The organism is Lysinibacillus sp. AR18-8 (assembly GCF_001705465.1).
GTDB lineage: Bacteria > Bacillota > Bacilli > Bacillales_A > Planococcaceae > Lysinibacillus > Lysinibacillus capsici.
The window spans coordinates 57672-173014 of the sequence record NZ_MDGU01000023.1 but is presented as its reverse complement, the minus strand read 5'-3'; the positions used below and the strand labels follow the sequence as shown (position 1 = coordinate 173014).

General features: G+C 37.0%; 129 protein-coding genes, 2 riboswitches and 2 other annotated features (2 of these 133 cut by a window edge). Of the genes, 41 read left to right on the top strand and 88 right to left on the bottom strand.

Annotation, left to right across the window (positions count from 1 at the left end):
* The 11 genes from BFM98_RS17140 to BFM98_RS17090 all read right to left on the bottom strand — a co-directional run.
* On the bottom strand, positions 1–585 hold the start of the coding sequence (locus BFM98_RS17140; protein WP_054549627.1) for an arsenic transporter. Its footprint begins 711 nt before the window's first position; only the first 585 of its 1296 coding nucleotides appear in the window; it begins with the start codon at positions 583–585; the stop codon falls past the left edge of the window.
* Between the two features lie 64 nt (positions 586–649).
* Entirely contained in the window at positions 650–1369 is a 720-nt protein-coding gene (locus tag BFM98_RS17135) for a YebC/PmpR family DNA-binding transcriptional regulator (protein WP_004231899.1), read from the bottom strand.
* A 201-nt stretch (positions 1370–1570) separates the two neighbouring features.
* A complete protein-coding gene (locus BFM98_RS17130; RefSeq protein WP_066037998.1) occupies positions 1571–2032 on the bottom strand; it encodes a low molecular weight protein-tyrosine-phosphatase in 462 nt (153 codons plus the stop codon).
* Positions 2033–2092: 60 nt separating this feature from the next.
* Complete coding sequence (locus BFM98_RS17125) at positions 2093–2695, bottom strand: lysophospholipid acyltransferase family protein (RefSeq protein WP_048394163.1); 603 nt, start codon at positions 2693–2695, stop codon at positions 2093–2095.
* Positions 2696–2774: 79 nt separating this feature from the next.
* Complete coding sequence (locus tag BFM98_RS17120) at positions 2775–3608, bottom strand: putative RNA methyltransferase (protein WP_066037997.1); 834 nt, start codon at positions 3606–3608, stop codon at positions 2775–2777.
* A gap of 2 nt (positions 3609–3610) precedes the next feature.
* A complete protein-coding gene (locus BFM98_RS17115; protein WP_048394160.1) occupies positions 3611–4978 on the bottom strand; it encodes an MATE family efflux transporter in 1368 nt (455 codons plus the stop codon).
* Between the two features lie 134 nt (positions 4979–5112).
* Positions 5113–5880, bottom strand: coding sequence for a tyrosine-protein phosphatase (locus BFM98_RS17110; protein ID WP_066037996.1), 768 nt, complete (start codon positions 5878–5880; stop codon positions 5113–5115).
* A gap of 145 nt (positions 5881–6025) precedes the next feature.
* Positions 6026–6976: an ABC transporter substrate-binding protein gene (locus tag BFM98_RS17105; RefSeq protein ID WP_066037995.1), complete on the bottom strand. Its 951-nt coding sequence runs from the start codon at positions 6974–6976 to the stop codon at positions 6026–6028.
* The gene (locus tag BFM98_RS17100) at positions 6960–7517 is read right to left on the bottom strand and encodes a hypothetical protein (RefSeq protein WP_004231886.1); all 558 of its coding nucleotides are present in this window, start codon (positions 7515–7517) and stop codon (positions 6960–6962) included. Before BFM98_RS17100 ends, BFM98_RS17105 begins: the two co-directional genes overlap by 17 nt.
* Positions 7518–7675: 158 nt before the next feature.
* A riboswitch (cobalamin riboswitch) is annotated at positions 7676–7873 on the bottom strand.
* 124 nt (positions 7874–7997) lie between these two features.
* Positions 7998–8543, bottom strand: coding sequence for a glutathione peroxidase (locus BFM98_RS17095; protein WP_004231883.1), 546 nt, complete (start codon positions 8541–8543; stop codon positions 7998–8000).
* An 80-nt stretch (positions 8544–8623) separates the two neighbouring features.
* Positions 8624–9178: a hypothetical protein gene (locus BFM98_RS17090; RefSeq protein ID WP_004231881.1), complete on the bottom strand. Its 555-nt coding sequence runs from the start codon at positions 9176–9178 to the stop codon at positions 8624–8626.
* A gap of 90 nt (positions 9179–9268) precedes the next feature.
* On the opposite strand from BFM98_RS17090, the gene ytvI reads away from it, so the two are divergent.
* Positions 9269–10327, top strand: a complete 1059-nt coding sequence (gene ytvI, locus BFM98_RS17085; RefSeq protein ID WP_048394150.1) for a sporulation integral membrane protein YtvI — start codon at positions 9269–9271, stop codon at positions 10325–10327.
* Between the two features lie 162 nt (positions 10328–10489).
* Here the strand turns inward: ytvI and BFM98_RS17080 are convergent, their stop codons facing one another.
* A complete protein-coding gene (locus tag BFM98_RS17080) occupies positions 10490–11623 on the bottom strand; it encodes a C40 family peptidase (RefSeq protein WP_304481699.1) in 1134 nt (377 codons plus the stop codon).
* Positions 11624–11965: 342 nt separating this feature from the next.
* On the bottom strand, positions 11966–13954 hold the full coding sequence (locus BFM98_RS17075; protein ID WP_066037994.1) for an ABC1 kinase family protein: 1989 nt from the start codon (positions 13952–13954) through the stop codon (positions 11966–11968).
* A 249-nt stretch (positions 13955–14203) separates the two neighbouring features.
* Here BFM98_RS17075 and BFM98_RS17070 point away from each other — a divergent pair, with 249 nt between their 5' ends.
* Positions 14204–15898 carry an FAD-dependent oxidoreductase gene (locus BFM98_RS17070; RefSeq protein WP_066037993.1) on the top strand — a complete coding sequence of 565 codons (1695 nt, stop codon included), beginning with the start codon at positions 14204–14206 and terminating at the stop codon, positions 15896–15898.
* A 38-nt stretch (positions 15899–15936) separates the two neighbouring features.
* Here BFM98_RS17070 and BFM98_RS17065 read toward each other — a convergent pair whose 3' ends face one another.
* The 11 genes from BFM98_RS17065 to hmpA form a co-directional block, all read right to left on the bottom strand.
* Positions 15937–16887, bottom strand: a complete 951-nt coding sequence (locus tag BFM98_RS17065; RefSeq protein WP_004231872.1) for a c-type cytochrome — start codon at positions 16885–16887, stop codon at positions 15937–15939.
* Between the two features lie 234 nt (positions 16888–17121).
* A complete protein-coding gene (locus tag BFM98_RS17060) occupies positions 17122–17826 on the bottom strand; it encodes a DsbA family oxidoreductase (protein ID WP_066037992.1) in 705 nt (234 codons plus the stop codon).
* 12 nt (positions 17827–17838) lie between these two features.
* Complete coding sequence (locus BFM98_RS17055) at positions 17839–18615, bottom strand: sulfite exporter TauE/SafE family protein (RefSeq protein WP_066037991.1); 777 nt, start codon at positions 18613–18615, stop codon at positions 17839–17841.
* A gap of 80 nt (positions 18616–18695) precedes the next feature.
* Positions 18696–18926, bottom strand: coding sequence for a sulfurtransferase TusA family protein (locus BFM98_RS17050; RefSeq protein ID WP_112118009.1), 231 nt, complete (start codon positions 18924–18926; stop codon positions 18696–18698).
* Positions 18927–19067: 141 nt separating this feature from the next.
* A complete protein-coding gene (locus BFM98_RS17045) occupies positions 19068–20195 on the bottom strand; it encodes an MBL fold metallo-hydrolase (protein WP_048394139.1) in 1128 nt (375 codons plus the stop codon).
* Positions 20196–20274: 79 nt separating this feature from the next.
* A complete protein-coding gene (locus BFM98_RS17040) occupies positions 20275–20670 on the bottom strand; it encodes a DsrE/DsrF/DrsH-like family protein (protein WP_066037990.1) in 396 nt (131 codons plus the stop codon).
* 17 nt (positions 20671–20687) lie between these two features.
* A complete protein-coding gene (locus BFM98_RS17035) occupies positions 20688–21236 on the bottom strand; it encodes a sulfurtransferase TusA family protein (protein WP_048394135.1) in 549 nt (182 codons plus the stop codon).
* A gap of 66 nt (positions 21237–21302) precedes the next feature.
* Complete coding sequence (locus BFM98_RS17030) at positions 21303–21599, bottom strand: rhodanese-like domain-containing protein (protein ID WP_048394133.1); 297 nt, start codon at positions 21597–21599, stop codon at positions 21303–21305.
* 12 nt (positions 21600–21611) lie between these two features.
* A complete protein-coding gene (locus BFM98_RS17025; RefSeq protein WP_066037989.1) occupies positions 21612–21953 on the bottom strand; it encodes a rhodanese-like domain-containing protein in 342 nt (113 codons plus the stop codon).
* A gap of 41 nt (positions 21954–21994) precedes the next feature.
* Positions 21995–22255, bottom strand: coding sequence for a metal-sensitive transcriptional regulator (locus BFM98_RS17020; RefSeq protein WP_048394130.1), 261 nt, complete (start codon positions 22253–22255; stop codon positions 21995–21997).
* 220 nt (positions 22256–22475) lie between these two features.
* Entirely contained in the window at positions 22476–23642 is a 1167-nt protein-coding gene (gene hmpA, locus BFM98_RS17015; protein ID WP_054549641.1) for an NO-inducible flavohemoprotein, read from the bottom strand.
* Between the two features lie 190 nt (positions 23643–23832).
* Between hmpA and BFM98_RS17010 the strand changes: the two genes are divergently transcribed.
* The gene (locus BFM98_RS17010) at positions 23833–24270 is read left to right on the top strand and encodes an Rrf2 family transcriptional regulator (RefSeq protein ID WP_048394127.1); all 438 of its coding nucleotides are present in this window, start codon (positions 23833–23835) and stop codon (positions 24268–24270) included.
* Positions 24271–24319: 49 nt separating this feature from the next.
* Here the strand turns inward: BFM98_RS17010 and BFM98_RS17005 are convergent, their stop codons facing one another.
* The 4 genes from BFM98_RS17005 to BFM98_RS16990 form a co-directional block, all read right to left on the bottom strand.
* The gene (locus BFM98_RS17005) at positions 24320–25300 is read right to left on the bottom strand and encodes a GNAT family N-acetyltransferase (RefSeq protein WP_048394125.1); all 981 of its coding nucleotides are present in this window, start codon (positions 25298–25300) and stop codon (positions 24320–24322) included.
* Between the two features lie 177 nt (positions 25301–25477).
* Positions 25478–26596, bottom strand: coding sequence for a DUF4179 domain-containing protein (locus BFM98_RS17000; protein WP_066037988.1), 1119 nt, complete (start codon positions 26594–26596; stop codon positions 25478–25480).
* Positions 26571–27158 (bottom strand): RNA polymerase sigma factor, encoded by a 588-nt coding sequence (locus tag BFM98_RS16995; protein WP_066037987.1) that lies wholly within the window; start codon positions 27156–27158, stop codon positions 26571–26573. Before BFM98_RS16995 ends, BFM98_RS17000 begins: the two co-directional genes overlap by 26 nt.
* 226 nt (positions 27159–27384) lie before the next feature.
* Positions 27385–27879 carry a DUF1648 domain-containing protein gene (locus BFM98_RS16990; RefSeq protein ID WP_066037986.1) on the bottom strand — a complete coding sequence of 165 codons (495 nt, stop codon included), beginning with the start codon at positions 27877–27879 and terminating at the stop codon, positions 27385–27387.
* A gap of 311 nt (positions 27880–28190) precedes the next feature.
* On the opposite strand from BFM98_RS16990, the gene BFM98_RS16985 reads away from it, so the two are divergent.
* Together BFM98_RS16985 and BFM98_RS16980 are read left to right on the top strand one after the other, a co-directional pair.
* Positions 28191–29885 carry a methyl-accepting chemotaxis protein gene (locus BFM98_RS16985; protein WP_066037985.1) on the top strand — a complete coding sequence of 565 codons (1695 nt, stop codon included), beginning with the start codon at positions 28191–28193 and terminating at the stop codon, positions 29883–29885.
* Positions 29886–30147: 262 nt separating this feature from the next.
* Positions 30148–30386, top strand: a binding site (T-box leader).
* A gap of 91 nt (positions 30387–30477) precedes the next feature.
* On the top strand, positions 30478–32049 hold the full coding sequence (locus BFM98_RS16980; RefSeq protein WP_036079516.1) for a 2-isopropylmalate synthase: 1572 nt from the start codon (positions 30478–30480) through the stop codon (positions 32047–32049).
* Between the two features lie 50 nt (positions 32050–32099).
* Here the strand turns inward: BFM98_RS16980 and metG are convergent, their stop codons facing one another.
* The 4 genes from metG to rsgA form a co-directional block, all read right to left on the bottom strand.
* Complete coding sequence (metG, locus tag BFM98_RS16975; RefSeq protein ID WP_066037984.1) at positions 32100–33734, bottom strand: methionine--tRNA ligase; 1635 nt, start codon at positions 33732–33734, stop codon at positions 32100–32102.
* 56 nt (positions 33735–33790) lie between these two features.
* Positions 33791–34051: a binding site (T-box leader), on the bottom strand.
* A gap of 88 nt (positions 34052–34139) precedes the next feature.
* Positions 34140–34787 (bottom strand): HAD hydrolase-like protein, encoded by a 648-nt coding sequence (locus BFM98_RS16970; RefSeq protein WP_036079520.1) that lies wholly within the window; start codon positions 34785–34787, stop codon positions 34140–34142.
* A gap of 15 nt (positions 34788–34802) precedes the next feature.
* Entirely contained in the window at positions 34803–35228 is a 426-nt protein-coding gene (gene fosM, locus BFM98_RS16965) for a FosM family fosfomycin resistance protein (RefSeq protein ID WP_066037983.1), read from the bottom strand.
* A 17-nt stretch (positions 35229–35245) separates the two neighbouring features.
* The gene (gene rsgA, locus BFM98_RS16960) at positions 35246–36316 is read right to left on the bottom strand and encodes a ribosome small subunit-dependent GTPase A (protein WP_066037982.1); all 1071 of its coding nucleotides are present in this window, start codon (positions 36314–36316) and stop codon (positions 35246–35248) included.
* 393 nt (positions 36317–36709) lie between these two features.
* Here rsgA and BFM98_RS16955 point away from each other — a divergent pair, with 393 nt between their 5' ends.
* Complete coding sequence (locus BFM98_RS16955) at positions 36710–37792, top strand: type III polyketide synthase (protein WP_066037981.1); 1083 nt, start codon at positions 36710–36712, stop codon at positions 37790–37792.
* Between the two features lies 1 nt (position 37793).
* Positions 37794–38336, top strand: a complete 543-nt coding sequence (locus tag BFM98_RS16950; RefSeq protein ID WP_036079526.1) for an isoprenylcysteine carboxyl methyltransferase family protein — start codon at positions 37794–37796, stop codon at positions 38334–38336.
* A 20-nt stretch (positions 38337–38356) separates the two neighbouring features.
* Here BFM98_RS16950 and BFM98_RS16945 read toward each other — a convergent pair whose 3' ends face one another.
* The gene (locus tag BFM98_RS16945) at positions 38357–39550 is read right to left on the bottom strand and encodes a GTP-binding protein (RefSeq protein WP_066037980.1); all 1194 of its coding nucleotides are present in this window, start codon (positions 39548–39550) and stop codon (positions 38357–38359) included.
* Between the two features lie 169 nt (positions 39551–39719).
* Here BFM98_RS16945 and rpmG point away from each other — a divergent pair, with 169 nt between their 5' ends.
* Entirely contained in the window at positions 39720–39869 is a 150-nt protein-coding gene (rpmG, locus tag BFM98_RS16940) for a 50S ribosomal protein L33 (protein ID WP_004231780.1), read from the top strand.
* Positions 39870–40079: 210 nt separating this feature from the next.
* On the opposite strand, the gene BFM98_RS16935 is transcribed toward rpmG, so the two are convergent.
* The 4 genes from BFM98_RS16935 to BFM98_RS16920 all read right to left on the bottom strand — a co-directional run bounded on the left by BFM98_RS16935 (position 40080) and on the right by BFM98_RS16920 (position 42407).
* Entirely contained in the window at positions 40080–40814 is a 735-nt protein-coding gene (locus tag BFM98_RS16935) for a hypothetical protein (RefSeq protein ID WP_066037979.1), read from the bottom strand.
* An 11-nt stretch (positions 40815–40825) separates the two neighbouring features.
* Positions 40826–41107: a hypothetical protein gene (locus tag BFM98_RS16930; protein ID WP_048394106.1), complete on the bottom strand. Its 282-nt coding sequence runs from the start codon at positions 41105–41107 to the stop codon at positions 40826–40828.
* Positions 41100–41672, bottom strand: coding sequence for a hypothetical protein (locus tag BFM98_RS16925; protein ID WP_048394104.1), 573 nt, complete (start codon positions 41670–41672; stop codon positions 41100–41102). Before BFM98_RS16925 ends, BFM98_RS16930 begins: the two co-directional genes overlap by 8 nt.
* A gap of 84 nt (positions 41673–41756) precedes the next feature.
* Entirely contained in the window at positions 41757–42407 is a 651-nt protein-coding gene (locus BFM98_RS16920; protein WP_004231775.1) for a BMQ_0737 family morphogenetic spore coat protein, read from the bottom strand.
* A 235-nt stretch (positions 42408–42642) separates the two neighbouring features.
* Between BFM98_RS16920 and BFM98_RS16915 the strand changes: the two genes are divergently transcribed.
* Together BFM98_RS16915 and BFM98_RS16910 are read left to right on the top strand one after the other, a co-directional pair.
* Positions 42643–43830: a hypothetical protein gene (locus BFM98_RS16915; protein WP_066037978.1), complete on the top strand. Its 1188-nt coding sequence runs from the start codon at positions 42643–42645 to the stop codon at positions 43828–43830.
* A 163-nt stretch (positions 43831–43993) separates the two neighbouring features.
* A complete protein-coding gene (locus BFM98_RS16910) occupies positions 43994–44611 on the top strand; it encodes an exosporium glycoprotein BclB-related protein (RefSeq protein ID WP_054549653.1) in 618 nt (205 codons plus the stop codon).
* 79 nt (positions 44612–44690) lie between these two features.
* Here BFM98_RS16910 and BFM98_RS16905 read toward each other — a convergent pair whose 3' ends face one another.
* The 13 genes from BFM98_RS16905 to BFM98_RS16845 all read right to left on the bottom strand — a co-directional run bounded on the left by BFM98_RS16905 (position 44691) and on the right by BFM98_RS16845 (position 55785).
* Positions 44691–45203, bottom strand: a complete 513-nt coding sequence (locus tag BFM98_RS16905; RefSeq protein ID WP_048394098.1) for a YfiT family bacillithiol transferase — start codon at positions 45201–45203, stop codon at positions 44691–44693.
* Between the two features lie 271 nt (positions 45204–45474).
* Positions 45475–45960: an META domain-containing protein gene (locus tag BFM98_RS16900; protein ID WP_066037977.1), complete on the bottom strand. Its 486-nt coding sequence runs from the start codon at positions 45958–45960 to the stop codon at positions 45475–45477.
* Between the two features lie 72 nt (positions 45961–46032).
* Positions 46033–46677 (bottom strand): hypothetical protein, encoded by a 645-nt coding sequence (locus BFM98_RS16895; RefSeq protein WP_066037976.1) that lies wholly within the window; start codon positions 46675–46677, stop codon positions 46033–46035.
* The gene (locus BFM98_RS16890) at positions 46674–47162 is read right to left on the bottom strand and encodes a GNAT family N-acetyltransferase (protein ID WP_066037975.1); all 489 of its coding nucleotides are present in this window, start codon (positions 47160–47162) and stop codon (positions 46674–46676) included. Before BFM98_RS16890 ends, BFM98_RS16895 begins: the two co-directional genes overlap by 4 nt.
* 82 nt (positions 47163–47244) lie before the next feature.
* Positions 47245–48816 (bottom strand): BCCT family transporter, encoded by a 1572-nt coding sequence (locus BFM98_RS16885; RefSeq protein ID WP_066037974.1) that lies wholly within the window; start codon positions 48814–48816, stop codon positions 47245–47247.
* Between the two features lie 119 nt (positions 48817–48935).
* Positions 48936–49706 carry an alpha/beta hydrolase gene (locus BFM98_RS16880; RefSeq protein WP_066037973.1) on the bottom strand — a complete coding sequence of 257 codons (771 nt, stop codon included), beginning with the start codon at positions 49704–49706 and terminating at the stop codon, positions 48936–48938.
* On the bottom strand, positions 49706–50485 hold the full coding sequence (locus BFM98_RS16875; RefSeq protein ID WP_066038038.1) for an ABC transporter ATP-binding protein: 780 nt from the start codon (positions 50483–50485) through the stop codon (positions 49706–49708). The genes BFM98_RS16880 and BFM98_RS16875 overlap by 1 nt, the downstream gene beginning before the upstream one ends.
* A 29-nt stretch (positions 50486–50514) precedes the next feature.
* Positions 50515–51510, bottom strand: coding sequence for a FecCD family ABC transporter permease (locus tag BFM98_RS16870; protein WP_016993066.1), 996 nt, complete (start codon positions 51508–51510; stop codon positions 50515–50517).
* 28 nt (positions 51511–51538) lie between these two features.
* Positions 51539–52546 (bottom strand): FecCD family ABC transporter permease, encoded by a 1008-nt coding sequence (locus BFM98_RS16865; RefSeq protein WP_009370610.1) that lies wholly within the window; start codon positions 52544–52546, stop codon positions 51539–51541.
* A 154-nt stretch (positions 52547–52700) separates the two neighbouring features.
* Positions 52701–53684: an ABC transporter substrate-binding protein gene (locus BFM98_RS16860; protein ID WP_066037972.1), complete on the bottom strand. Its 984-nt coding sequence runs from the start codon at positions 53682–53684 to the stop codon at positions 52701–52703.
* Positions 53685–53888: 204 nt separating this feature from the next.
* Positions 53889–54719: a helix-turn-helix domain-containing protein gene (locus BFM98_RS16855; RefSeq protein ID WP_066037971.1), complete on the bottom strand. Its 831-nt coding sequence runs from the start codon at positions 54717–54719 to the stop codon at positions 53889–53891.
* Between the two features lie 10 nt (positions 54720–54729).
* Entirely contained in the window at positions 54730–55194 is a 465-nt protein-coding gene (locus tag BFM98_RS16850; RefSeq protein ID WP_066037970.1) for a DinB family protein, read from the bottom strand.
* 21 nt (positions 55195–55215) lie between these two features.
* Positions 55216–55785 carry a nucleotidyltransferase family protein gene (locus tag BFM98_RS16845; RefSeq protein WP_054549657.1) on the bottom strand — a complete coding sequence of 190 codons (570 nt, stop codon included), beginning with the start codon at positions 55783–55785 and terminating at the stop codon, positions 55216–55218.
* A 112-nt stretch (positions 55786–55897) separates the two neighbouring features.
* Between BFM98_RS16845 and BFM98_RS16840 the strand changes: the two genes are divergently transcribed.
* Positions 55898–56692, top strand: coding sequence for a sulfite exporter TauE/SafE family protein (locus tag BFM98_RS16840; protein WP_066037969.1), 795 nt, complete (start codon positions 55898–55900; stop codon positions 56690–56692).
* On the opposite strand, the gene BFM98_RS16835 is transcribed toward BFM98_RS16840, so the two are convergent.
* The 3 genes from BFM98_RS16835 to BFM98_RS16825 are packed head-to-tail and all read right to left on the bottom strand — an operon-like array spanning position 56689 to position 58957.
* Positions 56689–57054: a YybH family protein gene (locus BFM98_RS16835; protein WP_066037968.1), complete on the bottom strand. Its 366-nt coding sequence runs from the start codon at positions 57052–57054 to the stop codon at positions 56689–56691. The genes BFM98_RS16840 and BFM98_RS16835 overlap by 4 nt on opposite strands.
* A 54-nt stretch (positions 57055–57108) precedes the next feature.
* Positions 57109–58002: a DMT family transporter gene (locus BFM98_RS16830; RefSeq protein ID WP_066037967.1), complete on the bottom strand. Its 894-nt coding sequence runs from the start codon at positions 58000–58002 to the stop codon at positions 57109–57111.
* A 4-nt stretch (positions 58003–58006) separates the two neighbouring features.
* The gene (locus BFM98_RS16825; protein ID WP_066037966.1) at positions 58007–58957 is read right to left on the bottom strand and encodes a proline dehydrogenase family protein; all 951 of its coding nucleotides are present in this window, start codon (positions 58955–58957) and stop codon (positions 58007–58009) included.
* 113 nt (positions 58958–59070) lie between these two features.
* Here BFM98_RS16825 and pdxR point away from each other — a divergent pair, with 113 nt between their 5' ends.
* Together pdxR and BFM98_RS16815 are read left to right on the top strand one after the other, a co-directional pair.
* Positions 59071–60462, top strand: a complete 1392-nt coding sequence (gene pdxR / locus BFM98_RS16820) for a MocR-like pyridoxine biosynthesis transcription factor PdxR (RefSeq protein WP_054549662.1) — start codon at positions 59071–59073, stop codon at positions 60460–60462.
* 4 nt (positions 60463–60466) lie between these two features.
* Positions 60467–60958, top strand: coding sequence for an SRPBCC family protein (locus BFM98_RS16815; protein ID WP_254660051.1), 492 nt, complete (start codon positions 60467–60469; stop codon positions 60956–60958).
* Positions 60959–61002: 44 nt separating this feature from the next.
* Here BFM98_RS16815 and BFM98_RS16810 read toward each other — a convergent pair whose 3' ends face one another.
* From BFM98_RS16810 to BFM98_RS23500, 3 genes are all read right to left on the bottom strand, one after another.
* Positions 61003–61767: a hypothetical protein gene (locus BFM98_RS16810; RefSeq protein ID WP_254660050.1), complete on the bottom strand. Its 765-nt coding sequence runs from the start codon at positions 61765–61767 to the stop codon at positions 61003–61005.
* A 70-nt stretch (positions 61768–61837) separates the two neighbouring features.
* Positions 61838–63469, bottom strand: coding sequence for a ribosomal protection-like ABC-F family protein (gene abc-f, locus BFM98_RS16805; protein WP_066037964.1), 1632 nt, complete (start codon positions 63467–63469; stop codon positions 61838–61840).
* A gap of 329 nt (positions 63470–63798) precedes the next feature.
* Complete coding sequence (locus BFM98_RS23500; RefSeq protein ID WP_082148158.1) at positions 63799–64164, bottom strand: hypothetical protein; 366 nt, start codon at positions 64162–64164, stop codon at positions 63799–63801.
* Positions 64165–64296: 132 nt separating this feature from the next.
* Here BFM98_RS23500 and BFM98_RS16795 point away from each other — a divergent pair, with 132 nt between their 5' ends.
* The 3 genes from BFM98_RS16795 to BFM98_RS16785 all read left to right on the top strand — a co-directional run bounded on the left by BFM98_RS16795 (position 64297) and on the right by BFM98_RS16785 (position 66555).
* Entirely contained in the window at positions 64297–65187 is an 891-nt protein-coding gene (locus tag BFM98_RS16795) for an endo alpha-1,4 polygalactosaminidase (RefSeq protein WP_048394066.1), read from the top strand.
* 80 nt (positions 65188–65267) lie between these two features.
* Positions 65268–65741 (top strand): DUF2243 domain-containing protein, encoded by a 474-nt coding sequence (locus BFM98_RS16790; RefSeq protein WP_066038036.1) that lies wholly within the window; start codon positions 65268–65270, stop codon positions 65739–65741.
* A gap of 13 nt (positions 65742–65754) precedes the next feature.
* Positions 65755–66555: a cytochrome c oxidase assembly protein gene (locus BFM98_RS16785; protein ID WP_066037963.1), complete on the top strand. Its 801-nt coding sequence runs from the start codon at positions 65755–65757 to the stop codon at positions 66553–66555.
* A gap of 14 nt (positions 66556–66569) precedes the next feature.
* Here the strand turns inward: BFM98_RS16785 and BFM98_RS16780 are convergent, their stop codons facing one another.
* Complete coding sequence (locus BFM98_RS16780; protein ID WP_066037962.1) at positions 66570–67079, bottom strand: DNA-deoxyinosine glycosylase; 510 nt, start codon at positions 67077–67079, stop codon at positions 66570–66572.
* An 18-nt stretch (positions 67080–67097) separates the two neighbouring features.
* Positions 67098–67892: a DUF2268 domain-containing putative Zn-dependent protease gene (locus BFM98_RS16775; protein ID WP_066037961.1), complete on the bottom strand. Its 795-nt coding sequence runs from the start codon at positions 67890–67892 to the stop codon at positions 67098–67100.
* Positions 67893–67997: 105 nt separating this feature from the next.
* Between BFM98_RS16775 and BFM98_RS16770 the strand changes: the two genes are divergently transcribed.
* On the top strand, positions 67998–68258 hold the full coding sequence (locus tag BFM98_RS16770) for a hypothetical protein (protein WP_004231722.1): 261 nt from the start codon (positions 67998–68000) through the stop codon (positions 68256–68258).
* Between the two features lie 65 nt (positions 68259–68323).
* On the opposite strand, the gene BFM98_RS16765 is transcribed toward BFM98_RS16770, so the two are convergent.
* Entirely contained in the window at positions 68324–69058 is a 735-nt protein-coding gene (locus BFM98_RS16765) for a polysaccharide deacetylase family protein (protein WP_066037960.1), read from the bottom strand.
* A gap of 271 nt (positions 69059–69329) precedes the next feature.
* Here BFM98_RS16765 and BFM98_RS24455 point away from each other — a divergent pair, with 271 nt between their 5' ends.
* The 4 genes from BFM98_RS24455 to BFM98_RS16750 all read left to right on the top strand — a co-directional run bounded on the left by BFM98_RS24455 (position 69330) and on the right by BFM98_RS16750 (position 71358).
* Positions 69330–69452 (top strand): hypothetical protein, encoded by a 123-nt coding sequence (locus tag BFM98_RS24455; protein WP_004231718.1) that lies wholly within the window; start codon positions 69330–69332, stop codon positions 69450–69452.
* Positions 69453–69633: 181 nt separating this feature from the next.
* The gene (locus BFM98_RS16760; protein ID WP_004231716.1) at positions 69634–69936 is read left to right on the top strand and encodes a YunC family protein; all 303 of its coding nucleotides are present in this window, start codon (positions 69634–69636) and stop codon (positions 69934–69936) included.
* 121 nt (positions 69937–70057) lie between these two features.
* Positions 70058–70666, top strand: a complete 609-nt coding sequence (locus tag BFM98_RS16755; RefSeq protein WP_066037959.1) for a DUF2238 domain-containing protein — start codon at positions 70058–70060, stop codon at positions 70664–70666.
* A gap of 47 nt (positions 70667–70713) precedes the next feature.
* Positions 70714–71358, top strand: coding sequence for an SIMPL domain-containing protein (locus BFM98_RS16750; RefSeq protein WP_048394056.1), 645 nt, complete (start codon positions 70714–70716; stop codon positions 71356–71358).
* Positions 71359–71400: 42 nt separating this feature from the next.
* Here BFM98_RS16750 and BFM98_RS16745 read toward each other — a convergent pair whose 3' ends face one another.
* The 3 genes from BFM98_RS16745 to BFM98_RS16735 form a co-directional block, all read right to left on the bottom strand.
* Positions 71401–72048 (bottom strand): uridine kinase family protein, encoded by a 648-nt coding sequence (locus tag BFM98_RS16745; protein WP_066037958.1) that lies wholly within the window; start codon positions 72046–72048, stop codon positions 71401–71403.
* A 63-nt stretch (positions 72049–72111) separates the two neighbouring features.
* Positions 72112–72669 carry a histidine phosphatase family protein gene (locus tag BFM98_RS16740; protein ID WP_066037957.1) on the bottom strand — a complete coding sequence of 186 codons (558 nt, stop codon included), beginning with the start codon at positions 72667–72669 and terminating at the stop codon, positions 72112–72114.
* Between the two features lie 85 nt (positions 72670–72754).
* Positions 72755–73672, bottom strand: coding sequence for a DMT family transporter (locus BFM98_RS16735; RefSeq protein WP_066037956.1), 918 nt, complete (start codon positions 73670–73672; stop codon positions 72755–72757).
* A gap of 118 nt (positions 73673–73790) precedes the next feature.
* Between BFM98_RS16735 and BFM98_RS16730 the strand changes: the two genes are divergently transcribed.
* Entirely contained in the window at positions 73791–75128 is a 1338-nt protein-coding gene (locus BFM98_RS16730) for an aminotransferase-like domain-containing protein (protein ID WP_066037955.1), read from the top strand.
* Positions 75129–75202: 74 nt separating this feature from the next.
* Positions 75203–75445: a hypothetical protein gene (locus tag BFM98_RS16725; protein WP_004231701.1), complete on the top strand. Its 243-nt coding sequence runs from the start codon at positions 75203–75205 to the stop codon at positions 75443–75445.
* A gap of 48 nt (positions 75446–75493) precedes the next feature.
* Here the strand turns inward: BFM98_RS16725 and BFM98_RS16720 are convergent, their stop codons facing one another.
* The 8 genes from BFM98_RS16720 to BFM98_RS16685 form a co-directional block, all read right to left on the bottom strand.
* The gene (locus BFM98_RS16720; RefSeq protein ID WP_004231699.1) at positions 75494–75652 is read right to left on the bottom strand and encodes a DUF1540 domain-containing protein; all 159 of its coding nucleotides are present in this window, start codon (positions 75650–75652) and stop codon (positions 75494–75496) included.
* 96 nt (positions 75653–75748) lie between these two features.
* On the bottom strand, positions 75749–76633 hold the full coding sequence (locus BFM98_RS16715; protein ID WP_048394047.1) for a helix-turn-helix transcriptional regulator: 885 nt from the start codon (positions 76631–76633) through the stop codon (positions 75749–75751).
* A gap of 69 nt (positions 76634–76702) precedes the next feature.
* Positions 76703–77959: an erythromycin esterase family protein gene (locus tag BFM98_RS16710; protein ID WP_066037954.1), complete on the bottom strand. Its 1257-nt coding sequence runs from the start codon at positions 77957–77959 to the stop codon at positions 76703–76705.
* A gap of 18 nt (positions 77960–77977) precedes the next feature.
* Entirely contained in the window at positions 77978–78715 is a 738-nt protein-coding gene (locus tag BFM98_RS16705; protein WP_066037953.1) for an ABC transporter permease, read from the bottom strand.
* Positions 78715–79425: an ABC transporter permease gene (locus BFM98_RS16700; RefSeq protein ID WP_054549677.1), complete on the bottom strand. Its 711-nt coding sequence runs from the start codon at positions 79423–79425 to the stop codon at positions 78715–78717. Before BFM98_RS16700 ends, BFM98_RS16705 begins: the two co-directional genes overlap by 1 nt.
* The gene (locus tag BFM98_RS16695; protein WP_066037952.1) at positions 79422–80333 is read right to left on the bottom strand and encodes an ABC transporter ATP-binding protein; all 912 of its coding nucleotides are present in this window, start codon (positions 80331–80333) and stop codon (positions 79422–79424) included. Before BFM98_RS16695 ends, BFM98_RS16700 begins: the two co-directional genes overlap by 4 nt.
* A gap of 111 nt (positions 80334–80444) precedes the next feature.
* Positions 80445–81818: a HAMP domain-containing sensor histidine kinase gene (locus BFM98_RS16690; RefSeq protein ID WP_066037951.1), complete on the bottom strand. Its 1374-nt coding sequence runs from the start codon at positions 81816–81818 to the stop codon at positions 80445–80447.
* Positions 81815–82483, bottom strand: a complete 669-nt coding sequence (locus BFM98_RS16685) for a response regulator transcription factor (RefSeq protein ID WP_066037950.1) — start codon at positions 82481–82483, stop codon at positions 81815–81817. Before BFM98_RS16685 ends, BFM98_RS16690 begins: the two co-directional genes overlap by 4 nt.
* Before the next feature lie 424 nt (positions 82484–82907).
* Here BFM98_RS16685 and BFM98_RS16680 point away from each other — a divergent pair, with 424 nt between their 5' ends.
* On the top strand, positions 82908–83786 hold the full coding sequence (locus tag BFM98_RS16680) for a LysR family transcriptional regulator (RefSeq protein WP_066037949.1): 879 nt from the start codon (positions 82908–82910) through the stop codon (positions 83784–83786).
* Positions 83787–83842: 56 nt separating this feature from the next.
* Here the strand turns inward: BFM98_RS16680 and BFM98_RS16675 are convergent, their stop codons facing one another.
* Positions 83843–84283, bottom strand: a complete 441-nt coding sequence (locus BFM98_RS16675; protein ID WP_048394038.1) for a VOC family protein — start codon at positions 84281–84283, stop codon at positions 83843–83845.
* 331 nt (positions 84284–84614) lie between these two features.
* On the opposite strand from BFM98_RS16675, the gene BFM98_RS16670 reads away from it, so the two are divergent.
* A complete protein-coding gene (locus tag BFM98_RS16670; protein WP_066037948.1) occupies positions 84615–85460 on the top strand; it encodes an aldo/keto reductase in 846 nt (281 codons plus the stop codon).
* A gap of 55 nt (positions 85461–85515) precedes the next feature.
* On the opposite strand, the gene BFM98_RS16665 is transcribed toward BFM98_RS16670, so the two are convergent.
* The gene (locus BFM98_RS16665; RefSeq protein ID WP_016992625.1) at positions 85516–85899 is read right to left on the bottom strand and encodes a winged helix-turn-helix transcriptional regulator; all 384 of its coding nucleotides are present in this window, start codon (positions 85897–85899) and stop codon (positions 85516–85518) included.
* Positions 85900–86009: 110 nt separating this feature from the next.
* Here BFM98_RS16665 and BFM98_RS16660 point away from each other — a divergent pair, with 110 nt between their 5' ends.
* From BFM98_RS16660 to BFM98_RS16640, 5 genes are all read left to right on the top strand, one after another.
* Positions 86010–87194, top strand: coding sequence for an MFS transporter (locus tag BFM98_RS16660; protein ID WP_054549682.1), 1185 nt, complete (start codon positions 86010–86012; stop codon positions 87192–87194).
* Positions 87195–87352: 158 nt separating this feature from the next.
* Entirely contained in the window at positions 87353–88303 is a 951-nt protein-coding gene (locus BFM98_RS16655) for an ABC transporter substrate-binding protein (RefSeq protein ID WP_066037947.1), read from the top strand.
* Between the two features lie 74 nt (positions 88304–88377).
* The gene (locus BFM98_RS16650) at positions 88378–89949 is read left to right on the top strand and encodes an AraC family transcriptional regulator (protein ID WP_066037946.1); all 1572 of its coding nucleotides are present in this window, start codon (positions 88378–88380) and stop codon (positions 89947–89949) included.
* 120 nt (positions 89950–90069) lie between these two features.
* On the top strand, positions 90070–90468 hold the full coding sequence (locus BFM98_RS16645; RefSeq protein WP_016993417.1) for a YuzC family spore coat inner layer protein: 399 nt from the start codon (positions 90070–90072) through the stop codon (positions 90466–90468).
* Positions 90469–90549: 81 nt separating this feature from the next.
* Positions 90550–90655, top strand: a riboswitch (SAM riboswitch).
* Positions 90656–90744: 89 nt separating this feature from the next.
* Positions 90745–91482, top strand: coding sequence for a cyclase family protein (locus tag BFM98_RS16640; protein WP_048394025.1), 738 nt, complete (start codon positions 90745–90747; stop codon positions 91480–91482).
* A gap of 22 nt (positions 91483–91504) precedes the next feature.
* Here BFM98_RS16640 and BFM98_RS16635 read toward each other — a convergent pair whose 3' ends face one another.
* Both BFM98_RS16635 and BFM98_RS16630 read right to left on the bottom strand, forming a co-directional pair.
* Positions 91505–92101: a DedA family protein gene (locus tag BFM98_RS16635; protein WP_066037945.1), complete on the bottom strand. Its 597-nt coding sequence runs from the start codon at positions 92099–92101 to the stop codon at positions 91505–91507.
* 61 nt (positions 92102–92162) lie between these two features.
* A complete protein-coding gene (locus tag BFM98_RS16630; protein ID WP_066037944.1) occupies positions 92163–92936 on the bottom strand; it encodes a Cof-type HAD-IIB family hydrolase in 774 nt (257 codons plus the stop codon).
* Between the two features lie 322 nt (positions 92937–93258).
* On the opposite strand from BFM98_RS16630, the gene BFM98_RS16625 reads away from it, so the two are divergent.
* From BFM98_RS16625 to BFM98_RS16615, 3 genes are all read left to right on the top strand, one after another.
* Positions 93259–93942, top strand: coding sequence for a DUF2225 domain-containing protein (locus BFM98_RS16625; protein WP_016993422.1), 684 nt, complete (start codon positions 93259–93261; stop codon positions 93940–93942).
* Between the two features lie 22 nt (positions 93943–93964).
* Positions 93965–94318: a hypothetical protein gene (locus BFM98_RS16620; RefSeq protein WP_016993423.1), complete on the top strand. Its 354-nt coding sequence runs from the start codon at positions 93965–93967 to the stop codon at positions 94316–94318.
* A gap of 139 nt (positions 94319–94457) precedes the next feature.
* Complete coding sequence (locus BFM98_RS16615; protein ID WP_066037943.1) at positions 94458–95870, top strand: erythromycin esterase family protein; 1413 nt, start codon at positions 94458–94460, stop codon at positions 95868–95870.
* Between the two features lie 49 nt (positions 95871–95919).
* On the opposite strand, the gene BFM98_RS16610 is transcribed toward BFM98_RS16615, so the two are convergent.
* From BFM98_RS16610 to BFM98_RS16600, 3 genes are all read right to left on the bottom strand, one after another.
* The gene (locus BFM98_RS16610; protein WP_066037942.1) at positions 95920–97095 is read right to left on the bottom strand and encodes a DUF4272 domain-containing protein; all 1176 of its coding nucleotides are present in this window, start codon (positions 97093–97095) and stop codon (positions 95920–95922) included.
* A 174-nt stretch (positions 97096–97269) separates the two neighbouring features.
* Positions 97270–98397, bottom strand: a complete 1128-nt coding sequence (locus tag BFM98_RS16605; RefSeq protein ID WP_254660049.1) for an SMI1/KNR4 family protein — start codon at positions 98395–98397, stop codon at positions 97270–97272.
* A gap of 183 nt (positions 98398–98580) precedes the next feature.
* Positions 98581–99411: a MerR family transcriptional regulator gene (locus BFM98_RS16600; protein ID WP_009370580.1), complete on the bottom strand. Its 831-nt coding sequence runs from the start codon at positions 99409–99411 to the stop codon at positions 98581–98583.
* An 86-nt stretch (positions 99412–99497) separates the two neighbouring features.
* Between BFM98_RS16600 and BFM98_RS16595 the strand changes: the two genes are divergently transcribed.
* Together BFM98_RS16595 and BFM98_RS16590 are read left to right on the top strand one after the other, a co-directional pair.
* Positions 99498–99965 (top strand): GNAT family N-acetyltransferase, encoded by a 468-nt coding sequence (locus BFM98_RS16595; protein WP_048394017.1) that lies wholly within the window; start codon positions 99498–99500, stop codon positions 99963–99965.
* Entirely contained in the window at positions 99952–101295 is a 1344-nt protein-coding gene (locus tag BFM98_RS16590; protein WP_048394015.1) for an MATE family efflux transporter, read from the top strand. The genes BFM98_RS16595 and BFM98_RS16590 overlap by 14 nt, the downstream gene beginning before the upstream one ends.
* Positions 101296–101337: 42 nt before the next feature.
* Here BFM98_RS16590 and BFM98_RS16585 read toward each other — a convergent pair whose 3' ends face one another.
* The 3 genes from BFM98_RS16585 to BFM98_RS16575 all read right to left on the bottom strand — a co-directional run bounded on the left by BFM98_RS16585 (position 101338) and on the right by BFM98_RS16575 (position 104246).
* Positions 101338–102369: a S66 family peptidase gene (locus BFM98_RS16585; protein WP_066037941.1), complete on the bottom strand. Its 1032-nt coding sequence runs from the start codon at positions 102367–102369 to the stop codon at positions 101338–101340.
* Positions 102370–102594: 225 nt separating this feature from the next.
* Positions 102595–103128 (bottom strand): GNAT family N-acetyltransferase, encoded by a 534-nt coding sequence (locus BFM98_RS16580; protein ID WP_048394011.1) that lies wholly within the window; start codon positions 103126–103128, stop codon positions 102595–102597.
* Between the two features lie 65 nt (positions 103129–103193).
* Positions 103194–104246 (bottom strand): AI-2E family transporter, encoded by a 1053-nt coding sequence (locus BFM98_RS16575; protein ID WP_048394009.1) that lies wholly within the window; start codon positions 104244–104246, stop codon positions 103194–103196.
* Between the two features lie 422 nt (positions 104247–104668).
* Here BFM98_RS16575 and BFM98_RS16570 point away from each other — a divergent pair, with 422 nt between their 5' ends.
* Positions 104669–105058, top strand: coding sequence for a RidA family protein (locus BFM98_RS16570; RefSeq protein ID WP_054549691.1), 390 nt, complete (start codon positions 104669–104671; stop codon positions 105056–105058).
* 89 nt (positions 105059–105147) lie between these two features.
* Here BFM98_RS16570 and BFM98_RS16565 read toward each other — a convergent pair whose 3' ends face one another.
* Positions 105148–105729, bottom strand: a complete 582-nt coding sequence (locus BFM98_RS16565; protein ID WP_048394004.1) for a TetR/AcrR family transcriptional regulator — start codon at positions 105727–105729, stop codon at positions 105148–105150.
* A gap of 248 nt (positions 105730–105977) precedes the next feature.
* Here BFM98_RS16565 and BFM98_RS16560 point away from each other — a divergent pair, with 248 nt between their 5' ends.
* The 3 genes from BFM98_RS16560 to BFM98_RS16550 are packed head-to-tail and all read left to right on the top strand — an operon-like array spanning position 105978 to position 109250.
* Positions 105978–107183, top strand: coding sequence for an MFS transporter (locus tag BFM98_RS16560; RefSeq protein WP_066037940.1), 1206 nt, complete (start codon positions 105978–105980; stop codon positions 107181–107183).
* Positions 107184–107206: 23 nt separating this feature from the next.
* Positions 107207–108280: an LLM class flavin-dependent oxidoreductase gene (locus BFM98_RS16555; protein ID WP_066037939.1), complete on the top strand. Its 1074-nt coding sequence runs from the start codon at positions 107207–107209 to the stop codon at positions 108278–108280.
* A 28-nt stretch (positions 108281–108308) separates the two neighbouring features.
* Complete coding sequence (locus BFM98_RS16550) at positions 108309–109250, top strand: alpha/beta hydrolase (RefSeq protein ID WP_066037938.1); 942 nt, start codon at positions 108309–108311, stop codon at positions 109248–109250.
* A gap of 103 nt (positions 109251–109353) precedes the next feature.
* Here BFM98_RS16550 and BFM98_RS16545 read toward each other — a convergent pair whose 3' ends face one another.
* The 4 genes from BFM98_RS16545 to BFM98_RS16530 form a co-directional block, all read right to left on the bottom strand.
* Positions 109354–110292 (bottom strand): ring-cleaving dioxygenase, encoded by a 939-nt coding sequence (locus BFM98_RS16545; RefSeq protein WP_054549741.1) that lies wholly within the window; start codon positions 110290–110292, stop codon positions 109354–109356.
* A 75-nt stretch (positions 110293–110367) separates the two neighbouring features.
* Complete coding sequence (locus BFM98_RS16540) at positions 110368–110961, bottom strand: NADPH-dependent FMN reductase (RefSeq protein WP_004231581.1); 594 nt, start codon at positions 110959–110961, stop codon at positions 110368–110370.
* Positions 110962–111098: 137 nt separating this feature from the next.
* Positions 111099–111443 carry a YunG family protein gene (locus BFM98_RS16535; RefSeq protein WP_054549695.1) on the bottom strand — a complete coding sequence of 115 codons (345 nt, stop codon included), beginning with the start codon at positions 111441–111443 and terminating at the stop codon, positions 111099–111101.
* Between the two features lie 215 nt (positions 111444–111658).
* Positions 111659–112078 (bottom strand): Lrp/AsnC family transcriptional regulator, encoded by a 420-nt coding sequence (locus BFM98_RS16530; RefSeq protein ID WP_054549696.1) that lies wholly within the window; start codon positions 112076–112078, stop codon positions 111659–111661.
* A 110-nt stretch (positions 112079–112188) separates the two neighbouring features.
* Between BFM98_RS16530 and BFM98_RS16525 the strand changes: the two genes are divergently transcribed.
* The gene (locus tag BFM98_RS16525) at positions 112189–112593 is read left to right on the top strand and encodes a carboxymuconolactone decarboxylase family protein (RefSeq protein WP_048393996.1); all 405 of its coding nucleotides are present in this window, start codon (positions 112189–112191) and stop codon (positions 112591–112593) included.
* A 41-nt stretch (positions 112594–112634) separates the two neighbouring features.
* On the opposite strand, the gene BFM98_RS16520 is transcribed toward BFM98_RS16525, so the two are convergent.
* Together BFM98_RS16520 and BFM98_RS16515 are read right to left on the bottom strand one after the other, a co-directional pair.
* Entirely contained in the window at positions 112635–113054 is a 420-nt protein-coding gene (locus BFM98_RS16520) for an Rrf2 family transcriptional regulator (RefSeq protein WP_054549697.1), read from the bottom strand.
* 103 nt (positions 113055–113157) lie between these two features.
* Entirely contained in the window at positions 113158–113685 is a 528-nt protein-coding gene (locus BFM98_RS16515; RefSeq protein ID WP_054549698.1) for a cupin domain-containing protein, read from the bottom strand.
* Between the two features lie 207 nt (positions 113686–113892).
* On the opposite strand from BFM98_RS16515, the gene BFM98_RS16510 reads away from it, so the two are divergent.
* A complete protein-coding gene (locus BFM98_RS16510; protein WP_241489993.1) occupies positions 113893–114264 on the top strand; it encodes an SMI1/KNR4 family protein in 372 nt (123 codons plus the stop codon).
* 26 nt (positions 114265–114290) lie between these two features.
* Here BFM98_RS16510 and BFM98_RS16505 read toward each other — a convergent pair whose 3' ends face one another.
* Positions 114291–115343: the 3' portion of a serine hydrolase gene (locus BFM98_RS16505; RefSeq protein WP_054549699.1), read on the bottom strand. It continues 69 nt past the right edge of the window; the window shows 1053 of its 1122 coding nt (coding positions 70–1122); its start codon lies beyond the right edge, outside the window — the gene reads right to left on this strand; the stop codon is at positions 114291–114293.

Here is a 115343-nt window from a genome sequence, read left to right as displayed (position 1 = left end):
TACTACTATACTTGCCACTAACGAAAAGAAATTCGGTACAAGCATATGAACTGCATAATCTATAAAGCCTATATCGAAAAAGTCAGCGGATACGATATTCGTTAAATTGCTAATAACGAACGGTAACGAGGTTGTATCTGCTATAAATCCACTTGCAATAATAAATGGAAAGATCATTTTTTCACTCAAGTTCAGTTTTCTCACCATCGCTAAAACGATCGGCGTTAGAATTAAAGCACCCCCATCGTTCGCAAACAAAGCCGATACAACAGCTCCAAGGCAACTAATATAAACAAATAAGCGAATTCCACTTCCCTTTGCAAGTCGTGCCATATGTAGAGCAGCCCATTCGAAAAAGCCAATTTCATCTAAGATGAGTGAAATTAAAATAATACCAATAAATGATAGCGTTGCATTCCAAACAATCCCCGTTACCTCTAACACATCATGCCAGGTTACTACACCTATTAATAGCGCAATAGCTGCTCCTATACAGGCTGACCAGCCAATTGATAGTTTTCGTGGTTGCACTATGACAAAAAATAATGTGACTAAAAATAAAATAATGGCTAAAGCAGTCTGCATCGTTTTCCTCCCTAATTAAAAACCAGTAGCTTAAATGCTACTGGTTTACTCATTTTGTTAATATTTATTCGCCTAAATCTGCATTGTGGAAAACATTTTGTACATCTTCTAAATCTTCTAATGCATCAATTAGTTTTTCAAACTTCGCTACATCGTCGCCAGTTAAAGTCACTTCTGTTTGAGGCAACATAGAAAGCTCTGCTACTGTAAATTCTTCTACGCCCGCAGCCTTTAATGCTTCTTGTGTCGCAAAGAATTGGTCTGGCTCTGCATAAATAATTACCGCTTCTTCCTCTTCTAGAATATCGCGAGCATCAATATCAGCTTCCATTAAAATCTCTAGTACTTCATCAGCAGTTTTACCTTCTAAGCCAATAACTGCTGTTGAATCGAACATATAAGCTACAGATCCACTGACACCCATATTGCCGTTATTTTTACCAAATGCTGCACGTACATCTGATGCTGTACGATTTACATTGTTTGTTAAAGCATCCACGATAATCATTGTGCCGGCTGGTCCAAAGCCTTCATAACGTAATTCATCAAAGCTTTCATCACCGCCACCTTTTGCTTTATCAATGGCTTTTTCTATAATATGTTTTGGAACACTGTATGTTTTTGCGCGTTCAAGCACTACTTTAAGTGCACGGTTTGACTCTGGATCTGGTTCGCCTGATTTAGCTGCCACATAAATTTCTCGCCCAAATTTTGCATTAATACGGCTTGTGCTTTGATCTTTAGACGCTTTCTTTTCTTTAATATTGTTCCACTTACGCCCCATTGTTTCCACTCTCTTTCAAAAGATAAATTTATAAAAATAATAGATACACAGTTGTATATCTGTAAATGGTAATTAAATACTTATCGTATCTTTACTCTGCAAATAATAACACAATGATGCTTACAAAGCTAGATATACCAATGTTTAAGGTAGCATTTTTCTAAAAAAATGGCTGTTAAAATTTACGATTTTAGCGCCATCTTACAACAGCTCTTGTTTAATTTTTGCTAGCAATGCCCGACAGCCTTCTTGCACCAATTCATAGGTTTCCTGAAAATCACCTGTATAATAAGGATCCGGGACATCCTTACGATGCGCTGTTAAATCTAAAAAACGAAAAATCTTTGGCGAGTTTGGATTGCCTAGTATTGTGCGGATATTACGAATATTGCTTTCATCCATTCCAATAATATAAGCAAACTTTTCAAAATCAGACTTTTGTAATTGTCGACCTTGCATATCTATTGTAGAAATACCATATTCCCTAAGCTTATCCTGTGTACCTCTATGTGGAGGTTCGCCAATATGCCATGAACTAGTAGCAGCGGAATCCACTTCAATTTTATCTTCTAAATGCTCTTTCTTCACCATGTCGCGCATGACCGCCTCAGCCATGGGTGAGCGACAGATATTACCTAAACATACGAAAAGTACTCGAATCATTTTATTTTCCTCCTACAACAAAGCACTCAAAATCAATTTGATTCTGAGTGCCGTTTGCTTTTATTTTACGGGAATACGTTTCTGTAGTTCTTCTGTTAGAGCAACTAATTCATGCTCAAGGTGTTGAGTAAACTGCTCACGACCTTCTTTACCCTTGCCTGTTACATAAAAAGGCTCACCATAAATTAAATAGCCTTTGCCTCGCTTCATTACATCACCCACATTACGTGCACCAACATAAGCAGCTGGAACAATTTGCGCCTTTGCCAACTGTGCAATGGTAATAGCCCCTTGTTTTAAATCTGTTCCTTCTGCACTACGTGTCCCAGAGGGGAAAATCCCTACAATTTTACCTTCCTTCAATAACTGCGAAGGAATTTTAATCACGCTTGGTCCAGGATTATCACGGTCTACCGGAAAAGCATTTAAATGCTTAACAAGCCAGCCAAGCCCTTTCATTTCAAATAATTGCTTCTTCGCCATAAAGTGAATTTCACGAGGGTACATGGCTACACCAAGGTTTAAAATATCCACATAGCCAGTATGTGTACAAGCTATAATAAACCCACCCTCTTTCGGCAAGTTTTCTTCTCCGTATACACGAGCCTTTGAACCCATTAATTTTAATATTACTTTGACAACATTTGCTGCTAGTTTATACACTGTTACATTCCTACCTTATTCAATAGTTATTCCCATTGTAATCGAAAATACCAGTATACTGCAATTGCAGGTGACCAACTTAAACCTTCCCTACTAATAGATCCACATCAATCGTGATTTCATTTAGTTCAGCGGCTGTTTGTTCTGCTTTATGCCAACCCATTGGTGTCATCTCTAATAGAGCGGGTACTAGCTCTTCTGAAAGCGGTAAAGTATAAGTTACACGTTCTACGTTTACCTCACAAAAACTTTCTTGAAAACGAGCTACAATTTGTTCATTAGAATAAGTTTCCTTGTTTGAATCTGCATATAATTGAGCACGCAATTCCCGCAAATAACCACTTTGCGGTACAACCTTCACAAGACAGCCATTCGGTGTAAGAAGTCGTTTAAACTCCTCATAATTTGCTGGTGATAGTATATTTAAAATGGCATCGAAACTCGCTTGAGCAAATGGACTTTTAGCTAAATCCCCTACACACCAAATTTGTTGAGGATAATGACGTGCTGCAGCCAAAATGCCCTCCTTCGCTATGTCAATTCCAACGCCAATACCATGATCTCTATCATTCATAATGCGAGCTAAATGTGAGCCCTCTCCACAACCAGTATCGAGCACCGTTTTTGCAGAGCTTATAAGCTCACCGATTCGGGCTTCTACAGCATCATAAATCCCACTATCAATAACAGCCTTGCGGGATTCAAAAAGGCTCTTACTATATTTAGAAGCGGCGTTATGTGTCAGCATATTGACATAGCCTTGTTTCGCAATATCAAAGGAATGGTTAGAAGTACAAACCAATCTCCCCTGCTCATAGACATGCATTGATTGCTGACAGATTGGACAAGCAAAAAGGGTGATATGTTGATCCATTAATGCCGCCCCGATAGCACGTTTCGATAATGCGCCCATTTCTATGCCTCCTTCTTATCGTTCGGTGATACAAGAGCATAACGCTCCCATTTACGACTTTTCCATCTAAAGTATACGATAATTGCCCGCACCCATTCATCTGCTGAAATGGCTAGCCAAATTCCGACCAAGCCCCAATCCAATACAAAGACAAATAAATAGCCAAGCGGCAGGCTCATGCAAACCATTGATAGAAAACCAATTTTCACAGGGAATCTAGCATCCCCAGAAGCGCGTAAAGAGTTAATGACAACGATATTCATTGTGCGACCAGTCTCTAGCAAAATACTTAATGCTAACACGGATGCCCCAATTTTAATGACTTCTGGATTATCAGTAAATACCTGCATAAGTGGCTTACGGAATAGCGTAACGACTGCGACCATAATAATCGTAAAAGCAAATGCTGCACGAACACTTTTCCATAGCTGATGATACGCCTCATCTTTTTCTCCTGCACCTACATGACGACCAATAATAATGGCTGTTCCTGTACCAATGGCAATTGCAAATAAATACGTAAACATCGAAATATTCATAGCATATTGTCGTGCTGCTAGTGTTTCTGCTCCTAAGTAAGTCGCATAATATAAAAAGATGATTTGGCAAAATTGATAAAGTACCTGTTCAAACGCAGATGGTAAACCAATGTTTAGTATTTTTCTCACATATTCCTTTGAATACTCAAAATAATATTGTAACTTTACGCGCACTTCCATTACCTGATACAGCAACCAGAAAAATACTAGGACAGCTAATCCGCGACTAATGACAGAGGAAATAGCCGCTCCTTTCACACCAAGCTCTGGTAAACCTAAATTCCCAAAAATAAGACCGTAGTTTAGCACAACATGTAAGACGTTCATGCCAAGCGAAACGTACATAGTTTGTTTTGTCCAACCATGTACACGAATAATTGCAGCGAGTGCATTAATAATAGCCTGTAGGAAAATAAAACTCCCAATGATGGCTAAGTAACTTTGTGCATAGTGGAGTACTTCTCCCTGCAAGTTCATCATTGTCATTAAATGTCTCGCAAAGAAGAAAAATAAAATACTCATTAAAAGCCCAACGACCAAATTCATCGTGACCGCTAACGCCGAGATCTTGGCCGCTTCAAAAAAGCGTTTGGAGCCTAAATACTGAGAAACAACAATAGATGCACCATTGCCCACTACCTCCAGAATCAAGATGGCAATATGGATATATTGATTGGCTGCACCTACTCCTGATACAGCATTATCTGATAAAGCACTGAGCATAAAAGTATCGGCTAGTCCCATCAACATAAATAGAAAAACTTCTAAGAAGATTGGCCATGTTAAATGGAATAGACTTAACTTATTTGTCTCTTTAATTGTGTCTGCCAATACTTTCACTTCTCCTATTTTTTCTTAAAAATCTATTGTATCTTATCACAAATATTCAGACTGTAAAGAGATTTATAGGAAGACAGCGCTTCCACATAAAAAATCCCTTTCACATCGTGTGAAAGGGCTCATTTTTAAATTAAGCAATAAGATTGTAATTGCTCTCGTTTTTCAATTGTTAGGCCAAATTCCTGCTCTAAAAACCCAGTCTTAGAACCATAGCGACGATCCATCGCATCCAATGCTGCTTGTAAATAGTCTTCACGGGCGGACATTAATGCATAAAATTGCTGTAGTTCTTGCTCATTATACTGATGCTGAATAGCCTGAGCCATTCGTTCTACCATTGGACGTAAATGTATATTAGTATCTAAATAATCCTCCATGATAGTCTCCTCAGGTACATCTAAAGCTAGTAAAATAAGTGCTCCTCCAATACCCGTTCGGTCCTTACCAACTGCGCAATGATGTACAAGACCTAGATTATTAGGATTTTGAATCGTTTGCATTAACTCTTTAAATGAAAGATTGTTAAAAGGCATTTGTGCATAAAAATCCCGAAACATCTCAGGGCTTACCACTTTATAGAAATCTCTACCACCAGCATTGGTTGGCATTTCAAAAGCATGATTACCCTTCGCTGGGATTTGTATATATTGAGCATGCGAGAACACTGGGTTAGGATTATGATACGCCTCATTGTTATCGCGATAATCAAAAATGGTTTTAATCCCTAACGTTTCAAATAGCTCTTTATCCGCCAGTGTCATTTTTCCAAGGGCAGCTGAGCGGTAAAATAAACCGTTCTTTACCCTACGCCCATCTTTTGTTTTATATCCACCCATGTCTCGGAAATTATAGACTGCTTCAAATGGAATTATCTTTGTCTCTAATTGCTCCAATCACTACACCTCCTAAGATTATCAAGCATACTTACTTTTATTTTAAAGAACAAACTACATTAATTCCAATTTTCACGCTAGGTAATAATTTAAACCACATAAAAAATGCTAGCTGAATGGCTGACAGCTAGCATGGAAATATTTCTTATTTAAATAACTCTGGGTACACAGCCTTCGCTACTAATTCTACAGCTTCACCAATACGCGGACCAGGTCGATTAGAGATATCTGTATCAATGGACAATACCGCTTTGTTTTGAATAGCTTTCACAGTATTCCAACCATCTCGTCCAAGAATTTCTCCTATTGGATCTTCTGTATAGTTTACTGTTGTTAAAATAACATCTGGATTTTTCGCAATAACATCTTCCTCATTCACTTTTGCCCAGCTATTCAAGTCAGAAAAAACATTATTAACATTAGCTGCATCTAATATTTCTTGCTGGAAAGTGCTAGAGCCTGCTGTATATATGTCTGGCTTAGGGCTAACCTCTAAATAAACATTTTTCGGCGTTTTGACATCCTTCACCTTCGTTTGTACTTCAGCAATTTTCGCTTTAATCTCTTCGTTTAATTTATTTCCTTTATCAGCAACATCCATCACAGCAGCAATTTGTTCGATATCTCCATAAACATCGTCGAAAGTAGTCGCAGATTGAATAACAAACACTTTAATTCCTGCGTCCTCAAGCGGCTTTAGGGCATCCTTATCACCGATTGTATAAGCAATGACAACATCTGGCTTTAACGCTATAATTCTTTCACTGTTAAAGTTCGTAGTATCAGAGACACGTTCAATTTTTTGTGCTTCCTCTGGGTAAGTATCGTACTCAGTTGCTCCTACAATTTTATCGCCAACACCTAAAGCAAACAAAATTTCAGTATTACTTGGTTGTAAAGATACAACTGTTTTTGGTACTTCATTAAACGCTATTTCCACTCCACGGTCATCTGTCACTTTATAGCTTGTTTTCTCTGCTTGTTGTGTATCTTGCGAAGCATCTTTATTTTTTGTATCTTCAGCAGTGCCACAGCCTGCTAATACCAGTGCAAGTAAGAACACTGATAGCCATTGGAAATTAAATACTTTTTTCATTGTTATTCTCCTTTTTCTTTTTCATTGGGTAGGATTTACTAATAAACGGTATTTCCGCTATTCCAGCTTGCTGATTCATAAAAACAGCCATGACAAAACATACATTAGCTAATAAACCAAGGTAATCGAAAAGAATAGCTGGAACCTCTCGTTCTTCTGATACTTTGTGTAAAGTACGATATGATTTTTTTGCCTCACTGCGACAAAGATGTAAGGCTGCAGCAGCCTCTGTTCCTTGAGGTAAAACAAAACTTTGAATCTCTTCCTTCACATGGCGAACGTAAAAATCATAACGTTCACTTAACCAAGATAAATCCTCTTCAGTTACTGCTAATTTCCCACGTACTGAGCCATTCACATGATAAGCCATAGGTAACATAAGCAATAAATCCTCAGCAACAACTTGAACATCCTCTTTTTTTACCGCAGCTAATGCAACTCCTAGATGTGTTGTCAGGCTATCTGTTCGAATTTCAAAATCGACCGTTGAAGCTTTCTCACGCATAAATGGATAACAAGAATAACGGGCATCTTTTTTCACTTGCTTCCCCCCTATTTTCTATAATGAAAAATTCTTATTTGAAAGGCATAAAAAAGTCGCTCCTTTTTGCAAAGGAACGACAAAAATAACATAATGAGCCATCAAACTAGACAAAGCCTATGTATTTGCCGTATATCCTCCTAGCTTCCGAGAAGTTTTTATACGTTCAAATAAAGGTCGGTCTCCTGGCTTGTACAGTTCGTCACATGAAACGAATGTGTTATAAAGGACCTTCCCATCTTCTTTGAGACAGTGGTAAATCTTTATAATGGCTGCACTTACAGTTGCGGAAACAGCTCCGGTTTTTCACCGGATTCCCGATTATGCTAATTAGCACCTTTATTCTGCAAGAATATTTCATTTGTAAAGCAGTTTATCATATATGCTTCAGAAAAAATAGCTGTACACAGTTTTAAAATATAGCATTATTTCTACTTGAAGAGAAAACCCTAACAAATTTTTACATTATTAAGAAATTTACTATAATAGTGTTTCAATTGCTTTTTCAATATCGAGCTGTGAATCTGTTGGTTCAAAGCGTGCGACGGTCTTACCATTAGCATCTACTAGAAATTTTGTAAAGTTCCAGCGAATATTACGACCATCTAAAAAGCTTGGGGCAAGTTGAACAATTGCTTCTGCCAACATTTTCTCCTGCATACTTGCCTTCCCAAACTCTCGGTAATCCACTTCATGCTTTAAATAATTAAAGAGTGGATGGGTAGCCTCTCCATTTACCTGTACAAGCTCAAAAATCGGGAATGTGACCCCATAGTTTACCTTGCATAGATGCTTAGTTTCCTCCCCATCTTCAGGATTTTGATGGCCAAATTGATCACAAGGGAATCCAAGAACTACAAAATTCTCTTTTCCATATTTATCATACATTTTCTGTAAGTCTTCAAATTGATATGTAAATCGGCATTGGTTTGCCGTGTTAACAATTAACATTGTTTTTCCACGATATGTTTCCATCGATAAAATTTCGCCATTAGGCTTCCGAACTAGATAATTATAAATGCTCATGCATAATCCCCTTTTTTCATTCATTATAGTTGACTATTCTATCGTTCATCAAAGAATTTGCACAAAAAAACACCACCTCGCTACTTTGAACGGATGGCTGACTTATACTTCTTTTTATATTTAGCATCTTGTTCTTCATTAATTAAACGATGGGCAATATCTAATAATTTCGAGTCATTTGTTTGATCATATAACTTTTTAAATGACATAATAATATCCTGACGAATAAGAGATGGCTGTTTTTCATCTATACATGTTTGAAATCTTTTAGCTAGATACGATACAACCAAATCTCTTTGTACTGGACCCGCCTGTCCAATTTTCCAAATTGCTTGTAATGCATGCCTTGCCGTAGCAGATTGTTCATCGTAAGTCACAGCCCAAATCTTTAAAAAATCCTCCAAGACCCTTTCTTCAGGATCACTTTTTGCAGCTAAAGCGCATAAAATTTGTGCAGCACGTGCACGAGAATAACCATTATTGTATGTAAGTGCTTTTATTAGCTGTTCCCAAACTGCATATGTCCAATCTACGGGTTCCTGCATAATTTTCATTAATTCCTCGTAAGATTCATATTGAATATCGCGATCATGCTCTGTTAGATTACTAAAAAGTTGCAAAATCTCTTTTTCCATAATTCATCCCTACCTTTATTGTTTCAGAACGTAATAAAATTTGATTTATGGTACACTTAACTTAATTTTTTTCGCAAAGAAGGTGAGTTTATGAATAAATTTAATGCTAGGAAATTGATTTTTCGGTTGATTGTGATAATATCACTACTTCTAGCTGCCTATTTTGTTATCCCAGTGTCCATGCCTTTAATACTTGCTGGGATTAGTGCATTTTTCTTAGAACCGATTGTCATGTTCTTTAAACGGAAATGGAAAATGTCACGGAAAATAGCAGTTGCTTTTATTTACATAGTGAGTGTTATTGTTATATCTATTATTTGTTATCTTTCTATTACACAAATAATGACACAAATAATTTTACTATCTAAGCAAGCTCCCTATTATATTTCCAAGCTATCAGATATGTGGCTTCATATGCAAGAAAATATTTCTAAATACACAGAAGACTTTCCACCTGAAGTAAGTGCTTCGCTTCAAAAAACCACTATGGATTTCATAAAGAAAGTCGAAGAATCCTTTTTAAGCTTCTTTAATTATAGCAAAGTTTCTGCCTTCTTTTCAGAGATACCCAGCCTATTTATCAGTCTTCTCGTTTATATGATTGCGCTATTCCTATTTATGCTTGATTTGCCTAAGTTAAAGCAAATCACTTATAAATATTTAAAGCCCAATACAGCAAAGAAGATAAAAATTATTTTAAATCGCTTAAAAGATGCAACATTTGGCTATATGAAGGCTCACTTATTTGTAAGCTTTATTATTGGAGGCGTCACACTCATTGGACTGCTATTAATCCAACCGAAATATGCAGTAACAATGACGATTATTATCTGGTTAATAGATATTGTACCATTCCTAGGCTCTATCATTATTCTAGCGCCATGGGGACTTTACCACCTGTTGATGGGAAACACCTCTATAGCTGTAAAATTATTCATCTTAGCTGCTATTTTACTTATTATTCGTCGAGTAGTCGAGCCTAAATTAATGGGAGACCATATCGGTTTATCCACTTTACCAACATTAATTTCCATGTTCATAGGTCTACAGTTATTTGGTATTATCGGTTTACTTGTCGGCCCATTCGTTATTATTTTCTTTATTGCCTTGAAAGAGACAGGTGTCATCAAAGTAAATTTTAAAATTTAATATCAATTTAGTATGCAGGAAAGTCTCTTTTCAAGAATAGAAGTAGTCGTCTTGTTTCTTTTGAAAGAATAGCATTCCAAAAACAAAAAAGGTCATCTTTGTATATTTTTCTCTACAAAGATGACCTTTTTCTTATCTCAACCGTCTATATATTAGTGAGGCCTATTGAATACGTCCAAAGCCTACTAAGTATTGATTCCACCAATCAAGTGATTCAATTACGACACCATTGTTTTGAGCGTCGATCATTGTGTTATTACCTAAATAAATACCTACGTGTGCTACACCTGAACCATAGCTGAAGAACACTAAGTCCCCAACGCGTGCTTCACCTGCTGAAATGCGTTGTGTTGCTAAATATTGTTGTGATGCTGTACGAGGTAAAGAAACACCCGCTTGCTTATATGACCATTGTACAAGACCTGAACAGTCAAAACCTGTTGATGGGTTGCTACCACCCCAAACATAAGGACGTCCTAGGAATTGTTTAGCTGTTGAAATGGCATCTCCTGAAGAAACAGTGCCAGCTCCTGACCCAACAATAATTTTTTGTGGTTCGCCTCCACCATTATTTTGAGTTGCTTGTATAACTGGTGTAGCTGCTTGAAGTGCACGTAAACGAGCTGCCTCTTCTTCAGCTGCTTTACGCTCTGCTTCTAAACGTTCTTCTTCTTGTTTCGTTGCAATTTCAGCTTTTAATGCAAGTGATTTCGCTTCGTTCTCAGCTTTCTTCACTTCCATTTCACTTTCTTTTTGCTGAAGCTCTTGGAATTGTTTTTGAAGTTCCTTTTGTTTTTCATCTAATGTAGCTTTTTGTTGCTCTAAGCTTGCTTTATCTGCTTCCTGTTGATCCACTAATTCTTGGTCAGCATCCATTAATGTTTTTACCGCTACGACACGATCCATTAAATCTGCAAAGCTTTTTGCCTCAAGCACTACATTTAAATAAACACCTACAGTGTTGTCTTGCGCTTGGTATGCAGCCATACGCTCACTTAAAATTTTTGAACGTTGCTCGATACGTTTTTGTGTTTCAACAATACTAGCATCCACTTCTTTAATATCTGCTTGTACTTGTTTAAATACCTTTACTTTTGCGTCGATCTCTTGTTGTAGTTTCGTTAGTTCTTCTTGTAATTTTTTAATTTGTGCATCTATTTCAGCCTTTTTCTCAATCATTTGTTGAGAAGTTTCTTCGGCATGTACTTCTGTTGGTTGAATTGTATTAAATAATAAGCCGCCAGCTAGTGCTAATGCTAGCACCATCGACTTACGCCATTTGTTACGCTTAGCCACGTTACCTTCATTTCCCTTCATCTATCAATTTCGCTCTCGATATTCTATGTAATCACTTGAACGATTTCTATTTTAATTAAATGTTCTTATATTTATTTTAGCCTTTTAAAGTTTAGCATTTTCTACATAACTTTTATACTATTTCATGTCTATTTAATACATTAGTAAAACTCGAAACATTTCTGTAACATTCGCACTTAAACTACATTATTCTACATAATACATTTTTCTTCTACACAGAGAAACTATTAGCTAATTCGACATTAGACCTAACAGATCTTTTGTAATGTTTTTGTAATATTTGAGGATGCCAAAGAAAAAGGTAGGGAAAAAATTCCCTACCTATTGCTTCATCGACCTTAATGCTTGTATAGATAATCTCACTAACAAAATAGCACATAAAAATAAACCTAAATATGCCGCTGTGTTCAAATAGACCGCATAAGAATCGTGGATAAATTGTGAAATAGCTAAAAGAGCGACAGATATAATACCAAAAGTTATACCCACCAGCAGCAAAACAAATTGAGAAAACAAATGTGTAATAAAACGTGAATTATGTTCATCCGAAAAGACATCATGATGTAAAATGATTTTTCCGCTCTCAACTCGCTGAATGAGCTGATCGACTCTTCTAGGCATTTTACGCAAAGTCGGTATTAGCATAGATAATTCTTCTTGCAGCCGCTCCTTAGTTGCCATCGGTTCTTTAAAAGGCTTAAGGAAAGAGGCACGCATATATGTAGCAGAAAAATCCTTTGCCTCAGTAAAGATATCAAAACGTGGGTCTATTACCCGTAATGTGCCATCTAACGTCACTAAGGAACGGAGAGCTAATCCCACTGCTGGATAAAATGCAAGTCCAAAATCTCTTACCACTGTAAATAGCGCGTGAATTAATTCTTCAGTAGGTATACGGTCAACATAGGAAATTTTCAGTAAAATTTGGTCGATTGCCTGCTCCATTCTCGCACGTTCTGCATGATCAGCATTTTCCACTAATAATGTTAAACCATCATATAAAACGCTTGAATCATTTAGTTGAATGCCCATTAAGAATAACTTTAAGCCTTCTTGCTGTGTTGCACCTAAACGTCCTACTGCGCCAAAGTCAAGCAAGACTGGTGTTCCATCTGTTTCATCTATATGGATATTTCCTGGATGTGGATCTGCATGAAAAATACCAGAGAATAGCATCTGCTCAAAAAATGAGTAGAGTACGGTTCTTGCAAATTGCCTACGATCAATCGACAAACGATTAAATTCAGATGCCCCATCTGCCACACTTTGTCCACGAATATACTCCATCACAATAACATTTTCATTACTGTAAGGCGTAAATATTTTAGGAATTCGAACCTTGTAATCGCTTTTCGCCAGTGCATTCTTCACCTGTAGCGTATTACGTACTTCAATATCTAAATGAATCTCCTCACGTAGCCCCTCTGCAAATCCCCCAGCCAACTCTCGAAAGCCTAATGATTCTGCCCAGGTTGATTTTGTGGATAGCCAATTAGCAAATTCCTCTAAAATTTCAAGGTCATCGCGCATAATTCCCTTTACTTCTGGACGCAATAGCTTGACTACCACCTCTTCATAATTTTTAAGCCTTGCTTTATGCACTTGGCCAATAGAGGCTGCTGCAATGGGTTCCATTTGAAATTGGCTAAATATTTCGTCCATTGATTGCGGAAGAGATCTCTCTAAAATTTGTTTCACTTGTTCCTCTGATAAAGGCCTTACTCGGTGTTGAAGCCTTTCTAATTCATCAATAAAAATAGGTGAAAAAAGCTCTTTTCGTGTGGAAAGTACCTGGCCAAATTTGATGAAAATCCCACCACATTGTTCTAACGTTGCGCGCAAAGCAATTGCAAGTTCTTTTTCATTTTCTCGTTGCCTCGCATATTTAATCGTTTGTACGACACCGTTTGTAACAGCAATTTTTAATACCTGACGCAGGCGTTTCTGCTGTCGCCAATAGCTACGCAATCGCAATAGTAAAGATTTTTGGCCGTGACGGCGATCTCCATTCGTAATGCCACTAGGGTCAAAAAGCTCAAATACCAAATAAAGCAACATCGAAATTAGTAGCATACTACCGATCCAAATCAGTGTGCTTACCTCAGTTACTGTTTGCATCATCGTTTCTGATAAAAAATCTGTATGGCGTAGATAAGAATACCAGTACACAAAAGAGGTTAATGTCACACTAATAACGACTGACAGCACTCTTCGCACAAAATTAATATTCGAGCCAATTAATCGTCCACTCACAATATAAATCAAACCCGATACTATGAGGATTTGGGTTAAAAATTTCAAAAAGATCAACAGTGTCACCCCCTGTGCCATTTCCATTTCCTACTACCGTTAGTATAGCAAATTTGTGCATCAACTTTCTTGAACGAGGAACACCATAGAAAATTTATTAATTTGGCACCTTGATAAAATACCCTTTAGGGTATTTTATTTATTTGTAGTATTCAAACTACATAATTCTCCTAATTTTAGAGAAAAAACCTTTATTTAAGAGACTCTAAATACCCCATTATGTATTTATTATGAAAAGGAGTGTTTACATTGAGTAAAAAATTTTTAATAGTCGGTGGCGTTGCAGGTGGTGCATCCACAGCAGCTCGTCTTCGTCGTCTAGATGAAAAAGCAGAAATTATTATATTTGAAAAGGGGCCGAATGTTTCATTCTCTAATTGTTCTCTCCCCTTCCATTTAAGCGGGATTGTTGAAAATAGCGACAAATTAATTTTAATGACGCCTCAAGGCTTCCAAACAAAATACAATATAGAGGCTCGTGTTCAGCAAGAAGTTGTACGTATTAACAGAGAGAAAAAAACCATCACCATTAAGGATTTAAAAACGAATAGAGATTATGAGGAAAGTTACGATACGTTAATTTTATCCCCAGGAGCAAGTCCTATCGTCCCTGACTTAGAGGGCATTCATTCTAAGCACGTCTTTACCATTAGAAACGTGGCTGATATTGACCGTTTAAATTGGTATCTACAAACAGATAATGTACAGGATATTGCCGTGGTTGGCGGAGGCTTCATTGGTGTAGAGGTAGCAGAAAATTTGAAGCTAGCAGGCTATAATGTATCTCTAGTTGAATTCGGCCAACAAATTATGGCCCCTTTTGATTATGATATGGCTCAAATCCTACACAAGGAAATGACTGATAAAGGGGTTCAAGTTATTGTCAATGACGGTCTTGCAAAGGTTACACCAAATAATGTGACGTTGAACTCAGGCAAACAATTGAAAGCCCAAGCAGTAGTATTAGCAATTGGCGTTCGACCTGAAATCCGCTTAGCCAAAGAGGCCGGGCTAACAATTGGTGAACTCGGAGGTATTCAAGTTGATGCAAATTACGTGACGTCTGATCCTTCCATATATGCTGTGGGAGATGCGATTGAAGTATTCCATCAGCTTACCCATAAACAGACGCGCCTTGCATTAGCCGGTCCCGCTCAACGACAAGCACGTGCAGCAGCTAATCATATGTATAACATCCCTCATCACAACAAAGGAGTCATTGGATCTTCAAGCGTACAAATTTTCGATCTCGTATGCGCGACAACAGGTTTGAACGAAAAAACAGCCCTAGCAAATGGCTTTCAAGCAAAAAGTGTTTATTTGATAGCTCCAGACAAAGTAGGTCTAATGCCAAATAGTAATCCACTTCACTTTAAGCTCGTTTATGAAACACCGACGGGTAAAATACTAGGGGCTCAAGCAATAGGTAAAGGTAATGCAGATAAGAGGATTGATGTTATAGCTACCCTCATCACAATGGGCGGTACATTAGAAGATTTAAAGGAGCTAGAGTTATCCTATTCTCCAATGTTTAACACTGCCCGTGATATTGTTAATTTGGCAGCTCTTGTAGCTCAAAATCTATTACACGGACACTTTAAGCAGGTAAAAGTTGATGAAGTAAGGGAACTCATTGAAAATCAAGCCTTTTTCTTAGACGTTCGTGAAAAAAATGAATTTGAATCCGGTCACCTTATCAATGCACACAATATTCCTCTAAGTGAACTTCGGGAAAGAATGGATGAAATTCCGAAGGATCAAGCAGTGTATGTGCATTGCCGATCTGGTCAACGTAGCTATAATGCTGTTATGGCCCTTCAAAATAGCGGTTTTTCTAACGTCTTTAATGTAAGTGGGTCATTCCTAGGGATTTGCTTATACGAATATTTTACAGATATCACAACGAACAGAGATAAAATAGTAACTGCTTATAATTTTAAATAAGTTAAAGGGATGCCAATTATCAGCATCCCTTTTCTTCGTTAATTTGTAGACAAAACTTTTTCCCAGTCAATCGTACCATTTTTAACTTGTTCACGTTTTTCCTTAGTCATGATGTCATTTGGACGCCCGCCTTTTGGCCAATCTTTTTCATGGTTCGCCCACTCTGGACGATCTTGCGATAAAATAAAGGCAGCTAAATCTGCAGCTTCTTGATCTGTTAATGTTCCCGCTGCACCTATCGGCATATTATTTTGAATATAGCCAGCCATTTTTGACATACGTGCCATACCTGCGCCATCATTAAATGAATTATCTCCCCATAAAGCTGGGCCAGTATTAGCACCAGTTCCTGCGCCATCAGCTGCATGACAGGCTATACAGGACTGTGCATAAAGCTCCTCACCATCTGCAACATTTGGAATCGGCACATTCTTCATATCACTTGTGCCCGCCCATTCACGTTTTGCTCCAATTGGAACACCTTCAGAAATATAAGCGAAATACGCCACCATAGCCTCTAGTTCATCACTATTCATTTCGAATTTTTTACCATTCATACTCCGAACCATACAGCCATTAATCCGTTCTTCTATTGTAACTACACCACCTGAGCGTCCAATATACTGTGGATAATTTGCCATTACACCTACTAATGATGAGGCTTGCTCGTCATAGCCAGCACCGGCATGACAGCTTGTGCAAGATAATTGGTTGCCCACATATTCATCTGCCGCAACATGTGTGTTATTAACAAGTTCATAGCCCGTTAATATTGCTTCTTTCATTGGACCATCTGGTACTTCTTCAATACTTGGCGGAGCATAGACCACTGACTGAGCAGCTGCTGTTGTTGGTATTTGTGTTTGCACTGTCGCTTCTTTCTCACTCACATTCGAATCAACTGTAATTTTGTCACTGACAAACGTCCCAACAAAAATGGCGCCTGCTAACAGTACTGTTCCTGCTACTCCTGCTACTATAGGTTTCATCTATAATACCCCCCTTTGTATTCTCACTTATATTTTAGCAACATAACAATTTATTGGATGTGATTTTTCTCACACTACCATAAAATAGAACCATTCAGATGATAAAAAAGGATAAATTATACATTTTATTTTGTTCTATAACACAGAAAACAAGACTTAATACCTCTTGCAGTATTCATTTGTTCGAAAAAAAAGCGTCAAGTACACATACGCACTCGACACCTTTAAAGTCTTTTATAGTTTACACTGTCCATCAGCACATACCGATTCTCCATTACCATTTATCATTATCGTTGGCTGAATACCAGCTATTTCTGCAGCTTGATGCAAAGTTCGCACAAACACTTCATTCGGCTCAGCCCCTTTAATACCATAACGATTTTCAAATACAAAGAACGGTACACTTTGTACGCCAAGTTGCTGTGCTTCATAGCGATCCTTGTCTAGCTCTTCACTAAAATCAGTTGAAGCTAATATTCCCGCTGCAACTTCTCTATCCAAATCTAATTGCGCAATAACTTTTAATAAAAACTCATCTTTATTCAAATCTTCACCATCTTTAAAATAACCAGCCATTAGTGCTTCCGTATAAGCTGTCGCTTTACCAAATTGCTGCGTCCATTTAGCTAAACGATGAGCCTTTTCTGTATGAGCTGTTTTCATCTTAGCAAAATCATAATGCAAACCAACTTCCGTTGCTCTCGTAGCTATATCCTCGACCATATCTTTCACTTCATCTAGCGTGACATCATACTTTTTAGCCAGCGCCTCATAAAAAGAGGGGGCATTCACTTTCGGGATATCTGGGCCTATTTGAAATGCTTTATATTCTATTTCCACTAATCCTGTATAGCCTGCGATGCCAATCGCCCGTTCCAGTTCTCGCTTGCCAATATAACAAAATGGACATGTAAAATCAGAGAAAACTTCAATTTTCATTACCATACCCCCTTATAATATATCCATCCAAATTTTAATAGCTGTTGCTAATATAAGAACCGCTAAAATAATTTGTAGGAATTTAGTATTTAACTTGCCCCCTATTCTCGCACCCAGAGGAGCAGCTATTAGACTAGCTACAATCAAGATGAGCGCTGGATAATATTCCACTTGCCCAGTCATTAATTTACCAATAGTTCCTCCTACTGAGGAGATAAACGTAATAGCAAGGCTTGACGCAATGGTCATACGAGTAGGGATTCCTAAGACCACAAGCATGATTGGTACTAATAAAAATCCACCAGCTGCTCCTACAATTCCGGAACCGATACCAACAACGAAAGCTAATAGGACCGCCAATGGTTTATTAAATGTAACAGCCTGCATCGGTTTATCATCAACTTGCTTTTTCGGTATGAACATCATCACAGATGCAATCAATGCAAGGATTCCATAGACCATGTTAATACCAGACTCAGATAAAAATTTTGAACCGAAGCTACCCACAAGGCTTCCCGCTAATATGGCACTCCCCATATAGATAATGAGTGATTTATTTAAATACCCGCCTTTACGATAGACCCAAACACCTGAAAGAGCAGCAAAAAGTACCTGAATCGCACTTATCCCTGACACCTCATGTGCAGAAAAGGCCGCAAATCCTAGTAATGGCGGTATATATAGTAGCATCGGGAAATTAATGATGGCACCGCCAATACCTAACATCCCTGATACAAATGAACCGAGAAAACCAATAAGTAAAATGGTTAAGATCCATGCAATATCCATTTAGTTTTCCTTCTTTCTGGCTGTATTCAACAAAAGGAAAGAAGGGTTGTTCTACTGTAATAGACAACCCTCAATCAGCCCTATGCTTTCTGAATGAAAAATGTAATAACGCCAGCCTCTTCAGATTGATCTAAAATGATATGACCTCCTGCTTTTGCCCAAGCAGGAATATCCGCTAAAGCTCCTTTATCTGTCACCTGAACTTCTAATACTTCCCCAGACTTTAGGGTATCTATTGCTTTTTTTGTCTTCACAATAGGCATTGGACAAGAAAGGCCTTTTGCATCTAGTTGTAAACTTGATTTCATCATATTCTCCTTCAACTCGGCAAAGGTTGTAAGCGATTTTGCCGGTTCTTCTTGTTTTATATCTTCATGAAGGATGAGCACCTTCAATTCACGAAATTTACATATAATAAGCATACATGCATACTCATTGCACTTTAGCATGTTTTATCGTACTGCACAGCGATTTGGTCCAATTTCCATTTCTGTTTGCTCATCTAACGCAGGTGTGATTTTCCCCATATTCACCTGACGAATTTCCTGATAAGCATTTGGTTGTGGAGGTAATTCATCTGTTACCACACGTCTAAATTCTTCTTCATCTTGAATATTTAATCCATGGTTTTGTACAAATAAATCCCCTAGTCGTCTAGCAACCGTCCCATCTTCATTCAGCTCATCAATAATCATAAAATGTGCTGGTAAGACAATAAGTTCATCAGACAATTCTCGATAACGCTTGTAAAGCGTGTCTCGTAAATCTCCAACCCAGTCATCAGCAAGGCCAGCTAAATCAGGACGTCCGATTGAATCGATAAATAAAATATCTCCTGTTAATAAATATTTGCTGTCAACAACAAATGAAGTAGAGCCTATCGTATGACCAGGAGAATAGATAGCTCCTACATCTATTTTTGATGCACCGATTTGAACAGTCGTTCCATCAACTAACGGTGTATAGTGGAACACAACTTCTTCAGCGTCCTTAGGTGGCAAATAATAGGTTGCGCCTGTCATCTCTGCAATATGGCGCCCACCTGAAATGTGATCAGCATGTAAGTGTGTATCAAAAACATGTTTAATTTGGACATTTTTATGTTCTGCAAAATTTATAAACACATCTGTAAAACGTACAGCATCAATAATAGCTGCTTCACCTTCAGAAAGGACCATATAAGACAGACAGCCCTTTCCTAAGCGAACAAACTGATAAAGCTCACCACCGCCTGTTAAATCACCTACTTTAATTGGCTCTAAATATTCACTCCAGGATTTCATACCTCCAGCTAAATAGGCAACCTCAATACCTGCCTCAGCTAACATTTCAGCAACCATTAAAGACGATCCTTCTTTAGCACAAACGACTAATACATCTTTATCAGTTGGGATATTCGGTAAAATATTATCAATACCATCTAACAGTTCAAAATACGGTATATTTAAGTACTCAAAACGATGTCCATCGATTTTCCAATCTTCGAATGCATCCGCATTACGAACATCTAAAATAAACAACTCTTCATTGTGAATAACCTTTTTAGCTACTTGTGACGCGCTCCATTTTTGAATTGACATCTCTTTTACCCCCATCGGTATTGTTTTTATGTTTTTTATAGCGGAGAGGGGTGCCCTCTCCGCTTTTATAGGTAGGTCACTAGAATGTAAGTGACGGTGCTGCGTCTTTCGCGAATTCTAGGAACGTTACGGCTCCTCCCACCTCAATACCCTCAATGAAATCTTCAATAGTTAAACCCATAACATCCATCGTCATCTGACAAGCAATAAATTTCACACCTAATTCTTGTGCCATTTCCACTAGTTGAGGAATAGCTGGCACATTTGCTTTTGTAAACCCTTCAGCATAGTGTTCTGCTCCAGCTGGCATTGGTAATGCATGCATACCTTGCTTATGAATTAAATTCAAACCTTCAAATGTAAAGAAGATAGCTACCTCTTTCTCAGAAGCTGCCGCAGCTGTTGCGATATTAAATACCTTATACGCATCAAATAAACCACCGTTACTTGCAATGATTGCTACTTTGTTCGACATAATAAAATTCCTCCAATTTAAATGTTTTTTGTTAAATCGCCTGACCAGGATGTCATACCTGGTAAGACGTTAAATACTTTCGTAAAACCATGTGAAGCCAGCTTTTGCGCAGCCATGTCACTGCGTTTTCCAGTACGACAAATAACATATATCTCCTGCTCTTTATCAAGCTCAGAAAGTCGTGTCTCCAGTTCGCCCATTGGTATCGATTTTGCTCCCGCAATATGCCCAAAAGCGAATTCCGCTTCCTCACGTACATCTAGAATTAATCCTTTACGACTTGTGATTTGCTCTAAATCAATTGTTTGATCAAACGTCATTTCTTCTATTTGGTCGTTTGTACATTTACGAATATAGTGTTTCAGTACACCATCATCTTCTAAAGTACCAATATACTGATGACCTACAGTTTCAGCCCATGCCGCAATATCAGCTTTAGATCCTTTGTCAGTCGCAGCTACTTCTAAAATTTGACCATCTACTAAATCAGCCATCGCTTTTTTTGTTTTCACAATCGGCATCGGGCAAGAAAGACCCTTGGCATCTAGCTGAAAATCCGCCTTCATACTTTTCATAACCTCCATATACCTATAAGGGTATTATTTTAATCAAAAAAATATAGATTTAACCTATTACTGTACTTTTCCCTCCCAAGCTAACATACCACCAATCATGTTAGTTACATTAAAGCCATTACTTTCTAATAGTTGAGTAGCCCGAGCACTTCGTCCACCTGATCGACAAACCATAATATACGACTCTCTCTTATTTAATTCAGGTAGTCGAAACTCTAATAAACCTAGCGGGATATGAATAATGCCCGGGATGTGGCCAGCCTCTACTTCATCTACCTCTCGCACATCAATAAGATTCAGCTTCCCTCCTTGCTCCATCGTTTGTTGAACTTCTTTTGCTGTAATTTCTTTCACTTTTTTCTCCTCCTAGTATGCACTCATTCCACCCCGAACATTAGAAACACGCTCAAAACCTTGCTTTTTAAGTTGCTTACAAGCCTGACTACTTCGCATACCACTCTGACAAATAACTATGATCTCTTTATCCTTCGGAAGGTTTTTAAAGCTCGACCCAAGCGGAACATTTTTAAATTGCGAGATATGCCGACCTTTATACTCAGCAGGCGTGCGTACATCGATAAATATCTTATCCTTATCATTCAGCATATCTTTTAATTGGGCTGTAGAAATTGATTGAACGCCCTTCGCTGGCTTCATTCGCCAAACGAAAAAGGCTGCCACAAGCGCGATAATAATCCATATTTCCATATGACCAGTCCTCCTTTTTATACGATTATGGGTATATCAAGTTATCGACTTTTCACGACCAAGTCCATCGCCTCTTGAATAGCAGCATTCATTTTTTCAGCATTGCCTTCAGCAGTCGATACACAATCTAATAAATTTTCACTTACAATGACACCAATCGTCCGGTCAACAGCAGAACGCACGGCAGATAGCTGTGTAATCACATCTTTACAACTTTGACCTTCTTCCATCATGCGTAAAATACCCCGCATTTGACCTTCCATACGTTTCACACGATTTGCAGTGTTTGAGCCATACGCCATTCTGTTATGCCCCCTTTCAAACGATAGATTGAACTTCCTTACGAGATTTATATTATACCCCTATAGGTATATTGTCAACATAAAGCTTCTATCTTTTTTAAAATGCTGCAATTGCGAGTTACAAGTTCTCCCTATCGCTTTAACCTCATCTATCTGCTTCCTTATTATTTCAACAAAAAACCCTGCTACGAGTTATTACTCATAGCAGGGAGTTTATTTTTTATTTAGCTAATTGCATGGCTGGCCCAAAGAATTCATAGTGAATTTTTTCATCTTTCACGCCAATTTCCTGTAAATTTTTAATAACCGCTTCCATAAAGCCTACAGGGCCACATACATATACATCTGCATTATCAGCTACTTTTTCAGCCAGCAATTCTTTTGTAATAAGCTTGTCTTCATCAGAGTATAAAGCTGTATAGGATGCATTCGGTAAGACGTTTACTTTCTTTTGAATGTCATCACTGAACGCTACAACCTTCTCATTACGAGCACATTGGATAAAGTTCACTTCATTCACTGCATTATCATTTAGAGATTGCAGCATACTGTTTAAAGGTGTTACACCGATACCGCCACTTACAAATGTAATTGGTGCAGCCGTTTCTTCTAACACAAATAATCCGGCTGGAGCACTTACATCTACCAAATCTCCAACTTGTAATTGATCATGAATATAATTTGACACTTTACCATTTGGCGTATGGTCACTTTCACGTTTCACCGAAATACGATAGCCATCTTCTGCACTCGCTTGTGAAAGTGTATATTGACGGTTCATTAAATACTCTTCTCCTGGCACTTTCACTCGAATAGAGATGTATTGACCTGGTTCATAAGTTGGTAGTGGTGATCCATCTTCATTTACAAAATAAATAGAAGTTACTAAGTCACTTTCTACAACTTTTTTTGCCACTTTTAATGGTTTAAATAGACGCCAACCACCATTGTTCTCAGTTTTTTGGTATAACTCTTCTTCTACTTGAATGAAAATATCTGCGATAACGCCATAAGCCTCGGCCCATGCACCAATAATGTCATCAGTTGCTGCATCACCAAGTACTTCTTTAATCGCTTTTAATAAGTTTTCACCCACAATTGGGTAATGTTCAGGTAAAATTCCTAAACTACGGTGTTTATGTGCAATAAGCATTACTGCTGGTAAAATTGCTTCTAAGTTTTCAATATGAACTGCTGCAGCGTAAACAGTATTTGCTAATGCTGTTTGCTGACGGCCTTGTTCTTGGTTCGTGTGATTAAAAATATTTAGTAATTCTGGATGAGCTTGAAACATATTTTTATAAAACGTCTTTGTGATTTCAACACCATGAACTTCTAATACAGGTACTGTTGCTTTAATAATTTGAATTGTTTCTTGTTTTAACATATCGCTTACCATCCTTTCGTGATTACAATATAACGCTTTCATTCTCTTAAAGCAATATATAAAATACATCTTTAACAAAATAGACATAATTAATGTATTTTAAATACATCTTTAAAAATAGGTTGTAGATATTATACTTCAATGTAAAAATGCTATAATTATTTTGAATTATAGAAAGTAGGGTGTTTAGATGCGCTTAACTTTATACACAGACTACTCTTTGCGCACACTTATTTATTTAGGCGCAAAGGAAGATGGTCAATTATCGACTATTCAAGAGATCTCAGATGCTTATAATATATCGAAAAACCATTTAATGAAGGTGACACACCAACTCGGGTTATTAGGTTACATTGAAACAATCCGTGGACGTGGCGGTGGAATTCGCCTTGCTATCGATCCAAAAACCATTACTATCGGTGAAATTGTTCGTCATACAGAAGAGGATTTTCATCTTGTAGAATGTTTCGATAAAGAAAATAACCTATGTAAAATAGCTCCAGAATGTCAATTAAAGGGTGTACTGTATGAAGCTTTGCAAGCCTATTTGAAAGTATTAGATCAATACACCTTGGACGATTTCCTTCATTCTAAGGAAAAATTAATGGCTCTACTGCTCGGTAAATAAAAATACCCGCTCAACATTTGTTGAACGGGTATTTTTTTTAGAAGTTTGCTTATAATTGCTTTGAAAAGAAAATCATATCCAATGCACGAATACCATTTTCATAAATTGGTTCTGGGTAATGACTGAAGAAGTCCTTTTCAATAGCCTCCATGCGAAAGCCTGCTTTTTGATAAAAAGCGATATTATCAATACTTGAGTTCGCCGTTCCAACTAATACCGTTTGATAACCATCCTTTTGACATTCTTCAGTGAGCTGTCGCAATATCTCTTTGCCTATTCCCTTCCCTTGATACTTTGGTACAATAGCAATATTCTTCAATTCAATTGTAGTATTAGTTTGAGGAATGACTAATGCCACTCCCACCAACAGTTCTCCACAATTAATTTTATATAATGTACCCTTATCTAAATATTTCCGAACTGCCACTTCACTCTCATCAGCTAATAAAAGCTGAGGTAAAAAGGCTTCTCGGTTTCCTTCTACCTTTTCTAGGGATGTTCGATAACGGACATAATCTTCTCGTTCAAAAACATTTAACACACATGGTTGCTTTTCCTTCACTTCTAACCACGAATGCTCCTCAGGATAATCTTTTTCCACCCCTAATCGAACAAAAGGTAGCTTTTCTTGTGCTTTTTGTGAACGGATATTAACCTTTCGGGCTCCTGCAAAAACACGTGATAATCCCAGCTCAAAAAACGCAATATCTAAAATAGCCGTTTTTGCTTCAAGATTATAGCCCTTCCCCCAAAATTGATAGCCAAGCCAAGAGCCGATATGACAGCTCTTTTTATGACGATCGATAAACATTAATGATGTCACACCAATGACTTGCCCCTCCTCATCTAAAATCACACGAGGGACGGTCTTACCTTCTTCTTCATCTATACGTTCACGCTTAATAAAATGAATTGTGTCTTCTACCTTGCCAGCAGGTAAGCCTAGGGCATCTCGAACCTGTGGCATAGAAGACAACGCATGCATAGCCTCAGCATACTTCACATCATGCCTTACTAACGTTACTGCCATCTTCTATTCCCCTTTATTTCTTAGGATTGAAAACTTATTCTTTATATATACTCCATATACTATAGATTATTCAAAAGCCTTGTTTTGCTAGTATAACTGAATATCCATCTACTTTATATAAATATAGAAAAATAAAAATTGAGAAAGTGAGCTTTTACTACACTTTCTCAATTATTTTTATGGTTGAACTGGTATAGTGATCTCTAGTTCAGGTATATATTGAATTTTCGGATAACCGTTTTTATCCAATTGAAACATACCTTTTTCGTTTTCCTTGAAAAGATGGATATAGGGTTTTAAGGTTATTGTTTTTGGAACAGATTCAAAAGGAGTGTACCGAAGATCATCAAGATGAATGTTTCCATTGGTAGCGTTCCAACCGTTTCCTCCAATTACTTCAATTTCACGACCATGCTCATCAATAATAACTATCCCCATTGTTAGTAGTGTTAAATTATCAGTGAACGTTGAATTATCAGTTAAAACCATCCGTGTTGTGATACTTGTTGTAACTGGTGTTAGCTTGACCTTTTCAAGAGTCAAATGAATATTGTCATATTGTCGACTTATATTTGGTGCTAAAGCTACATAGTCTTTCACTTTATTTTTCACAGGAATATCAATTTCAATGGGGTTTTCTATACCTCTCACAAAAGCTTGAATGGTTAAATCAAATTGCTCTGGAAAAGGCTTCCCTCCCTGATTTCTCAGATCCGAAAATTCAATAATAACAGAAGCATTATCTTTACCAGGATACATAAAACGACTAATAGAATTGGACTCACTCGGAGCAAAAGAATTAATAGGCTCATCATTTATAAACAAATTATAATTACTGATACAATCCATTAAAGCTTCTTTCTGATCTTCTTTATAGGGGCGTTCAATAGCAATTGAAACACGTGTACCGTCATACGCTACTTCCGATACACTTAATGTAAACCCCTCCTGTGTCACACTTGTCTGGGGTTTTGTAGAAAGTCCTTTTTCATCAGCCATCTTCAACCCCAAATCACCAGCGAGTCGGAAAATTGAGGATAGTACAGGCACTTGTTTAAGCGTTGCAGCCATTGTTGGTGAAATAAATGATGTAATAAATAGTAAGCTAACTAGCATGGCTGTTGCAAAAGCAACTTTATAGTACCATTTCTTCTGGTGCTTTACTACTTGTGGCTGCTCGTTACGTTCATATTTACTAATTACACGATCAACCAGATCAACTTCTACAGGTGTTTCTCGAATTAGCAGCTCTATTTGTGCCATATCTTTATCATTCTGCTTTAAATGAATGCTCATAAAATCCACCTCCTAACTTATTCTCCTTTATTAATTTTTTTCGTAATCGTTCATATTTTTTTCTTATTGTAGCTGGTTTCATATCCATAATTTCAGAAATTTCTTCAAAGCTATATTCTTCAATAGAACGAAGCAGTAAAATCCTTTTTTCATCTACATGTAAGTTTTCCAATAGCCTATGCACCATTTCATCATATTCAGGTATCGGAGCTTGCGTCTGCTTCACTTGTTCTTGCTTCACATTTAGCCAAAACTTATAGCCCCTATTTTTTGCTTTTATGACATCAATACAATGGTGGTGAGCGATTTTATAAAGCCACGCCGATAAGGAAACTGTATAAGAAAATTTTTGAATATTCTCTAGTCCTTTAATAAAAATATCTTGTGAAGCATCCTCCGCCTCCTCTTTGGTTCCTAGCATATAGTAACAATAAATATAAATTTGCTTTTGAAAACAACGAATGATTTCTGCATAGTCATGCGTGTCCCCTGATTGAACTTGCTCCACGATTGATTGAATATCTATATCAGCTCGATCTTTTGATGGTTCTCGTGTAGTCAATGTTGTCCCCCCTCTCCAATCTATATAACTGAAATTATTAGAAGTTTGTGACACTAGATAAAAAATCTTAAAAATATTATTGAATGTCATCGAGTTACTTGGAGAAATCTTTTATATCTTCCCTTCCTCGCCTATATAACTGAAATCAACAGCCATTTGTGACACACTATAAAAATTTTTTCACAAAAATAAAACGCTTAAGGGTAACTTAAGCGTTTGAGTCTCACTATTTTATTTTGTAGCTTGTTATAAACCCTTTAATAATTGGGATAAATACTCCTATCAATACAATGGGTAGGAACCACCATCCTAATGAATTTACCTCACCAAGACCAATACGAACCATCTGAATCGATATAAAAGCAAATAAAATGAGACAGATATTTTTTACTTGATTTAGTATTTTTCTGCTATTCAAATAAAATACTTTTACATTACTTTCATCCAAACGTGACGGATAATTATGCATATGAGGTGCTTTTTCTAGCAGCCACATAACAATCCATAAAAATAAACCGATGAACGGAAGGATGAATAATTCTATTTTTGCGCCCCAACGATCCACCTCACCTAATCCATTAAAATGACCAGGTATTTCATCAGGCAACTTACCCCATGCCAATATAATATAAAAGATGGATAAAATAAATATACTACCACCAATATAGTCCCATATCTTTTCTGATCTTGTTTTAGGTAACTTTAAAATTGGCCTATACATTTTCTCCACCCCTGTTCTTTTCCTTTACTACATCTACGTTATGACTACTATTAAAGTTTCAAAATTTATGAAAATTGACTTAATATTCAACATGCACCATTAATTATCCCTATTATTAGTAGCATTATAGCGATAAAATCTACTTTTTTTATTACTTCCCATATAATTTATACCCATTTTCAAACTGCTAATTACTGTAGAAATACTCATAATACTTTGTAAAATTCATATAATCTGATATAAATGATATATATACATATTTCATTATTTTGTAACATTTCTACTAATTACTGAGAAAGGATATTTCAACTATGCGATTTACTATCTACAAGAAATTATTACTCGGTTTTTTTATAGTTATTTTGGTACTCGTTACAACAATCGGCTTAAATATAAAACAGCTTGATTCTGTAAATAAGACCTATCGTACATTATTGGAGGAACAAACTACTAAATCTATAAGTATTCAGGAATTACGGGTGATTGCAAAACAGGAAATTGTCAGCATGCGAGGCTACTTACTACTTGGAGACAAACAAAACTTTCAAAGTAATCAAGCCTCACGCGAGGAATTCAAACAAAAATCAGAAGAATTAATGGCTACTTTAGATTCAGAAAAATCAATTAAGATGCTTGAAGCTATTAATAAAAGTGAACAAAATGTGCAAGAATTTGCAGATCGTATGTTTGAGTTAAAGGCTGCTGGAGAAACAGAGAAGTACGAAAAATTGGATAGTACTCAAGGACGCTTAATTATTAAACAATTCGATGAACGTGTTGAAAACCTTTCTAATTATCAAAATGAATATGTAGAAGGTAAAATGGCTGCTACATCCAATCAAATTCAAGACATCAAGCTCCAAATGATGCTTCTTGGAGTCTTTGCTGTTGTCATAAGTCTGATAATTGCTATGGTTGTTGGTAGTCTAATGTCTCGTCCAATTAACGGTATGGCTAAAGCTGCGAAAAAAATAGCTGAGGGTGACTTAACAGCTGAACAAATTCGTATAAAGAATCGTGATGAAGTAGGTGATCTAGCGCTTGCGTTTAATCAAATGGCTACAAATTTAAAGGATTTAATTACGAATGTGCGCCAAAACACTGTACAAGTAAGTGGCTCTGCTGCTGAGTTAACAGCTAGTGCAGAGCAAACTATACAGGCTACAGAACAAATCACTTCTTCTATTCAAGAGGTTGCTAGTGGCTCAGAGGCTCAAGGGAAAAACGCAACTGAAAGCTCAGAAGCAATGAAAAACATGACAAAGGGTATACAACAATTAGCTTCTACTACTGCGGCTGTTTCTGAACTGGCAATCGAAACAAATTCAGAGGCTAAGAAAGGGAATGATTCTTTACATCGTGTTATCTCTCAGATGACAACAATCAACACGGCTGTTTTAGAGTCAGCAAGTGTTGTTAAAAATCTAGACGGGCATTCCATTGAAATTGGCAATATCATTGGCATTATTACTGATATTGCAGAACAAACAAACTTATTAGCACTTAATGCTGCAATTGAAGCGGCTCGTGCAGGCGATCATGGACGCGGCTTTGCAGTCGTTGCAGATGAAGTGAAAAAGCTAGCAGAGCAATCAAAAAAATCCGCTGAGCAAATCGCTACCTTGATTTCTGAAATACAGCAGGATACAAACCGTGCTGTAACGGTGATGGATACTGGAACTCAAGAGGTTCAAATTGGAATGCAAGTAGTGAAGGTAGCAGAAGAAGGTTTCGCTAAGATTGTTGAGCTGATTGAGCAAGTATCCATGCAAATCCAAGAAGCAACGACAGTGTCAGAGGAGATGTCCTCTAGCGCAGAGCAAATCTATGCTTCCTTTGATGAAATTGCAACTATTGCAAAGATGTCCTCATCTAATTTACAAAATGTTGCTTCTGCTTCCGAAGAACAATTAGCTACTATCGAAGAAGTAGCTGCTTCAGCAGCAACACTTTCAAATATGGCAGAAGAACTTCACACGCAAGTCTCTCGTTTTAAGGTAGAATAAAAAACTGCTCGTTTTCTTTAGGTTTATAGAAAACGAGCAGTTTCTTCATACAATGAAAAATAGCATGATTTTTCTACCTATCGTATGCTAACCCTACTCACCATTTTCTCCCAGTAAATACATTCTTTACTACTTTATTTTACACTTCACCAAATATCAAATTTTTAATAAAATAGACATTACTTAAGACAGAATTAAATAAATTTTTAGAATATTATTGACAGGCAGTTAATATCCAAGTAATATTGCTTTCAACAACACATTGCAGGCCAAGATTGGAAATAGTAAAAGTGTTTGTGTACTTGTAGAGAGCCGATGGTTGGTGTAAATCGGTAGGCACACATTTTGAACTCGTCCATGAGCTACTCCCTGAACTTTTTAGTAAGGGATGTCGGTTTCCCCCGTTAACAGGATAGACAGTGATAGCTGTCGATAAGGGGACTTTTTCTATAAAGAGAAGGTCAATTAGAGTGGTACCGCGAGCATAAACTCGTCTCTATTTTTAAATAGAGACGGGTTTTTTATTTTTTTAATGACTTATTGGCCTAAGTGTAGATTTTAGATAATAATCACTAAAAAGGAGTGTTTGAAAATGGGAAGAAAAATTTGGGTGTTTGATACAACTTTACGTGATGGCGAACAGGTGCCTGGAGCAAAGCTAAATCTTTATGAAAAAGTAGAGATCGCTCAGCAGCTGAAAAAATTAGGTGTCGATATTATTGAGGCTGGATTCCCCGCTTCCTCTCAAGGTGATTTTGATGCCGTCAAAGCTGTAGCTGAAAAGGTTGGCAATACAAACGACATTATGATTACAGCATTAGCACGTGCTGTAAAGGCTGACATTGATGCTGTCTATAATGCTGTGAAGTATGCTCAAAACCCGATGATTCACATGGTACTAGGAACCTCTGATATTCATGTGGAGAAAAAATTCAGCAAGTCAAAAGATCAAATTTTACAAATAGGCGTGGATGCTGTGAAATACGCTAAAACATTATTGCCGCAAGTTCAATATTCCACAGAGGATGCCTCTCGTTCTGACTTTGAATATCTTTGGAAAACAATTGAAGCTGTTATGAGAGCTGGCGCAACGATGATTAACGTTCCTGATACGGTTGGCTTTGCAGAGCCAGAGGAATTTGGAGAAATGATTTTTAAATTAAATGACCGTATGAAAAACTTAGATGATAGCGTTCTTTTAAGCGTTCATTGTCACAATGATCTTGGAATGGCAACGGCTAATACGCTAGCTGCAATTAAAAATGGTGCAGATAAGGTAGAGTGTACAATCAATGGTATCGGTGAACGCGCAGGTAATGCTGCATTAGAAGAAGTTGTCATGGCACTTAAAACTCGTAGCTCCGTCTACAATGCAGAAACACGTATTAATACAAAAGAAATTATGAATACTTCACGTCTTGTTTCTAGCTTTATGGGCTTAGATGTACAGGTCAATAAAGCCATTACAGGAGATAATGCATTTGCCCATTCTTCTGGTATTCACCAAGATGGTTTGTTAAAATCGCGTGATGCTTATGAAATCGTCCATCCTGAGGATGTAGGTCTTGATGATATGGAACTAGTACTAACAGCTCGCTCTGGTCGCCATGCAGTGAAAAATGCTCTTGAAAAATTAGGTTTTACTAATCTTTCAACAGAGGAATTTGAAGGTATTTTCGAAGGATTCTTAAAGCTAGCTGATGCGAAGAAAGAAGTATATGATCACGATTTATATGTTATTGTTGAAAGCTATTATGAAAAACATGATGCCAATAATAAAAATGCTACACATTATAGTGAGCAATTCTTTGATTTTGATGATCTACAAGTCGTCAGCAATACAAGCTTCCCTTCAGCAAGTGTTAAGGTTCGAAAAGGCGGCGAAGTATTTAAAGCTAGTGCAGTAGGCTCTGGTCCAATTGATGCCCTCTATTCAGCCATTGCAGAAATTACAAATATGGATGTAAAACTAGTGGAATATAATATCAATAGTGTTTCACGAGGCAAAGAGGCTTTAGGTAAAGTAAAAATTACGATCGAGCATGAAGGCGAAAAGTATATTGCAAAAGCAGCAGATACAGATATTCTTAAGGCAAGTGCATTAGCCTATATTAATGCGATCAATAGCATTGTAGTGACAAAATTAACACCTGTTATGAATTAAATGAAAATAGCAAAGCAGTATGGCACTTGTGCCATACTGCTTTTTCAATCCTAGTGACTATCCCTAACTAGTTTTTGATATTCCTCATCGATTCGTTCGATATCTAGACGTTCAAATAATGGTGTCACCTCTCGAATGACTTTAGGGAGATCTACTTGCTCATGCCACATCATTTCATTTATACCTAACATATTTCTTACTTTCTTTGCTGAAAACGGTAAGAAAGGATGCAGCATCTGTCCTAAATTCGCAATGATATAGACGCAAGTTGCTAATGTACGATTCCCTGCCTCTACGTTTTCTTTTACCTGTAGCCATGGCTGTTGTTCATCAAAATAACGATTAGCACCGCGAATATACTCAAAAATCGATTCTAACGCCTGCTTGAAATGACCACCTTCGATAAGAACACCCGCTTCATTAAACAATTGTACGGTTTGTTTTCGAATGTCGCTATCCACCTCCGCTTGTGGCACCTGACAAGCAAATGATTTCTCAATAAACTTCAATGTACGGTTTACAAAATTGCCATAGGCTCCGAGTAGTTCGCCATTATGGCTATAAATAAATTCCCGCCATGAAAAATCAGTATCACGATTTTCTGGCGCATTCATCGTTAAGAAGTAACGAATAGAGTCCGCATCATAACGGCTTAAAATATAAGGAACCCATACAGCCCAATTCTGACTAGTAGATAATTTGCGTTTTTCTAATGTTAAATACTCATTAGATACGATATGGGTAGGTAAGGCCTTGGATCCAATTCCCATTAAAATGGCTGGCCAAATAACTGTATGGAATGGAATATTATCCTTCCCATGTACATAGTATGAAATGGTCTCTTCATTCCATAAATCTTCAATAGCTATATGATGCTCTTTTGCCCATTCTAAGCTTGCTGTTAAGTACCCTGCTACAGCTTCAATCCATACATATATTTTTTTCCCTTCAAAACCTGGCACTGGAACATCTATGCCATTCGGTAAATCTCTTGTTACTGCTCGGTCGGGAACTCCCTCTGCCAAGTATCGCTCCGTTAACCCTAAAGCATTGTCACGCCAACGTTTCTCGACTTTCGCTTGTGCTAAATAAGACTCCAACCTTCCTTGAAATTGACTAAAGGTAAAATAAAAGTGCTCAGTTTCCCGAATAACAGGTTCGTTCCCACAAATTTTGCAGCGCTTATCAATTAAGTCCAATGGGTCTAAAATTTCTGAGCAGTTATCACATTGATCTCCCCTTGCTTTCGCTCCACAATTTGGACAAAGACCTTCGACAAATCGATCTGGTAGAAATTGATTATCCGTCTCACAGTAAGCCTGTTCAATTTTCTTTTTGTATAAGAAATTATTAGCCAGTAGCTGTAAGAAAAGGGCCTTAACGGATTCATGGTGGTGCTCCGCATCCGTTCTTGTGTACAAATCATAGGTAAATCCTAAATCATGAAAGCATCTAGTAAACTCATCATGATAGTGATTAGCTATAGCTTCTGTCGTTGTATTCTCTTGTGCAGCACGTATAGAAATGGGTGTACCATTACAATCACTGCCTGATACATATAAAACCTGCTCACCTTTTTGTCGGTAATATCTAGCCAAAATATCACCTGGTAATAATGCGGCAACATGCCCTAAATGCAAAGAGCCATTTGCATACGGCCAAGCGCCTCCAATAACAATCGTCATTCTAAATTGCTCCCCTCACAGAAAAAATGATAAAAAAAATCGCCCTAATCAAATCTGATTAGGACGAGTATACCCGTGTTACCACCTATATTTACAAATAGCTTACACTATTTGCCTCTATCAGTACGTCTTCACTCAAAAAAGAGATACTGCTGCTGTTGTAACGAGTGCTCATCTCGTCGTAATCTACTGGCTAAAAAGCTTTCGGTACGAAGCTCAAAGGTCATTTTCAAAAGGGTTCATTTACCTCATTTCCACCAACAGAGGCTCTCTACAAAATACTAATCCAATTTACTTTTCCTTCTCAATGCTTTTTCTATAGGATTTGGCATTATTTTACGCCTTCTTGTGAGGAAATGCAATGATTGTTGTAAAAGCATCCTTTGTTTGATTCACTTTCTTGAGTTAATCGAATGTAACCTTTAGCAAATCAGTTAAATCATCAATTACTATATCTGCTTTTTCTAACTCCTTGTCTTGTGCAAAGTCAAAGCGGACACCTATTGATAGTAATTGATTGTCCTGTGCAGCTTGGATATCCGAAGAACGATCTCCTACCACTGCTCCATAATCAATTTTATTTTCATCTACAACTCTTTTGACCAGATCCGATTTATGCCCACTTGCAATTGCTTGAATGCTATAGATTCCCTTTATAAAACGCTCCAACTGATAGGTTTCGACGATTGCTTGTAAATAGTCAACCTGTCCATTACTCGCTATGTATAACGGATAATTCTCTGACAATGTTGCAAGGGTTTGTTCAGCGTTTGGATACAAAGCACCTTTATGTCCACGTATTTGCTCAATCAGCTTTACATGGAATAATACATTGCTCTCTTCTCGTATCTCTAAAGCATGCATAGGACATAATGTTTCCCACACAACAGGTAAAGGAACCCCCATTATTTCTCTATATTTTTCTATAGGTGTTTCTCCCTGCCACAAGCCGTTTGTCCGCAGCACATCAAATGTTGCGTCGAGCGCAGGCTCTAAAATAAGATTGGTTTGAAATAATGTTCCGTCCATATCAAAAATAAACGCTTTATTCATAAAATCTCTCCTTAATTAGTTATCAAAAAACACCATATGCTGCTTTTCTTGCTTATAATAATCCAAACGATCCTGCAAAGTTCCTGTATGAAATTCAAATTTATGACCATCAGGATCTGTAAAGTAAATCGATTTTTTATCCTTTTCATCTCTTTGCCGACCTGCTAAAATATTGACCTTTAGCTGAACCAATCTGTCATACATATTATCAAAGTCATCCTCAGCGATTGTGAAGGCAATGTGTGTATAGGAATGATGGATGTCATTACGGGGTATATCCTTTTCTACATTAAGAGCTAGCCACAGCCCATTTACATCAAAATAGGCTGTGCTGTTCCCCTTTACTAGCAACTTGGCATCAAATACTCTTTCATAAAAAGTGATGGATTCCTCTAAATTAGAAACTGAAAACAATAAATGATTGATGTTTTGAATTGTCATGGTTGTGCTCCTATTGATTATTTCTTCCCCTTTTTCATTCCCTTGGCTATTTGCTTCCACTTGCGCTGCTCCTCAAGTTTTGCTTGCGTATTTGTTTTGCTCTCCATATAAGCCAATTCTCTTTGCAGCTTAAAATAGCTTTGTAGACGATATTGGTCCAAGTCCCCATCTACTATAGCTTGCTGGACAGCACAATAAGGCTCTTTTTGATGTGTACAATCACGATAACGACAAGCTGTTGCTAGTTCCTCAATATCTTGAAAGCTAGAAGCTAAACTATCCCCTTGATCCCACAATTGAAGCTCACGCATCCCTGGCGTATCAATTAGACAGCCACCAGCAGGCAATACTACTAGCTCTCGATGGGTTGTTGTATGTCGTCCCTTGGCATCATCCTCACGTATACCCGCTACTTTCATCAGTATCTCACCACATAAAGCATTTGTTAATGTGGATTTCCCTGCTCCAGAAGACCCCAATAGTGCCCCCGTGACCCCCTCTGTGAATAGCGTCTGAATTTCCTTTAGACCTTCGCCCGATAGAGCACTCGTTACAAAGATATCCACACCAAAGGCTACAGACTCCACTTCTTGTACTAAGCTCGAAACATCTTCGCATAAATCAGCTTTTGTCAGGACAATAATGGGCTTTGCCCCTGAATCCCAAGCAGCCACTAAATATCTCTCCAAACGTCGAATATTAAAATCTGCGTTCAAGCTCATAATAAGTAACACAATATCGACATTTGATGCGACAATCTGTTCTTGAATTTCCGTTCCTGCAACTTTACGTGAAAATACAGATTTTCGTTGGAATAGCTGATGAATAATTGCTCGTTCCTCTCCGGGCATTTTCTCCACTAGCACCCAATCACCAACTGCTGGATAGTCCTCCCTCGCTAAAGATGTATACGCATAATGACCAGCAATTGTCGCAAGCCATTCTCCCTCTTCAGCTAACACCCGATAAGAATGCTTATGCTCTAAAGTAACCCTTGCAGGCACACAATTTTTTAATTTAGCCTGTTTTTTCATTTCTATCATTTGCTCTTCAAAATATGTTGTAAAACCTAATGTTGTTAAATTCAATTTATTTTCCTCCTAAACGTATGATGCCTCAGCGAAAATAGTTGTCATCCGCAAGAGGCCCTATCGCAATTCACCTTTTCGAACTACAAAAAAAAAACCTTGTAGCTGCAATTCGGCAGTTACAAGGTTTCACAGGCACGTTTAAAAGATACACAAATACCCCGAGTTATGGCACGGCGTCACTTTGTATATTTTAGGCGTGTGAAATTGAACAAACCGAATTGCAGTTCGCTAATTACAGATCTATTCATCATGTCACATCACCTACTTTCCATTTAGTTGTTATCAATATAGCTAAATTTTCAGAAATTGTCAATTACAATATTATAAGCATTTATTCCAATCATCCACGCATACAATGAACAAAACCATTAAATGCGAGGAGATGTTGGATTGCCTAAAATCATTTCAATTAGCACATATCAACCACCTTACACATTACAGCAAGATAACGCAGAGGAACTAACGAAAGAGCTTTTTTATGCAAAAATTCCAAAACTAGAGCGCTACTTAAAGGTTTTTGAAAATGGTGGCATCGACACACGCCATTTTTGTGTGCCAGCTGAATGGCATCGTACGAATCACTCCTTTGAAGAACGTAATAATTTATATATTGAGTTAGCTACACACTACAGTGTAAGTGTCATTCAAGCATGTTTAGCTAATACAGCTTTTTTATCCTCACCTATTCCTACTGAGGACATCGATGCCATCATTTTTGTTAGCAGTACAGGAATTTCAACACCTAGCATTGACGCACGTGTTATGAACAAGCTTCCCTTTTCAGATCGACTTAAACGCATTCCTCTATGGGGTCTTGGTTGTGCAGGAGGAGCCGCTGGTATAAGCAGAGCCTATGATTTTTGTAAAGCCCATCCACATGCAAAGGTACTTGTCGTTTGTGTCGAGTTATGTAGCCTCACTTTTCAGCCAAATGATTTTTCTAAAAGTAATTTAATTGGTGCTTCTCTTTTTGCCGATGGTGCAGCATGCATACTTGTTTGTGGGGATGAAGCAGCTATCGCAACAAAAAGGCCAACCCCTAATATTCTAGCTACAGGTTCTAAATGGATGCCAGATTCGGAAAATGTAATGGGTTGGGATGTGAAGAACAACGGGCTTCATGTCGTTTTCCAAAAAAGTATTCCTTCTATTATTACCAATTGGCTCGGACCTTTCATTGAGCAATTTTTAATGGAACAAGGACTGTACAGCGAACAATTGACTCATTTTATTGCGCATCCGGGAGGAAAAAAGGTATTAAAAGCTTACGAAGATACACTTTATCTATCTCCCCAAAAAACCGACATTTCTCGGGAAATATTGAGACTACATGGTAATATGTCATCACCGACAGTGCTATACGTATTAGAGCAGTTTATGTTAAATGAAGGACAAGTGGAGGATACAGGCTTGCTCGTAGCTCTTGGCCCTGGTTTTTGTGCAGAAGCTGTATTATTAAACTGGAGGGAGTAACATGATCTTCTATTTTATTTTTATCCTTGTCGTTCTACAAAGATTGACAGAAGTTGTCATTGCCAAGCGCAATGAGAAATGGATGCTTTCACAAGGAGCCTATGAAGTAGGTGCTTCACACTACCCCTATATGGTAGCCATGCATATTAGCTTTTTTCTGTTTTTAATAGTGGAAATCGTCACAAACAACAATGGTATCTCGCCCTTATTTCCGTTATTTTTTATATTATTTTTAGCAGTGCAGGCTTTGCGGATCTGGTGTATTCGCTCTTTGGGCACTTTTTGGAATACAAAAATCCTCATTTTACCTGACGCACAAGTTGTTCGTAAAGGGCCATATGAATATATGCGCCACCCCAATTATGCGGTAGTTTGTTTAGAAATCCTTTTGCTACCACTCATGTTTCAGGCTTACTTTACAGCATTTTGTTTTACATTACTCAATATTACAATGCTTTCTGTCCGAATACCTATAGAAGAAAAAGCATTACGAGATGCTACTAATTATAATCGTGTATTTCAAAAGAAGATTTCGGAGTCTTAGCCGAAATCTTCTTTTCTTCTTTATTGCCATTCCCAGTTAAAGGGATCTTGTAGACTTTCCCAAGGGTTCTGAAACTCTTCATTTGTTAACAGACAGTTGTCCAACTGTTTAGTGATGTCTTCTCGATCTAGATCAATGCCAATAATCACAAGTTGTGTCATTCGATCTCCGAACTCTTCATCCCAATCTTCCAATACTTCAGGGCTTTGCTGGAATACATCCTGCTGCTGGGCTTGAGAAAGTGCCGCTACCCAATAAGAGACTGGTTCAATTTTTGCAGATGACCCCGCTTGCGATAATAATAGCGCAACTTCCTGATGTCTTGCACTCCAAATAATACCCTTCGCTCGTACTATTGAATCTGGCATGTGATCACACCACTCAACAAAGCGCATCGGATGAAACGGTCTTTTGCGTTTATAGGTAAAAGAAGAGATCCCGTACTCCTCAGTCTCTGGTGTATGGTTTTCATGACCAAGCTCCAACTCCTTTAACCAACCAGCCGATTCAGAGACACGTTCAAAGTCAAAGCGCCCCGTATTTAAAATTTCAACTGGATCAATAACACCATTTGTTGTACGTATAAGTTTTGCCTCAGGCTGTAATGCACGTAAAATACGTTCTAATCGCTCAAGCTCCTCTGCGGATACTAAATCGCACTTATTTAAAATAAGGACATCACAAAATTCAATTTGATCAATAAGAAGGTCTGCAACATCACGCTCATCTAATTCACCAACAGCTTCCTTCCGCTCCAATAAGCTTTCCCCAGACTGAAAATCATGCCAAAAACGATGGGCATCTACGACAGTAACCATTGTATCTAATCGACAAAACTTCGTTAAATCAATGCCAAGCTCCTCGTCTAAATAACTAAATGTTTGTGCAACTGGAATCGGCTCACTAATCCCTGTCGATTCAATCAAAATGTAATCAATATTGCCTAGCTTCGAAAGACGTTCCACCTCCTGCAATAGATCCTCTCGTAATGTACAGCAAATACAACCATTCGATAGCTCCACAAATTTCTCTTCTGTACGTGATATACCGCTACCATTTGCGATAAGCTCCGCATCAATATTAATTTCACTCATATCATTCACAATAACAGCGACACGTAAATCCTTTTTGTTTTGCAATACATGATTCATCATTGTTGTCTTACCAGAACCTAAATATCCACTCAATACTGTAACAGGAATTTTCTTTGTCATTCTTACAACTCCTCAAATCGTAATCATTACTATTTACAATTTGTAATTAAATCATATTACTTTGGAAAATGCAAAGCTTTTTATTACTAGTGAAATTAAACTTGACAATATCCAGTGAGAAATATATTGTTTAAATCGTAATAATTACTATTTAAAAGGAGGTCCTTCAATGCGTGTACAAGTAACACTAGCCTGTACTGAAACAGGTGATAAAAACTATATTACTACTAAAAATAAACGCAATAATCCCGAAAGATTGGAGCTTAAAAAGTACTCCCCTCGTCTGAAGCGTGTAACCCTGCATAGAGAAACAAAATAATATTGGAATGGGGGTCATGATGAGTTCCTCATGAGCGGGTCTGACCTGTTTTAGAGTGGTGTCTTCTACTTTGTGAGCGGGGTTAACCTGCTTTGGAGCGCCTTCCTCTTCTTTGTGAGCGATTGAACCTTCTTATAAGCTTTTTATGCAAATCAAAAAATGACTGTTTCAAAGGCATATCTTTGAAACAGTCATGATGAAATTTTATAGCTAAAGCTGCTCACTATTGATTTCTAACGCTAGTTCATTCAATTTCGCATCTAATTCATCGAGCATGCGTAATCTAAAATCTATTTGTTCGTCAATATTAACTCCTTGTTTCATTGATGTGCTACCATCCTTAGATTGTTTCTTTAATGCAACGATTTCATTGGATAATCTCTCAATATCTAGATTTTTCGTCTCTAACTCACTTAGTAAGTGTCGATGAAGGCTGTCTGATTCTACTTTCTCTCTATGGTATTTTTCTAGTGTCTCTAAAATATTCTCCATTTGTTTACTTGCTATGGTTGTATAGTCACTTAACTTTTTATCTATTCCTTCCACAATAGACCTTTCATTTGAATCGATCGAAGTCTCCTTTGATGCTTGAAATTTGTCCATCAATGACTTTTTTTCAGCCCGCAATTCTGCCAATTCCTTTAATAATGCCTCAATGGATGCAATTTGCTTTTTTCTTTGTTCTTCTCTCTTCTGAATTTCTTCATCGTAAGCTTGCAATTCCTTATCAAAGTCTCTTTTCAACTTTAGGAGCTCCATCGAAAGATCTTTTTTATGCCTTGTTAATTGAACATTTTCTCGTTCAAGTCGAAGAACCAAAGAATAATAATCACTATCTCTAAGTCTTTTTACTTCATTTTTGTACTTGGCTAACTCGGCCCTTAAAAAAATAATCATTTGTTGGAGCTGTATTGGATCATTGTTTTTCACAATATCATTGTCCATCATCACACCCCCTAGCCTGAATATCTTTTTAGTAAATCGACCACCTCTTCAAGCTGCTCTCTACTTTCCTCTAGTAAATCATCCAGCTGCTTCATCCATTTTTCTTCTAACTTTGAATTCTCTATTTGTTCAACATGACTCTTTTCGTCTGAAACAAGATAGGCTATTAATAGCTGTAATGTACTTTTTTCAAGAAAGGCAAAGCTATTATCTTGTTCATTACGACGACTTAGCTGTTCCTTTACTAATTGTTGAATTACACTACCAAACTCTTGTTTTTCGTTGTCACCCATTGTCTTCCTCCTGTGTTTGGCCCATTCCATTTAGATTAATTGGATTTAAAACAACAACACCTTCTGTGAGCTGATCGCAATATGTAAAACCCATAATCGTGCCTGAATATGATAAATTATGGGACCATTTTATTTGAAAATTGGTAAATGAAATGGTTTCATTCGGTTCGATTGTTGATTTACCAACTGGTCTCAGCCAATACTCCTCTTTGCTTGATTTGTCATTAAAACGCTCCCACTGACTCTGCCCCTGAGTTTTAAAATTCGGAGTGAAATTTTCATGAACATATCTCCCTGAAAAATAAAACGGTGACTCCTTGGGTATTGTTATACACAAAGATGGGTTCGTGACGGCTGCACTACCAATATTACGAATATGATAGGAGCCTAAACATAAACTCTCTTGCTCAGGATCATAAGAAATATTAAGTGCAGTTGTAAAATAACTAATGAGGTTAATCCTATTCGGAATTGCTAATTCCTCAACCAACCTTTTAATATCATGAACATAGGCATTTGTTTGTTCTTTTAGTGCCTGTATCTTGTCTTCAATACGATCTGCCACTTTAAACCTCCTTGTTATTTCCATTAAAAAAAGAGAGGATTACCCTCTCTTCATAGTATGACTTTCTTCTTTTTGTTATCACAATTAACCAACAGTTGGGAAAATAACTGGGCATTGTTGTGGACGAACCGCAGTTGGACATGAGAATGGTAAGTCTGCTCTTGGTTCGCAGAAAGTTGCTAAAAATTCCACAGTAACTGGGAATGTAGATTGAATACTTTGACAAACAGCAACAGTAATTGTCAACGCAGAGAACGTGATTGTACCTGCTGCAGCACCTGTTCCAACACTAAGTGTTCCAGTTGTACAAACGAAGCAATCTAAATCTGTGTATAAAATTTCAACGTCTGTTCCCTTAGGTGCACATAATGTCACTTGCTCACAGCGAGAAACTGGAATATTATTGCTTGTGAAAACAGTACCATTAGGTAAAGTAACGACAATTGTTAGAATGAAGTTCTTTTGAACATTTAGATGTTGCAGACAAACAGTTGATCCATCAATAGAGAATTGGCGATTCTCACGGTTCAGAATCACAATTGGATTTGTAGTTGCTGGAATTACTCGACAAGTAACAATAGCACCTGTTAAGTCAGTAGTTGCTGTAACACCTGGGAATGTAATTGGTCCAGTAGGTGAAATATCAAACGACATTTCTTTTACAATCCAGTCGTATACCTTATCAACATTTATACAGATTAGTTCCTGCGCCTGGGATGGCATATGCTCTTGCATCCTTTTGACACCTCCATAAAATTTTTATCTTTCGTTTGTAGCATATGTTTTTCAGCTATAAGTGCATGGGCTAACAAATAGTTACATTGGATATTTATTAAAATCAATCAAGATTTGTTTTCATACTCCTCCCTCATTAACGAGACGAATCAAAATGTTGAAAGAACCGTTATATTTGTAACAGAAAGTCAATATTTTTAATAAACTAATAATGGACTGAAAGGGGTGAACTACAATGGAAGAGTCAAAATTGTATACCACTCAAGAAATTGAAAATTTAAAGGAAAAAATTGAATCTTATAGAGAATCGTTAACCTCGTTAAAAATGGGGAAGTCAATTGAAGATTTCCTTTATATGAAGCAGGAGTTTGATGGACTAAAAACACAGATGGCCCATTTAGAAGGGATTACAGAGACATTGGATACTAAACAAAATTCATATATAAAAGGATACGACGATCAAATTAGGGTTCTTTCAACACAGCTTGAGTCTTTGAATCAAACCATTGAAGGAATGAACCAAGAGATTTTATCAATTTTAAATAAACTGTTACCAGTTAAAGGAAATGATGCAAAAACCATAATGCCCTCCATTGACATGCCTGCTCAAACCTATTCTAATCTTTTACCTAGACAACCTAGAATGACACAGACAGCAGATCAAACTACAATTACATCAGCACAACCTTCTTATAGACTACTACAAAGTGTGGCAGGTAAAGCCAAAAACCACCAACCAAATGTAAATATCGGGGGTCCCTCTCCTCAGAATGGTCTACCGGAAACTAAACCTGAAGAACGGCATTTTAATCAGCAATATTTCCAATCAATCAATACGCACCCCAGCCAAATATACAATGGTTTATACAGAAACACGACAGTTGAATCCACCTTCCATTTTAAAAATGCCATGGATGCAAAGGAAGTTCCAGTAAGTGTATATGATCCATCTGCCGTACAGCCTGCTTCAAGAGAAGAAAACATCGAGAATGATACTTTACAATCTTCTATAGTTAATGAATCAGATAGCACTAAAACTGAAACATTAAATAATCCTATGGAGGCTGTGAAAATTGAGAATGAACATAACAATCTTGAGAATCCCATTGTAACGAATGAATCGATAGAACAAGTTATCTTGGAGCAACTTAGCGAACCTGTTAGTCAAGACATTGAAGCAATAGCTAGTGAGCCTCTCAACCAAATCATTGCAGAAACAGTAGCAGAACCTTCAGCTATAGATCATTCTCCTTCATTGGAAACAGAAGAATATGTTGAAGTGTATCATGCTGATGCAACCTATGAGGTTCATCTGTCCTTTGAAGAAGAGATCATGCAACTTGAATCTGTAAACAAGCCGATTGAGGAAGACCATAAAAAGGGAAAAAACTCATTTTTCGATTTCTTTAAAAGATGGAGTTAACATTATCTTAAACATCCACTATGTCAAAACATACATAGTGGATGTCTTTATGTGTCAAATAAAAGCAGTCATTAAGAAATCATTGAATTTATAGGTGAAATAGATAATTGCCCTTAACCCCTAATCTGAAATGAATAGAATAATGAAGAAAGGGGGTGTAAAAATGTGTTTGAATAACTCAATGTGTGGCTGTTCAGGTAACGGTCATGGTAACGGGGAGTGTACTGCACTGGGACCTTTTGTTGCAATTGACGCTGCATGTATTACTCCACCAGTAGCTACTGGTTCTATTATCCCATTCTCATCAGGAATAACTCCTGTTGCTTTAGTGTCTCTTGCTACTGGTTTAGTTGGTACTGTAAGTCTTGTTGGATTTGGTACATCTGTTCCAGGAGTTGCTCTTGCTGGCGTTAATATCGATTTAACATCTAGTCTTGCTACTGAAGCATTTACGGTTCCACGTCCAGGTACAATTACATCTATTTCTGCTACAATCTCAGCAACTGCTGCTTTAACTCTAACTGGAACAGCGACTGTCAGAGCACAGATTTACCGCGCAGTTCAAGGAAGCAATGTATTCAGCCCTACTGCAGCATTTGTTGATTTATTACCAGCTTTACCACTAATAGCATTAGCAGTAGGTACGATTGCAAGTGGTAATGCAAACGTTTCAGTACCTGTAAGTACTGGTGATCGTTTACTAATGGTATTCTCTATGACTACTACAGGAGTTGCTGCTACACTTGCTGGTAACGCAAGTGCTGGTATTACTATCGTATAAAATAAACTTAAATAAAAAATGAAAACAAGTGATTTCCTTATTAGCAGAAATCACTTGTTTTTTCATAAAACATCCATATTTATTTAACCAAAGCATTCTGAATATGTGCCAAATGATGCTTACCATGCCATGCATAAAGGCCAATTGCATGCTCAAGAGTCGTCAGGCCTGAATCAGGATGATTAAAGGCTCTTTGTAATTGTTCATCCGATAAGCTTGACAGTAAATAAACCCAACGTTCATGTAAGCTTTCAATTAAATTAAAAGAAATTGCTACTGGCATTTCAGAATCTGGTAGCTGTGCCCATTCTGCCTCATTGTATGGCTTAATGGTTGGTACATCCTCTGTTAAAGCTAGCTTAAAACGAATATAGCTATTCATATGACTATCAGCAATATGATGGACTAGCTGTGTCACTGTCCAGCCATTTTCACGATAAGATTTTACTAAGTCTTGCTCGCTTGCACCACTTAATGCCTCTGCAAGTTGTTTTGGTAACAAACGAATTTCATTAATCCACTCTAGTACTTGCTGTGAATTCATTTCTTTGGGAAATTGGAATTGTCCAATAGGATAACGTAAATCTTTCATATTGCTGACCTCCATTTTACTTTTTATCTTACCAATTTAATATTTTTCTTGCTACAACCTTGCACTGTAATTATCTATGTTCAATAGCTTTTCGTATTTACATATTCTTTCTGAATGGCGTCTTCAGCATCTTGTGCATTTCAGAAATATGAAAGCAATACACAATGCAAGCTTACATGCGCACACCATACACCTCCTTTCCCAATACATATACAAACATCAAAAACCCTTATTTTATAAGTATAAATAATTATAAAATAAGGGTTTACTATTATTCCTGGATATCGTATATCAACGTATCAAAGTATTTTTCATTTGTATACAGTAGAATAGCCCATTCACCAGGCTTAGGAACTTTCACATGAGAAGGTGTATGGGCATCTGCTCCATTAACAGGTCCTCCGAGTCCTATGCTCCAACCATTCACTAAAATCGGTTGTATGACTTTAGAGTCTCTATGGTATCCAATAACCGTTAATTCTGTATCTCGTACTTCATCTATTCCCCATAGATGCCACATCCATTTTTGTGTGCTTAAACTTGGCATATCTGCACCAATGACACCCGACTTATCAGCATTACCAATAATGCCTCTATCACCAAATTCCACTGCCTTTTGATTCCAATCAACTGATGCAATATCACTTTCTTGCACAAAATCAAAATCAGGTAGATCCTCTGGCATTGTAACATTTGCTTTGTCTGTACAACCCACTAAAAATAATAGCAATATACATACAAATACAACTCGTTTCATAACATCCCCCTTTCTTATGAAACGTTTGTTTTAACCAGATTGTTACAGATAATTCTGTAAATTATGAAACTATCATTTTATCTTACTCTTTACAATATCAACTAATGACTTTAATGGATGGAGAATTGTAATTGCCGTGTGATCTTGAAATCGTTGCGCTGCATCCACCATCGATAGCTGGGCAACTGATATGGATTTTTCTTCAGCTGACAAAGTATGTAAAGCCCTTAAAATAGCATCATCATATGCTTCCTTTTTCCCCTGCATAATGAGATTAAATGTATGCTCAATAATTTTTCCCTCTACATCTACTGATACTCCTTGATGCTTAGCATATTGGTGAAGTCTTGCCATCGTTCCTTCGACAGTTGCAGGATTTGTAAAAAGAATAAATTGAGGCTGTTGCTTACATATACTTTCAAAATAGGGCTCATCTATCTTTATGATAGGGATCGAGGAATCGAGCAAAGTTTCATCCTCTAATAAAGCAATATAATTTGTACACGTTATTAAAATGGCATCCACATCACAACTAATTATCCATTCAATTTGCTCCTTAACTTTACGTGCTAAACCATCACTACCTTTAGACACGTGCTGTATTACGCCAGGGTCTACAAAATGGAGTATCTCTATGTCTTCAGCGCTTTGAAAAGCCTGCTCAATGTATTGTATATTGGAATAATGAGCATGCAAGCAGCCGACCTTTTTTCTCAATTAAACTCCTCCTCATTGGAAAGTCTCTTTTCCATTGTTGCTATTACTAGAGAGTTACCATTACGATTCTTCACCATTTCCTCTTTCGTTACAACATAACCTAATGAACGATATAACTCAATATTACGTGGAACACTCATACGTACTTTGCACTGACTAATTGTTATTCCCTTCGATAGTGCATATTGTTCAAGCCAAGAAATTAGTGTTTTAGCTAAACCTTGTCCCTGTCTTTCTGGGATAACTGAAAGTCTAAAAAAATAAATTCCCTTTGTACTGAGGGTAAACCTTACCATGGCAACTGGCTGTTTATTGATATAGCCAATAAACGCTTGTTCACTTTGCTGCATTGCCTGCTCAATAAAATCCACCGTTTCACTTAGTGCACTGGATGGTGGAGTGGCTTTTTCATATTCTTGAAACGCCTGTAGCATCACCTGATGTATAACTGGGGCATCCTTGCTCTGTGCTAAAACAATTTCCATCCTAAAGCACCTCTTATCGTTTTTTATTCATAATAGTGCATGTTAAAACAAAAAGAAACCGTATTATTTCGAATACGGCCTACTACTTAGTATGTTTATCTTTCACTTTTGCTTCCTTTTCAATATGCTTTCTCGCTATTTTCAAACGTTGGATATCCTTTTTCTTAAGAGGAATAATCTCTTCCTTCATCATCTTAATATAAGAAATCATTAATAAAAGTAACACCACTGTAAAGGGTAATGCAGCAATTAACGAGGCCGTTTGTAATGCTTCAAGACCTCCTGTATACAATAAAACACCTGAAATAGCTGCCATCAAAACACCCCATACAAACTTTGATAAAATGGTGGGATTTAAAGATCCTTTTGTCGTCATACTTGCCATAATAAAGGTGGCGGAATCAGCAGAGGTAATTAAAAATATTATGATTAAAAGTATTCCAATTGTGGATGCAATCATTGAAAGTGGTAAGTGTTCAAAAAGCTGGAAAAGAGCAACCGTTACATCATTATGAACAGATTGAGCGATTTGTGCATCTTGATGTAAATCAAACCACATCGCAGTTCCTCCAAAGGTCGCGATCCAAAAGCAGGCAATGAGGGGCGGAATAATTAATACACCTATAATAAATTCTCGTATAGTCCTGCCTTTGGATACACGAGCTATAAAGGAGCCTACAAATGGTGACCAAGCAATCGCCCATGCCCAGTAAAAGATTGTCCAATCCTTCACCCAAGTTCCACCAACATATGGCTGCATCCTTAAACTATATTGAATAAAATTTGAAATATAATCACCAATAGCTAATGTAAAGGTTTCAAGTATAAAGATTGTTGGGCCTGTAATAAAAACAAATAAGAGTAAGACAATTGCTAAAGTCATATTGACATTACTCAGAATCTTCATCCCTTTTTGTAGACCTGTTGTGGCTGATAACATATAGCCAATAAACATGATAAGAATAATGGCCACTTGCAAGATAAATGTATCTGGCAAACCAAAGACAAATGTCAAACCTCCATTTGTTTGTAATACGCCTAGCCCTATAGACGTTGCTACCCCCATGACGGTAGCAATTACTGCGAGAATATCGATCGTTCCTTTAACGACTCGATTTGTTCCAGTGACAGGCTCTAAAGCAGTGGAGATGAGCATATTTCTTTTTTTATTGAATTGTACAAAGGCCATAACAAGGCCCAATATGGCATAAACAGACCACTGGCTTAATCCCCAATGAAAGAATGAATATCCCATCGCAAGTCGGGCTGCATCCGTTGATAGAGGCTTTGTGTCACTGAATGGGGGTGAAAAATAATGACTCATTGGCTCAGCTACACCCCAAAAGACCAGACCGACACCAAGTCCAGCTGAAAAGAGCATGGAAATCCATGTTAGAAAACTAAACTCAGGACGACCATCTTCTGATCCTAAACGAATAGTGCCATATTTGCTAATTGCCAGTCCGAATAAAAAAAGAACGATAATAAAGACTGACATTAAATAAAACCAGCCGAAATAATCTGTTGTCATATGAAATACGCTGTTTGCTACGTTCTTAAATTTTTCTGGTATCGTTGCTCCGATAATGACCAAAAGAAAAATTGCTCCACTTGAAATAAGAAATACTGGGTTTCTTAAAATTTTATTTTGCATACAGCGCCTCCATTTATCCCAGACAGATGACCAAATTTCCTTTATTATGCGTATCATTCGTTAATTTTATTAATAAATAAAAAAGAAACCGCATTATCAAAAGACAATGCGGTCTACTATTAATGTGATTTATGCATAAAACGTATGGCTCTACTCATAACAGTTGGTACGATCGAAGCATGATTTTCGTTTAAAGCCTCATAAAATTCAACATTCATTATTTTTTCTAATACTGTCGCCATTTGGCGCGCATCATCCACCATAAAGGTTTCAAGTTCACCAGCGCTCAAAAACAAAGTTTCGTTCATATCTTGATGCTCGTTCAGAAATACTGAAGCACACTGCACTAATTCATGCTCATTCCACCAAATGGAGGGGCTAATAGCTAGATAGTGCTGGAAGCTGGATTGGTGGTGAAATAGTTGCCACAGTGCAAAGTAACCTCCTAGGGAATGACCAAATAAAGCTTGCTGTGCTTGATTTACTGGATATTGTGCCTCAATCGTCGGCTTTAGCTCTTCTTCTATAAAGCGACTAAAATCCACTGCTCCTCCAAGCTTCTCATGACCTTTTCCTTTAAATCTTGCTGGATAAATATAAGACTCCGCAGGTGCTGTAAAATCATAAAATCTTCTTTCACGCATATCGTCGCCATGACCAATTCCAATAACAATAGCTGGAAGGATACCTGTTTTTGGTGCATTACGACTTTGTAGACGCACCGCTTCCTTTACAAGGTTAAAATAGGATGAGCCATCAAGTACATACAAAACTGGAAAGCCATCTTGTGGCGCTTCCTCCTCTGGCACATAGATATTAATCGTGTACAAATAATTTGTCAATTTTGAAGTCATATGTTGTGTAATGTAGTCTACTTTAGTTGTATTCATTAGATATCCTCCTTCAAAATTTCATAGCCATAACATACAGGTGTGTTGGTTACAGGATCTTCCATAATGCGTGCATCAATATTAAATACTTTACGCATTACCTCAGCACTTAAAATTTCCTGTGGCGTGCCAGTTTGCATAATAGTACCCTTACGCATTGCAATAAGATGATCTGAATATCTGGCCGCGTGGTTAATATCATGTAGAACCATCACTACTGTACAGCTGTGGTGCTCATTTAAACTTTTAACAATGTCCAATACCTCTAGCTGATGCGCCATATCTAAATAAGTAGTAGGTTCATCCAATAGCAAGATATTTGTTTCTTGTGCTAAGGCCATAGCTAGCCAAACACGCTGACGCTGACCTCCTGAAAGCTGGGCAAGCTCCCTATTTCGATATTCCATCGTATTAGTAACTGTTAAAGCCCATTCAATCATTTCCTCATCCTTATTCGTTAAACGATTGACATTGTTGCGATGTGGATAGCGACCATACGCAATTAACTCCTCCACTTTCAATTGACCAGGAGCTATCGGTGTTTGAGATAATATTGCTAGTTTCTTGGCAATATCTTTGGTCGATAAATTTTGCATATTTTGCTCCTGCAAATATACCGTACCTTGTTGTTTTTTTAAAATACGTCCTATTGTTTTAAGGAGTGTAGATTTACCACAACCATTTGGACCGATGATTGTAGTCACTTTGCCCTCTTCTATCGTTAAATTTAACCCTTCAAAGACACGTACCTGCTCATAACCTGAAGCCAAATTTTCCATTCTAAATGCAGTTTGCACGCCATTTCCTCCTATGCCTTAGATTTCACCAGTAAATACAAGAAATACGGAATCCCAATAATTGAAACAACAATACCTACAGCCAGTTCCGATGGTGCAAAAACGGTTTTACCAATAAAATCAGCGAGGATTAACAGACCTGCACCAATTAAAGCACTCACTGGCATAACATAACGGTGCTGAATACCAACAAGCTGCTTGGCAATGTGTGGGGCCATTAAACCTATGAATCCAATACTCCCTGATACGGACACACAAGCACTGACAAGACCTACACTGGCTAGTAACAGCTTCATTTTCTCCTTTTCAACAGCTATTCCTAAACTTGTGATGCTATCCTCTTCAAGCTGAAAATAATCGAGTAAATATGATTTTCTATGCACATATATTCCTAAAATCAAAAGCCAAGGTAGCATCGTAAGCGCAAAGATCCAATTCGCATTATAAATTGAACCTGCCATCCAAATAGCCGCTGATTCAAAATCTTGTGCACTCATTTTTAAGGATAGGAACAAGGACAAAGCTCCAAATCCACTATTAATAGCTATACCAGTTAAGATTAATCGCTGCATATCCAGATGACCATTTTTTAAAGCAAATGAAAAAATCAGGATAGCTGCAATTGTTCCACCGATAAAACCGAATAGTGGCATCATTAAAATTGACATCCAGCTGTTCATATCTGCACTCACTAGCTTTACTTGAAAGAAGTACATGAATAGTACGACTGCTGCACCAGCTCCAGCATTAATCCCTAATATTCCTGGATCTGCTAGTCCATTGCGTGTAATCCCCTGTAATACAACTCCTGCCATACCTAAGCCAATACCGACAAGTCCAGCAATGACAATCCGAGGTAAACGGAACTCAAATATAACAAGATCAAACTTTGAATTTGACTCGATCCGTAGCAATGTTTTGATGACATCCATTACAGACATATCAAAAACACCATTTGTAATATGTAAATAGCTCGCAACTAAAATCATTAAAACAAGCATCAGCATGGTTAAAAAGAATACACTTGAGGTTTTTTTATGCACGTTTTTCACCTCCGTGCTTACGAACTAAATATAAGAAGAATGGTACACCGACCAATGCGGTTAAGACACCAATTGGCGTTTCAAATGGATAATTGACAACGCGGCTCAAGACATCACAAAGCGCTAAGAAAAAGGCTCCAATGACAGCTGCACAAGGAATAATATAGCGATAATCAACACCAACAAGGAAGCGTGTAATATGTGGTATGACTAACCCTACAAAGGCGATTTTCCCTACAAGTGCAACCGCTGTCCCTGTCAAACATACGACAGCTAGCATGCTAATAATACGTACTGCTTTTGTTTTCTGTCCTAGCCCCATGGCAATATCTTCACCTAATGAAGTAATGGTAATCGCTTTTGCCGATAATAAAGCCAAGATCAACCCAGTTAAACCAAATGGAATAGAAAGAATCAGCATATCCATATTTACCATATGTACCTTTGTGTTATACCAAGCACTTACTGTTTGTGATACTTGGAAATACATCGCAATAGCAGTAGCAATACTACTTAAAAATGTGCCAATGACCGTTCCAATTATGGCTAGCCTTACTGGAGATAAGCCATTGCGGATTAACGAGCCAAAACCAAAGACAATACCAGCTCCCAATGCAGAACCAAGCATCGATAATAAAATCATTTGATAGTTTGGTAGCCCTGGAAAAAAAACAATGGCTAATGTAATGACAAATGCAGAGCCATCATTGACACCCATTAATGAAGGCGAGGCTAAATAGTTTCGTGTAATCCCCTGCATGACTGCACCGGCAACTGCTAAAAATGCTCCAACTAGTAATACCGCGGCAACTCTTGGAATACGGCCTGTTCTTATAATTTGATGATCGACATCCGATGGATCAAATGCTGTCATCGACTGCCATACTGTAATGGCACTAATATCTTTTGTCCCATACATAACAGAAATAAGTGCCACAAGGGCAATAAGGAAAGGAGATATCGCTAATATTGAAAACGACACTATGTTTGTTTTTTTCAACTTTCACACCTTTTTCTTTATCCATTTTGCGGTACACAATATCAATCACTTAAGTGTATACCCTTAACAACGCCTGCAATGAAAAATGCCACATCTTACAAAAGGCTGGTAATAGCCCGGTGATATCACCAAATCTACTACCAGCCTGTTTATACTATTTAAATAATTTTTCAGCCGCAGCATCTAAGAATTTCACCTTAGACCAAGCAGTACCACCTTGTGCTAATGGCTCAATTGTGTTGACGAAAACTTGATTATTTTGTGTTGCCTTTAAGCTAGTGAAAATTGGATTCTTTTGTAGCTCCTCTAAAGCTTTTGGCGTATCCTTATTCTCGGAATCCTCGAATTGCAGGAAAATCACATCTGGATTTACTTGTGCTAATGTTTCAAGTGATAGTTCCGCTTGCGCCTTAGCTGTTGTAACAACTTCTGGTACAGGTGCTCCTAAATCTTCATATAGAACAGGGTTTAAATAAACGCCTGCTGGATAGATGTACATCACTCCACCACGAACACGGATGATTAATACTTGCTTATCTGCTAATTGCTCCTTGGATTTTACTTGGGCATCAGCAACTTTGGCTTCATAGTCAGAGATGATTTTCTTTGCATCCTCTTCCTTCCCAGCTAATTGTGCAAGCAATGTTAAATTTTCTTTCCAATTTGTTGAAATATGTGAGTATGGAATCATTGTTTGAATTTTGTTGAGCTTTTCAGCCGTTTCTTCAGGGAATTTCGAAGTACCCACAATTACATCAGGATCCAGATTAAGAATGGCTTCTGCATTTGGCTCCATTTTATTTCCTACAAGTGTTGCTCCTTCAAAATCTGTTGCTAGATAGGCAGGAACTTTTCCACCTACTTCTAGAACACCTACTGGCTTAACACCAAGCATTGCCGCATCTTCCATTGATTCAAGACTGGCAGCGACAATGTTCTTTACTTCGGCTGGTAGCTCATATTGCTCGCCTAAGTACGTGATGGTCTGCGTTGATTTAGCTTGCTCTGTCTGTGATTCTGTTGCACTTGTCTCTGCTGTATTAGCTGTTGATGTTGCTTCCTCTGCTTTGTCTGTTCCACATGCAGCCAGTGATAATGCTAATAGTGCTGGTGCACACATTTTAAAATATTTATTCATAGATATTCTCCCCTAACGAGCTCATATTGATAATGATAATCGTTTTCATATATAAGTCAATATATAATTGATACTCATTATCATTTACGGATACTATCCTAACAAAGTGAAAAAAGATTGTGAATGGACGATTTCGAAAATGACATGGATTTTTGCCGATTTAAGCAATAAAAAAACTGCTTCTTTTTTATAAGAAACAGTCAATTATACATATCTGGCTTCCTCTATTTTTAACTTGCGATAGGCTGAGGGAGATAAACCCGTACACTTTTTAAATACTCTGCTAAAATAAAAACAATCTACATATCCAACACATTCTGCAATTTCAGCTACAGGTATTCCACCATATTCTAGTAAGTCTTTCGCACGTCGTATACGGTATTCTGTTATATATGTACTTGGATTCATACCTGTATGCTGCTCAAATAAATAAGCAAAACGACGACGCTCAATGCCCAATTCCATCGAGATATTTGATACTGAGATTTGCTGTGCATAATTTTCATGTATATACTGTAATGCCTGTTCCATTAATTCGCTGGCACTATCTAAAACCTGCATTTTTGCCGCTACAAGGATATCTTCCAACAAATTCATAAATAATGTCTTAGACTTGAATACAGCCATATTACCAGGAAAGGAATAGCTTTCTACTAATTGCTGAACATGGCTAATAATTTGTGTGTTAAAGCCTGTATTGATTAGAAAATGTTGCTCGGCTAGTGGATATAGATTTATTTCTTCTGTAGGTAGGCTGTAATGAACAACTGCATACTCCCAACCTTTATGGCCAGTCGCTCTCACTTCTATCGGCATCTGGGGGCCAGCATGGGCAATCATTCCCGGCTCCATCATATAGGGGGTTCCATTAAAGCTAAAGATCGCACTCCCTGCAAGTGGCACTACTAAACCACACTTTTCTGGAGCTGTTGTTCTACCAGCATCTACTTCACTTGGCTCCATTTTTTTAGTAAAAACATCTGTAAATTTTACAGAAGCATGTGCAAAGTAATCAATTAAATACTTGATATCCATATGCTAACTCCTATACATGTATAACATTCTGAATCTGTGAAAAATGATGTAAATCATGATTGATTAATCCTACAAAATAGTCGATTATAGTCATTTCTGACTGCCCAATTTTAAATGACTGTTGCCATTGCTCATCTGTCCATTGCTGAATGTCCTGCAATAATTGACGCCTTGTGGAAATAAAATCATTCAATGTTTCCTCCATTGTTTGTTCACGGCTTTTCTTAGCTGCCATCGTATTCAAATGTGCTACATCTGGCCCTTTCGGCAGACGCTCATCTGTAAAGAGAAAAGGAATTCGGTAATTTTGCACAAACTTGTCCCATGGAGGAAGATGCCCAATTACCTCTGCAACCGACCATTTCCCAGGTTCAATGGGCATACGCCATTGTGCCTCAGATAACCCTCGTAAATTATCTATCCAATCTAAAGATTTTATATAGTGTTTAATGACATAGGTTATATCTTGTTGCAATTGTTCCCCCTCTTTCTTTTTTTATTGAAGATGAATTTTCAATTCTGGCCAACATAAATGCCATTGTTTTTGCTGAATTCTTTGACGATAAATCGCATAGGCATACTTATTTTCTAGGTAAAACGATGTTGGCTCTACTATGCCTGCTCCTAAAAGATGAATACCGTACGGTGCTGCAATCTCTAGTACCCCATCTGATAATTTTACTCCAATTGCCGTTGGGATTTCTGGGAAATGAGAGATTCCATCAACAGCAGACTGATATGGTTTACTACCATTTAGGACATGCATTCGTGCTTGATTTTTCACGGACCAAGGCTCGTTTGGAGATAACTTTCTCAGTTCTCGCTCATACTGCTTCTCTACTTCTTCTGCTAAATTTTCTTTATCAAAATATATCACATCAATATCAGCAATTGGTGTTCTTTCTTTTTTATTATGAAGGTAATCCCATACCTTTGAGCGAATAATTCCTGCGCATATCCACCAATCTGGTAGTTGCAAGTTTTCTACTGTGGATAAAATGCTCATCACCCAGTCATCAGATGCAATTAAGTTCTTCAGCTCTTCCTCCGATTGAAGCAACCTCATTCTGTCAGCCTCCATTAATATAAATTAAATTTATAAATCACTAAAAATTATATATTAGATTTATACATTAACACCATTTACCCTAAAGCTAATAAAAGAAAGGGAGAAGCTTATGAATAAAATGATCATGCTGTTATTATTTGTACTACTTAGCTTAGTTGGACTTTTCTATACAAACATTTCTTTAACACTCATATGTATCGGAATGGTAGCTGCTTTTATTGGTACACTTGCGGGAGGTGGTGGACTAATTACACTTCCTGCCATGATGCTTGTCGGTATCCCTATTCAAACAAGTATTGCCACAAACAAATTTTCGACAGGCATTTCGTCTTTATCCAGTATTTTTTTTCTACTCTATCAGAAGGAGCTACATCTCACATCTATCATCAAATATATAGCTCTTGCTATTGTTGGGGGGATTTGCGGCTCACTTTTAGCGGTTTCGCTGTCTGAGCAAACTATGAACTATATGGCCTGTGTACTACTTCTTTTGGCTTTAGTCGTAACTTTAAAAAATAAGGCGTGGACGGAAGTTCCTGATTCGCTAGAACATCAAGCACCTCATTTTTGGCAACCATTTTTCATCGCTATGTATGATGGTGGTTTCGGCCCTGGCTCTTCGACATTTAGCATCTTACACTATCTACGTACTCATCATACTTACATAAAGGCTGTACAGCTCACTCGAGTACTCCTCTTCGGGAGCTGTACAGGAGCATTTATTGTGTTTTATCACACTGGCTTTATTCAATGGCACTATGCAATTGCTATGGCAGTTGGCTCCATTATAGGCTCCCAATTAGGTCTTATAGTGCTCCCATACATTCCATTAAAAATAGCCAAAACACTACTAACATTGATTATTATATTGTTGCTTGTTCAAGTTACATTGAAAATAATTTAATGACCACTACTCAAATGCTCATGAATTACCTTCCATTGATCGTTAACTAATGTAAAAATATTAGTTGCTCTACCGCTACCTGAGACAAACTTTTCGTTATGATAGCCTTCATAGTGATATGTATAAAGACAGGTAGCCGTCGTTTCATCAACGGTTAACCATTTTACATCAGTAGCTGAATAAACCTCTTCTTTAATGACATTCCATGCATGCTTGAAATAAGCCTCAATCTCCTCTGTTGTTGTGCATGTTTTATCAGAGAACCAATAAATTGCTTGTGGATGCAAAATAGCCTTTACTTGATTAAAATCATGGGTATTTGTTGCTTGGATATAATGTTCCAATGCTTGTTGATGTGTCATCTTTACCCCTCCTTTTTTCACAATATTATCCGATAATTAACTTTTTATAAATCACTAGTTCTGTATCCCTTTCTGCTTTGACAGTAAATAGATGGCAGCTATAATTAAGAAAAAACCACAGACCTGAAGATTAGTTATTTTTTCATCCAATAGAATAGAAGATAAAATCATACTACTAATTGGCAATAAGCTAGTAAGTACACCTGCCCAAGATGCTGAAATTACTGCAAGACCCTGTTGCATCAAAAGAAACGCTATGACGGTTACAACAATGCCGAAATACAATACTAATCCCCACTCTGCAGCTGATATTTCTTTAAATTCAAAATATCTGCTTTCAGCTACAGCAAATGGGAAAAATAATATGACGCCAAATAAGCTAACCATAGTTGAGACTGTAAGAGCACTCATACGATAAGAAATTAACTTACCAATGATGATAAATAAAGATTCACAGAATACTGCACCTAAAATGAATAGATTGCCTAATAATGAAGTTGAATAATGGTTAGTAGTAGAATGGTTAGCAATGTTCATAAGGATAGCTCCCACTACGGCAAGGAGTATGCTAATACCCATATTCCTCGTTAATTTCTCCTTCAAAATAAAATAGGATAGGAATGCCGTGCAGACTGGCAGAGTACCAGTAATAATACCAGCTTCCATAGCAGTCGTTTTTGAAAGACCATGGAGCATTAATAGATTAAATAAAAACACCCCTAATAACGCTTGTAAAAAAATCGCTACTAACTCTTTTCTGTTTAATGTTGAAAATCCCTCTATCTTTATCCACAAAGGAATCAAAATAATTGCAGCCACAAGAAATCTTAGTTCATTAGCTAAGAAAATTGGAAAACTTTGAACAACCAATTTGCCCGCAACAACTGAACTACCAACGATACTCATCGCCACAATAACTTTCCCACTACTCCAGTTCCACCTATTCATTTTTCTATACTACTCGTTCCATGGATTCATTAATAATATCGGTTACTGCTAAATATAGGTTTTCAGGGTGTTCAGCAATTCGGTGGCAAAGATATAAGTACCACTCATTTCCATACGTTAAATATACTCTACAACGATAATCTTTCCTTCTTAATTCATTGAGTAATGTAGGGCGTACACCATAAAGCATCTCAACTTCAACATTTGAGTTATCAAGATATTGACGTCGCTCTATCTCTTGAATAAGCATTTCATCATGTGTAGCGATTGATAACGGATGATTCGCATTTACTAACTGATCAACATAATCAAGATAATGCTTATTCAGTTCTTCTGATCTGATCATGGCTATATCGACAGACTCTTGAAAAGCTCCTTTAACAAGTCTTATTTTCCCTGGATATTGCATAAGTTCTTGTAAATCTAACTTTGTACGATAAAGATGCACTTGCAATGTAATTCCAACATTTGTATACTCCGTTGCTATTTTTTTGTAAAGAGTGATAATATCATTAGTCTTAGAGGATTCTTCCATACTTATCATCAAAGTTATTCCATACTGCTGAGCTTTTTGTGTAAGCTCTTCAAGATGCTTATAAGCTATCTCAGCATTAATAGAAAGACCTATATGAGATAAATCGAAAGATACTGTTTGCTTCAAAGATAAAATCCCCATTTCCTCAATTACTTGTAAAAGCTCATCCTTTGCTCTTTGACAATCCCTTAAATTGGTTGTATTTTCCCCAATATATTCAATGGAGATATTATAATTGTCATTAAGATAATTACGTGCAGCAGCGATGGCATCCTCTCTTTTTTCTCCTGTTACATACCTTTTTGCTGCTTTCCATAATAATGGGTAGAGCTCTGTTGATTGCTGCACCGCATATTTCAAGCGCTCGTCTCGTGCCGCGGCTTTTAAGGCCTGAATCACTAATTCTTCTGTTTTCTTCATATTTATTCCCCCTCTTCGGTATTGGTAAGTACTTTATCATGATAAAATTGGTAACTGTAGAACCACTTTAAAGTGATTTTAAAGGTACCACTTTCAAATCGGAGGTATGTAAAATGTTATGGATACCTATAGATCGAGCATTAGATATTCCTTTAAATCGTCAAATCTATCAGCAAATACGGGAAAAAATTTTAAGTGGACAACTTCAGGCAGGAGAAAAATTAGTATCAACACGAGAGCTTTCAGTAGAATTAAAAGTATCAAGAAATGTCATATTAGAAGCTTATGATCAGTTACTTGCCGAAGGATTTTTAATTGCACGAAGAGGAGCTGGTACATTTGTTGCAGAAGGCACATTGTTACCACAACAGACCAAACCTCTTATTACAAATAAAGCAGGAGATCCAATAGTAGGGAAAGAGGTTGTAAACTTACGCTCGGGTATTCCAGCACTCGACTTGTTTCCTCGTAAAACTTGGGCGAGGATAAGTCACCAGCTATGGCACGATAGTGAGTCCTCCATATTAGGATACGGGGTTCCAGAGGGGCGCATAGAATTAAGGCATACTCTTGCCCACTACTTATTAAGGACAAGGGGCGTTGAATGTCATCCAGAGCAAATTATTATTACATCTGGTGCGACACAGGCAATGATGCTTGTGTCGAGATTATTGCTGTCATCTAATGATATTGCTATTATGGAAGATCCTATAACGAATGATATTCAAACTATCTTTAAAGCTTCTGGTGCTACCATTTATCCGGTACCAGTAGATGAATTCGGGATGAAAACAAGCCTATTACCAGATAATATAGATCCTAAACTTGTCTTTCTAACTCCCTCTCATCAATTTCCTTTAGGAAGTACCTTACCTATTCAGCGTAGAATTCAATTAATTGAGTATGCTAGAAAGAATCATTGCTTTTTAATAGAAGATGATTATGATAGTGAGTTTCGCTACGAAGGGCCACCTGTTAGCTCTTTACAGGGCCTAGATCCAGAGCTAGTTCTCTACATCGGTTCTTTTAGTAAAATTCTCTCTCCCGCATTAAGAATAGGATACATTATCCTTCCAACACAGCTTACTGAAAAATGCCGTCAATTAAAATGGTTTACGGACTTACATACACCTTCCTTAGACCAGCTTATCCTTTCTCGCTTTATACAGGAGGGCTATATGGAAAGACATATCACAAAAATGAAGAAGTTCTATAAAAGCCAACGTGATTTTCTGATTCAATGTTTACAATCCACTTTTTCACATAACATAAAAATATTTGGCTATTCTACAGGTATGCACTTAGTTGCAGAATTTGAGAAGATTGATTTTACACGAAACTTATTAGTGAAAATAGAGCAATTTGGTGTAAAGGTTTACCCAGTAGAGGATCATACAATTCAAAAGGGAAAATATAATAACAGATTGATTATTGGCTATGGTCATTTACAAAAGCATGAAATTGAACTAGGCATCACTAGACTTTTTCAAGCAATTTATCATTAGGAGGATGTCTGTGCTAGCTACTATTGAAAAACAATCAAATTACCATATTGCTACATTCAAACGGCCATTACTATATTCAATAGATGCCGTTTGGGCCGCTATGACTAACAATGAAAACCTACAAAAATGGATGAGTAATTTAGAAATCATTGAGCTACGTAAGAACGGGAAAATACATTTTAATATGAATGATGGAACAGGTAATTTTGAGGAAATAACCATCACAGATTATGTTGAGAAAGAAGTATTAGAATTTGGTTGGGGAACAGATACGGTGAGATTTGAATTATTTTCTACTGAAAAGGGTTCTTTATTGGTATTAGTGGAGACACTTCAAAATCTGACAGAGCATACACCGAGGGATTTAGCAGGATGGCATATTTGTCTTGATATGTTAAAAGATCTACTAAATGGCGTTGACCATCAATATTTCCCAATGGATGAATGGCAGCAAAGATTCAGCGAATACCAAAAAATGCTGAATAGTATAAAGTAAAATAATACAAAAAATCCTAGAGCATCATTACTCTAGGATTTCTATTATTGATAAAAGGCTGTAGCAATTGCTAGTGCTTTTAAAGGATCTTTGATTGAATCCAGTGTGTAAACAAGCTTTTCATCCTGCCACACAATTAAATTACCTGATTGATAGACATCTAGCTGAGCCATGCCATATTGCCTTGGAATAGGTAGCATGTGGTTTTCTAAATACGCTACTGCCTGCTTAGCAAGTTTGACACCTGCATCAGGATTATCAGTTCGTGTATGAGTGGCAATTGCCCATCGCCCTTCGTTCCAACCAGTCCATAATGAACCAGCGCCTGCATCTTGATAACCTTTTATATTGTAACCAAGATCAACCTCTTGCCCGCCATTTTGATTAAAATTATCAAATGCTATCTGTGTGCTTGCACCTTCCACACTTTTATATTTCTTGACCAGCAATCTTCCAATAATAGTCGCTGATTTCTTTAATCGAATATCGTTAATTGGCATATTCTCTTTGCTCTCATAAAAAATAACTTCAGCCTGGTCGCCCTGTGTTCTTGCTGTAGCTGATAAAAATGTACCCTCTGCAATAGGTAACGTTGTTGGCATTTTTATTGGAACATTGAAATGTATCTGCTCCTTTATTTGTTGAAGAGCTTCAGTTGCTTGAACCGTATCAATTTGATCATTATTAGACAGTGCTACAGATGTACTTGTTTCAATCTCATGTTCTTGTGCATTCTTATTTCGTTCAGCACAAGCACTTAAGCTACAAATGCTTAACAATAAAAAGAGAAATACTACCTTTTTCAACATGTTAACCCCCATTTAAGAAATGCCTTCTCTCCATATTTTCCCCTGAAAAAGGTTAACTTAAACGCTTCAGCTATCGAAGTTCATTGATGCGCTTCGTCAGCTCATTAAACTTCTGATCAAGCATGGTGTAGTCCTTATCTTTTACTGTTAGAAAGCTCAGTTTGCCTAAAATCTCTTGTCTTTCCGTTTCAAGCTTTAAACGGAGAGCCGCTGTATCATCCACTTTATTCGGTGTGACTTCTGTCCACTTTTTCTTGATGTGCTGACCGTGAAGCTCCCAAACACTGTTCGTGACTTTTTCTAGAAAGTATCGATCATGTGAAACGACAAGCAATGTTCCATTATATTGAGTAAGAGTATGCTCTAACTGCTCACGAGAAGGTAGATCAAGATGGTTTGTCGGCTCATCTAAAATAAGAACATTTTTATCCTCTAAAATATAAGCCATCAGCTTACACTTTACGCGTTCTCCCATACTCATTTTGCCTATGGGAGATGTCCAATGTGTCAGTGTAAACCCTAAATTCTTCATCAAGTTGCGCACTTTAGCACGCTCTTCAGATGTCTCTTGATAAAAATATTGCTCTGGTGTCTGATCAAGTGGTAAATCAAATACTTCCTGTGTCAGATAACCAATGTTTGCAGCTGGTGATACCCATACTTCACCCTCAGCTTCTAGCTTGCCTAAAAGAACTTTTAAAAAGCTTGTTTTCCCACTTCCATTCTTTCCTGTGATAGCTATCTTATCTCCAAATTGAGCCGTAATATTCACATCGTTAAATAGTATGCGTTCACCAAATTTTAAAGATAAATGCTTGATTTCCAGTAAGCGTTTGCCGACTCGTTGATTCGTGCCTAAAGAAAAACGAATCTCTGCTTCTGGCTCCACTGCTTCCACTCTTGTCTTCGCAAGTTCAGCCTCTAATCGCTTTTTCTTAGATTTCACCTGAGAATCTAAACGCTTTGCTTTCACACGATGGTACTCCTTAAAACCTTCCAGTTTTGTTGACTGGGCGTGGCCCTTTTGTGACCAAGACGTCAGTTCCGACATTTGAGCCTCAATTCGTTCAATGTTTTTTTGCTGCTTCTCGTAGGCACGTTGCTGTGTTAATCGTCGGTGTTCCCTATCAGCCATGTAGCTTGTATAATTGCCATCATGTTCAATCAGGCTTTTTTCCTCAATAGACCAGATTTTTGTGGCAACCTTATCTAAAAAATAGCGATCATGTGATACCACGATGATTGTCCCCTTATAGTTTTGTACTTGTCTGATGAGGAATGCGGTACTTTGTTCATCTAAATGATTCGTTGGTTCATCAAGTAATAAAATTTGAGCATTCTGGGAAAAACCTTCTGCAAGACGCATTTTCAGCTTTTCACCCCCACTTAACGCTGCAAATGACACATTAGGTACCTGCCACTTAGCCAGCAGATCAGCTTCTCTTGCGGATACTTCTAGTTTGTCAAAATGAGCTAGCTCCTGTTCAACAAATGTAATTTTTAAAGCCTGTGCTCCCTGAATTACTCCCATAGTTGGTGATAATGTACCTTGAATCAATTGTAATAATGTCGATTTCCCAGCACCATTCCTCCCTATAATGCCGATGACTTCGCCTTTTTTTACTGTGCCTGTCACATGCTCAAATAACAACATATCCTTTATTTCATAACGTACATCCTGTAATTTTAAAAGTTCCTTCATACTATCCATCCTCTCAGTTGGAGGGACAAAAAAATCCCTCCAATTCATTTGGAAGGATTAGTCGCTACAATATCATACACAAATAAGCTCCAAACTATTGTGAAAACAAGCTTTGGAGTAGCTAAATATCGGCAGTGGTTTGCGAATATAAAGCAATTATTATGAAAAATGGGCAGACTAATCCTATTTTTGTTGTTCGTGAAATATAAAATTTCCTATACAAAAATTAAGATTAGTTATTCATTAGCCACCCATCTTCCCTTCATTCATCGTTATCGTCATTGTAACATCATTTTTTTAAAAATAAAACTCCATACCTTGAGCTAAGTCTATCTAAAACATTCATAGGAACGAATTTGGCTTCTAGAAATGGTACGGAAATACCAGCCATATCTTCGACTCCATCTAAAGCCAGCAATGATTTCCCTTCCTACAGCTGTTGGGAAAAACCAAAAACTTCTACCACTATTCATCCAAATATACGTATTTCTAAATAAACAGGAGCGTATACCACTAGAACCTTCTCGCCAAGCAGGAATTGGTGGTGAAAAACCTGGTGGTGTGCTTATGGGCATTTGTCCTGCGGGAGGGGGGCCGAAATGAGTTGGCCCAAATGACGTTGTTTCAAAATCATTATAACCTCCCCAACCACCAGGTCTTCTAAAATTATCTTCTCTAAATGGATTATTATACACACAAACCCTCCTTTTACATTATTCAATATATGTAAAAGGGCGATTCACCGTTGAGCCATTGCCCATTTACCAAAGGTTACCTAGTTCCTATTATTATATAATGGAAGGAAAATCGTTCAAAAAGGAGTACTTATGAAAAAATTATTGATACTCTTATTAGCCCTGCTTATCTCAGGTAGTATGTGGATGCTGCTTGCTAAAAATTCAGTCTCTTCTTCCACAAGTATCCAAGCAAAGCTTGCTGATGTGAAAGATTACACATACTACTTAGATAAAGGCAACGATGCCATTGGCAAGAGCATGACGAAGTTAGATTTAGTGATTGTAGAACCTCTTGAAATGCAGCAAAAGTATATCGTCAATGCTCAAAAAAGCGGTACTTTAGTGTACGGCTATATTAATGTGATGGAAGCAGACAAATGGAATACAGCACTCTATCAACAATTGAAGGAAGAAGATTTTTATCGAGACAAACAGGGTGAAAGAATGTATTTTGCCAAATGGGATTCTTTTTTAATGGATTTGACTTCTACGCACTATCAAGACATTTTGCTAGCAGAAATAGAGCAGCAAATTGTTCAGAAAGGCTTAGACGGTGTGTTTTTAGATACGGTTGGTAATATCAATTCCTATTTACCTGAAGATGAACAAAAGTGGCAAAATGAAGCCATGTTATCTTTTATCCAACAAATCAAAAAACGACATCCAAATATATCTGTTGCTCAAAATTGGGGATTTCAAACACTCGCCGATTATACAGCACCATTTATTGATTTTATTATGTGGGAGGATTTTTCGTATCCTGTGGTAGGAAAAGATGAATGGTCACTCGATATGATGCAACAGCTTGTCCACATACGCAATAAATTTGGTACACAAGTGATGACAATTGGTTTTGAAGAAGAAGCAAAAAGCCGTGCTTTAGCTGAGAAGCATCACTTCAAATTCTTTTACAGTCCTGCTGGCTCTTACTATAATAGCTGGCAATCATCCTTACTTCCCTCTGACAAACGACTGTTTTGAGGGATATTTGTTTAAGAGCTCATCTCAGGGGTAGACTAAAAGAAAATCAGCTTGAGGTGATAGGATTGGATACGACCAATATGTATGAAGAACAAAAACATCAGCATGAAAATCGCTTTCAATATAAGCAGCGTAACATGTGGACTGGGATTTTATTTGGGCTTGGGGTTGTTGCATTTATAGATGAGGTGATTTTTCACCAATTATTACACTGGCATCATTTCTATGATAAGTCTACAGCAGCTATTGGACTAGTTTCAGATGGTTTATTTCATGCATTCAGCTTTTTTGCTACGATTGGATCTGCTTTTTTATTGGCTGATCTACATAGAAAACATGGGTTTTGGCTAAAAAGATGGCTAGGCGGTATTTTTCTTGGAGCAGGCTCATTTCAGCTTTACGATGGAATTATACAACATAAATTCATGAAACTTCACCAAATTCGTTACAATGTTGAAATACTTCCCTATGATATCGTTTGGAACATTTTGGCGGCGCTATTAATAATTATCGGTATTGTCTTACTGCTCCAAACAAATCAAAAAGATCAATAGGAGGTGGCGCATCTTGCATTCTCACGATGTTCATGCTCAAAACTTTCCTATTATGGTTCAGCTTCTACTGGCCTTGCCATTTGTTCTAGCTCTTATAGGCTATATCCTCGCTGTTATTATTTCGAATCAACATAAAAAACAATGGCCTCATTTCCGTACTATCTGTTGGATTGTTGGAAATGTCTGTGCTCTGATTACATTAATCGGCCCATTGGCTGCTCTTAGTCATATTCATTTTGACGCACATATGATAGGACATTTATTGCTTGGCATGCTGGCACCATTACTTATGGCTTTAGCAGCACCAATGACTCTGCTGTTAAGAACCTTACCAGTAAACAGGGCACGTATTCTCTCTCGACTACTAAAAAATCCGTATGTTCGTTTTATTCGTCATCCAATTATTGCATCTATTCTAAATGTAGGAGGCCTATGGTTACTCTATACAACCTCACTTTTCAATTTGATGCATGAACATATACTATTGTATGTATTCATTCATCTCCATATTTTTCTAGCGGGTTATTTGTTTACTATTGCCTTTATTTATATTGATCCTACTCCACATTCATACTCTTATGTTTTTCGATCCCTTACATTAGTAGTAGCATTGGCTGCTCATGCCATATTGGCAAAATTTATTTTTGCAAATCCGCCTCATCATGTACCATCCACTGAGGCAGAACTAGGTGCTAAGATCATGTACTACGGTGGAGATGCTATTGAAATCCTTCTTGTGTATATTCTCTTTTATCAATGGTTTAAAAGCACAAGGAATAGTATTCACCCCAAAGCAGCTACTTCATCACGCTAATCTCGCCCTGTTGATTAGGTTAAATAGGATTGGATAATCTGCCAGTCCTCTAGCTTTTCAGTGAACGTTTTAATATTTTTCCCTGGTATTGGACTTGTTGATGGCATTTTTTTATAGGCTCGTCCTTCTAGAAGCCCTAAGCCAATATGCTTTTTAAAAACCTCAAATGCTTTCGCTCCATTAAAAAGCACTAATTGAATATTAGGGTATTGTTCAAAAAGGGTTTGAAAATCATTGGGCTTTTCATTGCGTATCGCTGCATCTAAACTTCCTTCACGTTCACAAGTTGCAATCGTGTCCCAAAGACCGATTGCATTGTTTTTTAATAAGGCTATTCTCTCTGTATAATCATTTGGAATCGCTATCTGTAATAACTCACCCATAATAGGCCAAAAGTGATTGCGTGGATTGCCATAGTACTGCTGTTTCTCTAACGATTGTTTTCCTGGCATGGATCCAACAATGAGCACCCTTGTTGATGAGTCTACAATTGGTAATAATATATTTTTTAATTCATTGGACACAACAATCACTCCTTTTCTCTATTGTAGCGGAAAATTCGAACCAGTAAGTAAATCTTGGCTTGAAATGAATAAGGGATGTTGGCATAAATGGTTCATTTTATACGACTGCACAATTTTGTAGCCTATACAGTAGCCTATCCAAGGTGGAAGGGCCCCCCCGTATAGAAATGGATGATGTTGTTTGATTCCTTGAAGTTGTAAATTCGGTAAAAAATGATGCTCCCATAAAGCTAAAAGTTCTTTTTCTGAGTAGGATTGTAACCAGGGAGCAATCCACCTTTCTCCGTATAAATCTTTCACCGCATCTTCTGCTAAGCCTTCTAAAATGAGAGAATCCAATAAAGTCATATCATCTAAAGTTTTTTTTAATATGTGTATACGACAAACATGGTTATATTCATGAGCAAATAATGCTTGAAGCTCCTGCTTTTCTAAATCACCCACAAATAAAAAAAGCGAATGAGGATAAGCGACACCATTTTTATTGGTTATCGTTTGCTGCTGAGTAATTGGGAAAATATAAATTGGTATTGATGGGCCATTCCATTTCCTCTGTAAGTATAGGAACTCCTGCTGTACACTGGCCCATACTTTTTGCCTCTTTAATTTTTCAACATCGACTTCCTCATGAGGTAAAAAAAGACCCTGTTGCTGTAATGTATAGTGAATTTCTTCTGGAAGCCCATCTCGAAATAGTTTGACTAATCGACCGCAAAGAATCGAGCATTGTAAGCTTGTTCGCTCATCCTTTCTAGTTGATTTTCTAGCACTTACAAATTCATCTAACCACTTATCCGTTGACACAACTGCCATATTATCACCTCTTCACAGCATATGTCTTGAATAGACAATCGGCTAGTGATAAATGCATCAAATCGCATATATTAGCTTGTAATGACAATGAAAGGAGGGATATGTGTGAATCCAGCTGATGCTTATAGTCTTTGCTGTAAATATCATGGTAAACGTGTTCGAATCTCGGATTCATCTGGTAAAGTACATGTTGGAGAAATCACAAGGGTAGATAGAAGACAGGTATGGATTCTACCTGATAGAAGATATAGTGGTTATGGTTTAGGGTTTTGGGGATTTGGAGGGTATGGAGGAGAAGGTTTTGGCTATGGAATAGCTCTAGGAACAATTTTAGGTATTGCGCTAGCTCCAATTATTTTCTTCTAATTCAAACCTTTTATTTAAGTGAAAAAGAAGCCATTTCAAACATTGTTGAGATGGCTCATTTTTCATTATTGAACTTGTTCTTGTTGCTGTTTGCTTTCAATCAGCTCGGATATTGTAACAAATGTGTAGCCTTGCTTTTTTAATGCAGGTAGTATTTCTTCTAGTGCTTGAATTGTTTGTGTACGGTTCCCGCCACCATCATGAAATAAAATAACATCTCCAGGCCTTGTTCCCTTCATTACCTTTTGCACAATTTTCCTTACACCAGGCTCTTTCCAATCTTGCGTATCCTGATGCCAGGACCACATTACTACCTTATAGCCGTCCTTAACAGCAGCATTAATCATAGCATCCGTGTAATTTCCACCAACGGGACGGAATAAAACTGGGGAAAAACCAGTAATACTATAAATCGTGTCATTTGTCTGTTGAAGCTCCTCTTGCAATTTTTTGATGGAAACTTTAAATGGATGTGTATACGTATGATTTGCTAATTCATGGCCTTCTGTATAAGAACGTAAAACAAGCTCTGGATATTTTTCTGCATTTTTTCCAATAATAAAAAAGGTGGCTTTTGCATCATATTTTGCTAATAAATCTAGCACAGCAGCTGTGTATTTAGGATGTGGACCATCATCAAAGGTGAGTGCAACAATTTTATCCTCTGTTTTGATATCCCAAACAACTTCACCTGTCTCCTCATAATAAGGACGACCTCTATCTGCGTAGCCTTCCTGCACTAAAAATCCCGAGATGATTAAAAAGAAAACCATAAAAATGAATACGTAATTACGTGTCATAGCATCACCTCCCAAGTCCGAAATCACAGAACTCCGTCAACTTACTATTTACGAATTACCCGGAAATATACTTGTGAAGGATTGTCTGTTTTCTCCTTTTAATTATTTCAAAAAAATTTTAAACGTTCTTTATAATTTTGAACAATATGTGAAAATCTTTGAATAGTACTTTATTTTTTTATTTATTGATGTAAAATTAAATCAAATTTGATATATAACAGTTATTATAAATATATAAATGTTATGCAACACAATAAAGGGGATGACATATATGTGGATTATTACAGTATTTGAAGAAAACACTTATCGCATGTTTGAGTATAGTTCTAAACGTGAGGCAACAAATGCACTACATAAATTTAAAGAAACTGCTTTGCTTTCTTATACAAGATAATAAAGGATAAAAGGAATCTATTCATTTGAGTAGATTCCTTTTTGTTAAAAAGTACCTCCGATGCTTCCCCCTAATTCCTTTCATCCTTATACATCTAGCAACATATTTAGTTTTTTTCATGAAAATGTCGAACACCTTGCTAGCCTTCACCATATGTATATAGAGAAAAGGAGTGATTTCAATGGTGACAATTGAACCTATTATGATTAAAGGGCATTTCTTCACTGCAGTAGTTGTTCAATTACCTAAAACAACATTACTAACTATTTCTAATGATACAGGCTACATTATGTGTGGTGCTTTAGATGTCGGCCTATTAAATAGTCGCTTAGTTGATCGAAAAATTATTGCTGGTCGTGCAGTAGGCGTAAAAACAATTGACGAGCTATTAACAGCTCCATTAGAATCTGTAACATATGAAGCAGAACAGCTTGGTATTACAGAAGGAATGACTGGTGTAGAGGCACTTTTAAAAATGATCTAATTGGCTAAAAAAGCGTCAACTAGACGCTTTTCTTTTTTGTTTGCTAACTATTTGAATAAGCAATTTCCCCATTTCCCATACTGTGGGACAAAGGGAGTTGTTAGTATGAATAGTAGGCAACATGTTAAAATACACGCCACCTTACTTATTATTGTTTATTGTTTTCATCTGGTCTGTTATAAAGCCGTCCTCCTATTTAGATTGGCTAGCTGAAGTTAGTCCTGGAATTGTGGCAATAACAGTCGTTGTTTGCATTTATCATAAATTCCGCTTCACCACATTTTCTTATTTTATTATCGCTCTCTTGTCGATCCTGACATTTATAGGTGGGCATTATACCTATTCTGAAGTCCCTCTTTTTAATTGGATAAAAGATGAATTTCATTTACAACGTAATCACTATGATAGGTTTGGCCATTTTTTAAAAGGTTTATTAGCCATCGTAATAAGGGAAATACTAATCAGGAAAACACCACTTACAAAAGGAGCTTGGCTTACAGGTATTACGATCAGTATTCTGCTCGCAATTGCTGCTTTTTATGAAATCATTGAATGGTTAAGTACAAGAATCTCGAAGGGAAGTAAAGGAGCAAAGGATTTTTTAGGCATGCAGGGAGATAAATGGGATGCACAATGGGACATGTTTTTAGCCTTGCTGGGAGCTATTTTAGCTTTACTTCTATTCACAAAGCTCCATGACAAATTTTTAAAAAGAATAAACAAATCATAAATATTTTTGCATAGCATGATTATATAACCTATGAAAGGTGGTATTAGATGTACTATGCACAGGTCAATCAACAAACACATCATCCATCACGTACTATGATTGTAATCGGCTATGGACAGGTAATGGCTACACCAAGCTCTGTACAATTACAAATTGAAGTCCAAACACAGGGCAACCATGTACAAGGTCCTCAACAGGAAAATGCCGCAATCATGAATGAAGTTATGCAATCACTTATCGCACTTGGTATTCCAAGAGAACAAATTCAAACTGCTAGTTATACAATCACACCACTATATAATTTCGAAGATGGCAAACAAATTTTTAATGGCTATGAAGTAGTCAACGCCATTTCCGTCAACGTTTCGGATACCAATGATTTGGGCTTAATCATTGATACGGCTGTAGAAAATGGAGCAAATCGAATAACCAATATTCAGTTCAAAATGGACCATACCGATGCTTACTATCAGCAAGCATTAAGTTTAGCGCTACAGAATGCTCAATTGAAGGCGAAAACAATAGCAGAAACTATGCACCTGCCTTTGCAGCCACTCCCTGTAGAGATTGTGGAAGAGCAGGCTAACACACCTATCCTTTATCGCTCTATGGCTGTATCCTCGGGAATCACGCCTATAGAACAGGGACAAATTGCTATTGATGCTACTGTTCGTGTAAAATTTCAATACTAAAGTTAGGAGCCTTCCACTAGTCAAAGTGCAGAAGGCCCTCATTTATTTTACAAGTTTATTTTTTTCAATAAGGATTTCATCATCCTGAGTTTTAATAACCATATCAAAATGTTGGCAATGTGGATGCATAAATAATTCATATTGAATACGTCGCTCATCATGTGATTGTTTTAAATAATTTATATCTGTACCTCTTTCAAGCACATCACGACCTAATCTTCTCTTAAGCTCTGTAGACCCATCCGTATAAAAATAAATCTTTAAATCGAATAACTGTGGATCTATAAATGCTACACACATTCCTTCTACTATCGTGATCTGTTTTTTTGAAGAAATTAATGCACTTTTCATATAATGTGTATCGATTGTCATTAAATCGAGTCCTTCTCTTATCATCTGAACATCTCGCTCCAATGATGGTAGATGATGAGCAGCGGGATGACAAGCCGTCATTTTAAAACGATGATGCTCATTTTGATATGTATATTCAAGTATTGATTGTTTGCGAATATCCGAATCCACAATATACGGATCAGTATTTAAATAATTCACTTCATCTTGATCTAAAGCATGTATAAGTTTTTTGGCAAATGTCGTTTTTCCAGCAGCTCCATGACCAGAAATGCCGATTATGATTTTTTTATCAGCTTGTTTAACCCATCTTAAAATTTCTTTTAATATCGTTTCCATCTTACTCTCCTTCACTATAAAAGGTATGGCAAGAAGAAACAATTCCTACCATACCACTTAATATTAGCCTTCATTATACGGGGAATCCCATATTCGCTCTATCATTACTCCATTATGCTTAGGGCTTAGTAGAAAAACATCTGGGTTGCTTAAATTTTTCCAACAGTGAAAATCCACATCCTTATCATAATACTTCAGTAGCAAAGAGATGATATTGCCATGACTCACAATTAATGTATTATCAACATCCTGAGCAAATGCATCTTTTACAAGGTCTACAATTCGATTCATCGCTTCATTACTGGATTCTCCACCATCATATTTTAAATCCATATCAACAAATGTCGCCTGTAATTTTTCGTACCAATCTGGAAAATCTCTAGTACTTAAAAGGCGCTCCGAAAGACGTTCATCAATTTCAATCTTCATACTTTCTCTGCTACTTAATGGTTCAATGGATTGGATTGCTCGTAAGAAAGGGCTAGATACAATTCGATCAATTTTTAGATTCTTGAAAAATTCAGCTAAACTATTTGCTTGCTCTATTCCCTTCTGTGTTAAGGGTGCATCTAGTGATTGTCCTTGTGCTAGACAATGTCTAATAACATAAATTTTCCCCATAAAAACCTCCTAATTTAGAAAGTCATTTATAAACGATTATTATACCCCGTTTACTAAATAGCTCCGATTTAAATGTTCCTATTCATTATCTCACTTGTTCTACATTTTTCCGCCCAAAATAATTCGTCCCTATCACACCAATAATAATCATGATGCCACCAATAAGATGATATAGATGGAAATCTTCCTGTAAAAATAAGACCCCTGCCAAAATAGTAATAAGTGTTGCAAAATTGCTAAAGACACTCATTTTAGATGCTTCCAATTTAGATAAAGCATAATTAGATAAATAGGATGTACCAAGTGAAGATAGTATACCTAAATATAAAATAGCGAAGACAAAATGAGCATGTGTTAATGGCTTAAAAAATTCATTGAGTGTTCCATTCATCATATGACTTCCAAGAGCCATTCCATTAAAAATAACAAATCCACACAATGTCATGACATATGTTAATGCTAGTAAAGAATATTTCTTGGTAAGCCCTCTAGCAAAAATATTATAAAGTGATGTCACAATCGCTGATAGTAAAATAAATCCACTTCCTATGACATTTCCTGTAGTAGTATTTGCTCCATTCATCATTAACAGATAGATGACACCAAGTACGGACAAACTTACAGATACAAGTTGACCCCGAGTAGCTTTTTCCTTTAACAATAAACCTGCCAATGCTAATGTAAAAATAGGAATTGTCGCTTGAATAATTCCCGCCTCTGATGAGGAAATTTTAGCAAGTCCAAGCACTTGAAACGTAAAAAAAGCAATTGGATACAAGATGGCTAACGGTAATATTTTTAGTATGTCCTGCATGTTCATTATTAGCTTATTTTTTGTCATTACCATGATTATAACAATACCGATGAATGCAAAAGTAAAACGATGTGCAAGTATATCAATAGGACTTGCTACAGTCAACGTAACTTTCACAAACATAAATGAGAGCCCAATGACAAATGCATAAATTATTGCTGCTATATAGGCATTTCTATTTTCTGACATAGGATCGTACTCCTTCTTTAAACATTCCGGCCGGTATAGTTATCGTATTAAATAGAGAACTTATTGACGATATAAAAAAAACACATCTGTACCGATACAGATGTGCTGGAGGTTATGTATGCTTAAATACGAATGGATTTATTCTCAGCTCCTGACTCAGATCCAAACAGGCTCACTTCAAGCAGGGGCAAAACTCCCCTCGATTCGCCAGTTATCACAGCAATTTTCCTGTAGTAAGAGTACGATTTTAGCATCTTTAAAAAAACTGGAGGATCAGCATCTTATCTATTCAATGCTTAAAAGTGGCTACTATGTTGTTGATCATCAACTGCCCATCCAACCAAAAATGAAAAATTACATAGATTTTGCTACATCTTCGCCCAATTGGCATGCATTCCCTTATCAAGATTTTCAGCATTGTATTAATAAGGCCATCGACACATACCAAGCAGATTTATTTAGATATGGGACACCAAAAGGCCTACCGTCATTAATAGCGGAAGCAAAAAAACTATTAACAAGCTATCAACTGTTTACAAAGGAAGAAAATATTTTCATTACTTCAGGTGTCCAACAATCTCTATCCTTGCTAAGTATAATGCCCTTTCCAAATGGTCGCTCAACGATCTTAGTGGAACAACCTAGCTATCATTTGTATATGGATTATTTAAAAACCTATGAACTTCCGACAATGGGCATCAAAAGAACAACGGATGGCATTGATTTAGATGAACTAGAAAACATTTTTAGTAAACACGACATAAAGTTTTTTTATACGATGCCACGTCTGCACAACCCTCTAGGAACTTCCTATAGTAAAAAAGAAAAGGATTCAATACGAAAACTTGCCTATAAATATAATGTGTATATAGTTGAAGATGATTATTTAGCGGATTTTGAGCAAAATACAAAAATAGATCCCCTATTTACGGAGGATACACAGGATCGGGTTATTTATTTAAAAAGCTTTTCTAAAATTATGTTTCCTGGCTTACGTATCGGACTTGCCGTATTACCAAATGTTTTGATTAATACCTTTCAACAGTATAAAAATACCACTGATATTGATAGCTCCATGATCTCCCAAGCTGCATTAGAGCTCTACTTGAAAAGTGGTATGTTTGAACGTTATCAGAAGAAAGTCAGTGAAGCTTATGCAAGCCGAGCAAATCAACTTCAACAATCTATAGCAACTCATCTGGCAGACTATCAATCCTCAAAGGAAATCTGTATGCATAGCCATATCATTCTACCGAGACAGGTGAATACTTCTAAGATTATTGATCATTTGGCACAACAAAATATTTTGTTAGATCCTATTAAACGCAATTATTTAGATGCATTTTATCGGGAACGTATTATCAAACTAAATGTATCGAATATAGACGAATCCAAGATTGATGTTGGCATAAGGGAAATTGCGCTAGCCCTTCATAACACGAGCAATTATTTCTAAAGAACATTATTCATGAAACCTTATTGTAGCTCATATAATTAGACATCATAAATTGGTTCAATAAGGAGGATTCAATGCAATCTGAGAAATTGCGACTAAGGAAGATTCAACGTCTTGCATATGAAATTATGGATGAGATGCACAAAGAAAAGCATCGCACAGAAATGCACAAATTAATTCCGATTATTGATAACTTGTCGCGGGCAATTGGGGATTTAACAGATTCTGTTGGTAAATACTCACTGGATTATGTAGAAGAAAAAGTAAAAAATGCCCATGCTCTTTTATTTAACAAAGAAAAGGTAGATATTTATTAATAAAGACAGGGAAAAAGGGTAACCATATACATGGCTACCCTTTTGGCATTAATGCGTTTCAGGTTCGAATGTTTTACAGTCTGTTTCCTCGCTGTTGGAAGCATGTTGTCCCTTTTGGCTGACAACATAAATTTTTTCAGCTGTGCATTTGTTACCAGAATCCCAAAATGTGCAGTTATTGACTTCACAAAGAATTTCTTGTGCCATCGTCTCACACCTCCTCCTTGTTATCTTTAACAAATTAGAGGTAATCAATACGTTATTCAAAAAAGTCATCTTGCACTTTTGTCAGTGCTGTCTGATTCACTCCATACTGAAGTCTAGATTAGTAGGATGATTTGATAAATGTTCCTGCGTAAGCATATTAGTTGAGGGTACCTTGTTGTCAACTTCTTCAAAACGGAAGCCATCTGCCCAGACTTTACCCGAACCAATTAGTAACACACCAAAATAAATGGAATTACCTTCTTCAGGTACGTCTAAGACAATAGAATAATGATTCCATTCAGTAGAACCTGTCACAGGGCGTTGATCCATATTATCAAATTGAATCGTATCACCTGTACCATTGTCAATACGCATCCATGCACCACACTTTGTAGCATCTGCCGTCTTTAAGTAGCATGACATTTTCAAGCGTTTCCCTTTATAGTCAGCTGCCTGAAAACCCTGCATCATTGTAGCAAATTGACCATGATTTGCTGAGGCAGTTGTGGAATACAATACTCCTGAACGCTTCCCTGAATGAAATACCTTGTCATCTGTATGAAATTTATACAATTCGGGATTAGCACCACTCAACACCCAACCTTTAACCTGTTCAACTGTTTCCATGTAATGTTCCTCCTCCATCATATTTAATGATTGCATTACTTTTCGATACTTCCCTGGTGGTAAAGCATAAACTTCTTTAAAGGCTCTTGTAAAAGCCTCTTGTGATTGAAACTGAAGTGTTACAGCAATCGTTAATATCGATACATTAGAGTACATCAAATAACTCGCTGCCATAGCTAGCCGACGTATACGAATATATTCACCAATCGTAATTCCCGTTTCTTGCTTAAAAATTCGGCTTAGATGGTACTTCGAATAGCCAGCAGTATTAGGAAGACATTCAAAAGAAATTTCTTCCATCAATTGCTCCTCGATATAGGCAATAGTTCTTTGTGTCGCTTGACTATACTCCATGTTACTCACCTCATCTTTATCATAATGGAGAAGGAAACAGATTTTTTGATGGAGGTTGCTAAATTTAGCTTAATCAATTATTTTTGTTGGTGTTGCTTCTTGCACAACGATGAGACCATCATAAGCTTCCTCAGGTGTCATTTTAATGGTGTACAGCATTTGTGTCAGCTTATACCACGGACGAAAATCATCGCCGATATTGCCCATTCTTTGCTTTTTGGAAAGAATATTCGCCAGCTCCTTCGATTGTTTGGCAGCTTCAAAATCCACATAAAAGATGTTATTATCAATGTCACTAAAGGCATCCACTAAAGCATTGTGATGCTCAATCGTATATTCCTTTCGTGCTCCAGACCCATTTTGTGCCTGGAATGTATTTTTCACAAAGTCTGTGCCAATCGCAAAATATTGATCTTTATATATCTCACTTAAATAATGCCCCATCGATTGATAGCCTGCCATCGTAGCAGAAGTTTTCTCAATATGACCATTATGAGCAGACATTAATACTTTATCATGACCTTGTGTTGCTTCATATTCAACAATCCATTGTAAATTTTCAGCTAAATATTCGTCCCGTAAATTCATATAATTACCATCATTTAAAAATAATTGCGTACGCTGCTTCATAATTTGCGCATATTGAACAGCAAATGCGAATTCATCCTTTGAAGATTTTTTTTCATACATCGCTTTGTTTGATTGTAAATCTTTGATTATTGTATCAATCGTTTTATCAAGCTCAAGTAGCTGACTATCCGATAAATCTCTCATCGTTTTGTTGGAAACATGCTCTAGCTTAGTCGTGAATTTTCGTGCATTGTCAGCATGTACCTTGGCGTAAAAATCAAGTAACCCCTTTTTGCTGTAATCATAGCGTTGCATATCATTTCCATAAAAGTAAATTTTCCCTTGATCATCAACTGTCTGATTATAGTCATGCATCCACTGCACAAACTCTACCATTTGTTCAGTTTTGTAGATGCCATAGTCTAACGCTTTTATAGCTTCCTCCGCCGTTCCGACACCGTTTTCGATAAATTGATTTATCTGTTGGGCCCCACCAAAATCTCCTTCTAAAACGAAAACATGGACATTTTCATTTTTTATCATCGCTTCAAATACATCTTTTTTTAATGTTTGAAATTCGATATTGCCATGTGTTGCTTCCCCAAAACCAATAATTTTTACATCATCAGGAATGTTGATATCTTTAATTTCATTCGTATATTGTGCGGCATCTTTTACGGCCTCTCTCTGTCCACATCCTACTAAAGCTACTAATAGCATCGATGCAGTTAAAAAACGTAAGCTACGTTTCAGCATTCTCATTCTCCTTTTAGCTTAAATAGATTTTCGCTGGAAATAGTAATATCCTCCGAGGAAAAATACGATGAATCCGCCACCTACTACGGTTAACAATTGCTCCCACGGTACAAAGAATACATCGTCTGTATTGCCCCCTATATACATCATCGAAAAGGGTTGTGCCCAAGGATAATACGGACCAATTCTTTCAGAATTCACTGCTAAAATTGATGGTAAAGTAAATATGACATTAACAGCAAATGGAGCAGCAAAGCTTTTAAACATAATGGACATCCACAATTGCAAGGCTACTAATGGCAGTGTCGCTACCCAGCCTCCTACTATGCTTTTCCAAACAATCTCCATAGGAAAAGAATCTGTATAGCCTTTTACCATCCCAACAGCAAAGACCGAGCCTAAATACAATATCTGCATTGCTAAAACAAGCAGCATAATCAATATGTATTTAGCTACAAATACTTTCCCTCTTGTTACTGGTAATGCTAAAAGTTGCTTCCATCCACCAGACTGATGTTCATACCTACAAATAAGACTGGTAAAAACACCAGAAATAAGAGGTAAAAATAATAGAGCATATGTTAAATTCATCGAAAATAACGATATATACCACTCATTGATTTCAATCCCCTGCATGTTGTCCTCTAAATTAGCGGATAGTCCTATAAAAAGTCCAATCATGGGTCCTGCTAAAATAATTGGTACCATTTTTGATTTACGTAACTTAAACCACTCAGCTTGAAGTAAAGTAATCATTATTTCACGTCCCTTCTTGCAAAATCAACCATGCCGATAATATAGAGTAAGATACCAATTCCTACGCCTAATAAGACATTGATCACCGGCTCATTCCATTGGTTCATCAATGATGGCCATTTCCATATCATCCAATCTGGAAGAACATAGGAAGAATAGGAAAAAATCACCCCAAAAATGCCTACAGTTATAGGAATCCCTTGATTATGACTTACACTCGCTATCCACAATTGAAGTGCCAAGATAGGTAATGCTGCAAAAGCAGGGAAATAACTATATTTGGCTAGCTCCATGTAAGGTACCGTGTCACCTAATTCTAAAAACAGCCCGTAGCTCAGCGTAAAAAACATTAATAACGTTGAGGCGAAGAATAGTAAGATAGCTAACAACGTAAATTTAGACAAATACACGGTTAATTTCGAAACAGGTAATGCAATGAGCTGCTTCCAAGCATTGGTCTCATTTTCAATGCTTGCTATGAATGACGTAAGAATGGCAATACCCAAGACTATGGCAAGCGGTGTAAATGAATGCACATTTAATAAGAAATAGCCCCAATCATCCTCACTTTGCTGTAAGAGATAATCCTTTCTTACTCCATAATTGACCATTTGCAGAGCAACCACCCCTAAAGGGCCAATAAGCGTTAGAAGCCATAATCCTTTACGTTTGATTTTTAAGAAGTCAGCAGTTAATAGCTTTCCCATCATATCCCCTGTTCTCCCATCGTCATTTGGAGGAATATATCCTCCAATGAACGTTTCTCTTCCTCGACTCGGAATACCGATATACCCTCCTGAACAAGAACTTGGACAATATGAGCAACCTTTTCATCCGAGCACTCTTCTAAGAAAATCACACCACCCTGATAATCTGCCTTAATACCATTTGCTAATAAGAAGCGCCATCCTTTTTCACCATTGTTTACTTTAAAGGTAACCTTTGGTTGGGCAAATCGACGCATAGCCTCAATAGAATCTTGGAAAATTAATTTCCCTTTCGAAACAATCCCAACTTGTGTTGCCATTTGATCAATCTCTGATAATAAATGGCTGGAGATTATAATGGTCATGCCATATTCCTCTGGTAATCTTTTAATTAAATTACGAATCTCTATAATGCCTGAAGGATCTAGGCCATTCGTTGGTTCATCTAAAATAAGTAATTCAGGACTATGTAGTAAAGCAGCAGCAATACCAAGACGTTGCTTCATTCCTAAAGAGAAACCTTTGACCTTTTTATGGGCAGCTTCCTTCAAACGGACAATTTCCAAAACTTCATCGATTCGAGTTTTCGGTACACCTAGTATTTTTCTTAGTGCCTCTAGATTCTCATATGCTGTTAAATGTGGATAATAAGAAGGGTTTTCCACCAACGAACCAATCTTAGCTAAAATTTGGATACGTTCCTTCGTAATATTCTTTTCAAAGACTTTAATTGTTCCAGAAGATGGCTTCATTAAACCTAGAAGCATTCGAATTGTAGTCGTTTTACCTGCCCCATTCGGACCTAAAAATCCATATATTTCACCTTTGCGTATTTGCAAGTTCAAATTTGATACAGCTTGCTCTTTTCCAAAGCTTTTTGATAAGTTTTGTGTTTGTACGATATATTCCAATGTCCTCACCTCTTTAACTATCTTAAAAAGGGAAGTTTAAAAAAAGGTATGGGCTAAGTTTAAATTTTGTTTAAAAAATCATTTCTATCATAAAAAAAATCTGCGAAGCATTTATTTCTCAAGCTTCGCAGATTTTTTTATGATAATTTTAGTACCAGAGTGATCGGAATGGATATCCCATTCAAGATGCATGCCCTTTATCATGACATCAACAATTGACAAGCCGATTCCGGCTCCCTTTGCATTCGACTCATTTTTCATCCCTTGACCATGATCCTCAACAATAAATGCTGTATAACACGCCGTCGATTCGGTTTTCACACTTATATATTTACCACTATTCGCGTGGCGCAGTACGTTTTGGAAAATATTATCAAATACTCTCCCTAACCATAATGGATCAACACGCCATTCAACAGGTTCAAATGACTGTAGCTCAATATCGATTGTAAAACCTTCTCGCTCGAAAACTGGATACCATGTCGTTAGATGTTCCCTTACAAATCGGATAACATTGATGTCTTTCGGTTCAAATTTATATTTACTTGCCATAAGCAGTGTGTAGGACATCAAATTTTCAATTAAAGCATCAATATTCACTATGGATGTGTCCATAGCCTTTAATGCCTGCTTCCCTTCCTCAGATAACGCTTCTTTGCTAATTGTATAGGATTGAGCTCTTACCTTCGTTAAAGGTGTCCGTAAATCATGTGATAAATTAGCAATCAGTTCACGTCTTAGCTGTTCTTCCTTCTGTTGACGTTGTTTACTGTCTCGCAGTTCACAAACCATTCTGTTAAAACTATGCTCCAATTGCCCAATCTCATCTCGTTTTTTCACCTGAATTTCAATGGGTAGACCATCTACATCACGTATTTCCATAGCCTCTTGCAGATGTAATAGTCTTTTTCGAATTCCCTTGAAAAATAAAAGCGAAACTACAATAAAAAATAAAATAACTGCAATAACACCAAAAAATAAAAAGTTACCATAGTTATCATAGACCTTTATAAGTGGAGGATTAAATGCTACCCTTGGAATCTCTAATACAATAAAGCCATTTGATATATCATCACCTAAGAAGGCAATAACAGTAAATGGATCATCTCCATAACGTTCTTTTATAAATTGAGTTGTATTGGCTGGTGTCCACTTTGCTGGTAACTGATCCTTCACATTCCATGTAGTCAGTAAGTTCCCCTCTTCACTTACCCAAAACATAGAAGCCGTAGGAAATTGCTCTTGCCACTTTTGAAATAACTGCGTAATCGCATCATCTGTTGCATTGGTCATATTTTTAGCCTGTGCATGCCATTGCTCTTCAATATCACTTTCTACAAGTACTCCACTTGAAAAATCTCCTGTCCCTGTCTTTGTAATGCCTAATACGAAAATAGCAACACCCAGATAGGAGATTTGCACAATAGATATGGCTAATATAATAATGAGCATATATTTCGCTAATAATGATCGAAAAAATTTCATTGTTTCACCCTATAGCCAATGCCTCGGATTGTTTCAATAATCATAGGCTTTGCAGGATTGATTTCTATTTTTTCTCTTAAGTAACGAATATGCACCATGAGTGTTTTATCACCTTCTATATAGCTCTCACCCCAAACACCCTCATAGAGTTGTTCCTTCGTTAAAATTTGATTTAAATGACGAATAAAATACTGTAATAAATAAAATTGTTTTCCTGTCAAAAGAATTTCTTCTTCATCAATCGTATTGATTATTTGCATATCTTTCGTATAAATTTTAAGGTGCTGCAATGTCAGTACATCATCACTTTTTTGATATCTTCTTAATAATACTTCCAGTCTTGCTACGAGCTCATCAGGGTGAAATGGCTTTGTTAGGTAATCATCAGCAAAATGCAGCCCTTCAATTTTATCTTCAACAGCTGTTCGTGCTGATAACATTAGAATTGGCAGGTCTTTATTTTCCCGTTTAATTCTTTTACCTATGGAGAAACCGTCCAATCCAGGTAGCATCACATCCAATATAGCAATATCTTTTGAGTTAATATGTTGCTCAAGCCCCTCCCCTGATTCCAGCCATGTCACGTCATAACCTCGTTCAGTTAATTCCTTGCTTACCCATTGTCCGATTTCTTTTTCATCTTCTATGTACAATATACGAATCAATGTTCATCCTCCTTGATACATTTAACTAAAATTAGAAATTTACAATTTCCATACATGGTTATTATAGGGGAACTGTTATTTATTTTCTTAGGAAATTCAAAAACGTTGATTTATTGAAAAAAGCAACTAATAAAAGTTGCTCTTTTATAGTATACGTTGCTACTTTATCAACTGCTTCAAATTCATTTAGAAAGGTGTAGGGAATCGGTATTACAAGGCAAGCCCCAAAGCATGCAAGAATCATATACTCCTAAGTTGAATTATTTTTTCATCGACGTTGCTCGCTTCACATTTAGGTGCTCGAAAAAAGAAACTTTACTTCTTTTTTCTTTGATAAATATGCTAACATGGCCCTAACTATATTAAAAATATTAGAGAAATATAATTTACTTAGGTTTTGCCTATAATAGAGGGGTGTTTATGTTTGGATATAAGACAACTACGCTATTTTATAGCAATTGTGGAGGAAAAAAAGATTTCTGCTGCGGCTGAAAGGTTACATATTTCTCAACCACCGTTAAGTCAGCATTTAAAAACGATGGAGGAAGAACTCGGTTCAAAGTTGGTAGAAAGGAGCGGCAAGTATTTTGAAGTAACTGAAGCGGGAAAGACATTATATAAATATGCGTTGCAGGTTGCACAATTAATGGAAGAGGCAGAAGCAGAGGTTAAGGATATTGGATTAGGCCTTCATGGTCGATTGACATTGGGCATTAATACATTTTCAGTTGTTGAGCTACCTCAATTACTACAACAATTTCAACAATATTATCCAAAGGTGACTTATAAAATTCAACAAAACGAATCTTCTTATCTATGTAAATTAGTAAGGGACCGTATTGTAGAACTTGCCATCATTCGCTTACCTTTAGAATTAGATGATTTCTCTGTTCTTCATATGTACACTGAACCATTTTACTTTATACAATCCAAAAAATTCGACTTCTTAGAACACAATGTATCTTTAGCTGACATACAAAATTGGCCAATCCTTTTACCAAGCACTGAAGGCTTAGGCGTACATTATTCGATATTAGAAGCATTTTCTCGCTTCCAGTTGCAGTCCCACATTGTTGGAGAATGCTCAGATACGGCACTGTTAATGAACTTGATCGCTGCTGGCTTTAGCTCCTCTATCGTACCTGAAACTATTTTAAAGCAATATGGAGATTTACCACTTCATGCATACAAAATTCCATCAGCAGAATTATCCACCTCAGTAGGACTCGTATGGCTGAAGAATCATTATTTATCTAAAGCCGCTCAAAACTTTGTGGATTTAATGAGGAAGTATTATTGTTAACGATTAATAAAAAAGAGAACAAATTAGAAACGTTAGTTTGCTCTCTTTTTGAACAGTTATTGAATAATCAGCATATCATTCTCATCAAACTGCCACATGTCGCCATAGGCAACTTCCCAATAGTAGCCATTTGGATCTTGAAAATATCCACTATAGCCACCCCAAAATACAGTTACGGGCTCCTTAATAATTTCTGCACCCGCCTTTTTTGCTAATGCAAAGACTCGATCTACTTCTTCTTTTGATTTACCATTATAGGCAAGCGTGATTCCACCAAAGCCTTGGCTAATTTCTGGTGGATTGGATTCATTAATATCTTTGACTAAACGTTCAATTGGAAATAACGATATTTTTGTTCCTCCATTATTAAAGAACATGACATCGGGATTCGTCTCCTCTCCGTATACCACCACTTCAAAACCCAGTCCCTCTCGATAAAAATTTAGAGATTCCACCATATCTTTAACACCTAATGTAATTAAATTTAAACGATTCATCTTCAAAATCCCCTTTTTAAAGTATTACTACTTTAATTCTCTACCGAACGTATATTTCCTTTTATTACCGCAAGAAAAATATTTGTTTAATTGTCTCCAAAGCCTTTTGTAGACTACTCGATATTTTTACTAGTAGTTAAGACCAATCAGGTGTGACATTTTTATTTAATCGTTCATCATCAATAAATATTTTTATTCCTCTAATCATTGCCAGCTCACAAAAGTTACCTCTACGTTTCTATGACACAAAAAAGTACGTACTTTTTTTGAGAGTTTATTAGCAGCATAATGAGTAAGCAATCCAATAATCACAAAACATGGAGGATTAAAAATGATTACTCATTTACAAGATACAATCACTTTAAATAATGGCCTACAAATGCCTGGTATGGGTTTAGGGGTTTTTCAAGTAGAAAATGACGCTACTGCAGAAATGGTTAAAAATGCTATCGAGGTTGGCTATCGAAGCATCGATACTGCTGCTATTTATGGCAATGAAGCAGGTGTAGGAGAAGGTATTAAACAAGCTCTAGCATCTACTGGCTTACGTCGTGAAGATTTATTTATCACATCTAAAGTATGGAACGATGGTTTAAGCTATGATGAAACAATTGCAGCATATGAAGAGAGCCTAAAAAAATTAGGATTAGATTATTTAGACCTTTATCTAATTCATTGGCCTGGTAAAGATAAATATGCTGAATCGTGGAAAGCACTTGAAGACTTATATGAACAAGGCAAGATCAAAGCAATCGGTGTATGTAACTTTACTGTGGCACACTTGGATAACTTATTATCATTTGCTCATATTAAACCTGTTGTGAACCAAGTGGAATTCCACCCACGCTTACAACAAGTGGAGCTTCGTTCATTCTGTGACAAGCACCAAATTCAACTTGAAGCATGGGCACCTTTAATGCAAGGTGGACTTCTTGAAGATGAAACAATTTCAAAAATCGCAACAAAATACGGAAAATCAAATGCTCAGGTTATTTTACGCTGGGATGTACAAAATGGAGTGATTACAATTCCAAAATCAGTACGTAGAGAGCGTATGATGCAAAACGCTGATATCTTTGACTTTACTTTAACAGCCGAAGAAATGGCATTAATCAATGAGATGAATCGTGAACAACGTGTTGGACCAAATCCAGATGAATTTGACTTTGCTCTATAAGCATTAAAAAGAGGAAAGAGACTGTCTTGTATATGACAGTCTCTTTCTCCCCTCATTATGATGTTTGCTGCATGGCAATATCATCATCACGTTGTTTTAACAGTACATCTTCACCTTTATCCTGTAATAATTCAACATGTTTTTCACCCCACGTACAAAGCATGTTCAGAATTGGTTCCATTCCTTGTCCATAGGCTGTTAATGAATATTCAACTTTTGGTGGTACTTGATTGAAGACCTTTCGATTGATTAACCCAGCCTGCTCCAGTTCCCTTAATTGGTTTGTGAGCATTTTTTGTGAAATACCTGGGATCAATCGTCGAAATTCGTTTGTTCGAATTTTACCATGGTGGTTTAAATGACAAAGAATAACTGGTTTCCATTTACCACCAATAACTTCTAGTGTAGCTTCAACACCAATATTATAAACTTTTTGCATCGTAAACCTCCTGTAATATCCAAAAGTAACTAAAAGTACTCTACATATCTTTTTGGTATGTATGAATATTACTACACATAATAAAAAAAATCAAAGGAGATAGTAGTAAAATGTCAAAATCAAAAAAGCCAAATGCTAAACTTACCTTACTAGCACTTGCTATCAGTGCATTTGGTATAGGGTCCACTGAATTTATCAGTGTGGGACTTTTACCATTAATTACAGATGACTTTGGTATTTCTCTTAGCACAGCTGGCTTAACCGTTTCTATATATGCACTAGGGGTAACTGTTGGGGCTCCCTTACTAACAGCTTTAACATCACGCCTTAGTCGAAAAACCGTATTATTGCTTGTCATGTCCATTTTTATAGTGGGTAACCTAGCAGTCGCTTTAGCTCCTAATTTCGCATTACTATTAATCGGACGTATTATTTCAGCATTAGCACATGGTGTGTTTATGTCCATCGCTTCTGTTATAGCAGCAGATGTAGTGGAACCAAATAAACGAGCAAGTGCTATCGCCTTTATGTTTACTGGCTTAACATTAGCTACTGTAACAGGTGTCCCACTCGGTACATTTATTGGACAAGTAACAGATTGGCGTATGTCATTCATTTTTATTGTTGTCATTGGAATTGTCGGTTTAATTAGTAATGCATTTTTAGTACCTAGCCAATTATCGAAAGGCAACCCCATCTCTATCCGTGATATTGGCAAAGTATTAGGCAATATTCGAATGATCTTAATACTATTCATTACCGCAATTGGATACGGCGGTGCTTTTGTTGTCTACACATATGTTTCACCTATTTTAGAGCAATATATGGGGTATTCCCCACATACAGTCGTCATTATTCTAGTTGTCTATGGTATTTGTGTAGCTATCGGTAATACTCTTGGAGGTCATTTTGCTAATCATAATCCGCTACGTTCCATCTTTATTATTTTTGTTGGACTTGCATTGGCATTGCTTGGCATTGGCTTTACTCTTGAATCACCTATTATGGGATTAATAATGGTGCTGACAATGGGATTGTTCATGTTTATGAATGTCCCAGGATTGCAGCTATATGCTGTTCTACTATCTGAAAAATATATACCATCAGCAATTTCAATGGCCTCAGCATTGAATATTTCTGCTTTCAATATTGGCATATTTTTAGGCTCATATATCGGAGGCTTTATTATTCGCCACCAATCGTTGGCGCATACGCCTATATACGGATTCCTGATGGTTATGCTAGCTGCAATTGTTACACTTTTATGGTTACTTTTCGATAACAAAAAACAATAACTCTCTGAATTTCATTTTGTATAAAAAAGTAGTAGAGAATGTGTATTGTTTGTTGATATGTAGTATCCTATAATTTACTTGAACCAAACGAGAATGATTATCATTCTAATTTAAGGGAATACCCTTACTGTTTTAGTAAATCTATAGGAGTGAATAAAATGCGTAGAGGTCGATATTTTTCATTTGTAGTTTTCTTTGCACTTATATTCGTATTAGGTGCCTGTGGCTCAAATGAAGTAAAAGAGGATACAGCTACAGAAGAACAATCATCTAAAGATACAAGAATTGTAGAAGACGAGTTTGGAAAAGTAGAAATTCCTACAAATCCACAGCGTGTAGCTGCTATCTATTTGGAAGACTATTTAACTGCTTTGGATGTAAAACCCGTTGTGCAATGGTATCACCCATCTTGGGGAAAACAGGACTATTTAGGATTAGATGTTCCTGAGTTCGACATTACTGGTAGCATGGAAACATTATTACAAGCCAAGCCTGATTTAATCATTGTAGATGGTGCCGCGGACAAGGCAAAGTATGATGAATACTCAAAGGTAGCGCCTACTTACCGCTTGAAAGAAGATATTCTACAAGATCCACGTGAAATTGCGAAAACAATAGCTGATGTTTTAAATATTTCCGATAAAGCAAAAGAAATGGTTGATCAATATGAGCAACGTGTTTCCGATTTAAAAGCAAAACTAGATGAATCAATCGAAGACGAAACAGTTGCTGTTGTACGACTAAATGTAGCAGATAATACATTAGCGTTATTTGGTATTAAAAATCGCTACTCTGGCTATATTTACACAGAGACAGGCTTAACACCACATCCATTAGCCCGTGATATGACAGAGTTTCACGAGGTTTTATCAGAAGAGGCTATCACGGAATTAGATGCGGATCATATCATCCTTTTCCCTTCAAACGGAACATGGGAGTCTAAAGAAAACCAAGAAGCCATTAAATGGTTAGATAGTACACTATGGAAAACACTCCCTGCTGTAAAAAATGGGCATGTTTATATTGCTGATCGCACATATTGGCAATCTGGCGCAATCACAGCCAACTTGCTAAAGTATGATGATTTAGAGAAATGGTTCGTCAAATAATTTTCCAAAGAAAGCTCTTAATGAGGGCTTTCTTTGTGTTGTTCTGCCAATTCAAAAAAAGGGGTGAATTATTAATGGGTAACTTAACACATGTTTATACGTTACAAAATATCTCTTATTCAATTCAACCGTCAAAAAAGTTATTGATTAGTAGTGATTTCTATACACTTTTTATCGTAATGAATGGTAGCGGAAAGCTAGCCATAGATCATGACACCATTCATTTTAGTGAAGAAAAGTGCATATTGATTCCGCCAAATAACACGGTTAGTATCCACATTCAAAGTGAACACCTTTGTTTTTATCAGTTACAATTCAACATTGTCAATCTCAGCAATAGTCAAAATTCATATAGTCATTTTACAAGTATCAGCGAACGACATCTTCTCCCCTTTTCACAATGTCATAGACTGCTAGAAGTCATCTATCAAAACCGGTTAGCGGAGGATGAACACACGATTTTTGAACAGCATGTGCACTTTCAAGAGCTGATGTTATTACTCTTACATCAAACCATACCCAAGCAGATGAAAAAAAATGATCGCCAATCTGTTGAGCAGTCCGTTAACCATTTACAAAAACATTTTGAAAAAGAGTGGACGGTTGAGCAGCTAGCACAGCTAGCTGACGTACCAAGATGGAATTATACGCGCATTTTTAAAGATATTACGGGACAAATTCCTCTTCACTATTTAACTAAACTTCGTATTGAAAAAGCTAAGCATTTATTAATGACAACAAATGATCGAGTATTTGAAATTAGCCAGTCTGTCGGATTTAATAATGAGTATTATTTCAATCGTCGCTTTAAGGAACATGTCGGCATCTCTCCAGGACAATATCGAAGAAATCAAAGCAGCCATATACGTGTATTTGCACCATTCTTAGAAGATTTCTTTGTTGCGCTTGGGATTACGCCAATTGCTCAATTCAGTCATTCAAAATGGGGGAAACAAGACTATTTAGGTCTACAGAAAGTGCCAGATATCGATGTACAAAATAGAGAAATGGATCGACTCTTTTACTATAAGCCAACTTTAATTATGTTAGATTCTGGTGTAGAGCGTTGGGAATCCTTTCAGCACTTAGATGAAGTAGCCCCCGTCTGCCATCTTTCACACCCTGGAGAGAATTGGCAATCTACTTTATTTAAAATTGCAGATCTAACAGGAAAAACCTCCTTGATGCAAGACGTAATCCTACAATATGAAGATAAAGTACAACAAGCAAAAGGAATTCTTAGCAAATCTGTTTATGGGCAAAGTGTAGCATTTCTCCGTATTTCAGCCATTGGCATTACTCTATATGCGGGTCCTGAATGTGGCTATACGGGCCCCATTTTATATCGTGACTTAGGTTTAATGCCACATTCACTAGTATGGAGTATTCCGCACAATCAACGTAAAGCACAACTGACATTTGCTCAATTGTTGCAATTAGATGCTGATCATTTATTTATTACCTTTGATAAACAACATTCCATTTATGAAAATGAGGAACGTGCTATTTTAAAAACTCCTACTTGGAAAAACCTAGCTGCCGTTAAAAGCAACTGTGTCTATGAAGTAGACTTTTTAACATGGATGAATTATGGCATTTTATCACATAGTAAAAAAATTGATGATGTCTTAAATGTACTTGGCTAAAAGGAAGCTTACTTTAGCTTCCTTTTTCAATGATTAGGACAAACATTGCACTGCTAATAACACCGAAAGCCGTTTTGCTACATAAGATAGGATATCAGTTATAGGATAGGAGGAATGACCTTGTATTACAATCCTTATCCGTATTTTGTGCATCCCTATCATTATCCAACATCGCCTATCGCTAATCATTTTGCCATTAGACCCTTTTCGCAACATCTAGCAATGCCGACCAATAATCCTTTTCCACCTGTCGATACACACAAATTAAAAGCTTCAGCATCACGGATAAAGGCAATGATGCAGCAAGCCCAATTACTTACGGATAAAATAGATAGCTCCCAACAATTCGCACATGATTTAATGAATGCTGCTCAACTTTCAAATAAAACAGAGGTTGAAAAATTAATCACATCAACAGGCATTACGATGAAATTTGAAACAAACTATACACCAGACAGTTTTAGAATACGTCTTATTGATAATGATTGTTGTGGAGTCACCTTAAATTTGAATTGGTGAAAATTCCTAGTGAACTTGTAAACTATAAAAAACTATGCTAAAGTGTTTGTATTGTTATTTCTGAAAATTCTTATATTACTTTTCTTATCAAGAGAGACGGAGGGATTGGCCCGATGAAGTCTCAGCAACCAGCTAACAGTATGGTGCTAATTCCAATTGGCAAAATGATCAGCCTTGAAGATGAGAAGAAGAACTACCGTTGTTGCAGCAGGAGTCCTCTTCTATTAGGGGACTCCTTTTTATTTACAACTATTTTTACAGAAAGCAGGGAAATCGATGTCTAATGAACTTTTACAAGCATTGCAATTATTAAAATCGAAACAGTGGGTTGACTTAACACATACATTCGGCCCTAATTCACCACATTTTTTTATGTTTGAGGACGCTAAATTTGAAACATTATTTTCTCATAAGGACGGTTTCTTCGCTCAACAATTCACGTTCCCTGGTCAATATGGCACACATATCGACCCACCCATTCATTTTGTGCGAGATACTCGCTACTTAGAAGAATTAGAACTAAAAGAGCTTGTTCTTCCCCTTGTTGTTATTGATAAATCACAAGAGGCTGCGAGCAACCATGATTTTTCATTAAGTGTTGAAGATATTCTTGATTTTGAGGACAAGCATGGAGAAATTGAAGCAGGAACATTTGTAGCATTACGCACAGATTGGAGTAAGCGCTGGCCAGATAAAGAGGCTTTCAGTAATAAGGATGCAGATGGACATAACCATATCCCTGGCTGGGGTTTAGAAGCTTTACAGTTTTTACTAAAAGAACGCAAGGTAAGCGCAATTGGTCATGAAACTTTCGATACGGACTCTGCTGCTGATTTTCGGAAAAATGGCAAGCTAGATGGCGAATATTTTGTGCTTGACCAAGACACCTATCAAATTGAGCTAATGACGAATTTAGACAAGCTACCTGCGAAAGGCGCTATCATCTTCAATATCGTACCTAAGCCAGAAAAAGCATCTGGCTTCCCTGTGCGCTCATTTGCTATTTTGCCATAGTCGGTATAGCGTATACCGACTTTTATGTTTGTCCATTTCTTTTTTTGAATAGAAAGTAAACAATGAGCATCCCTACAATAAATAAAAGGATAAGATAGATACTATAATGAGTCAGATAGTATCCAACAAATCGCCATTTCTCTCCAAGCATCTTTCCTAATGATATAAATGTGAACGTCCAGATAAATGCCCCTGTATAGGCAAAAAGCGCAAACTTTCTATAAGGATAATTATTAATAGCCGCAATATACGCTGTCAAATGACGTACCCCGGGGATAAAATAGCCAATTAATAATAGGGTAGGTCCTATTTTTGTAAACATCTTTTTCGTAAAGTCAATTTTTTGCTCTGTAATATGAATTTTAGGCCCATATTTCTGCAATAACGGTAAGCCAAAACGATAACCAATATAGTAGCTTAAGGTAATGCCTCCAACCGCACCAATCATTGCACTGACTAAAGCAGGAATATGTTCAAGACTTTCTCGGTAAACACTATAGCCTACATAAGTTAGAAACACCTCATCAGGAAGTGGCACCCCTACAATACCTCCAATTAGAATCACGATAATTCCAAAGTATCCGTAATGTTCAATTAGAGACTGCACGTGATGTGCCATAAATCATCCCACCTAAAATTTATTAAAATCTACCTGCTATATATAGTGTAGCCTCAGCGCTCTAAATGACTTGAAGCTGACGTAAAGCAAAATTGATACCGCCATCCGTAGATGTCTTTGTAACAAAATTCGCAACACTTTTTAGAGCTTTACTACCATTTCCCATGGCAATTCCTACTCCTACATATTCCAACATGTCAACATCATTATCCCCATCCCCAAAGGCAATCGCATTCTTTGGGTCAATATTGAAATGATCAAGCACCGCTTTAATAGCTATAGACTTCGAAACATCCTGCTGTAATACATTCACAATATAAGGATGCCAACGCTGTAAAAATATATTCGAAAACTGGCTAGTATATCTTTTTTCAGCCAGCTCATCCGCATATAGACACATAAGAAAAACCTCTTCATCTACAATTTTTTCATTTATAAGTGGAAAATCCTGTAAAGATAAAGTTTCTTGCATCGCTCTTAAAGCTACTGGACTTTGTATGCTATTCATGGATAGCTGCTCTGTAAAAAATGTTAGGCTATGCTGCTGTTCCTGTGCAAATGCCTGTACATTGTGGACAATTTCTTTGGCAATCGGAGTTTTATGTATGACAAGATCCTTATGTTTCACATAGGCCCCATTTGCAGAAATAAAGGTTTCAATCCCCAGCGCTTTTAACTCATAGCACATAGATAAGGGTCTTCCAGTAGCCGCTACAAGATGGATTCCTTTTTCTTGCAATAGCTGAATAGCTTGTTTTGTACTTTCTTCCACACAGCCATCCTCGTAATTAATCAATGTGCCGTCTACATCAAAAAACACGATATTATACTTCATTTTGAGCGCCTCCTTCATAGTCATTTAGAACCAATTTATAATTTTTCTCCCATGAAATATGTGAAAGTATTTTGACAAACTTTAAGCAAACTATATAACTTCCTTTTGCACCACCGATAAAAACTATTACAAGCGTATTTATAATAATATTTAACTAAAAATTCCTTGAATATTTTTATTTAATAATTCTAAAGGAGTATACCAAAGAACACAAAATTGTTAAAATAAAAGATAATATCTTAAATACATTGAACGATAAAATCTGACGTATAAATAGAACAAAAGAAATAAAATTTTAGTGCACGCAAAGGAGTTGATTCTTATGGCATTTAACATTTACTACTATGAAAGTAGTGTGGATTGTAAATTTTGCAAAAAGCAGTTTACAACATATAAAGTTCGCCCTAATCGATATAAAATTATCGAAGAACAGACGGATTTCATGCCTGTTTACGATGGCCTAAACCCTTTGCTATATGAAGTTGCCGTATGTCCACATTGTGGTTATGCCTACCATAAATCTATGACACGGACATATGGACCTTTCATGCTACTCATTGATGAACTATACATTAAAGAGCTCCAGAAACCTATGGATATCTGTCAGGAACGTACAATTGATGATGCCATTATCAGTTTTAAGCTCGCCTATTTAGTATCCCGTGCATCAATGGAAGAATCTCTTTTAATGGCGAATTTCGCTTTAAAAATTGCTTGGCTCTATCGATTAAAAAAGGACGAAGAATCCGAAAAGCGTTATCTTTTTGCAGCTAGAGACTTTTATAGTAAATCCTTTGCCTCTAATCAAGAAGGTGGAGAGAGAATTCAGTTTTTACATGCTGAATTAAGCCTTCGACTTGGTGATATTCCTGAAGCAAAAAAAGGATTTTCACGCTTAATCGCTGATCGAAATGTTTCGCCAAAATATCGCAAGCTTGCACGCAATCGTTGGGAAAATTATAAATATGACGAACAACCCATAACAATTAATGAAATCATTAATTAATGGGACGAGGAGATGATTAATTATGTTGCTATTTCAAAAGAAAATTGATGTGAGAGAAGAGGATATATTTTCAGAGCTACATCATTTTTTATTAAGAAAAAATAATCGCTACCTAACAAACGAAGAAGTTGTCGCTCTAACAGGCGTATCATCTGAGCTGCTTTACAAATGGGTAAAAGCAGGAAAATTAAAGAACTCCATTTTTCCTAATTTAGGGGCTCCATGCGAACGATGTGGACAGATTACGCAAGCTAAAATTTGCGTGAGCTGCTCTTCCTCCATTGTTGGGACATTAAAACAAGAAGAAAAGGATCGTGCATGGTTTAACCAAATTCAACGTAACCATGTAAGAGCAAGTACGTATCACTATAAATAGCATTCCAACATCTCCATCAATTGGAGGTGTTTTTCTTTTTTACATACTAAATTTAAACTAATTTTAAACAAATTCTTCCTAAACTTTAAACTTGCCTTTCTATAATTAGTATCAATATAAAGTGAAGGGCTGATAATTAATGAGGAAAGCTAGGAAACATAAGGTTTTATTAAGTTTTGCACTGGCAAGTTTAATGACAGTAAGTGGAGTAGTAAATGTCTCTGCTGCTGTCCCTGTAAATGAGCAGATTATTAAAAACGATTCTGCTGTCAAACAAGCTAGGACTTCTAATGAAACATTGCTCGATTGGAAAAAATGGGCGAATGACCATGCATACAGCCTGTCATCCATCCAGCCTGAAACGTTTGACGGACAAAAAATTCCCGCTAACAAATTTGACGATTTAGAGATGCTAAAACCTTTATTACATGATAAACGTATTGTCTTTTTAGGGGAAAGCTCTCATGGAGTGGCGCAATTCAATCTAGCGAAAACACGTTTAATACAATTTTTACATCAAGATATGGGCTATAATGTCCTTGCCTTTGAAAGTGGTATGGGTAATGTGATGAATGCTCAAGGACAAATTGATAAACAAGCAGCTCTACAAACAATGAAGGATGCCATTTTCGGCGTTTGGTGGACAAAAGAAACTTTGCCTCTGTTTGACTATGCAAAATCGACTCAAGCAACAGAGCAACCTCTTGTACTTACTGGCTTCGATATTCAACAACAAGGAGCATTTACGAACGGAGATTGGCTGCAAAACCCTAAGTTGGCTCAGCAATTCAATGAAGCTGAGAAGCAACTTGCTGAATGGAGCTCGGGAAAAGATTTGAAGGGCTATCAAAAAGTAAAAGCTACTATAATTGATGTATATAAACAGGTAAAATCACAAATACAATTCAAAGAAAAAGAGCTACAGGCAGCTTATCCAAAAGAGCCTCATATTGTAAAACTAATGGATCGCACTCTAGCAGATCGTATTCGACTAGCAGACGAATATATAGAGTTAACAATTCAGTCCAATATCGACATTGAACAAAATAATATAGAATCATTTTTGCAAACTATGGAATGGCGAGATCAAGCGATGATGGAGAACTTACTTTGGTTAGCTGAAGAGGTGTACCCTACAGAAAAGTTTATTGTATGGGCTCATAACGATCATATTCGTAAAGCACAATCGGATGTAATGGGATCTCCTTACCCAGTTAAATTAATGGGGGAACGTTTACCTGATATCTATAAGAAATATAGCTATGTATTAGGTCTATACATGACTAGTGGAGAGACAGCTAATAATATGGGAGAACCTATGCCTGTTTTACCTCCTGTCAAAGGATCTATTGAAGATATTCTGTCTTCAACAAATAAACCTTACACATTCATCGATTTACGCAATCGACAAAATGAACGAGGCAACTCATGGATGTTTGAACCACGCTTATCCTATAGTTGGGGAATGATACAGGAAAGTCTTGTTCCGCGCGAACAATACGATGGTATACTTTTAATAGATCAGGTGAATAAACCAACTTATATCAAATAATCTCTCTTATTAAACAATAGCAAACTAGATTTCCTAGTTTGCTATTATTTTAAGTATCCATCGATATAGTATCCCATTCTTCGCCTTGATATCCAATCATCCAAAATAAGCCTCTCCGTCTTTCCATCACAACACTTTCATTTAATGCTAAAGGAGCTTCTTGTCCATTGATGCGGCTATCTACACAAGCCCAATGTAATCTGTAAATTTTATCCGCCTCATCCACTATATCTTCCTTACTGCGCAGTACCGTTTGACCATAAAATTGCTCAAATGTCTCGCAACGAGAAACTACTTGAATTGCATATTCACAATCACATACATCGTCAGGGAAATTTAGCTCTTCCACAAGTCCCAATGCCCAAATAAGTGTCCAATAGGCTTCATATTGCCATGATATATTGACCGCTTCTTGAGCACCAGGATGCTGAGCCTCAAGAAAGAATTTTTCATGCTCCGTTAAAAATTCATGCACCTCATATGTGTGTAGCATATTGGTAAAGAACTCTCTAGACTCCTCAATATCACCCTTCTGTGCTACATCACAAGCGAATTGAATAACAATCAACAGGGCAACTGCTCTTCTTGCAATATCCTCTTGGCTTTTAAATTGAAGATTTTCTACTGGTGGTAGCTGAGGAAGCGATGCCGCATAAGGTATGTTCTTCTCTTTTAAAAAGGCTATCGTTCTAATTTTTCGTGCCTCTCCCTGTGCTGATGTGACCTCTTGTGCATGTATCTTTCTTGTACAAGCATGTGGTTGAAAATCAGATGGACCTGATTCTCCATTAGGATAAACAATAACCATACCGTTCTGATCCAGCAAAGTACCATCTGATAGGAAACCAATCCCCCCTATGCTTGCTAGTAATTTTATAAATTGCTGCATATGGTCTTCTGTCATCTCTTTGTTCATTTCGATTGCAACGACAGTATTGAGCACTGATATTTGAATCATTATGCGTTCTTTTAGCTGTTCATCTTTAAATGGAATTTTATCGTAAAAGCCCATCATCCCAGGTATATTTTTTACAAAATAATCAGGGTGCGTATCTTCAGTTAAAATATTTATGGAGCATCTATATTTATTAAATAAACCTCTTGATTTTAATAAATATTCGTTATCATCTTTTTCAATAATGAAGCTTTTTGCCAACACATCGGATAGTTTATCCTGAATATCATCTGTATCATTTTTGGAAGCAAATATCGTAAAATGGTTCAATCTACTCTCTCCTTAGTCGCATATAGCATTTTAATAACCAATTTTCCAAACAACTAAGCGCTTGGTTAAACAGCTGTTTGTTTTTCCGTAGCACCTCATGTTCAACCCAATATGCCAGCAAAGGACGCCATTTTTCTTCGTCTATCATAGTTGTTGGTGTGATTCCCCGCTGCATCATCTGACAAACAGCTCGGATGGATGTAGCCTCTCTACTTCGTTGCCATTTAACCACTCATATAACGTCTCTGCACTTGGCTGTGACTCAGCCAAAAGTGTATCCCACCCATCAATAGGAAATGTGACATAGGATCTCATCCAGTCTATAATATTGGGATGATGAAATTGGCGTAGACGATATAGAGCCGTATAGGCATCAATTCTATCTTTTTCGATATCCATTAAGATGAAAGATTGTCCTTCATCAACTGGCAAACAATGTGCTGTTACATAATCACGCAGCCAATCAGGTACGTCACTCTGTACTTGCCAAAGTTCTCTCGCCCAATTTCCCGCTTCTCTCGGACATATCTTGACTAAAATTTCACTCCACGCCTTTTGTTCTGATTGAGATTGAGCTCGCTCTAACTTATGTCGAAGAGCCTGATACACCTGTACTCCATCAAAATGCAAAAATGCCTCCTGCACGCTTGTTTTTTTCACACCATGCATGGAAACATAATGAAGTAAAGATGCTAAGCTGGATTGAGCCTGCTGTAAATTAGAGCTTAAATATTGTTCTAGCCAAGTTAGCCATAATTGTGAGCGATACAATTCAATATCCAATCCATTTTCACTACAAAATTGACGATGCTGTCCGCAATCTACGCCAATACAGCCTAAAGCCGTCATATTATCAACGTACGAATGAAAGCTGGCAGCCAGCAAATCAAGCTCATCTTCTTCATGGCTCCAATACCAAACCGTTTCGTCGTCAAGCTTAAGGAGAAGGGCATCTCCATTACCGGCCGTAAAAAATTGTAAATATTGCTGTTCATACGATTCATCATTCTCTCCAAAGTAAGGAAAGTCTAGAGCTTTTAGGCTCCAGCCAAATTCACCAGAAGGCGTATCTAGCAATTCAGTGGGAAGTATCGCCTCATCTGGTAATGACCAATAAATACTTACTTGCTTTGAGCAATTTTGCAACAGTTGACGAAACCCATTAGGGACTTGTACACCAAGTCTTTCCTCAACCTGCTGTAACTCTTGCTCGGTAGCGACTGGCCGCATTTCAATCGGATGTACACAAGCTCCCTGCTGCTTCAATCGCTCTACTAAATGATTCCAACGCTCAATCCACATTGTCTCTAACCTCCATATAAGGCTATGTGATGTCATACTTCTTATTTATCGTCAGGAAATCATTTACTGATTAGGCTAACTTTAAACAGAATGACAAAATGCTATTATTTTACTGCCATCTAAACCTTCGTATATGATAAATGTCTCAGCTATATTCATTCTTTTCTATTACGTCTTAATGAATTATTTTACTTTCTTTACTTCCATCATAATTTTGGTTACATACTCTTCTTCTCGATTTTTCATTACGGCATCATAAATGTATTCCTCGTATACATACTGACCTAGCTCATAACCCTTTTCATGCATGACATTAAATAGCCGTGTGTATGTCTCACCAAGTTTTGAGGAGGGGCCTACATGATAACCAATCACAAATTCACCCTCTATCGCCTTAAAATAAGGATGCCCTTCTCTTGGATGAGGCTGCTCAATATACAAATAACTATAGTTATCGTAATTCCCAGCTAACACTTGCTCTCTTCTTGTTATCCCTCCAATGGGATACCCCGTATCTAATTGAGAGCGATCCAATTCCTCAATAAAGTCAGATACAGCCTTCACAAACTGCTCTTCTGTAGAATTCTCAATATTTTTACTCAAATATAATGTATCTTCAGGAAAATACTCAATCGTGATGTCCTTAAAATTTAGATGCAGTGCTTCCTCTGTCATTTTGATTTTGACATCAATAATATTCTCAATCATTTCTAGTTCTCTACGCTTCTTCGCAACATGCTCTTTTTGTTGGTGCATCAATTCTAAAAAATTTTCAGGTGATTTCTCTGCCATATAATGCTGAATATCCTTTAAGGACATCCCCACTGCCTTTAATAATTCAATAACACCGAAAAAATCATATTGAGCAAGTGAATAATACCTATAATCCTTACTATCTTTCATGATGGGAGATAATAAACCAATTTGATCATAATAAATAAGTGTCTGTTTATTCACCTTACATAATTTAGCAAATTCACCAGTTGTAAAATACTTTACATTTTTATTAAGCATTTTTTGAGTTTCCTCCCTTGACTATATAGTTACTATATACTTTAGATTGTACCTATTCAAAATAAAAATAGAAAGGTTTTGACATTATGTTCACGGAGATTCGTGACATTACAGCTTTTAACAAGAAAGAAATTTTAGCATTACGCATCGCTGACAATCAGCAACATTTTATTGAATCTACAGAACAATGCTTAGCAGAGGCGGAAATGGATCGACGCTTTACGCCTTTAGGTCTGTATAAAGATAACACCGCTATAGGCTTCGCTATGTACGGCTTATTCCCTCATGATGATTACAGTCAACGAGTATGGCTTGATCGCTATCTAATTGCAGAACAATACCAAGGACAAGGTTTGGGAAAACATTTTTTACAGCAACTTATTCAATATTTAACAGTAAAGTTCAACTGTCTTCAGATATATTTAAGTGTTTATGACAATAACGCTGTAGCTATCCAGCTGTATAAACAATTTGGTTTTATATTTAATGGTGAGCTAGATGATAAAGGGGAAAAAGTGATGGTTTTGGAGGTGCATGGTTATGACAACCATTAATCCAATTGAAACAAAGCCACTGAAACCATTATTTTTATCATACTTATTCCCTGCAATGATCGGGATGCTTTTAATGTCCGTCAATATATTGGTAGATGGCATTTTCGTTAGTCATGGCGTGGGACCTACAGCTTTAGCTGGAGTTAATATAGCTGTTCCTATTTTCTCTATTTTGCTTTCTATTTCTCTATGGATTGGCATGGGAGGAGCTACTCTTTTCTCGATTTCTCTAGGAGAGGGCAATAAGCAACGTGCCCATCAACTATTTACATTGGCGTTTTCTACAATGCTAGTGGTTGTGATAACGATTATTGGATTTCTCGCATTAAATCTAAAGGACATTTCTTATATATTCGGAGCGAGCGATGATACGTATCCGTATGTGCAGGAGTATTTACATGTAATTTTGCTCTTTGGGATATTTTACACAATTGAAAATTTATTAAGTATTTTTATTCGGAATGACGGCAACCCAAAATTGGCTATGCTGGGCTTAATTACAACATCGGCTTTGAATATACTCTTAAATTATGTTTTCATCTTCGTACTAGATTATGGCGTGACTGGCTGTGCCTTAGCGACAGCAATAGCTACAATTATAGGTACGTCTGTGCTATGTCTTCATTTTTTCCGTCCTCAATCTGAATTAAAATTTGTCACTTCATTTTTAAATCTATCAGATTTGAAAAAAATTTTTGCTATAGGTTTACCTAGCTTTATTGTTGAAGCTTCCGTTGCAGTTATCGTTATTTTGTATAACGTTACATTTTTACATTATTTGGGTGCGAATGGCGTTACTGCCTATGCAATGGTCAATTATATCCATACTGTCTTGCTGACTATTTTCCTTGGAGTCGGTATGGCTCTACAACCATTAGTAAGCTATCACCACGGGGCAAGATTACTTGAAAGATTAACTGCTTTATTGAAAATCGGTTTAGCTACCGCATTTATTTTAGGATTAACAACAGCTCTTATAGCTCTTCTTTTCCCTTCTCAATTAATGGCGTTATTTGGAGATAGCTCATTTGAAATTCGGAGTATGGCAGCACAGGGCTTTGTACATTTTGCCATTGGCTATGTATTTTTAGGGATCAACATGGTGTTCGCAGAATTCTTTCAATCCATTGAAAAAATTCGTATTGCTACAACAATTATGTTACTACGTAGTATTATCTTATTTATCCCTACTCTCATCATACTACCCAAGATACTTGGCTCCCAGGCTATTTGGTGGACCTTCCCAGTAGCAGAAGGAATTACAGCATTGCTTATTTACTTATTCATTAGGAAAAATCCAAGAACCCTTTCATCTCCTGACCATGCTTAAATAAAAGGGGACCTCATCAAGGTCCCCTTTTAATATGTTTGCCTAACAAAATTGCATTTTTAGCGTACCTCTTCCTTCTTCTACTATTACTTCCCCAACTGCTCCATTCACTAGAATTAATTGAGGGGGGACATGTCCAATATCTACTTCATAGAAAACTGGTATTCCCATCTCGTCAAAAATATCCCCTAATGCATCCACCAATGTAAAGTCCCCTAGATTTTCATATAGTCCTGCTCGTCCGATTAGAACACCATTACATTTATTGAACCAACCATTATACTTTAATTGCCATAAAGCTCGGTAGATTTTTGCCGCATCCATACCAACACTTTCTAAATACCATATTGTTCCTTCCTCAGAGCAATATTCGTTAATAAATGATTGAACGTAATCGAAGGGCGTACCTATAAGAATTTGCAATGTATTTAAACAGCCACCTATCAACCTACCTGTCATACGATTACTACGCTCTTGGTTTAGAACTTTCCATTCGGTTTCACTGTCAAAATAAAATCCTGTAGCAGGATTTTTATAAACTTGCTCCCAGCTCGATTGAAAATAGTGAGAAGAGCTTTGAGTTATTGAATGACCAGTCTTACATGTAATTACGTCTATCCATTTAGAAGAAAGTTCATCCCATTGAGGTGCAGATAATTCAGTAAAATTCACCCCATGTGCGGATGCGTACCCCGTCATGGTTGTGTATACAAAAGATAAAGTACTAATATCTGAATACCCTAATATCCATTTGGGTCCCGCTTTTTTTAATTCGTCCCAATCGATTAAAGGTAATAACTCCATTAGAAAACTGCCTCCCCACGGTGGCATGACGACATCTATTCGCTCATCTAATAAATAGTCCATAAGTTCAGAGACTCGCTTTTCTTTTGTTGTACTTCTACCTTTAAGTTGCGTCCAGGTAGTATTTCCAATAATAACTTTCATTCCTCTTTGTATTAATTGTTTTTCAGCTTCTGTTATTAATAGATGAAGATGCTGTTCGACTCCACTAGAGGGTGCTGTCACGCCAATCGTAAGAGGCGTTTTTAAAGTAGGATATTGTATTTTCATTTACCATCTCTCCTTTATGCCTGCAAAAAATAATTGTTTTACAACAACAAGATGATTTTGGGTCTCTTAATTAGTTTTGCTATATCAGATTTAGAATGCATTTTAACTAAAAATACAGCTATGAAAGTTTCAACACTATTTCTGTCCTTCACACACAGAAATTTTTACCAATTATACTTGTGTTCAGAAAAAAAACCAACACAAAAATCTGTGCTGGTTAAATTTCTACTTTTGAATTTTCATATATTCATCACGCAACAGACTCATAATGATTTCATCAGAAAATGTATTATTCATAAACAAGGCCTGCCTCAAAACACCTTCTTTTTTAAAGCCGACCTTTTCATAGGATTTAATTGCTCTACTATTGTGTGAATATACCTGTAATTCTAAGCGATTCAGATTTAGCTCCTCAAATGTAAATCTTTGAGCAAGCCTAACTGCTTCTGAACCCATACCTCTGCCACAATTCTCTATATTATGTAAAGCTATACGGAACACTGCCTTTTTATTATCTAAATCAACCTCCATAATCGCCAAATCACCAATTACCTGATCATTATCAACTAAACAAATAGCAAAATCATAGCGAGAAGAATCTGCTTTAAAGCGTTTGATCGCCTCTTTGATTTGTTCCTTTGTTAAAATATTCCGTGTTCCTGTCATATACATGATTTCTTCATTTTGAAAGCATCTTATAATACTATCACTATCATCTTCACGTATTTCTCTTAAATAGACCTGTTGACCTTTTATCAATATAAACACCTCTTGTGCATTAAATAAGGAATCATCATATATGTAGATGATTCCTTTGTTTGGAACTATTCCATTTGTTTTTCAGTGTGTACCTTTACCGATTTCTTCGCAGGGTCTTCCGAGGAGGTTACACCTAGAATATCAAGCAGGAACATAAATAGTGGAATACCTATGATTAGTCCCCATACACCAAGGAAATGCTCAGAAAAGAGAATGACCATAAACGTATAGAAAATCGGTAAATCTGTTTTGGCAGACATAAGCTTTGGATTTAAGAAGTAAGCTTCAATGGCATGTAAAACCATGACAATAACTAAAATATAGACGATGTACATCAAGCCACCAATGCTATATGCGATAATACTTAATGGTATTAATGAGATGATAACTCCCGCGACTGGAACTAAGCCTAAAATAAAGAGCATAATCCCAAGTGCAATCAAATGTGGGAAGCCCATAATAGAAAGGGCAATGACGGATAACACACAGTTAACAGCAGCAATAATAAATTGTGCTTCAATTACTTTACCAAATGAGCGGATGAATATTCTTGAGAAATAATGAAGCTCATCGTAAAGCGGCCCAATTTTACTATCCTTAAACTTAGCTGTAAACTCAATAATACGATTCTTTTCTAACAAGATGAATAAACTCAAAATTAGAGAAATCAATATTTGCATAATGATTTTACCAATATTCGTAATATTTTTAAGAGTTAAATCCACACCTTGCTCTAAATATTTCCCGAGCTCTATTTTCTCAAAAGTCGGTGCTAAGTATCTCGCAATCTCATTGTCATCTGGATCGAGATTAAAACTTGCAATGAGGTCGAAAAGCTGTGTGATCTGCTGGGTCACAATTGGTAAATATTTGTAAATAACAGCTACAATACCCGCAACAAGTAAAAGGTATAATGTTACCGTCACAGCTTTTTCATTCATCGGCGTATATTTTCTTATGCTTTTCGTTGTCTTCGTAGTAAGCTGGTTCATCAAATAAGTAATAATAAACGTAAGTAAAATTAGATTGATCATACTACGCATTAAATATAATGCAAGAGCAATCCCGACTAGAATAATAAAACGCTTAAATCCATTACTCCGAAAGAAATTATTCATTTATTCACTCCTTCTACAAAACGGCCTCGCTGCCTCTGCTACCTAGGGCTACACTATAAAATTGATTTATAACAATACGCATCATTCTTATGTAAAAATTTCCCTCTCATTTAATGAGTATAGCCATCTACCTTCAAAATAAGACGAAATGTATGTTTCTTTTAGAAGTGTCTGTATAAAACCTAAGGCGGGGTTGAAGTGAATTGTATGTCTTGTCAAATTAAAAAGTCGATACTCTTATCCTTTGTGAAAGCTTTACCAGCGTATTAGCCAAAATTCTATAAATCTATTATAACCCTTTAAACCAGCATATCCAATTTGTATGTTCTTTTATAATGGTATTTGTATAGAACTTTTATCAACTATTACTTTATGCTATTTTGATTAGAGATATAAATTAAACAGAGACAAGGACTGATTCTATGAAAATTGCGAGAAACCCTCAGAACATTCATCCACCCGTTGCTCCTTATGTTCATCAAATTGAGGTGACGGGACCTCAGAGATGGTTAACATTATCAGGACAAATTGGCATGATAGCTGATGGATCTATACCTGAAGATGCAATAGCTCAATTGAAGATAGCACTTGAAAATATTAAAAGAAATCTAGATAGTGCCGATATGGAGGTTCAAGATATTACAAAGCTCGTCTTTTATTTAGTGGGGGATATGGATGCTATTCAACGTAAGGAAATTATCAGTGACTTCTTGGGGGAACATCTTCCATGCACAACATTAATGTATGTCGTTGCACTCGCTACGCCAGCTTTAAAGGTTGAGATTGACGCATGGGCTTGTAAGGAATTATAAATTCATCCTATGTTTTATAAACTAAATTTGTGCATTTTTTTCTTATTTTTTCAATACCCCTTTAGCAGTGCTAAAGGGGTATTGCCTTATTATTTAAGTAATGTCAGCGTCGTTGCAATGGCGTTATCAACAAACGAGCGTTGTGGCTGCGATTTCAGCATAACTGTTAAACCTATTAACGCAACAATTAATGCTTGCGCTAAAGACTTTGAATCCGTGTTCGCCTCTAGTTCTCCTGATTGAATTCCCCGTTCAATTGTCTCCTGAAAAATTACTGATAGATAGAGTTGATGCTCTCTTGTCAAAATCTCGAACTTCTCATCATGTGGAGCTAATTCAACCATTGTATTGATACAAAAACAGCCATTACTAAGATCTTTTGTATATTCAGCAGTAATCACATCTTCAAAAAATATAGAAAACGCCTGTTTTACAGAGGCATAACTTTGAAGTTTAGTCCGTATTTCGGATGCGCGAGTTGTCGTATATCTACGAAGGGCCGCTTCAAATAGTTCCTTTTTATCCCCAAACGTTGAATAAATACTAGGACGCTGAATCCCCATTCTAGTAGTAAGATCACTTAAAGAAGTCGCTTCATATCCCTTCTCCCAAAATAATTGCATTGCTGCCTCTAACACTTTTGCCTCATCAAATTCCCGAGTTCTTGCCATTATAGATACACCCCCATTAGGAAAAAATAGTAAGTTAATCATTAAATTTTACGATACTAAACAGTATGTAATTATTTTATATCTGGCTTTTTTTATTGTCAATTTCATTTCATCAATCGAAATAAAATGAAAATATATACCAAATAAATATTGACAAATCCAATGTAGTTAAGATATATTTACCAATAATTATTTTGTACCGAACAGTATGTTATAATTACAATTCAATTAGAAAGGGAGGTTACAATGTGAACAATGCAAATGATGATGCAATTCATATAAATCAATCATCTTCTATATCCCGAGCTGTAACATTATTATTCGCTACAGCCTGCGGAATGTCTGTCGCCAATATTTATTTTGCTCAGCCGCTGCTAGATGAATTATCGAATGATTTTGCTATTGATCAATCAATTATTGGTTTGATTATTACTGTCACACAAATTTTCTATGGGCTAGGCTTACTTCTTCTAGTTCCACTTGGAGATTTACTAAACCAACGACGCTTGATTATTGGTCAAATGCTATTGTCCTCTGTTGCTTTGCTTCTAGTCGGTACTGCCTCCTATGTTGTAGTGCTATTTGCGGGTATGGCCTTAGTTGGTCTACTTGCAGTCGTGACTCAAACCCTTGTTGCGTTCGCTGCAACTATGGCTTCCTCTACAGAACGTGGTCGTGTCGTAGGCATTGTTACAAGCGGCATTGTCATTGGCATACTACTTGCTCGTACCTTTGCTGGGTTAGTAACAGATCTTGCAGGGTGGCGTTCTGTCTATCTAGCCTCCGCCGCGTTCATGCTTCTAATGAGTGGTATGTTTTTAAAAGTTTTACCAAGGGGCGAACGTGAAGTAAAATCAATCACCTATTCTCAGCTAATTCAATCCGTGTTTACGCTGTTTATTCAAGAGCGAACATTACGTATCCGCTCTATTCTAGCCATGCTAATTTTCGCTGATTTTAGTATTTTGTGGACGCCCCTTGTTCTGCCACTTAGTTCACCACCATTTTCTCTATCACACACTGTAATTGGCGCTTTTGGTCTTGTAGGTGTGGCAGGGGCATTAGCTGCTGCACAAGCGGGTAAACTTGCTGACCAAGGCTATGGACAAAGAACGACAGGTATTGCTTTAACGCTTTTACTTATCTCCTGGATATTTATTAATTATTTAGATAAGTCATTCTTGGCATTAATTATTGGCATTGTTTTACTTGACTTGGCAGTACAGGCAGTACATGTCACAAACCAGACGATGATTCTCCCATTACGTATAGAAGCACGAAGTCGACTGACCGCAGGCTATATGGTGTTCTATTCTATTGGTAGTGCTAGCGGTTCAATCGCATCGACTCAGATGTATGCACATTTTGGTTGGGGAGGGGTTTGCTTACTCGGAGCCTCTATTAGTACAATTGCTCTTCTTTTTTGGGCAATAACTAAACGATTTACTAAATAAAATTAGAGTTGGAGAGATAACAAATGGAAATAGGAATTACTTCTTTCGTAGAAACAAAACCAGATGTTCACAGTGGTGAAGTAATTAGTCATGCACAGCGTTTACGTGAAGTAGTAGAAGAAATCATTCTTGCAGATCAAGTAGGATTGGATGTCTTTGGCATTGGTGAGCATCATCGTGAAGACTATGCCGCCTCTTCTCCAGCAATGGTGCTATCTGCTGCTGCTTCTCAAACGAAAAACATACGACTCACAAGTGCTGTAACAGTCCTTTCTTCGGCAGATCCTGTGCGTGTTTTTCAGGATTTTGCCACATTGGATGGACTATCAAATGGACGTGCAGAGATCATGGCAGGTCGTGGTTCTTTTATCGAATCCTTCCCCTTATTTGGCTACGATTTACATGATTATGATGAATTATTTGAGGAACATTTAGACTTACTACTTAGCATTCGTCAGTCTGAGAAAGTAGTTTGGGAAGGTAGACATCGTCCAGCAATCAATCATTTAGGTGTGTATCCTAGACCTGTTCAAAAATCTCTCCCAATCTGGGTGGCTAGTGGAGGAAACCAACAATCTGCTATGCGTGCTGGCCTTTTAGGATTACCCCTTATGCTAGCAATAATTGGTGGCAGCCCAATGCAATTTGCACCGATTGTACAGCTATATAAAAAGGCAGCACTTCATGCAGGTCATGATTTATCAAAACTTCAGGTAGGTTCTCATTCAATAGGTTTCGTTGGACCGAATACGGAATGGGCAGCAGACACATTTTTCCCATCAACAATGGCTGGTATGAATAAATTAGGCAAGGAAAGAGGCTGGCCTTATTATGACCGTTCTAGTTATGATGCTGCAAGAAGCTTTGAAGGAGCATTATATGTTGGTGATCCAGATACAGTTGCTGAAAAAATTATTCATCTTCGTAAGCATGTAGGAATTACACGGTTTATGCTATACGTTCCTTTAAGTACCATGCCGCATGATCAAGTCATGCAAGCTATAGAACTACTTGGAACAGAAGTTGCTCCCCGTGTACGTGATGAAGTCGCTAAATGGGAAGCTGAAATGGCTCTAGAAGGAAAGCCATTTCTTTAAGATTCATTATTCAACAGGAGGAGTATATATGACCATCATTAACCGAATTTTACCAGAATTAAGGCAGGCTTACTCAGAATTTCCTGGCTTTCGATTGGAGGAGGATTTAACTTGGAGTCGAGGTCTCTTGTCCAATCCACCTTCAAAAAAATCAGAAGATGTACTTACGACCAACTGTATGATTCCTAGAGGTGACGGGGACGAAATGCTGGTTAAAATCTATGAACCAGCTAAACGGGAGCAGGATAAACTTCCAGCTATGCTTTGGATTCACGGAGGTGGCTTTGTCATGGGGCACCCTGATATGGATGATGTTTTATGTGAACGCTTTGTTGAGACAGCTAACTGCGTTGTCGTATCCATTGATTACCGACTAGCGCCTGAACATTCCTACCCCGCGGCTATTGAAGATTGTTATGCTGGATTAGTTTGGATGACTAATGAGCACCAATCACTTGGTATCGATGTCAAACGGGTGGCAATTGCTGGAGCAAGCGGTGGAGGAGGATTAACAGCAGCACTTGCATTAATGGCTCGTGATAAAGGAGGACCATCAATTATATTCCAGATGCCACTGTATCCGATGCTTGATAACCGAAATGTAACACCTTCCAGCTATGAGATTATTGATGATCATGCAACATGGAGTAGAACAAATAATTTGACTGCTTGGCATTTGTACTTAGGAGAGGAAAAGGACATCAATGCCCGTTCTCCGTATGCGGTCCCTGCAAGAGCTGAAAACTTTGCAGGATTACCGTCAACCTATATATGTATTGGCCAACTTGATTTATTTCGTGATGAAACCATTGATTATGTAACACGTCTTGCGCAGGCAGGAGTGGACGTTGAATTCCACCTCTACCCTGGCAGTTACCATTGCTTTGAGGTCTTTGTGCCTGAAGCAAAAGTAAGTCAACAGGCTATTCAGAACTATTTAGATGCCATGGCACGTGCACTCAATTTTTGATTAGCATTTCGCCTTCTAATAATAAAAAATGCGAAAATCTATTGTGGACGTTCTATCTCATAAATCTCGCAAACTTTAGCTTAGCTTGATCCTGCAAACCCGCTTAATCAAGCTCACGCACTTTAATCGGGATTAATGTTCTTTCTAGTTGTTCACGATGTTGCTCGTATTGAGGTGGCAACATTAATTGGCTTCCCATTGTCTCTGGTGTCTCGTCATGAGCAAATCCAGGAGGATCTGTAGCGATTTCAAATAAGATTTCGCCAGGTTCACGGAAATAAATCGCATTAAAATAATTACGATCTTTTACTTCTGTTACATGTTGTCCATGATTCATCACATACTCTTGCCATTCTAAATGATCTGTATTATCTTGGGCTCTCCACGCAATATGATGCACAGTTCCTACACCCATTTGGCCCCCTTGACCTGCAACTGTTTTTAAATCCACTGTATTGCCGATCTCTGCACTAGAAGTAAAACGCGTATAGTCACCTTCCGTCGCTACCTTTTCAAGACCCATTACTTCTGTTAAAACTTTGGCAGTTTCTTCAGGGTGACTTGAGAATAGTGTAGCTCCACCAAATCCTTTGATAGCAACCTCAGGTGTTACTTCACCAAATGACCATTCGTTGTGCCCGCCTTTCGCACGTGCCACGAGTTCAATATGCAAACCATGTGGATCATCGAATTGAATGACTTGCTCACCAAAACGTTCAGCTTTTTGGAAAGGAATCGAGTATTTCGCTAAGCGATTAACCCAAAATGGCAGTGCTCCTTCTGGTACAACATACGTTGTAACCCCAACCTGACCATCACCAATACGTCCTTGATAAGCATTAGGCCAAGGGAAGAAGGTAATGATTGTTCCTGGTTTCCCACCTTTGTCACCGAAATATAAATGATATGTGCCCGGATCATCAAAGTTTACTGTTTGTTTTACTAAACGTAAGCCTAATACTCCCGCATAAAAATCAATATTCTCTTGCGGATGTCCTACGATCGCTGTGATATGGTGTATACCTGCTGTATGTTTTTTCATGTTAACAAGCCCTTTCATGACTATATTTCTCACCTATACTATGCCCTATTTATACCTACCTCAATCTGTAAAAGCTTAGCGAATTGTATACAACGCTTTAGACCATGGGATCAATTGATCTAACATTTGGTTTACTGAATCTATTTGTACTTCTTTTGGTTTAAATTCTGTGCCATTTTCAAAATCTGTGAATAATGATAGTGCTGGATGAACACGCACATCTGCGATTAAAAGCTCACCCATAATCCCACGTAAATGTTCTGCTGCACGAGCACCGCCAACAGAACCATAAGATACGATTCCAGCTGCTTTGTTATTCCATTCAACACGTAAGTAGTCTAGTGCATTTTTTAATGCCCCTGTAATAGAGTGATTGTATTCTTGTACGATGAATACAAAACCATCTTGTTTAGCAATAATTTCTGACCAACCTTGTGCTCCTGAAGCATCCTGTCCTGGCTCACCTAATAATGGTAATTTATAATCAGCAATATCAATCACTGTATAATTGGCATCTCCACGTTGATCTGCAATTTCCTTTACCCACTGTGCTACTTGAGGGCTTACACGCCCCTCACGAGTTGATCCAATAATAATACCGATATTTAATTCTGCCATTGTTTGTTCCTCCTCTTTTTTTGTACGAAATAATTTATTAAAAAACCCCATAATTGTACCTCCTGGCGAAGCTAAAGGTTCGAATTCATTTATCTTGAATTTATTTATCTTGAATTCGAGATAATAATAACACGATATTTTTATAAACGTCAACAACTTTGTTTTGAAAATTAAAAAGGCAGAGATAATTAATTCTCTGCCTTCCCTAAAAGCTTATAAACTTGTGTTTTTAGATAACGATATTGACTATCATTAGTATCTTGAAAAGCCTCTACCCTATTTGAATCAATATCTTGGTAGTCGATTAGGTATGGAAATTGTTCCTCGGAGAAATCCTTTCTTTCTCCATTAATAATATTATAAAAGTGCCAGCCTTCCTCAAGAAATGTCTTCCTAATTTCTCCGCCAAGAATATCCTGCACAACTAATGAAGTGACGCCACATTGTCCTTTTGCAGGGCTGTCCACACTCCATTTAGAACTTGATTGAATGGACCATGATTTTCTTAAGGCATTTAATACGTCTTTTTCCATGCAAAAACTCCTTTCAAACACTTTAAAATGGAACTTCATCCATTCTTATTGGTGTCGACTTCCCTACTCCCCAATCATATTTAAAAGCACCATAGACAATACTATCTGTCACAGTACCATCTTATTTTCCCAAGCATTTATTTTGCACTAATAAATGAACTAAATCATCAATTTCTTCTTCAAATAATTTGATTTCCATACATATCTCCCTTCATCTATACGTCCTCACATATATCTGAAAAAATAAAGTTAGTTTTCGTATGTGCATATGGTTGTAATGCATCAATAAACTGCTCTACATCAGGAAAAGATTGAAAATGCCCCTTTAATAAAAAACATGACTCACCTGAAATGCGATAGCAGAAGTCTATATTTGTATAAACCTTCAGATGTTCTTTAAAGTCTGCATAGCGGTTATTTTTGATTGTCGCTTCAACAATAGCGTCAATTGGATAACCTAATGCTTTTTTATTAATATCCAATGTATACCTCTTAATAACGTTCTGTTCCTCTAATTGCCGTATTCTTTCGCGAACTGCTGGTGCAGATAAGTGAACCCTTCTCCCTAGTTCGCTCATAGAAATTCGACTATCTTCTTTTAATTCTTTAAGTATCATTTCGTTAATGAAATCCATTTTGTAAATACCCCTTCTTTTTGAAGGAAAAAAATCATATTTCCCTTCGAATTGATATGTTAACTTCGTTATGAACATTTTACACTAATTAATAGAAGGAGGAATGATTGATGACACTTATTCAATTATATGACAAGGGCTTAACACCCTTTCAACAATTATTAGGCTACAACAAGGGAATTCAGCTGCACTGGCAGCAGTTGGGGGAGGTACTCGAAAAAGACGGGCATCTATCCGCTTCATTAAAAGAAGAGGTTCGAAAAACTTTAGCTCAAAAAAATGGCTGTCAGTATTGTCAGGCAAAAGGCAAGCCTGATCCCCAGAACTATGATGAGAAAACGGCAGTATGCACAGGTTTTGCGGAAGCATTCTTAGCTGCTAAGGGGCACACCGCCCCCAACGTCACGGCTGTATTAAAGGACTATTTAACAGAAGCCGAGATTAGCGAGCTACTAGCATTTATTTGCTTCACGACAGCACAGCAATATTTTGGCGCACTCATGCAATTAAAATAATAAGGAGCTAGGGGGCGAAACCCTAGTTCCTATTCCAGCTGCTATCCTTTTAATTCCATTTTATTAGCTATATCTATAATAAATTTCTTACTAAGCTCTTCTTTCATATTATTTTCAGCATCCACCATCACTTGTTCAATGAGACAGCCTTGATGATGGAAGGAATGATCGTGTTCAGAGGAACAACTAAATAATGAGGTTTGTCCTTCAATTGCATATATCACATCTAAAAACGATATTTCATGGGGGCGCTTAGAAATTCGATAACCACCGTTGACACCCGGGTTCGACTCAATTAAACCTGCCTTCACAAGCTTAGTTAATATTTTGGAAAGATAGGTTGGAGATAATTTTTGCATTTCTGCTAAAGACTCTACACTCATTGATTTCCCTTTGGGATTGAGTGTTAAAAACACCATTGTATGTAAAGCATAATTTGTTGCTTTTGAATACTTCATCATTCATCACCCTTCATTCAGGACCTTTATTATCTGCAATTAAAACACATTCTATCATAATTCAAGAAAAAAGCATGTTTTGTATGAAAACACGCTTTTATGATCCCTAGTCATGCTGTCCATAACCCGCTTCTCCAGCAAGAGCATCAGCCTTTGTTACTTGTACAGTCCCAAATGGATGATTTGGTGGCGCATAAATCGTGTAAAGCTTTAGTGGTTTATCCCCTGTATTCGTAACATTATGCCATGTTCCTGCTGGTACCATAATAGCCGTATCTTCTGCGACATGTCTCTGATAGTTTAAATAATCTCTAGTTGGCCCCATTTGAGTTAATCCATGCCCCTCCTCAATACAAATGAATTGGTCCACATGTGGGTGTACTTCTAAACCAATATCTTCTCCGACATTAAGACTCATCACCGTTACTTGTAAGTTTGACCCTGTCCACAATGCTGTACGATAATTTTTATTGCGCTTTGTAGCCTCTTCAATGTCGATAACAAATGGTGTTGGCCCAAAATCATTCTGGACATTACTTCTTGGCGCTCGTTCTGTCTGATTTGGATAGGCCCAATAAACAGGTTGATAACCGTAATGATACGATTGATAATTACCGTAATAAGGGTGGTACATTTATCTCAATCCTCTCATGCTTGATAACGCTATAGTATGCAGTTGAATGAAAGAAGGTACTCACATGTAGTGTGACTTAATTGAGTAATCTTTATATAGAGACTGGAGGTAGATACAGTGTATGCTAGATTAACAGAAAAACTTGCAGGCACTCCTGCAATTAAATAGTTTTCTGGACACGTTGTAAAACATGAATGGATTGTAGAAGTGGAAGCAGAGTTAGGATTTGAATTACCACCACCCTATTGCTGGTGGTTAAAAAATTATGGCAATGGGCAGCTGAATGGTGGATCTATTCTCTCAATCGGTCCACCAGTATACAGAGACATCAATGATCATGATATTCTCTATATACATCGTCTTAACTTGGCTGACGAGGAGTGGTGTAAACAATTTCCGAATAGATTGGATTTATTTATTCCAGACTCTGACGAATTGTACTTCTTTGATCGTTCGTCTAAAGATGAACACGGCGAATTTCCAGTTATGTGCTATGACTTAATGAATGACATGATCTATGAATATGCCTCTTCTTTCTCAGAATTTCTTGAAAAACTGATTGATGAGCGTAGTCAATAGTATGAGTTGCCTTATCTATGGGCAACTCACAACTCGGAAAATTCCTCTTTCAAACGCTTACGAAATTTATCATCTGTAAGAAATTTCAATTGAAAACTATTCATACTATTTGAGAGCTTAATCTGCTCCATTGTATTTAAGTTGTTAGCGAAAAAGGCTATTTCTGTTTGATTTCCATCTTTATCTTCCGCATAGGCTGCTAGTGTTAACACAAATGCCGTCGATCCTCCCTTTTGACCAGCATGTTTTAACCATGCTTGATTTCTAGGATTCTGCATCAATTGCTCCAACACGGGATCTAAATATTTATGTACTTCTGCGCTAAAGAAATTTTTACCATTCATTTTTTCTAAAATAGAGATGTAATCACTTGTTGTGGCCCTTATTAAACGATCAGACCATATCTTTTGAAAATCCATATTGAGCATTTTTTGAGCTTTTGTTTTCTCCTCAATTGTTAAAGGATGTTCTATCCAATTCGAATGAATAGCCAATGCACGCTCACGATATTCAACCATATCCATTTTTCGCAAAGCAGTTAATGTTGCTTTTTTCGTTAAATTTTTTTCCTCCATCAAGTGAATGGGAATATAAAGTGCACTTACAATTGGATACAAAGGTTCATGATCCTCTACATTTAACTGTGTAAGCACATCATTAATTATTTGAAAGTCTAATACATGCATTAAATATTCCGTATTTGCATTGGAGCTATAGGCAATCATGCCATTTGCTACTTCACTTAAAGGTACACTATCTGCACCCTGAAGGTTTAACTGCGCCAACCATGCTTTATGTGCGCCACCATCTGTTTTAGGAATGTAAAATGCCTCTAACTCCTTTAGATTTACTTGCTCTTTAGGATTAATACGGCCATCCGCTGCTTGTTGCGCATAGGCGATGGCTACGATTATTTTAACCGTACTTGCTAACGGTAGCTGTTCCTTGGTGTTTAGCTCCACCCAATGTTGTTGATTATATTGAATGGCTACGGAAATATTTTTATCCTCTTTATGTTCCTTGATAAATTGCACGATATATTCAGGATCGTTCTTCTTGATTTCTTTTTGAAACTTCCA

Coding starts and splice junctions, on each gene's coding strand:
- BFM98_RS17130 (WP_066037998.1), bottom strand. CDS start 2,032: ATGATTCGAGTACTTTTCGTATGTTTAGGTAATATCTGTCGCTCACCC.
- BFM98_RS16655 (WP_066037947.1), top strand. CDS start 87,353: ATGCGTAGAGGTCGATATTTTTCATTTGTAGTTTTCTTTGCACTTATA.
- BFM98_RS24455 (WP_004231718.1), top strand. CDS start 69,330: ATGTGGATTATTACAGTATTTGAAGAAAACACTTATCGCATGTTTGAG.
- fosM (WP_066037983.1), bottom strand. CDS start 35,228: ATGACAATTCAAAACATCAATCATTTATTGTTTTCAGTTTCTAATTTA.
- BFM98_RS16640 (WP_048394025.1), top strand. CDS start 90,745: ATGTCTAATGAACTTTTACAAGCATTGCAATTATTAAAATCGAAACAG.
- BFM98_RS17120 (WP_066037997.1), bottom strand. CDS start 3,608: ATGGGCGCATTATCGAAACGTGCTATCGGGGCGGCATTAATGGATCAA.
- BFM98_RS16530 (WP_054549696.1), bottom strand. CDS start 112,078: ATGGATTTCATTAACGAAATGATACTTAAAGAATTAAAAGAAGATAGT.
- BFM98_RS16935 (WP_066037979.1), bottom strand. CDS start 40,814: ATGGACAATGATATTGTGAAAAACAATGATCCAATACAGCTCCAACAA.
- BFM98_RS17135 (WP_004231899.1), bottom strand. CDS start 1,369: ATGGGGCGTAAGTGGAACAATATTAAAGAAAAGAAAGCGTCTAAAGAT.
- BFM98_RS16775 (WP_066037961.1), bottom strand. CDS start 67,892: ATGGCAGTTGTGTCAACGGATAAGTGGTTAGATGAATTTGTAAGTGCT.
- BFM98_RS16620 (WP_016993423.1), top strand. CDS start 93,965: ATGTTGCTATTTCAAAAGAAAATTGATGTGAGAGAAGAGGATATATTT.
- BFM98_RS16830 (WP_066037967.1), bottom strand. CDS start 58,002: ATGAATAGGTGGAACTGGAGTAGTGGGAAAGTTATTGTGGCGATGAGT.
- BFM98_RS17020 (WP_048394130.1), bottom strand. CDS start 22,255: ATGGCGTATGGCTCAAACACTGCAAATCGTGTGAAACGTATGGAAGGT.
- BFM98_RS16790 (WP_066038036.1), top strand. CDS start 65,268: ATGTATGAAGAACAAAAACATCAGCATGAAAATCGCTTTCAATATAAG.
- BFM98_RS16845 (WP_054549657.1), bottom strand. CDS start 55,785: ATGAGGTTGCTTCAATCGGAGGAAGAGCTGAAGAACTTAATTGCATCT.
- BFM98_RS16635 (WP_066037945.1), bottom strand. CDS start 92,101: ATGGCACATCACGTGCAGTCTCTAATTGAACATTACGGATACTTTGGA.
- BFM98_RS16910 (WP_054549653.1), top strand. CDS start 43,994: ATGTGTTTGAATAACTCAATGTGTGGCTGTTCAGGTAACGGTCATGGT.
- BFM98_RS17040 (WP_066037990.1), bottom strand. CDS start 20,670: ATGTCGAACAAAGTAGCAATCATTGCAAGTAACGGTGGTTTATTTGAT.
- BFM98_RS16555 (WP_066037939.1), top strand. CDS start 107,207: ATGGAAATAGGAATTACTTCTTTCGTAGAAACAAAACCAGATGTTCAC.
- BFM98_RS16745 (WP_066037958.1), bottom strand. CDS start 72,048: ATGGAAACGATATTAAAAGAAATTTTAAGATGGGTTAAACAAGCTGAT.
- BFM98_RS16660 (WP_054549682.1), top strand. CDS start 86,010: ATGTCAAAATCAAAAAAGCCAAATGCTAAACTTACCTTACTAGCACTT.
- BFM98_RS16550 (WP_066037938.1), top strand. CDS start 108,309: ATGACCATCATTAACCGAATTTTACCAGAATTAAGGCAGGCTTACTCA.
- BFM98_RS17045 (WP_048394139.1), bottom strand. CDS start 20,195: ATGTCAATTCAAAAATGGAGCGCGTCACAAGTAGCTAAAAAGGTTATT.
- BFM98_RS16730 (WP_066037955.1), top strand. CDS start 73,791: ATGCTTAAATACGAATGGATTTATTCTCAGCTCCTGACTCAGATCCAA.
- BFM98_RS17050 (WP_112118009.1), bottom strand. CDS start 18,926: ATGATGAAATCAAGTTTACAACTAGATGCAAAAGGCCTTTCTTGTCCA.
- BFM98_RS16750 (WP_048394056.1), top strand. CDS start 70,714: ATGTACTATGCACAGGTCAATCAACAAACACATCATCCATCACGTACT.
- BFM98_RS16980 (WP_036079516.1), top strand. CDS start 30,478: ATGGGAAGAAAAATTTGGGTGTTTGATACAACTTTACGTGATGGCGAA.
- BFM98_RS16595 (WP_048394017.1), top strand. CDS start 99,498: ATGTTCACGGAGATTCGTGACATTACAGCTTTTAACAAGAAAGAAATT.
- BFM98_RS17025 (WP_066037989.1), bottom strand. CDS start 21,953: ATGGAAATATGGATTATTATCGCGCTTGTGGCAGCCTTTTTCGTTTGG.
- metG (WP_066037984.1), bottom strand. CDS start 33,734: ATGACGATTGTTATTGGAGGCGCTTGGCCGTATGCAAATGGCTCTTTG.
- BFM98_RS17005 (WP_048394125.1), bottom strand. CDS start 25,300: ATGGCAGTAACGTTAGTAAGGCATGATGTGAAGTATGCTGAGGCTATG.
- BFM98_RS16625 (WP_016993422.1), top strand. CDS start 93,259: ATGGCATTTAACATTTACTACTATGAAAGTAGTGTGGATTGTAAATTT.
- BFM98_RS16875 (WP_066038038.1), bottom strand. CDS start 50,485: ATGGAAAATTTGGCTTCAGGTTATGAGCAGGTACGTGTCTTTGAAGGG.
- BFM98_RS16670 (WP_066037948.1), top strand. CDS start 84,615: ATGATTACTCATTTACAAGATACAATCACTTTAAATAATGGCCTACAA.
- BFM98_RS16915 (WP_066037978.1), top strand. CDS start 42,643: ATGGAAGAGTCAAAATTGTATACCACTCAAGAAATTGAAAATTTAAAG.
- BFM98_RS16705 (WP_066037953.1), bottom strand. CDS start 78,715: ATGATTACTTTACTTCAAGCTGAGTGGTTTAAGTTACGTAAATCAAAA.
- BFM98_RS16860 (WP_066037972.1), bottom strand. CDS start 53,684: ATGAATAAATATTTTAAAATGTGTGCACCAGCACTATTAGCATTATCA.
- BFM98_RS17065 (WP_004231872.1), bottom strand. CDS start 16,887: ATGAAACCTATAGTAGCAGGAGTAGCAGGAACAGTACTGTTAGCAGGC.
- BFM98_RS16945 (WP_066037980.1), bottom strand. CDS start 39,550: ATGACAAAGAAAATTCCTGTTACAGTATTGAGTGGATATTTAGGTTCT.
- BFM98_RS16900 (WP_066037977.1), bottom strand. CDS start 45,960: ATGAAACGAGTTGTATTTGTATGTATATTGCTATTATTTTTAGTGGGT.
- BFM98_RS17010 (WP_048394127.1), top strand. CDS start 23,833: ATGCGCTTAACTTTATACACAGACTACTCTTTGCGCACACTTATTTAT.
- BFM98_RS16690 (WP_066037951.1), bottom strand. CDS start 81,818: ATGAAATTTTTTCGATCATTATTAGCGAAATATATGCTCATTATTATA.
- BFM98_RS16585 (WP_066037941.1), bottom strand. CDS start 102,369: ATGAAAATACAATATCCTACTTTAAAAACGCCTCTTACGATTGGCGTG.
- BFM98_RS17060 (WP_066037992.1), bottom strand. CDS start 17,826: ATGAAAATTGAAGTTTTCTCTGATTTTACATGTCCATTTTGTTATATT.
- BFM98_RS16810 (WP_254660050.1), bottom strand. CDS start 61,767: ATGTTGAAAAAGGTAGTATTTCTCTTTTTATTGTTAAGCATTTGTAGC.
- BFM98_RS16525 (WP_048393996.1), top strand. CDS start 112,189: ATGACACTTATTCAATTATATGACAAGGGCTTAACACCCTTTCAACAA.
- BFM98_RS16710 (WP_066037954.1), bottom strand. CDS start 77,959: ATGCTGAAACGTAGCTTACGTTTTTTAACTGCATCGATGCTATTAGTA.
- BFM98_RS16905 (WP_048394098.1), bottom strand. CDS start 45,203: ATGAAAGATTTACGTTATCCTATTGGACAATTCCAATTTCCCAAAGAA.
- BFM98_RS16540 (WP_004231581.1), bottom strand. CDS start 110,961: ATGGGGTTTTTTAATAAATTATTTCGTACAAAAAAAGAGGAGGAACAA.
- BFM98_RS16675 (WP_048394038.1), bottom strand. CDS start 84,283: ATGAATCGTTTAAATTTAATTACATTAGGTGTTAAAGATATGGTGGAA.
- BFM98_RS17105 (WP_066037995.1), bottom strand. CDS start 6,976: ATGAAAAAAGTATTTAATTTCCAATGGCTATCAGTGTTCTTACTTGCA.
- BFM98_RS16970 (WP_036079520.1), bottom strand. CDS start 34,787: ATGAATAAAGCGTTTATTTTTGATATGGACGGAACATTATTTCAAACC.
- BFM98_RS16870 (WP_016993066.1), bottom strand. CDS start 51,510: ATGCTGATGCTTGTTTTAATGATTTTAGTTGCGAGCTATTTACATATT.
- pdxR (WP_054549662.1), top strand. CDS start 59,071: ATGTTATGGATACCTATAGATCGAGCATTAGATATTCCTTTAAATCGT.
- BFM98_RS16890 (WP_066037975.1), bottom strand. CDS start 47,162: ATGGAAATTGTTTTAGCACAGAGCAAGGATGCCCCAGTTATACATCAG.
- BFM98_RS16885 (WP_066037974.1), bottom strand. CDS start 48,816: ATGCAAAATAAAATTTTAAGAAACCCAGTATTTCTTATTTCAAGTGGA.
- BFM98_RS16990 (WP_066037986.1), bottom strand. CDS start 27,879: ATGTATAGGCCAATTTTAAAGTTACCTAAAACAAGATCAGAAAAGATA.
- BFM98_RS16720 (WP_004231699.1), bottom strand. CDS start 75,652: ATGGCACAAGAAATTCTTTGTGAAGTCAATAACTGCACATTTTGGGAT.
- BFM98_RS16825 (WP_066037966.1), bottom strand. CDS start 58,957: ATGAAGAAAACAGAAGAATTAGTGATTCAGGCCTTAAAAGCCGCGGCA.
- rpmG (WP_004231780.1), top strand. CDS start 39,720: ATGCGTGTACAAGTAACACTAGCCTGTACTGAAACAGGTGATAAAAAC.
- BFM98_RS16950 (WP_036079526.1), top strand. CDS start 37,794: ATGATCTTCTATTTTATTTTTATCCTTGTCGTTCTACAAAGATTGACA.
- BFM98_RS16565 (WP_048394004.1), bottom strand. CDS start 105,729: ATGGCAAGAACTCGGGAATTTGATGAGGCAAAAGTGTTAGAGGCAGCA.
- BFM98_RS16755 (WP_066037959.1), top strand. CDS start 70,058: ATGTTAAAATACACGCCACCTTACTTATTATTGTTTATTGTTTTCATC.
- BFM98_RS16600 (WP_009370580.1), bottom strand. CDS start 99,411: ATGCTTAATAAAAATGTAAAGTATTTTACAACTGGTGAATTTGCTAAA.
- abc-f (WP_066037964.1), bottom strand. CDS start 63,469: ATGAAGGAACTTTTAAAATTACAGGATGTACGTTATGAAATAAAGGAT.
- BFM98_RS16735 (WP_066037956.1), bottom strand. CDS start 73,672: ATGTCAGAAAATAGAAATGCCTATATAGCAGCAATAATTTATGCATTT.
- BFM98_RS16815 (WP_254660051.1), top strand. CDS start 60,467: ATGTCTGTGCTAGCTACTATTGAAAAACAATCAAATTACCATATTGCT.
- BFM98_RS17090 (WP_004231881.1), bottom strand. CDS start 9,178: ATGGAAAAAGAGATTTTGCAACTTTTTAGTAATCTAACAGAGCATGAT.
- BFM98_RS16840 (WP_066037969.1), top strand. CDS start 55,898: ATGAATAAAATGATCATGCTGTTATTATTTGTACTACTTAGCTTAGTT.
- BFM98_RS16985 (WP_066037985.1), top strand. CDS start 28,191: ATGCGATTTACTATCTACAAGAAATTATTACTCGGTTTTTTTATAGTT.
- BFM98_RS16855 (WP_066037971.1), bottom strand. CDS start 54,719: ATGGATATCAAGTATTTAATTGATTACTTTGCACATGCTTCTGTAAAA.
- BFM98_RS16515 (WP_054549698.1), bottom strand. CDS start 113,685: ATGTACCACCCTTATTACGGTAATTATCAATCGTATCATTACGGTTAT.
- BFM98_RS17095 (WP_004231883.1), bottom strand. CDS start 8,543: ATGAGCATTTATAATTATCTAGTTCGGAAGCCTAATGGCGAAATTTTA.
- BFM98_RS17055 (WP_066037991.1), bottom strand. CDS start 18,615: ATGGATATTGCATGGATCTTAACCATTTTACTTATTGGTTTTCTCGGT.
- ytvI (WP_048394150.1), top strand. CDS start 9,269: ATGAATAAATTTAATGCTAGGAAATTGATTTTTCGGTTGATTGTGATA.
- BFM98_RS16715 (WP_048394047.1), bottom strand. CDS start 76,633: ATGGAGTATAGTCAAGCGACACAAAGAACTATTGCCTATATCGAGGAG.
- BFM98_RS16835 (WP_066037968.1), bottom strand. CDS start 57,054: ATGACACATCAACAAGCATTGGAACATTATATCCAAGCAACAAATACC.
- BFM98_RS16630 (WP_066037944.1), bottom strand. CDS start 92,936: ATGAAGTATAATATCGTGTTTTTTGATGTAGACGGCACATTGATTAAT.
- BFM98_RS16700 (WP_054549677.1), bottom strand. CDS start 79,425: ATGATGGGAAAGCTATTAACTGCTGACTTCTTAAAAATCAAACGTAAA.
- BFM98_RS16740 (WP_066037957.1), bottom strand. CDS start 72,669: ATGGGGAAAATTTATGTTATTAGACATTGTCTAGCACAAGGACAATCA.
- BFM98_RS16920 (WP_004231775.1), bottom strand. CDS start 42,407: ATGCAAGAGCATATGCCATCCCAGGCGCAGGAACTAATCTGTATAAAT.
- BFM98_RS17035 (WP_048394135.1), bottom strand. CDS start 21,236: ATGAAGGCGGATTTTCAGCTAGATGCCAAGGGTCTTTCTTGCCCGATG.
- BFM98_RS16570 (WP_054549691.1), top strand. CDS start 104,669: ATGAAAATTGCGAGAAACCCTCAGAACATTCATCCACCCGTTGCTCCT.
- BFM98_RS16665 (WP_016992625.1), bottom strand. CDS start 85,899: ATGCAAAAAGTTTATAATATTGGTGTTGAAGCTACACTAGAAGTTATT.
- BFM98_RS16650 (WP_066037946.1), top strand. CDS start 88,378: ATGGGTAACTTAACACATGTTTATACGTTACAAAATATCTCTTATTCA.
- BFM98_RS16765 (WP_066037960.1), bottom strand. CDS start 69,058: ATGACACGTAATTACGTATTCATTTTTATGGTTTTCTTTTTAATCATC.
- BFM98_RS16535 (WP_054549695.1), bottom strand. CDS start 111,443: ATGGAAAAAGACGTATTAAATGCCTTAAGAAAATCATGGTCCATTCAA.
- BFM98_RS16545 (WP_054549741.1), bottom strand. CDS start 110,292: ATGAAAAAACATACAGCAGGTATACACCATATCACAGCGATCGTAGGA.
- BFM98_RS16795 (WP_048394066.1), top strand. CDS start 64,297: ATGAAAAAATTATTGATACTCTTATTAGCCCTGCTTATCTCAGGTAGT.
- BFM98_RS16575 (WP_048394009.1), bottom strand. CDS start 104,246: ATGAATAATTTCTTTCGGAGTAATGGATTTAAGCGTTTTATTATTCTA.
- BFM98_RS16615 (WP_066037943.1), top strand. CDS start 94,458: ATGAGGAAAGCTAGGAAACATAAGGTTTTATTAAGTTTTGCACTGGCA.
- hmpA (WP_054549641.1), bottom strand. CDS start 23,642: ATGTTAAAACAAGAAACAATTCAAATTATTAAAGCAACAGTACCTGTA.
- BFM98_RS16760 (WP_004231716.1), top strand. CDS start 69,634: ATGGTGACAATTGAACCTATTATGATTAAAGGGCATTTCTTCACTGCA.
- BFM98_RS16520 (WP_054549697.1), bottom strand. CDS start 113,054: ATGATGAAGTATTCAAAAGCAACAAATTATGCTTTACATACAATGGTG.
- BFM98_RS16930 (WP_048394106.1), bottom strand. CDS start 41,107: ATGGGTGACAACGAAAAACAAGAGTTTGGTAGTGTAATTCAACAATTA.
- BFM98_RS16725 (WP_004231701.1), top strand. CDS start 75,203: ATGCAATCTGAGAAATTGCGACTAAGGAAGATTCAACGTCTTGCATAT.
- BFM98_RS16590 (WP_048394015.1), top strand. CDS start 99,952: ATGACAACCATTAATCCAATTGAAACAAAGCCACTGAAACCATTATTT.
- BFM98_RS16605 (WP_254660049.1), bottom strand. CDS start 98,397: ATGTGGATTGAGCGTTGGAATCATTTAGTAGAGCGATTGAAGCAGCAG.
- BFM98_RS16880 (WP_066037973.1), bottom strand. CDS start 49,706: ATGAATACAACTAAAGTAGACTACATTACACAACATATGACTTCAAAA.
- BFM98_RS17000 (WP_066037988.1), bottom strand. CDS start 26,596: ATGAGCATTCATTTAAAGCAGAATGATAAAGATATGGCACAAATAGAG.